A 111,638-nucleotide genomic window follows, 5' to 3' on the forward strand; every position below is an offset into this window, starting at 1 on the left:
ATCCACCGAAGTGGACGGGGTATCAACTTCTGGCGTTGATTTTTGGCACGCTGTTGAGTTCTCAAGGAACGGACGCTTCCTTCGTACTCACCCTCGCGGGCTTTCCTCCGGGCTTTCGTTCTGTGTTCTTGCGTTTCCGACTCTATCAGACTCTTTCGGGCCCGATTTCCTCGGTGCTTTCCAGGCTCTTCGCTTTCGCGTTTTCCCTTTCCGGCGATTCCGACTCTATCAGATCCTTTCGGGCCTGACTCCCAGTCAGCGGGCTTCGCTTTCGGGGCCGTTGGGCCCTTGCGGCGAGTGAGACAGTAGCGGATTCCTCGCCCCCGAACCTAATCGGCGGCTGCGCCCTCGGACGCGGATTCCCCATTCGCAAATACGCATGAAAACGAGACGACGGAGTGCGTCGTTCGTTCGAATGTGTGGTGCGGGATGGCTGTCCGGGGACCGACCGGGGTCGGCGTCTCACTTCGGACAACTCGAAGAACCTTACGGACCTCGCCCAAGTGTGTCAACTCCAGGACAGGCGTCACCCGTAGGGCTAGCCTGGTGTCCATGACTACGCATGCGCTCACGCCCAGCCTTCGCTGGTGGGCCGCCTGACGGCGGCCGACCTACCACGCGAGCACGCATGCGCTCACGGCCGCCGCTACGGCGGCCGTTCTTGTTTCTCCCCTCCCGGGAGTGGCTCGGTCGCCCGACGCGGCGGCCTCGACACCACTCACACAAGGGAGAACAGGACATGACGAGGATCTTCAGCGGGGTCAAGCCGACCGGGCATCTGACGCTGGGGAACTACCTGGGGGCCGTGCGGCAGTGGGTCGCCGCCGACCAGGAGCCGGACGAGGCGTTGTTCTGCGTCGTCGATCTGCACGCGCTGACCGTCGAGCACGACCCGGCGCGGCTACGCCGGCTCAGTCGGCAGGTGGCGACGCTGTTCCTCGCCTCCGGGCTGGATCCGCAGCGGTGCACGTTGTTCGTGCAGAGCCACGTCGACGAGCACACGCGGCTGGCGTACCTGCTGGAGTGCACCGCCACCGACGGCGAGCTGCGGCGGATGATCCAGTACAAGGAGAAGGCGGCGAAGGCACAGGTCTCCGGGGAGGGCGTACGGCTGTCGCTGCTCACCTATCCCGTGCTGATGGCGGCGGACATCCTGGCGTACGGCGCCGATGAGGTGCCGGTCGGTGAGGACCAGCGGCAGCACGTCGAGCTGACCCGGGATCTCGCGGTGCGGTTCAACCAGCGCTACGGGCACACCTTCACCGTGCCGAAGGCGACCCTTCCGGCGGTCGCGGCGCGGGTCATGGACCTGCAGGACCCGACGTCGAAGATGGGGAAGTCGCACGACAGCGGTGCGGGGATCGTCTACCTGCTCGACGAGCCCGGGGTGGTACGCAAGAAGGTGATGCGGGCCGTGACCGACAGCGGGGACGGCGGTGTGGTCTACGACCGGGAGGCGCGGCCCGGCGTCGCGAACCTGCTGGACATCCTGGCGGCGTGCTCCGGGGGCGATCCGGCCGCGCTCGCCGAGGGGTACAGCGGTTACGGCGCGCTCAAGCGGGACGTCGCCGACGCGGTGGTCGAGCTGCTGCGGCCGGTGCAGGAGCGACACGCCGAGCTGGCCGCCGATCCGGCGGAGGTGGAGAAGGTGCTGCGGGAGGGGGCCGGGCGGGCTCGGGAGCTGGCGCGGCCGGTGGTGGACCGGGCGTACGAGGCCATCGGGCTGCTGCGGCCCTGAAGGGCGCGGAGTACGGGGGTGCGGGGGTATCGGCTGCTCCGCTCGCGCGGAAGGCCGTACCCCCGTACCGCTCGGTCAGCTGTTGCCGGAGGCGAGTTCGCGGCTGCGGTCGCGGGCCGCTTCGAGGGCGGCGATCAGGGCGGCCCGTACGCCGTGCTTCTCCAGCTCGACGATCGCGTTGATGGTCGTACCGGCCGGGGAGGTGACGGCCTCACGGAGCTTGACCGGGTGCTCGCCGCTGTCACGGAGCATCACGGCGGCGCCGATGGCGGCCTGGACGATGAGGTCGTGGGCCTGGGCGCGGGGGAGGCCGAGGAGGATGCCGGCGTCGGTCATCGCCTCGACGAGGAAGTAGAAGTACGCGGGCCCGGAGCCGGAGAGGGCGGTGGCCGCGTCCTGCTGGGATTCGGGGACCCGCAGGGTCTTGCCGACGCCGCCGAAGATCTCCTCGGTGTGGGCGAGGTGCTCGGCGGTGGCGTGGCTGCCGGCCGAGATGACGGACATGGCCTCGTCGACGAGGGCGGGGGTGTTCGTCATGACGCGGACGACGGGGGTGCCGGGGGCGAGCCGCTCCTCGAAGAAGGAGGTGGGGATGCCGGCGGCGCCGCTGATGACCAGGCGGTCCGCGGGGACGTGCGGGGCGAGTTCCTCCAGGAGCTTGCCCATGTCCTGCGGCTTGACGGTGAGGATGAGGGTGTCGGCGCGCTTGGCGGCCTCGGCGTTGGAGACGGCCTCGACGCCGTAGCGCGTACGGAGCTCCTCGGCGCGTTCGGCTCGGCGGGCGGTGACGAGGAGCTTCGAGGCGGGCCAGCCGCCGCGGATCATTCCGCTGAGCAGGGCCTCGCCGATCTTGCCCGTACCGAGGACTGCGACTGTCTGGGTCATGCCCGATTCACCTCGCCGAAGGAACGTGGGGTCGTACGGGATCATCCTCGCACCGGGGGCGGGTGGCGGGGGCCGGTGTCCGGTGGGTGGTCAGGCCGGGCCGCGTCTCAGGGCGTGCGGCGGCGGAGGGTGGCGGCGCCGAGGGCGAGGACCAGCAGGGCGCAGGCGGCGACGACGAGGGCGTCGCGGACGAAGTCGGCGGTCATGTCGGTGTGGGTGAGGACCTGGGTCATGCCGTCGACGGCATAGGACATGGGCAGGACGTTCGAGATGCCTTCGAGGACGGGCTGCATGGTGCTCCGGGGCGCGAAGAGTCCGCAGAGGAGCAGCTGGGGGAAGATCACCGCCGGCATGAACTGGACGGCCTGGAACTCGGAGGCCGCGAAGGCGGAGACGAAGAGGCCGAGGGCGGTGCCGAGCAGGGCGTCGAGGAGGGCGACGAGGAGGAGCAGCCAGGGGGAGCCGACGACATCGAGGCCGAGGAGCCAGAGGGCGAGACCGGTGGCGAGGAGGGACTGGACGACGGCGACGGCGCCGAAGGCGAGGGCATAGCCGGCGATGAGGTCGCCCTTGCCGAGCGGCATGGCGAGGAGGCGTTCGAGGGTGCCGGAGGTGCGCTCGCGCAGCGTCGCGATGGAGGTCACCAGGAACATCGTGATGAGCGGGAAGATCCCGAGGAGGGACGCGCCGATGCTGTCGAAGGTGCGGGGGCTGCCGTCGAAGACGAAGCGGAGCAGCGTCAGCATCAGGACGGGGACCAGGAGCATCAGCGCGATGGAGCGCGGGTCGTGGCGGAGCTGGCGCAGGACGCGGGCGGCGGTGGCGGTGGTGCGGGCGCCACTCATTGCGGAAATGGAAGTCATCGGCTCTGCTCCCGGGTGAGTGCGTTGGCTTCGTCGACGAGGCGGAGGAAGCCCTCTTCGACGGTGGCGGAGTGGGTACGGGTGCGCAGGGCGTCGGGGGTGTCCTGGGCGAGGATGCGGCCCTCGCGCATGAGGAGCAGGTCGTGGCAGCGCTCGGCCTCGTCCATGACGTGGGAGGAGACGAGGAGGGTGGCGCCGCGGGTGGCGGTGAGTTCGTGGAAGAGGTTCCACAGGTCCCGGCGCAGGACGGGGTCGAGGCCGACGGTGGGTTCGTCGAGGACGAGCAGCTCGGGGGTGCCGAGGAGGGCGACGGCGAGGGAGACGCGGCTGCGCTGGCCGCCGGAGAGGTTGCCGGCGAGGGCGTCGGCGTGGGTGGCGAGGTCGACGTCGGTGATGGCGCGGGTGACGGTGGCGGCGCGGCGGTCGGCGGCGGCTCCGCGGCCAGGGTCGAGGATCGCGGCGAAGTAGTCGAGGTTCTGCCGGACGGTGAGGTCGTCGTAGACGGAGGGCGCCTGGGTGACGTAGCCGATGCGGGAGCGGAGCTCGGGGTGGCCGGCGGGGCGGCCGAGGACGTCGAGGGTGCCGGTGACGTGGGCCTGGGTGCCGACGATGGCGCGCATGAGGGTGGACTTTCCGCAGCCGGAGGGGCCGAGGAGGCCGGTGATGCGGCCGCGGGGGACGTCGAAGGCGATGCCGTCGATGACGGTGCGGGGAGTGCGGCCGGTGCCGCGGCGGACGGTGAGGGCGTGGGCGTGGACGGCGGGGGTCCCGGTCGTGCCTGCGGCGCCCTGCCCGGGATTATTCATCATGTGATGAATAATGCTCCTGGCGGTGCCAGGGCGTCAATCGGCCGGTGCGTGGCGGGCTACTTCTTGCGCTTGGGGCGGCGGGCGGCCGGGTTCCCCGTACGGGCGCTGCGGCGGCGGGCGAATTCGGCCGAGGCGCGCTCGTACTCGGTGCGGCGCAGCTTCTCGCCCGGGGCCTCGGTGAGGCAGCGGAGGAAGTACGCGATGAGGGAGCCGATGAAACCGATCGCCTTGAGGCCCTTGAGGGCGGCCTCGTCGGAGGAGGGGGCCGGGCGGCGGCTGAAGGACTCCCAGGTCTTGGCGAAGGCGATGGAGCTGGCGATCGCGAAGAGGACGACGACGGAGATGCTGAGGAAGGGGCCGACGTTGCCGATCTCCAGGCCCTCGTAGGCGAGGCGCAGGAGGTAGGCGCCGACCACGGCGGCGAGGAGCGAGCCGATGGCCGCGCCGGCGCGGCGCAGGGCGTAGCCGCCGTCGTGCTCCACCCAGGTGGTGCCGAAGAACCGGATCGGCTCGGGCTCGGGGCCGGTGGGGGCCGCGGCCTTGCCAGCCGGCTCGGCGGGGGTGCTCTGGTCTCGCTGGTCGTCGTCGCTCACATCAGCGATTATCCCCCGCCGGGCCGGTCGGGCCGGGTGCGTCTCACGTGGCAGACGGGTCGGGGGCCGGGGCCCCTCAGGCGCAGCGGGCGGCGATGTAGCCGTCGCTGCCCGTCTTCACGTAGGCGTCGGAGACGAACCGGCCGTTGCCGATGCAGTCCCAGATGTCCGTGGTGCCGTACGGGCCCGAGATCGTCGTGCCGGGGCACTGGCAGCGGATCGTGACGTACCCGCCGGCAGGCAGCACGTCGATGATCGAGTAATTCGTACCGGGACCGCTGCGGACGTTGACCCGGTAGCCAGGTGCGAGCGGGTATGTCGGATATCCCCCCTCAGCGGCAAGGCTCTCGATCTGGCTTGAATCGTTCTCAACGGACATGCGAAAACTCCCCCCTTGGGTGTTGCACTGCGCAACGCGCGCAGGGTAGCAAGCCCTTGGATGTTCGCACGGGGTATCGACTAGGCTCCGGCGGGGGTGGTGAGCGGTGCAGTCGCTGCGGGACGCGGACTACGCCGGGTTTCCGGAGTATGCCGGGCAGTACCGGCTCGAATCCGTGCTCGGCTCCGGCGGCATGGGCGTCGTCCACCTGGCCACCTCCAGTTCGGGGCTGAAACTCGCCGTCAAGGTCGTGCACGCCCAGCACGCGGTGGACCCCGAGTTCCGGGCACGGTTCCGGCAGGAGGTCGCGGCGGCTCGGCGGGTGAGCGGGGCGTTCACCGCGCCCGTCGTGGACGCCGATCCGGATGCCGAACGGCCTTGGATGGCCACCCTGTTCATCGACGCCCCGACGCTCGCCGAGCGCGTACGGGAGCGGGTGCTGGACCCCGTGGAACTGACCCGGCTCGCGGCCGGGCTGGCGGAGGCGCTGCGGGACATCCACCGGGCCGGGGTCGTGCACCGGGACCTGAAGCCCAGCAACGTACTGATGGCCCCGGACGGGGTGCGGGTCATCGATTTCGGGATCTCGCGCCCGGCCGACAGCGATCTTCGGACCGAGACGGGGAAGTTGATCGGGACGCCGCCGTTCATGGCGCCCGAGCAGTTCCAGCGGCCCCGGGACGTGGGGACGGCCGCGGACGTGTTCGCACTGGGTGCGGTGCTGGTGCACGCGGCGACCGGGCGCGGGCCGTTCGACTCCGACAGCCACTACCTCGTGGCGTACCAGGTCGTGCACGCCGAGCCCGATCTGACGGGGTTGCCGGCACGGCTCGTACCGATCGTGACCCGGTGCCTGGCGAAGGATCCCGCGGAGCGGCCGACCGCCGATGCGCTGATCTCCGAGATGCGCGCGATCGCCTATCCGACGGGCGAGGACACCCAGGCTTTCATCCCCCAGCCTCGTCGGCCCGTCGCGGACGAGGAGATCACGCACCGGCGGGAGCGGATAGCCCCGCATGGCAACCGCGCCGGAAACCGACGCAGGCCGGCGCTGCTGGCGGCGGGGATCGGGTTGCTGCTCACGGTGGGAACGGTCGGCGGCTACCTGCAGTTCGGGCCGGATGCCGAGGCGTCGGGGCAGGTCACGAGCCGGGCGTCGGGATCGCCGGAGGCCAAGAGTTTCTCACCGTGGGCGGTGTCCTTGGTCGGGCACCCCGCGTCGTGCTCGGCCGAGGGCGCCGCCCTGTACTGCGCGGGACGCGGACTGGCTGCCGCCCGGCTCGACCCGGCGGACGGCTCGGTGATGTGGGCCGTGCGCGCGACCACAGCGGCTCCCGGAACGGCGACGGACAGTGTCCCCCTGCACGCCGGCGGAGTGGTCCTGGCAGTGGCGCCCGGCAGTGAGCTGCTCCAGGCCCTGGATCCGGAGACGGGTGCCCAGCGCTGGCAGCGGAAACTGCCGGGTGGCTCCCGCCTGGTGACCGCGGGCCCACACGTGCTCGCGGTGGCGGCCAGCGGAAGCGTCACCGCCCTCGACGCGGCGAGCGGCGCCCAACGCTGGACGAAGCAGATCGGCGGGTCGGGGTCCGTATGGTGGGGCGCCCCCGGCCAAGCGGGTGTGCCCGTGCTCTACGTGTCGACGCCTGACACCGCGGGCAGGTCGTCCCAGCTCGCGGAAGTGGACCCCTCCAGCGGGGTTGTGCGCTGGCAGGTACGGACCAGCGGAAGGCTGCGACCGATCGGCACGGCGCACAACGTCGTCTACCTGCTGGACAACGACGCCGGTACCACGACGAACGCGGTCGTACGGGTGGACGTGGTGACCCACGCGGCGCACCGGGTGCAGCTGTCGGCTCCGCTGTACGAGGCGGAAGCGTCGGTGGGTCCGGACGGGACGGTGTACGCCTTCGAGGCACGGGGCGGACTGGTGGCAGTCGGCGCGGACAGAGAGCAGTGGCGGTTGCAGACCGGCGTCGTGGTCGCCTCACGGCCTGTGTTCGCCGAGGGGCGGGTGTACCTGGCCGCGTCGGACGGAAGGCTGCTGGCAGTCGACGCGAAGGCCGGGCAACTGCTGGGACAGACCAAGCCCCGCATGGGCGGCAACCAGGAGCGCGTCAGCGCGACGGTACCCGCCCCCGTCCTCACCTCCGGCCGGGCCTACGCCTCCGCCCCCGACGGGGCCGTCTTCGCCGTGGACGCGGCGAACCCCGCCGGGTGGTGAAGCTCCCGGCGGGGTCCCCAGTGGCAGTGGCTCAGCCCAGGCGGGTCACGTCGCGGACCGCGCCCTTGTCGGCGCTCGTCGCCATGGCGGCGTAGGCGCGCAGGGCCGCCGAGACCTGGCGCTCGCGGTTCTTCGGGGCGTAGACGCCGCCCAGGGCCTCGTGGCGGGCCGCCAGTTCCTCGTCGGAGACCAGGAGCTCGATCGAGCGGTTCGGGATGTCGATGCGGATGCGGTCGCCGTCCTCGACGACGGCGATGTTGCCGCCCGAGGCCGCCTCCGGGGAGGCGTGGCCGATGGAGAGGCCCGACGTGCCGCCGGAGAAGCGGCCGTCCGTCACCAGGGCGCAGACCTTGCCGAGGCCGCGGCCCTTGAGGAAGGAGGTCGGGTAGAGCATCTCCTGCATGCCGGGGCCGCCGCGCGGGCCCTCGTAGCGGATGACGACGACGTCGCCCGGCTGGATCTCCTTGCGCAGGATCTTGTCCACGGCCTCGTCCTGCGATTCGCAGACGACCGCCGGGCCCTCGAAGGTCCAGATCGACTCGTCGACGCCGGCGGTCTTGACCACGCAGCCGTCGACGGCGATGTTGCCGCGCAGGACCGCGAGGCCGCCGTCCTTGCTGTAGGCGTGCTGGACCGAGCGGATGCAGCCGCCCTCGGCGTCGAGGTCGAGGGTCTCCCAGCGCTCGGACTGGGAGAAGGCGGTGGCGGAGCGCTTGCAGCCGGGGGCGGCGTGCCACAGCTCCTGCGCCTCCTCCGAGGCCGTGCCGGAGCGGACGTCCCACTTCGCCAGCCAGTCCTCCAGGCCGTCGGAGTGGACCGTGTTGACGTCCTTGTTCAGGAGGCCGCCGCGGTGCAGCTCGCCGAGGATGGCGGGGATGCCGCCGGCCCGGTGGATGTCCTCCATGTAGTACGTGCCGCCGGGCGCGACGTTCGGCGCGACCTTGGCCAGGCACGGGACGCGGCGCGAGACGGCGTCGATGTCCTTGAGGTCGTAGTCCAGGCCCGCCTCCTGCGCCGCGGCCAGCAGGTGCAGGATCGTGTTCGTGGAGCCGCCCATGGCGATGTCGAGGGCCATGGCGTTCTCGAAGGCCTCGCGGGTGGCGATGTTGCGCGGGAGGACGGACTCGTCGCCGCCCTCGTAGTAGCGCTTGGTGATCTCCACGACCGTGCGGCCGGCGTCCTCGTACAGGGCGCGGCGGGCGGTGTGCGTGGCGAGGACCGAGCCGTTTCCGGGGAGGGCCAGACCGATGGCCTCGGCGAGGCAGTTCATCGAGTTGGCGGTGAACATGCCGGAACAGGAACCGCAGGTCGGACAGGCGTTCTCCTCGATGCGGAGCACGTCCTCGTCGGAGACGTTCTCGTTCGAGGCGTCGACCATGGCGTCGATCAGGTCCAGCTTGCGGACGGTGCCGTCGACGAGGGTGGCCTGACCGGCCTCCATCGGGCCGCCGGAGACGAAGACGACGGGGATGTTGAGGCGCATGGCCGCCATCAGCATCCCGGGCGTGATCTTGTCGCAGTTGGAGATGCAGATCAGGGCGTCGGCGCAGTGCGCCTCGACCATGTACTCCACGCTGTCCGCGATCAGGTCGCGGGAGGGGAGGGAGTAGAGCATGCCGGCGTGGCCCATGGCGATGCCATCGTCGACCGCGATGGTGTTGAACTCGCGCGGGATGGCGCCCGCGGCGCGGATGGCGTCGGAGACGATCCGGCCGACCGGGGCAAGGTGGGTGTGGCCGGGGACGAACTCGGTGAAGGAGTTGGCGACCGCGATGATCGGCTTCCCGATGTCCTCGCTCGCTACGCCCGACGCACGCATAAGGGCGCGTGCGCCCGCCATGTTGCGGCCGTGGGTGACGGTGCGGGACCTCAGCTCGGGCATGCTGTTTCACTCCCCATGGGTGCGGCTGTTCCGTAGATCAAAGCCGCGACTGCGGATATGGCATATAGCTCAGATACGAGGCTACGCCCACTGCCCGGGATCCGGACATGCGGTCCGTATGACGGGACGGGCGGCTCAGCTTTCGGTCAGGTACCGCTGAAGAGTAGGGGCTACGAGGGCCACGATCTGATCGGGGTCGGCGGACGCGAGGGGCTCGACCCGGACGACGTAGCGGAGGATCGCGATGCCGACCATGTGGGAGGCGGCGAGCTCGGCCCGGAAGGTCGGGTCGGGGACGTCGAGGTCGGCGGCGACCCGCTCCAGCAGCCGCCTCAGCACCAGCCCGCGCAGGACCTTCGCGGCGGCCTCGTGGGTGAGGGCGGAGCGGATCACGGCGAGCAGCGGGGCCCGGGTGACCGGGTTCTCCCAGATCCCCAGGAAATAGCGGGCGAGGCGCTCGCCGATCCCCTCCGGCCCCTCGCCGAGGATCGCCGGGACCACGAGGGCCGGCTCCATGCTCAGCTCGATGGCGGCGGCGAAGAGGTCTTCCTTGCTGCCGAAGTAGTGGTGGACCAGCGCCGGGTCCACGCCCGCGACCTTCGCGATGCCGCGTACGGACGTCTTGTCGTAGCCGCGCTCCGCGAACACCTCGCGGGCGGCGAGCCGGATCCGCTCCTGGGTGCCGGGCCCGTCGTCGACCTCGTCCTGGCGCGGCCGCCCGGGCCCGCGGCGGCGACGCGGCTTCTCGGACTCGGTCACGACCGGCGGACCCCCTGACGCCTGTCGGGGGCGGCGGTGGCGAGGTGCAGCCTCGTGAACGCCAGCGCCTCGGCGAGATCGGCCTCCCGCTCGGCGGAGGACATGGCCCGCCGCGTATTGACCTCGATGACGACGTGCCCGTCGAAGGAGGTCCGCGCGAGCCGCTCCAGCAGCTCGGCGCACGGCTGGGTCCCCCGCCCCGGGACCAGGTGCTCGTCCTTCGCGGAACCGTTTCCGTCGGCCAGGTGCACGTGGGCCAGCCGGTCCCCCATCCGGTCGACCATCGCCATGCCCTCGGTCCGCGCGGTGGCCGTATGCGACAGATCAACGGTGAAGTGCCGGTAGTCGTCCTTGGTCACGTCCCACTCGGGCGCGTAGGCGAGCATTTCGCGATCCCGGTACCGCCACGGATACATGTTCTCGACGGCGAACCGCACGTCCGTCTCGTCCGCCATCCGCCAGATCCCGCTGACGAAGTCACGCGCGTACTGCCGCTGCCACCGAAACGGCGGATGCACGACGACGGTGCTCGCACCGAGCCGCTCCGCCGCCACTTGCGCCCGCTGCAACTTGGTCCAGGGATCGGTGGACCACACCCGCTGGGTGATCAGCAGGCACGGCGCGTGCACCGCGAGGATCGGCACCTGATGCTGATCGGACAGCCGCCGCAGGGCATCGATGTCCTGACTCACCGGATCCGTCCACACCATCACCTCGACCCCGTCGTATCCGAGGCGCGCGGCGATCTCGAAGGCGGTCGCCGTCGACTCCGGATACACGGAGGCAGTGGAGAGGGCGACTTTCGCGGTCGGGATGCGGACTGGTTCTGCCACGCAGACAGCGTACGGTCCCACCCCGGCCCCCTGCCGCGCCGCCCCGGCCGAGTCAGCCACGCCGGTTTGCGCGCGATCTCCTCACGCTGGGCATGGAGGCGTGGATCCCTGTGGGCCCGCCGCTGCGCGCGTACGGTGGACGTAGGGGTGCGCCGGTTCAGGCGATGCGGTCTTCTGCTCTCCCACAGGAGGGAAAGGCAATGCCCGAGCACGAGGTCGGCACACAGGAGGAATTCGAGGCGGCCCGGCAAGAGCTTCTGGTGGAGGAGAAGGAACTCACCCGCCGCGGCGACGAGCTGGCCCGCAAACGGCGCGAGCTCCCCTGGGTACCGGTCGAAAAGCCCTACACCTTCCAAACGGAATCCGGCACGAAGCCACTGGCGGACCTCTTCGACACCCGCGGGCAGCTACTCGTCTACCACTTCATGTTCGGCCCGCCGTACGAGGCCGGCTGCCCGGTCTGCTCCTCGATCGCGGACACCCTCAACGCCAACGCGATCCACCTCAAGGCCCGCGACGTAACCCTGATCTGCTCCTCCCGGGCCCCACTCGACAAACTCCTCTCCTACCGGAAGCGGATGGGCTGGACCTTCGACTGGGTCTCCCCCAACGACAGCGCGTTCCACCGCGACCTCGGCTTCATGTACACGGAGGAGGAGCTGAAACCTTTCCTCGATGGCGAGATCCCGCCCACGGTGACCCAGATGGCGAAGGCATGCGGCACGACCGTCCTCGAGTACGTCACCGAGGGCCCGGGCCTGAGCGCCTACGCGCAATCGGACGGCACCGTCTACCGCACGTACGTCACCACGGCCCGCGGCCTCGAACCCGCCATGGCCTACTACGGCCTCCTGGACCGCACCCCCTTGGGCCGCCACGAGGAGGGCGAACAGACCCACTGGCTGCGCCGCCACGACGAGTACGGCAACACCTGAGAGCAGTGCATCCCCTTGCGGACAGTACCTGTCCGCAAGGGGATGCACTCTGAGGTTGTCGGCACACCCGGGCCCCGGAGCGGGGGCGGTAGGTGCCCCCATTCGACGGAAAGGCGCGATCACCATGTCCCAGGACATCCAGCTGCTGGAGAAGGCCCTGACCCACACGGCGCAGCTGCTCGGCAACGTCAGCCCGGACCAGTACGGGCGGCCCACCCCGTGCGACGACTTCGACGTACGCACCCTGGCCAACCACCTCGTGGCCGGCAACCCCTACTACGTGGGCCTCGCCCAGGGCGGCGCCCCCGACTTCTCCCTGTTCGCCCGGGACCACATCGGCGAGCGGCAGCCCGGGGAGGTCTACGCCGAGGGCGCCAAGGAGGCCCTGGCCGCCTGGCAGGCCGAAGGCGCGCTCGCCCGGCAGATGCCACTGCCGGGCGGGGGCCTGGGGCCGCGCCTGGCCGACCTGCACCTGTTGGAGGCCGTCCTGCACGGCTGGGACCTCGCCACCGCCACCGGCCAGGCCCGCACCGGCGACCCGGACGCCGTCGAGGCGGTCTTCCGGACCTGGCACGGCAACCACCCCGACGCCATCCGCCCCCAGACGGGCATGTTCGCCCCGTCCAAGCCCGCCGCACAGGACGCCCCCACCCTCGACCGCCTCGCGGCCTACTTCGGCCGCACCATCTGACCGCGCCCCTCGCGGTCGCCGACGAGCTGAGCCCGCTCTCGCAGGTCTCGTACGGCCCGAACGGTGCCGTGCGAGCGGAGCCGCAGACCCGTCCGGCCGCCCACGAGTTGGAGGACGGGGTCCGGCCCGGGGGCCGATCGCGGCGGCCTGCCTCGTCGTCGGGTACTCCACCCCGCCCCCGGCCACCCCTGACCGACCGGCCACAAGGAGTAAGAGCAGGACAGCCACAGACGGGTGCAGACGCCGAGCCGAGGGGGAGCGCGTAGCGATCTGTCGCGACCCAGCCCCGGACGGGCCGCGGACGCCAAGCCGTGCGAAGCGCGTAGCGATCCAACGCGTCTGGCGGCTCCCGACGGGCCCCTCACCGCTGTTTCGTGCGGGTAGAGCCGGCCCGGCCCGGGATCTGGCGCCATGCGCCCCGGCTGGGTGTCCCCTGGCTCCCGGGGCCCGGCGCCGCCCAGCCGGGATGGTGGGGCTTGGCCGGCCTGGGGAAGCGGGCTCGCGCCTCCCTGGCTCTCCCCGCGTGCTCGTCTCTGACCCGGCCCGTTCTTTTGGGGGCTTCCCGGCAGTCCTTGGTCTTTCCGGGGCGGGACGGTCGGTCAAGAGTGGCCGAAGGCCATCGCGAAGCGACGCGAAGCGCTCTTGAGGGACCGGCCCGACCCGGAAGGACTATGGGACTGACGGAAAACCCCCAACCCTCCCTGATACCGGGTCACTGAGCCCCCGAACCCCGAAGCCACCGACCAGCAGGCCGACTTGCCTGACCAAAATGCCGACGGGACCGACCCCGCTCACCGGACTACCGAGGCCCGGTCTCGCCACCGAGGGAGGCGGGTGGGCAACCACCGCAGCGCCGCGGTGGTGAGAGGGGGGTAAAGGCGCCGACCGAGCGCGAAGCCCGCCACCCCAGACACCCGGCAGCAATCCGCCCCGACCCGCACGAAGCTTCGTACAGCCCCCTCAGCCCCCTCAGCCCCCCGCCCCCGTGGGCAAGTGGTCCAGGCGGCGGAGGATTACGCCCTCGCGCAGGGCCCAGGGGCAGATTTCGAGTTCGTCGACGCCGAAGAGGTCCATCGCGCCCTCCGCGACCAGGGCGCCCGCCAGGAGCTGGTTCGCGCGGCCCTCCGAGACGCCCGGGAGGGCGGACCGCTGGGCCGTGGTCATCGCCGCCAGGCGCGGGACCCACTCCTCCAGGGCCTTGCGGGACAGGTCCCGCTGTACGTACAGGCCCTCCGCCGAGCGGGCCGCGCCCGCGATCCGCGCCAGCTGCTTGAACGTCTTCGACGTCGCCACCACGTGGTCCGGGGCCCCGAAGCGGCTGAACTCGTGCACCGTCCGCGCGATCTCCGCCCGCACGTGCCTCCGCAGCGCCCTGATGTCCATGGCGTCCGGCGGGTCGCCCGGGAGCCAGCCCGCCGTCAGGCGGCCCGCGCCCAGCGGGAGGGAGACGGCCGCGTCCGGGTCCTCGTCGATGCCGTACGCGATCTCCAGCGAGCCGCCGCCGATGTCCAGGACCAGCAGCTTCCCCGCCGACCAGCCGAACCAGCGGCGCGCCGCCAGGAAGGTCAGCCGCGCCTCGTCGGCACCGCTGAGGACCGGCAGGTCGACGTCCGTCTCGGCCTTGACCCGGGCCAGCACCTCGTCCGCGTTCCTGGCCTCGCGCACGGCGCTGGTCGCGAAGGGGAGGACGTCCTCGCAGCCCTTGTCCTCGGCCGCCTGCACGGCGTCGGCGATGACCGAAATGAGACGCTCGACGCCCTCGGGCGTGACGGCTCCGTGCTCGTCGAGGAGCTCCGCCAGCCGCATCTCCACCTTGTGCGAGTGCGCCGGCTGCGGGCGCGCACCGGGGTGCGCGTCCACCACCAGCAGATGGACCGTGTTCGAACCCACATCCAGGACACCGAGTCTCATAGGGGGAAACGCTACTGCGACGAACGCGCGGCGGTTGTGTAAGGGGCGCTTAGGCTGGTGTTTGTGCCAAATACGAAGAAGGCCAACAAGACCCGATCGAAGAACGACGCGGGCAAGGGCAACACCAAGGCCAAGCCCGCAGCCGCAGCCGCCGCCGTCCCCGACGAGAAGGGCCTGGACTTCCCCCGGGCGTGGGTGGAGTTTCCCGACCCCGCCGACGAGGAGCAGGTCTTCCGCTGTGACCTGACCTGGCTGACCTCCCGCTGGACCTGCATTTTCGGCCAGGGCTGCCAGGGCATCCAGGCGGGCCGGGCGGACGACGGCTGCTGCACGCTCGGTGCGCACTTCTCCGACGAGGACGACGAGAAGCGCGTCGCCTCGCACGTGGCGCGGCTGACGCCGGAGCTGTGGCAGTTCCACGACGTCGGCAGCGAGACGGGCTGGACCCAGCACGACGACGACGGGGAGAAGCAGACCCGGCGCTGGGACGGCGCGTGCATCTTCCTGAACCGGCCGGGGTTCCCCGCCGGGGCCGGCTGCTCTCTCCACATCCTGGCGCTGAAGGAGGGGCGCGAGCCCCTGGAGACCAAGCCCGACGTCTGCTGGCAGCTGCCGATCCGCCGCACGTACGACTGGATCGACCGGCCGGACGACACCCGGGTGCTCCAGGTGTCGATCGGCGAGTACGACCGGCGCGGCTGGGGTCCGGGCGGCCACGACCTGCACTGGTGGTGTACGTCGGCCACGTCCGCGCACGGCGCCGGGGACCCGGTGTACGTGTCGTACCGGGCAGAGCTGACGGAGCTGATGGGCAAGGAGGGGTACGAGGCGCTGGTGAAGCTGTGCGAGGCGCGGCTCGCCTCGCTGCTGCCGATGGCCCCGCACCCGGCCGATCCGGCTCCGGCCTCGGACCAGGCGCCGGCTCCGGACCGGGACCCGAAGTCCGTCTAGGGCGACGGAGCCGACGGACCCGGTTCCGGGGAAACCGTTCCGTCTGAGGACGACGACGGCGCGGGAGTCGCGGACTCCGTGGGAGTGGGCGTCGGCGTCGCCGTCGGTGTGGGCGACGGCGGCTCAAGAGTCGGGGTCGGCGTCGGATCCGGCGTGGGAGGCGAGGGCGACGTCGACGGCGACGGCTGTTCCGTCGTGGGTGCCGGGCGCCCGCGCCCCTGGATGGAGACGACCGCCCCGCCCGGGTCCACCCCGACCCGGGCGCGCCAGGCGCCGACGGGCTGGGCTTCGGGGTCCACGTTGATCAGCAGGGTGACCGATTCTCCGGGAGCCAGCGTGCCCGCGGTCCGGCTGGCCCGCAGCCAGGGCGCGTCGGACCAGAGCCGCCAGTCGACGGGGGCGCCGCCGGAGGCGGTGAGGGTGAGCACGGTGGTGGCGCCGTGGGAGGACGCGGCGACGGTGAGCCGGCCGGGCGCGCCGGGGCCGGCCCCGTCGGCGGTCGCGGGCGGTCCGGCGCTGATCACCTCGACGGAGACGTCGGGGTCGGCGCTGCCCGGGGCGAAGCCGGGACCGCCGGTGGTGGTGGCGGCGTTGCCGGTGTTCTCGTAGGCGGTCAGCGGGCGGCCGCTGACGTGCGGCGGCAGCGGGAGGTCGGATTCGCTCGCGGAGATGCGGGTGGTGTCCGAGCCGACGGGTTCGCCGGTGCTGGGGGCGCCCCGGTACGCCGCCCACAGCGCGAGGACCGGCGCGGCGACGACGGTGGCGACCACGGTGGTGGTCACGGCGCGGGCGCGCAGCCGGTCGCGGCGGGCGGCGCGGTCCTTGGGGTCCATCGGGAAGCCGGTGCGGTCGAAGCGCGGGGCGGGCCGGCGGCGCCGGCCGGAGCGGAGCATCGCGGCGTGTACGGCGGTGCGCGGGGCGGGCACGAGCGGGAGGGCGGCGGTGTTGATGCCGCCGGAGCCGGGCCAGGGGGCGGCGGCGCCCACGCGTTCGGCGACGCGGCGGCAGCGCGGGCAGTCGTCCACGTGGCGTACGAGCTCGGCGCGCAGGGTGGTGGACAGCAGCACCTGGCCGTCGCCGGTGAGCCGGGAGACGGTCGGGCAGCTGCCGGTCTCCACGACGGCGAGGGCGGCGCGGGTGCGCTCCACCTCGCAGGCGGCGCCGGACAGGAGCTCCCGGGCGGTGGCGGCGGGGGTGCCGAGGACGGAGGCCAGTTCGGTGACGCCGAGGCGGTGGCGGACGGCGAGTTCGAGGGCCTCGCGCTGCTCGGGCGTGGTGCCGGCGGCCTCGGGCCAGGCGAGGCGGGCCAGCTCGGTACGGCGGTAGGCGCTCACGTCAAGCGTGCGATGGGCTTCGGTGGCCCGGCCGGTGTCCGGTCCGGTGCCGGGACCGGAGCGGACGCCCCCCGGCGCACGGCCCGGTCCGGTGTGCTCCGGCGCGCGCCGGGCGGAATGCGCTCCCTGCCGTGCGCGCCGCTGCTCCGCCAGCCGGTGCAGGCAGCCCCAGCGGGCGAGGGCGTACAGCCAGGCCCGCAGGTCCCCCTCGTCGGGACATCGGCCGGGGTTCCGCTCGGCCACGGCGAGGACGTCGCCGAGCACGTCGGTGGCGGTGTCGTGGTCGCACAGGACCGACAGGCAGTACGTGAACAGGCCGTCCAGGTAGGGCTCGTGCCGGAAGGCGGGCGGCGGCTCCCCGTCGGAGGGCGTGCGCCCGTGCGCCCGGTGTGCGCCGGTGCGCGCTGAGGTGTGTGCCTGGTTGCTGCTGTCCACCCGGCGACCGTAGGCGGCGCGCCGGTTGCGCCCCGGAAGCCTTCCCCGGAATTAGCCCTTACGGGTGACGAGATCGGCGCGCCGCTGACAGCGGCCCTGACGGTCACGGGTCCGGCGCTGTCGGTGGGGGCGGCTACCGTGGGGCGCATGGCTGCCCGTACTGCTCGTTCATCCGCCAAGGACCGGCCGTCCTACCGCTGTACCGAGTGCGGCTGGACGACCGCGAAGTGGCTCGGGCGCTGCCCCGAGTGCCAGGCCTGGGGCACCGTCGAGGAGATGGGCGCGCCCGCCGTGCGCACCACGGCCGCCGGCCGGGTGTCGACGGCCGCGCTGCCGATCGCGCAGGTCGACGGGCGGACCGCGACCGCGCGCAGCACCGGCGTGGACGAGCTGGACCGCGTCCTCGGCGGCGGGCTCGTGCCCGGCGCCGTCGTGCTGCTCGCCGGCGAGCCGGGCGTCGGGAAGTCGACGCTGCTGCTGGACGTCGCGGCGAAGGCGGCCAGCGACGAGCACCGCACCCTCTACGTCACGGGCGAGGAGTCGGCGAGCCAGGTGCGGCTGCGCGCCGACCGGATCAACGCCCTCAACGACCACCTCTACCTCGCCGCCGAGACCGACCTCTCGGCGGTGCTCGGGCACCTCGACGCCGTGAAGCCCTCCCTCCTCGTCCTGGACTCCGTCCAGACCGTCGCCTCTCCCGAGATCGACGGCGCGCCCGGCGGCATGGCCCAGGTGCGCGAGGTGGCCGGGGCCCTGATCCGGGCCTCCAAGGAGCGCGGGATGGCCACCCTCCTCGTGGGCCACGTGACCAAGGACGGGGCCATCGCCGGCCCCCGCCTCCTGGAGCACCTCGTGGACGTCGTCCTGAGCTTCGAGGGCGACCGGCACGCACGGCTGCGGCTCGTGCGCGGCGTGAAGAACCGGTACGGGGCCACCGACGAGGTCGGCTGCTTCGAACTGCACGACGAGGGGATCACCGGGCTCGCCGACCCCAGCGGACTGTTCCTGACCCGGCGCGCCGAGGCCGTCCCCGGGACCTGCCTGACCGTGACCCTGGAGGGCAAGCGCCCGCTGGTCGCGGAGGTGCAGGCGCTCACCGTGGACTCGCAGATCCCCTCCCCCCGGCGCACCACCTCGGGCCTGGAGACCTCGCGCGTCTCGATGATGCTGGCGGTGCTGGAGCAGCGCGGCCGGATCACGGCGCTGGGCAAGCGCGACATCTACAGCGCGACCGTGGGCGGGGTGAAGCTGACCGAGCCGGCCGCCGACCTGGCGATCGCGCTCGCCCTGGCCTCGGCCGCCAGCGACGTGCCGCTCCCGAAGAACCTGGTGGCCATCGGGGAGGTCGGCCTGGCCGGGGAGGTGCGCCGGGTGACCGGCGTACAGCGGCGGCTCGCGGAGGCGCACCGGCTCGGCTTCACGCACGCGCTGGTGCCGTCGGATCCGGGCAAGGTGCCGGCCGGGATGAAGGTCATCGAGGTGGCCGACATGGGTGACGCGCTCCGGGTGCTGCCGCGCGGGCGGTCCCGTACGCCGGCCCGGGAGCGGGCGGGGGAATAGCTGGTCAGAGGTCTGTACGGGGTCCTCGCGGGGGCTACCTGGCCAAGCCACGGCGGGGCCGCAGCGGGCGCCGGTAGACTTCTGGATGGTCCGCCCGGCCGTACGCAGGCGGCGCAACCCGCGACCGGAGGAGTGCAGTGGCAGCCAAGGACGGGGCAGCAGCACCCGGGAAGTCCGGCGCGAGCTCCAAGCACGAGGCGTTGATGCGCGCCTCGCTGAGCGCGGTCGCCCCTGGTCAGCCACTGCGTGACGGCCTCGAGCGGATCGTTCGCGGCAACACCGGCGGGCTCATCGTCCTCGGCATGGACAAGACGGTCGACGCGATGTGCACCGGCGGGTTCGTGCTGGACGTGGAGTTCACCGCGACCCGGCTGCGCGAGCTGTGCAAGCTCGACGGCGCGCTGATCCTGGACAAGGACATCACCAAGATCCTGCGGGCGGGTGTCCAGCTGGTGCCGGACGCCTCGATCCCGACGGAGGAGACGGGTACGCGGCACCGTACGGCCGACCGCGTCTCCAAGCAGTGCGGCTTCCCGGTCGTCTCGGTGTCGCAGTCGATGCGGCTGATCGCGCTGTACGTGGACGGGGAGCGGCGGGTCCTGGAGGAGTCCGGGGCGATCCTGTCGCGGGCGAACCAGGCGCTGGCCACGCTGGAGCGGTACAAGCTCCGCCTGGACGAGGTCGCCGGGACGCTGTCCGCGCTGGAGATCGAGGACCTGGTCACGGTGCGCGACGTGACGGCGGTCGCGCAGCGGCTGGAAATGGTCCGCCGGATCGCGACCGAGATCGCCGAGTACGTGGTCGAACTGGGCACGGACGGGCGACTGCTGTCGCTGCAGCTGGACGAGCTGACGGTCGGGATCGAGCAGGAGCGGGAGCTGGTGATCCGGGACTACGTGCCGGAGCCGACGGCGAAGCGTTCCCGCACGGTGGACGAGGCGCTGGCGGAGCTGGACGCGCTGACCCACGCGGAGCTGCTGGAACTGCCGATCGTGGCGCGGGCGCTGGGGTACACCGGCTCGCCGGAGACCCTGGACTCGGCGGTGTCGCCGCGGGGCTACCGGCTGCTGGCGAAGGTCCCGCGGCTGCCGGGGGCGATCATCGAGCGGCTGGTGGAGCACTTCGGTGGTCTGCAGAAGCTGCTCGCTGCCAGCGTGGATGACCTGCAGACCGTGGACGGGGTGGGCGAGGCCCGTGCCCGTAGCGTCCGCGAGGGCCTGTCCCGCCTGGCGGAGTCGTCGATCCTCGAACGCTACGTCTAGCCACTCCGGGGGCTCCGCGGGGGCGGAGCCCCCGGTCAGTCCTGCTTCAGGACGAAGGAGGTTCGGGCCACCGGCATGCCCGGGGACTTGACCTCCACCACGTACGTGTCCGGAGCCGCGGACCCCGCCGGAGGCGACTGGCACTGGTCGGGGGCGCTGAAGTGGCGGTCCCAGTCCAGGGGCTGCTTGGTCTCGCCGCCCGCCGGGAGGCGGAAGAACGCGTTCCCGGCGCCCGTCGGGCAGTCCGCCGAGGACCACACCGCCTTGGTGCTGGTCGCCTGAAGGATGGTCAGGACCGCCTGCTTCGGGCCGAGGTCGACCTTGCAGGTCGTGCCGGAGACGTTGCGGGTGATCAGTTCGAGGCGCGGCTTCTCGTTCGCCTCGTACTCGTTCTTCACGCTCTTGACCTCCCACTGCAGCGCGGTCGGCGCGCAGGTGGGCAGGGCCGAGTCCGCCGGGACGGGGGCCGGGGCCTGGCCGCCACCGCTGCCCGCGGCTGCGGCACCGCCCGAACCGGAACCGGAGCCCGGTTCGCCGTTCTTGCCCGCGCCGCCCGCGCCGCCGCCCTCCGAGCCGGCGCCTGTACCGGTGCCGCCGCCGCCCGACTCCGCGCGTCCGCCCGGGGCCTGGCTGATCGCCGGCCCCGTGCCCGCCGGGCCGGGGGTGATGGAGACGGCCGGATCCGGGTGGCTCTGGCCCTTTCCGTTCGTACTGGACTTCCCCCCACCGGAACTGACGGTCCATACGGCGAGGAGCGCGAGGAGCGCGACAACGGACGCCAGCACAGCCCTCCGTCGCCAGTAGATGGAGGAGGGGAGCGGCCCGACCGGATTGCGCAGAGATCCCACGAGCGGAACTTTACGAGAGTCCGCCGCCCGATCGGTGCCCCACATGCCGCGCAGCGTGCTCGATTTGCCGATGATCATCCTGCGGGTGCAATCCGATGGGGCGAGAATCAGCCAAGAGTCTGACGCTCTCCTGAGGCCTCACTACGTACGGTCGGTGACCATGGACAGTTCCGCCCTTTATCGTGACGTCACCGACTTCGCCCACTCCACGCCCGCGTGGGTGCAGTCGGCGTTCGAGGTGTGGACGGAGTACGGGCTCCTCCTCTTCGGCCTGCTCTTCGCGGCCGTCTGGTGGCGTGCGCGCACCCGCCCCGGCCCCCGCGCCGTCGCACTCGCCGTCCTCGCCCCGCTGGCCGCCGCCGTCGCCTACGTCGCCTCCGAGGTCGTGAAGTCCACCGTGGACGAGGAACGCCCCTGCCGTGCCGTCGTCGGCGCCGCCGCCTCGCTGATCAAGTGCCCGGCGCCCGGCGACTGGTCCTTCCCCAGCAACCACGCGGCCATAGCCGGCGCCGCCGCCGTCGCGCTCGCCCTGGCCGTACGCCGTCTGGCGCTGCTGACCGTGCCGCTGGCGCTGCTGATGGCCTTCTCCCGCGTCTTCGTCGGCGTGCACTATCCGCACGACGTCGCGATGGGCCTGCTCCTGGGCGGTTCGCTGGCCGCCCTCGTCGTCCTGGCGCTCACCGGTCCGATCAGTACGATCATCGCCGCCCTGCGGGCGAGCGGAGTCCGCGCCGCTGTCTGGTTCACCGGCCCGGGCCCGGCGCGCGAGGGGTGAAACGTGCCAGGATGCCGTCTGCCATGACTGCATCCCCCGTATCCCCCGCTTCTTCGACGGACGCCACCCCCGACGTCCCCCGCGCGCTGCACTCCCCCGTCATCGCGTGGTTCGACGAGCACGCCCGCGACCTGCCCTGGCGCCGCCCCGAGGCCGGCCCCTGGGGGGTCATGGTCAGCGAGTTCATGCTCCAGCAGACGCCCGTCAGCCGGGTCCTGCCGGTCTACGAGCAGTGGCTCGCCCGCTGGCCCCGCCCCGCCGACCTGGCCGCGGAGGCCCCCGGCGAGGCCGTACGGGCCTGGGGGCGGCTCGGCTACCCGCGCCGCGCCCTGCGGCTGCACGGCGCGGCCGTCGCCATAACGGAGCGGCACGGGGGCGACGTACCGCGGGACCACGCGCAGCTCCTCGCGCTGCCCGGGATCGGCGAGTACACCGCCGCCGCCGTGGCCTCCTTCGCGTACGGGCAGCGGCACGCCGTGCTCGACACCAACGTCCGGCGGGTCTTCGCGCGCACCGCGACCGGGGTCGAGTACCCGCCGAACGCCACCACCGCCGCCGAGCGGCGCCTGGCCCGGGCCCTGCTGCCCGAGGACGAGGAGACCGCGGCCCGCTGGGCGGCGGCCTCGATGGAGCTCGGCGCGCTGGTGTGCACCGCCAAGAGCCCGGACTGCGCCCGCTGCCCGGTGGCCGGCCTGTGCGCGTGGCGGCTCGCCGGGAAGCCGCCGCACGAGGGGCCGCCGCGGCGCGGGCAGACGTACGCCGGGACGGACCGCCAGGTGCGCGGCCGGCTGCTCGCCGTGCTCCGGGAGGCGGCGGGCGCGGTTCCGCAGGCCCTGCTCGACACGGTCTGGGAGGAGCCGGTGCAGCGCGCCCGGGCCCTCGACGGGCTGGTCTCCGACGGGCTGGTCGAGCCCCTCGACGGCGGGTTCTACCGGCTGCCGCTCACCTGACCCACTCGCGATCCACCCGCGGTCCACTCGCGCGGGACGACGGGATCCGTACCCGGCCCGGAGCTGACTCTCAGATTCCGCTTCCGGCCGGGAAACCCCAGCTCACAGGCACTGTTACACAACCTATGGGTGTCCGTGCGCCCACCGAAGGCTGGCCCGCACAGGCCCGTGACAACCCCTCCGTACCTTCGAATCCGCAAGACAGCGGATCAGCGGTTGGTCGGAACGGAGGCGGTCTGAGATGGCGCACGGCGAGGTACTCGAATTCGAAGAGTACGTACGCACTCGGCAGGACGCGCTGCTGCGCAGCGCCCGGCGCCTGGTCCCGGACCCCACCGACGCGCAGGACCTGCTCCAGACGGCCCTGGTGCGCACCTACGGCCGCTGGGACGGCATCGCGGACAAGTCCCTGGCCGACGCCTACCTGCGCCGGGTCATGATCAACACCCGTACCGAGTGGTGGCGCGCCCGCAAGCTCGAAGAGGTCCCCACCGAACAGCTCCCCGACGCGTCCGTCGAGGACGGCTCCGACCAGCGCGCCGACCGCGCCCTGCTGATGGACATCCTCAAGGTGCTCGCGCCCAAACAGCGCAGCGTGGTCGTGCTGCGACACTGGGAGCAGATGAGCACCGAGGAGACGGCCGCCGCGCTCGGAATGTCGGCGGGTACGGTGAAGAGCACGCTGCACCGCGCGCTGGCCCGCCTCCGGCAGGAGCTGGAGAGCCGGGACCTGGACATGCGGGCGCTGGAACGCGGTGACCACACCATCCGGTACGAAGGACGTGAGCGGTGCGCGGCCTGAGCGGCCAAGGCCAAAAGCAGGGACAAGGACAAGGGCAAGGACCGGGGCAGGCACTGACCGGCAGACGTTCGCTGGTCCTGATGTCGGCGGGGACGGTCGTCCTCGTCGGCACAGCCGTGTTCGCGGTCGGCTGCGCCACCGGCGGGACCGGCCTGCGCGACGGCGGCCCCGCACGGACCGAGACGGTGTCCAAGACCGCCCCCACCGCCACCTCCACCGACGGGTACGCACCCTCCGCGACCCCCTCCGGCCGCCCCCTGAAGAAGGTCGACCCCGTCGCCCTGCTGAAGGCGGACCCCAAGGTCAGCGCCGAGATCAAGCGGGACCTCAAGCCCTGCACGGGCAAGGAGTACCCGGTGGACGTCAGCTACGGGAAGGTCACCGGCAGCCCCGTCGTCGACATCGTGGTCAACGTCCTGTCCTGCGCCGACGCGCTCGGCCGTGGCTCGTACGTGTACCGGGCGGACGGAGCGAAGTACGAGAATGTCTTCTCGGACGAACAGCCACCCGTCTACGCGGAGATCGACCGGGGCGACCTCGTGGTCACGAAGCAGGTCTACGGAAAGAGCGACGCGCTCTCCTATCCGTCGGGCGAGGACGTGATCACGTACCGCTGGGACGGGGAGAAGTTCACCGAGCAGGACCGAGTCCACTCGGAATACAGCAACGTGGTCGACGGCGGGAGCCAGCCCGCCCCGGCCGCCAGTCAGAAGAACTGAGTACGAAGAACCGAGGCGAGGCTTCCGCATGGCCGAAACCCATGTCCTGTTCGTGGAGGACGACGACGTCATCCGTGAGGCCACGACCCTGGCGCTGGAACGCGACGGGTTCGTGGTCACCGCCATGCCCGACGGCCTGTCCGGCCTGGAGTCCTTCCGCGCCGACCGGCCCGACATCGCCCTGCTCGACGTGATGGTCCCCGGCATGGACGGCGTGAGCCTGTGCCGCCGCATCCGCGACGAGTCCACCGTCCCCGTGATCATGCTGTCGGCGCGCGCCGACTCCATCGACGTGGTGCTGGGCCTGGAGGCGGGCGCCGACGACTACGTCACCAAGCCCTTCGACGGTTCCGTGCTCGTGGCCCGCATCCGCGCCGTGCTGCGCCGCTTCGGCCACGCCGGCGGCCCGCAGAACGGCGGCTCCGGCGGCTCCGACGACGGACAGGACGCCGAACGCGGGGTGCTCTCCTTCGGCGACCTGGAGGTCGACACCGAGGGCATGGAGGTCCGCAAGGCGGGCGCGGCGGTGGCCCTGACCCCGACCGAGATGCGACTGCTGCTGGAGTTCTCCTCCGCACCCGGCACCGTACTGTCGCGCGACCGCCTGCTGGAGCGGGTCTGGGACTACGACTGGGGCGGCGACACCCGCGTCGTCGACGTCCACGTCCAGCGGCTGCGCACCAAGATCGGACAGGACCGGATCGAAACGGTCCGGGGCTTCGGATACAAGCTCAAGGCATGAGACAGGTGACCCTTCGTACGGGGATCCGCTGGAAGATCGCACTGGCCATCGCCGCCGTGGGCACGCTGATCACGGTCGCGCTCAGCCTGGTGGTGCACAGTGCTGCCCGTACGTCGATGCTGGAGAGCGCCCGCGAGACGCAGCTGGACCGGGTGCAGTTCATCTCCCGCAACGCCGAGGCCGGGCGCAAGCCGCCCATGGGGGCCAAGCTCAACGATCCCGACCTGCCGGGCGACCTGCGCGAGAAGGCGCGGTCCGGGCGGCGCGGGACGTACATCCAGGAGAACCCGCGCGGGCTGCCCGAGGTGTGGGCCGCCGTGCCGCTCGGCAACGGGCAGGTGCTGTCGCTGCACACGCAGTTCCGGGAGAGCGCCAACATGGTGCGCGACCTGGACCGGGCCCTGGTCGTCGGCTCCCTCGCCGTCGTGATCGCCGGCTCGGCGCTCGGCGTGCTCATCGGCGAGCAGATCTCGCGCCGGCTGCGCAAGGCCGCGGCCGCCGCGCAGCGGGTGGCGCACGGGGATCCCGACGTACGGGTACGGGACGCCGTCGGGGGCGTCGTACGGGACGAGACGGACGATCTCGCGCGGGCCGTGGACGCCATGGCCGACGCCCTGCAGCAGCGGCTGGAGGCGGAGCGGCGGGTGACCGCGGACATCGCGCACGAGCTGCGGACGCCGGTGACGGGCCTGCTGACGGCGGCGGAACTGCTGCCTCCGGGCCGGCCGACCGAGCTGGTGCGGGACCGGGCGCAGGCGCTGCGCGCGCTGGTCGAGGACGTACTGGAGGTGGCCCGGCTGGACAGCGCGTCCGAGCGGGCGGAGCTGCAGGACGTGGCGCTGGGCGAGTTCGTGAGCCGGCGGGTGACCGCGCTGATGCCGGAGGCGTCCGTACGGGTCGTCGCGGACGAGATCGTCAGCACCGACCCGCGGCGCCTGGAGCGGATCCTGGGGAACCTGCTGGCCAACGCCTCGCGGTACGGGCGGGCGCCCATCCAGGTCGACGTCGAGGGCCGGGTCGTACGGGTCCGGGACCACGGGCCGGGCTTCCCTGAGGCCCTGCTGCGCGAGGGGCCGAGCCGGTTCCGGACGGGGTCGACGGACCGCGCGGGCGTGGGGCACGGGCTGGGGCTGACCATCGCGGAGGGACAGGCGCGGGTGCTGGGCGCCCGGCTGACCTTCCGTAACGTGGCCGCTCCGGGCGGTGTGGAGCGCGAGGGCGCGGCGGCGGGGGCGGTGGCGGTGCTGTGGCTGCCGGAGCACGCGCCGACGGCGACGGGGAGCTTCCCCGTCATCCAGCTGCCGCAGAGCTGACCGGGAGACCGGATCCGGATACCGGATCGGTACCGGGCCGCACGGTCCGAAGGGTGCGTGACTTAGCATCCGTGGCATGACCGACGGCACGAATCCCCCGAGCAACCCGCAGTCCGAGCCCGCCCCGGGGAGCGGCGGCTACGGGTTCCCCCCGGGACCGCCCGCGCCCGGCGGCTACGGCTTCCCGCCCGCCCAGCCGGGCCCGCCCGCGCAGGGCGGTGGCTACGGCTTCCCGCAGAGCGGCGGCTACGGCTACCCGCAGGGCTCGCCCGCGGGCGGCGGCTTCGGCCCCGCGCAGCCGTTCGCGCCGGGCCCCGGGCTACCCGGGCCCGACCAGGGGCTGCCGGTCGTACCCTCCGCGGAGCAGCCGGACTGGGAGGCCATGGCCGACCGGTCGGAGGCCGAGCGGCGCAAGAAGCGGCTGTGGATGATCGGCGGCGCGGTGGCCGTGGTGCTGCTGCTCGCCGGTGGCGGAACGTTCTTCCTGCTGCGGGGCGACAAGCCCGCCGACGACGACCCCAAGGACGTCGCCGACAACCCGCCCGCCTCCTCCGCGCCCGCCACCCCCGACCCCGGCGCGTCCCCGTCCAAGTCCTACTCCCCGACGGTCGCCAGCGACCCGTCCCTGCTCCGCGACAGCGTCGGCAAGACCAGCATCCGGATGGGCCCCGAGGCCACGGTGCCCAAGGTGGGCGAGCGCTTCGAGCTCCACCTCAAGGGCAATCCGAACTCCTACGCCCAGGCCACCGAGGCGGCCGTGGACACGACCAAGAGCTTCTCCCTCTCGGCCCGCGTCAACAACACCTCGCCCGCGAAGGGCGCGCACATCGCCCTCAGCCAGGGCACCGGCGAGTCGTTCTCGTTCGAGCTGGGCGCCGACGAGGTGAACGGCAAGCAGGCCTGGGTGTTCCGCGTACGGACCAACGAGAAGGGCCCGAAGCCCACCATCGTGACCGTCGCCGCCGAGGGGCTGAAGACCGTCAAGGACACGACGGTGCTGACGGCCGTCCACGACGCGGAGAAGAAGATGATCTCCCTCTACGTGGAGGGCAAGAAGGCCGGCGAGGCCCAGATCCCGGGGATCTGGCAGAACGCGGGGCCCTTGCAGCTCGGCCGGGCCCGCCACGAGAACAACTGGGCCGGCGCCTGGACGGGCTCCATGAACTACATCCGGTTCTACGGGACGGCCTTCACCCCGGAGCAGGCCGCCGCGTACCGCAAGGGCGAGCTGGACGACGCGGCGAAGGCCACCGCGACCCACTTCTGGGTCGTCGGCTGAATCAGATCGTGACGCCGGCGTTGCGCAGGAAGGCCACCGGGTTGACGGCCGAGCCGTAGTTCGGCGTGGTGCGGATCTCGAAGTGCAGGTGCGGGCCGCTGGAGTTTCCGGTGTTGCCGGACAGGGCGATCTGCTGCTCCACGGAGACCTTCTGGCCGATGGTGACCTGGATCTTCGAGAGGTGCGCGTACTGCGAGTACGTGTTGTTCGCGTGCTTGATCACGATGGCGTTGCCGTACGCGGGGCCGTCGCCGCCGCCGTTGGGGCCCGCCTTGACGACGACGCCGGCGGCCGCGGCGTGGACCGGGGTGCCGGTCGGGACGGCGAAGTCCTGGCCGGAGTGCTTGTGCGACCACATGCTGCCGCCCTTGCCGAAGGTCGCGGACAGCGTGTACTTCTCGACCGGCTTGTCCCACAGGCCCGTCTTCTCGGCGGCCGCGGCGACGGAGGCCTGGGCGGCGGCCTGCTCGGCCACGAGCTCGGCGGTACCGGCCAGCGCGGTCTGCGTGGTGTCGGCGAACGCGGCGGTCGTCCCGGCCCCCAGAGCCAGCACCGCACCGAGAGCGGTGGTGCCGACGGCGATACGGGTACGACGGGTGCTGACGCGCTTCGCGGACATGAAGCAGACCTCCGGGGCCGGGGACAAAGGCGGTGTCATGCCCGCCACGGGCATGAAGTGACCCGGCACGATGCGGCACGTGCCGGGTTGGCCCACCTTTGGTAACCCGCGGCCCCGGACTTCCCCAAATGTCCCGCTTACTACCGGAGCTCGTAGCCGCACCGGTGTGACGCGGCCGGTTGACTGCCCCCGTCCTGCGGCAAACGTCCCCTCCCACAGCCCATTGGATCTACGAATCCACCTAGTACGTCCGTTTTGCCCTGTGCGGCTTGTCACCGGCCCAGGACCTTCGGCCTGCCCTTCCGGGACCATCGGCACGCAACCGAAAGGGGCGGCCCCGGAACCTCTCGGTTCCGGGGCCGCCCCTTCATACTGCTTACCCGCGGGGCGCTACGCGCCCTTCGACAGGTCCGGGCCGGAGCCCGTGGCCTCGATCGGGGGGAGGTCGGGCAGGGCCGACTTCTCCTCGCCGCGGAAGGTGAACTTGGCCTCCTCGCCGTCACCCTCCTTGCCGACGACCACGATGTGACCGGGACGCAGCTCGCCGAAGAGGATCTTCTCCGACAGGACGTCCTCGATCTCGCGCTGGATGGTCCGGCGCAGCGGCCGGGCACCCAGGATCGGGTCGTAGCCGCGCTTGGCGAGCAGGAGCTTCGCGTCGCCGCTCAGCTCGATGCCCATGTCGCGGTCCTTCAGGCGCTCGTCGACCTTCGCGATCATCAGGTCGACGATCTGGATGATGTCTTCCTCGGTGAGCTGGTGGAAGACGACCGTGTCGTCGACGCGGTTGAGGAACTCGGGCCGGAAGTGCTGCTTGAGCTCTTCGTTGACCTTCGCCTTCATCCGGTCGTAACCGGTCTTGGTGTCGCCCTGCGCCGCGAAGCCCAGGTTGAAGCCCTTCGAGATGTCCCGGGTACCCAGGTTGGTCGTCATGATGATGACCGTGTTCTTGAAGTCCACGACCCGGCCCTGGGAGTCGGTCAGACGACCGTCCTCCAGGATCTGGAGAAGGGAATTGAAGATATCCGGGTGGGCCTTCTCGACCTCGTCGAAGAGGACGACGGAGAACGGCTTCCGGCGCACCTTCTCGGTGAGCTGGCCGCCCTCTTCGTAGCCCACGTAGCCGGGGGGCGAACCGAAGAGACGGGAAACCGTGTGCTTCTCGCTGAACTCCGACATGTCGAGGGAGATCAGCGCGTCCTCGTCACCGAAGAGGAATTCGGCGAGCGTCTTGGACAGCTCGGTCTTACCGACACCGGACGGGCCGGCGAAGATGAACGAGCCACCCGGGCGCTTCGGGTCCTTCAGACCCGCACGGGTACGGCGGATCGCCTGGGAGAGCGCCTTGATGGCGTCCTTCTGGCCGATGACCCGACGGTGGAGCTCGTCTTCCATGCGGAGCAGTCGCGAGGACTCCTCCTCGGTGAGCTTGAAGACGGGAATGCCGGTCGCGGTCGCGAGGACCTCGGCGATGAGCTCGCCGTCGACCTCGGCGACGACGTCCATGTCGCCGGCCTTCCATTCCTTCTCGCGCTTGGTCTTCGCCGCCAGCAGCTGCTTCTCCTTGTCGCGGAGGGAAGCCGCCTTCTCGAAGTCCTGGGAGTCGATGGCCGACTCCTTGTCGCGGCGCACGGCCGCGATCTTCTCGTCGAACTCGCGGAGGTCCGGCGGCGCGGTCATCCGGCGGATGCGCATCCGGGAGCCGGCCTCGTCGATCAGGTCGATCGCCTTGTCCGGGAGGAAGCGGTCCGAGATGTACCGGTCCGCCAGCGTCGCCGCCTGGACGAGGGCCTCGTCCGTGATGGAGACGCGGTGGTGGGCCTCGTAGCGGTCGCGCAGGCCCTTGAGGATCTCGATCGTGTGGGGGAGGGAAGGCTCCGCCACCTGGATCGGCTGGAAGCGGCGCTCGAGGGCCGCGTCCTTCTCGAGGTGCTTGCGGTACTCGTCCAGCGTCGTGGCACCGATGGTCTGGAGCTCACCACGGGCCAGCATGGGCTTGAGGATGCTGGCGGCGTCGATCGCGCCCTCGGCGGCGCCCGCACCCACGAGGGTGTGGAGCTCGTCGATGAACAGGATGATGTCGCCGCGGGTGCGGATCTCCTTGAGCACCTTCTTCAGGCGCTCCTCGAAGTCACCGCGGTAGCGGGAACCGGCGACCAGGGCACCCAGGTCAAGCGTGTAGAGGTGCTTGTCCTTGAGGGTCTCGGGGACCTCGCCCTTGACGATCGCCTGGGCCAGGCCCTCGACGACGGCCGTCTTGCCGACGCCGGGCTCGCCGATGAGGACCGGGTTGTTCTTGGTACGGCGGGACAGCACCTGCATGACCCGCTCGATCTCCTTCTCGCGCCCGATGACCGGGTCGAGCTTGGATTCGCGGGCCGCCTGGGTGAGGTTGCGGCCGAACTGGTCCAGGACGAGCGAGGTCGAGGGCGTGCCCTCGGCCGGGCCGCCGGCCGTGGCCGACTCCTTGCCCCCGCCGGTGTAGCCGGAGAGCAGCTGGATGACCTGCTGCCGGACTCGGTTGAGATCGGCGCCCAGCTTCACGAGGACCTGGGCGGCGACGCCCTCGCCCTCGCGGATCAGGCCGAGCAGGATGTGCTCGGTGCCGATGTAGTTGTGGCCGAGCTGGAGGGCCTCTCGGAGCGAAAGCTCCAGGACCTTCTTCGCCCGCGGGGTGAAGGGGATGTGGCCGGACGGGGCCTGCTGCCCCTGGCCGATGATCTCCTCAACCTGCTGGCGAACAGCCTCGAGCGAAATCCCGAGGCTCTCCAGGGCCTTAGCGGCGACACCCTCACCCTCGTGGATCAAGCCCAGGAGGATGTGCTCAGTGCCGATGTAGTTGTGGTTGAGCATCCGGGCTTCTTCCTGAGCCAGGACGACAACCCGCCGCGCGCGGTCGGTGAACCTCTCGAACATCGTTTATCGCTCCTCAGAGCGGTCGGGCAGTTCGGGGTCGGTCCCCGCCCTGTCCTTCCGCATGCTAGTCCCGCGGGGCGGGACAGCTCATTCCAACTGCCGACATCCGTCCACGGCTCACCCCCACCTTCGTGAGGAAAACCGGCCTGAACAGCCGACAACTGCTCCAACCCGATAGTGGGAGACGATGTTCCCGCAGGCCAGGCAGATACCCGTCATGCGAGTACGCCGATGGCGAACGGGAGCCGGTCAAATCAGCGTGTCGCCCCGATCCACTAGGAATGTCTTACCCGTAAGGGCGGACACTCCATGCCGATGGCACCGGTCCCCTCCGCTAAGGGCGAACACAGTTCCGTCCCGAATGTGGGACTCCACCCCGCGGATGTTTACGTTCCGCATAGGTCCGGGTGCGGTGTGTCACACCGGCCGTAACCCCGGGGCGTTTCGGGAGTTGCTCCCGGCATGGCCGTAACCGCCGTACCCGCCGTCACCGTCCCGCTGCCCCGCGTACCGGCCGAGGAGGAGGCCTACGCCTCCTGGTACGAGCGGGTGCTCGGCTGGGCCGTCACGGGCGGCCCTCCCGCCCAGCTCGTCACGGGGTCCCGTTTCGACGTACTGGAGCTGCCGTCCGACGCGGGGGCGGCGCTGCTGCGCAGGCCGGTCGCCACCGGCCCGGTGGCGCTCATGGGGCGCCGGATGCGGTTCCTGGTGGCCGCGGGGAGCGCCGACGAGCTGGAGGGGCTGCTCGACTGGCTGGAATGGGGCGGGGTCGCCCTGGATCTCGCCGCCCTGGGTGCGGGTGGCCGGATCACCGCCCCGGCTCCCCCGGGGCTGCCCCCGAGCCCTCGGGGAGCCGCCGTGTGGCTGCGGCCCCCCGAGCAGGGGTGCGAGGCCCTGCTTCCCGCCCTGCCGGGTCCCGGCGGGGGCGGCGGGCCCGGTCGCGGGCCCGATCTCGTACGCCTGGTGGCCGCGGCGGCGACGGAATGCCACCGCGCGCGCCTGCGGCGCGGTACGACGCGGACTTCTCAGCCCTTGGCCTTCTCGTAGGCCTCGCGGATCTCGGCCGGGACGCGGCCGCGGTCGTTCACGCTGTAGCCGTTCTCCTTCGCCCATGCGCGGATCTCGGCGGTGTCCGGGCTGCCCGGCGTGGCGGCACGGCCCTTGGCGCGGGCCGCGGACGCGCGCCCACCGGTGCGGCGGCCGCCCTTGGTGTACGGGTCGAGCAGACCGCGGAGCTTTTCAGCGTTGGCGGTGGTGAGGTCGATCTCGTAGGTCTTGCCATCCAGAGCGAACGTCACCGTCTCGTCCGCCTCGCCACCGTCGAGGTCGTCGACAAGAAGGACCTGAACCTTCTGTGCCACCGGGATTTCCTTTCATCGAAAAGCAGTACGCGGAAAGGAAACCGCTTTTGCCTGGAAAACACAAACCCCCGGGGAGAGGTTCGAGACCGCAACAGGGCGGGAAACGTGCGCGATTCGGACATAGGCCACAGGCGTGCGGAGCACGGGAAAAGCCCGCGGTGATCGATCAGAGGTGCAGAAGCATCCGACTGTTGCCCAAGGTGTTCGGCTTCACTCGTTCGAGACCGAGGAACTCCGCTACGCCCTCGTCATAGGAACGCAGGAGCTCCATGTAGACATCGGTCTCCACCGGGGTCTCGCCGATCTCGACGAAGCCGTGCTTCGCGAAGAAGTCCACTTCGAAGGTCAGGCAGAAAACCCGGCTCACCCCGACCTCGCGGGCGGTCCGCAACAACTGCTCCAGCACGCGATGGCCGACGCCGGCGCCCTTCAACCCGCGGTCGACGGCGAGAGTGCGCACTTCGGCGAGGTCTTCCCACATCACGTGGAGAGCGCCGCAGCCGACCACCTGGCGGTCGGAGTCGCGTTCCGCGACCCAGAACTCCTGGATGTCCTCGTAAAGGACGACCGGGGCTTTGTCGAGCAGGATCCGCTGCTGCACGTACTGGTCGAGCAGGCGGCGCAGGGCGGGAACATCACCGGTGCGGGCGCGGCGGATCGTCACTGTTTCTGCGTGTGCAGCGGAAAACTCTCCCATGCGACCGGACGCTATCGCCCCGGCTCCCGCGGGCGCTCGGCGGAGTCCCCTTCGGTGGCCTGGGTCTCCGCGGGTGACTCGTCGTCGTGCTGGACGATCCGTACGGCGTCGCGGAGGGCTTCGCGCTGTTCCGCGGACATCATGCCGAAGAAGGCGACGAGGGCGGCCGCCGGGTTGTCGCTCGTCGACCAGGCTTCGTTCATCAGTGCGGCCGAGTAGGCGGCGCGGGTGGAGACCGCCGTATATCGATAGGCGCGGCCTTCCGCCTCGCGGCGGACCCAGCCCTTCTGATGAAGATTGTCCATAACGGTCATGACCGTGGTGTACGCGATGGACCGTTCCTGCTGGAGGTCTTCCAGTACTTCTCGAACGGTGACCGGGCGGTTCCACTGCCACACCCGCGTCATGACGGCGTCTTCGAGTTCTCCCAAGGGGCGAGGCACATCAGCACGATAGTGCGGCTTGTGGGTAATTGCCCGACTATTCGGCCGACAACGCGCAACAAAATTGGGCGCACGGCGGGAGCCGTGCGCCCTTGGTACCCGGGTGCCTACTTCTGGTGCTGTCGGGCGGCCTCGGCCCGGGCGATCACGGCGTCGACCGCCGCGTCCTCCTTGGCCTTGTTGGCGCCGCCCTGGGTCTTCACGATCGTCACGACGAGAGCGATGAAGAACGCGGCCATGACGACGGGGGGCACGAGCGCGGAGACGTAGTCCATGCCCCCAGCCTAGCTAGCCGGCGGCCAGCCCGGCCGCCGGGGGCGGGGTGGGCTTGCGGCGCGGCGGGAACACCTCGCCGGGGGTCGGGATCGGCCGTGGGCGGGGCTCGGGGGCCGGGGGCTCCTTGGGCTGCGGTTTCGGGCCGGGCGTGGGGGCCGGGCGGCGGTCCTTGCCGCCGCCTCCGCCACCGGCACCGCCGGCCAGGGCCAGCAGCCGGGTGCGGGGCGCGGGGGTGGTCGACAGGCGCCGCCGTACGGAGCGCTCCGCGACGGACTGGGCACGGTCCAGGAGCGCGGCCGCGACCGGGTTGGCCCGCAGGGCGCGCAGGGCGGCGAGGTCGTCGGGCACCGGCTCGTACCCGGCCGCCAGGGCGTCCTGGAGCAGTTCGAGGTATCCGGAGAGGCTGCCGGGCAGGGCGCCCCGGTAGCGGGCCAGATCCGCCAGGAGGAAGGCTCTGAGCCGGCCCGCCTCCTGGACCACGTCGTCCACCGACTGCGCGAGGCGCAGGCAGTCCTGGACTTCCGCGGCCGTGAGGGGGGCCGAGGAGGACTGAAGGGCGTGGGCGAGCGAACGCCTGAGCACGAGCAGCTCAGCAGCGCTGAACGCCATGCCGCCGCGGGATCCGTAGGGCGTGGGCATGGGCCGAAGATACGCGCTAATCGGACAAAATCCCCTGAGGGTGATCGCCTTCGGCGCGGCGAGCCTCAGCCGGTTTCCTTCACGGCCCGGAGGAAGGCGGTCCAGGCGGCCTGGGTGGTGGCGAGGACGAGGTGGGCGGGGTCGGCGTGGTCGGCGACGCGGACCAGTGCGCCGGGGGCGGCGGAGACGTAGACGCAGGCGTCTCCCTCACCGCAGAACGAGGACTTCTGCCACGTGGGCTGAGCGGTCATGGTGTTCTCCTCCGGGCACGGTCGGTAATTCCCGTCGGGGGACGGTAACTCCACGGCGGGGTCCGGCCACAGCCTTTCGATGAATTTCGGCGATTCGTACCGTCGCCGCCGCGCTCCGGCTCGGCTAGAGGCGGGCCGTGAAGGCCGCCACGGCTTCCCGTACGTCCGCCGGGGTCCACGACAGGCCCGGTTCCGTGACCGTCACCTCCGTGACCGACAGGCCCGGCGGGCCGTCGGGGGACCAGCGGTGGAAGAGGGCCGTGCCCGTTTCCTCCGCCTGGCGGAGGCTCGCCCGCCTGAGGTGGTCCGGGTCGTACGGGAGCCAGAGCTGGAACTGGTGGGTGTGCGGTTGCTCCGGGTGGACGCGGAACCAGGGGATCCCGGAGTCCGAGAAGGCCGCGCGCAGCCCGTCCGCCACCAGGCGGGCCTGGGCCACGTACGAGGGGAGCTTCGGGAGCTCCCGTTCCAGGCCGGCCAGGGCGGCCAGGGCCTGCGGGAACTGGCGGAAGACCTGGCCCCCGTACCGGTGCCGCCAGACGCGCGTCTCCTCCACGAAGTCCGCCGCCCCCGCCAGGCAGGCCCCGCTCAGGCCGCCCAGGGACTTGTAGAAGGAGACGTACACCGAGTCCGCCAGCGCCGCGATCTCCCTCAGCGGGCGGCCGAAGTGGACCGTGGACTCCCACAGCCGGGCCCCGTCGAAGTGGACGACCGCCTCCCGTTCGCGGGCCGCCTCCACCAGCGCCTCCAGTTCCTCCCAGGTGGGCAGGAGGAAGCCCGCGTCGCGCAGCGGAAGCTCCAGCATCAGCGTGCCGAAGGGCTCCGGGAGCGAGGCGACCTCCTCCGCGAGCGGCTGGCGGGACTCCGTCGTCGGGTGGACCGGGCGCAGGCCGGAGACCGCCGCCAGCGCGCCGCCCTCCCACCGCTCGGGGTGGCTGTGCGGGTGCAGCGCGACCACCGGGTTCCCCGTCCGGCCCGCCCAGCAGCGCAGGGCCACCTGCTGGGCCATCGTCCCGCTCGGGAAGAACGCCGCGTCCTGCGTGCCCAGCAGCTCCGCGACCCGCCGCTCCAGCTCGGCGACGACCCCGTCGCCGTACACGTCGGCCGGCTCGTCCATGGCGTACAGGGCTTCGGCGAGCGGCGCCAGCAGTTCCGCCACCGTCGCCTCGCGCGGCACGCGCGACAGCTTCCGGTCCGCCCCGCGCCAGGCCGCCACCAGCCGCTTCATGTCCTGCGCCTCGTCCGTCATCCCCGAATCATCGCCGACCGGCCAGAACCCCCAGGAGCTAGCATGGCGGCGTATCGTCCGGTACCCCCCGCGGACTGGAACGGAAGGCCCTCCCCGCGTGAACCCATCTCAGCAGCCACGCCCTGCCCGGCTCGACGTCGGCGTCGTCGGCGCCGGCCGGGTCGGTCCCGCGCTGGCGCGTGCGCTCCAGCAGGCCGGGCACCGGCCCGTCGCGGTGTCCGGCGTGTCCGACGCGTCCGTGCGCCGCGCCGCGCGGATGCTGCCCGACGTGCCCCTGGTGCCGCCCGCGCAGGTGCTGGAGCTGTCCGATCTGGTCCTGCTCACCGTCCCCGACGACGCGCTGCCCAAGCTGGTGGAGGGGCTCGCCGAGACCGGCGCGGTGCGGCCCGGACAGTTGCTGGTGCACACCTCCGGCCGGTACGGGACGGCCGTGCTCGACCCGGCCCGCCGGGCCGGCGCGCTGCCGCTGGCCCTGCACCCGGCGATGACCTTCACCGGGACCGAGGTCGACGTGCAGCGGCTGGCCGGCTGCTCCTTCGGCGTCACCGCCCCCGAGGAGCTGCGGCTCGCGGCCGAGGCCCTGGTCATCGAGATGGGCGGGGAGCCCGAGTGGATCGCGGAGGAGAACCGTCCGCTCTACCACGCGGCCCTCGCCCTCGGCGCGAACCACCTGGTCACCCTGGTCGCCCAGGCGATGGAGCTGCTGCGCAAGGCCGGGGTCGAGCACCCCGACCGGATGCTCGGCCCGCTGCTCGGCGCGGCCCTGGACAACGCCCTGCGCTCCGGCGACGCGGCCCTGACCGGCCCGGTGGCCCGCGGCGACGCCGGTACGGTCGCCGCGCACGTCTCGGAGCTGCGCAAGCACGCCCCGGGCACGGTCGCCGGGTACCTGGCGATGGCCCGCACCACCGCGGACCGGGCCCTCGCGCACGGCCTGCTCAAGCCCGAACTCGCCGAGGACCTGCTCGGCGTACTCGCCGACACCGAGGGTGGGGACCAGTGACCGGTCTGCAGCTGCTGAACACGGCCGAGGAGCTGCACAAGCTGCCGCGCACCGGCCGCCGGGCCGTGGTGATGACGATGGGCGCCCTGCACGAGGGCCACGCCACCCTCGTCCGCGACGCCCGCGCGCAGGCCGGCCCCGGGGGCCAGGTCGTCGTCACCGTCTTCGTCAACCCCCTCCAGTTCGGGGCGAACGAGGACCTCGACCGCTACCCCCGCACCCTCGACGCCGACCTCGCGATCGCCGAAGAGGCGGGCGCGGACGCGGTGTTCGCCCCCGCCGTCGACGAGGTCTACCCGGGCGGCGACCCGCAGGTGCGGATCAGCGCCGGGCCCATGGGCGAGCGCCTCGAAGGGGCCACCCGTCCCGGCCACTTCGACGGGATGCTGACCGTCGTCGCCAAGCTGCTCCACCTCACCCGTCCCGACCTGGCGCTCTTCGGCCAGAAGGACGCGCAGCAACTGGCCCTGATCCGGCGGATGGTGACGGACCTGAACTTCCCCGTGGAGGTGGTCGGCGTACCGACCGTCCGCGAGGAGGACGGGCTCGCGCTGTCCTCCCGCAACCGCTACCTCTCCCCCGTCGAACGGCGCACCGCGCTGGCCCTGTCCCGCGCCCTGTTCGCCGGGCAGGACCGGCTCGCCGCGCAGGCCGCGCTGCGCGCCCGCGCCGAGGCCAACCCGGCCAGCGACGAGCGGGCCAACGCCCTGGCCAAGCTCGGGGAGATCCGCGCCTCCGCGGACGCGCACGCCGTCTCGGCGGCGGGCACCGGGCTGCCGGACGCCGTACGGGCCGCCGCGCTCCACGTCCTGGACGAGGCGAGCCGGCACGAGCCGCCGCTCGCCCTGGACTACCTGGCGCTGGTGGACCCGCAGGACTTCACCGACGTGGGCCCCGACTTCACGGGGCACGCCGTGCTGGCCGTCGCCGCGAAGGTCGGCACGACCCGGCTGATCGACAACATCCCATTGGAATTCGGAGCACACTCGTGAGCACACCGGGCAGAGACCTCCCGTCGGACGGCGCGGGCCCTGGCGCCGGCACTGCCACCGGCATACGGCTGCACGCGCCCGCCCCCGGCTGGTCCGTCGACGCCGACGTCGTGGTGGTCGGATCCGGCGTCGCGGGGCTGACGGCCGCGCTGCGCTGCGCCGCCGCGGGCCGCCGTACGGTCGTGGTGACCAAGGCCCGGCTCGACGACGGCTCCACCCGCTGGGCCCAGGGCGGGATCGCCGCGGCCCTCGGCGAGGGCGACACCCCCGAGCAGCACCTGGACGACACCCTGGTGGCGGGCGCGGGCCTGTGCGACGAGGCGGCCGTCCGGCTCCTCGTCACCGAGGGCCCCGGCGCCGTCCGACGGCTGATCGCCGCCGGCGCCGTCTTCGACACCTCCGCCGAGACCGGCGAGATAGAGCTGACCCGCGAGGGCGGCCACCACCGCCGCCGGATCGCGCACGCGGGCGGCGACGCCACCGGCGCCGAGATCTCCCGGGCGCTGGTCGAGGCCGTCCACGAAGCGGGCATCGAGACCGTCGAGAACGCGCTCGTACTGGACCTCCTGCAGGACGCGCAGGGCCGTACGGCCGGCGTCACGCTGCACGTCATGGGAGAGGGCCAGCACGACGGCGTCGGCGCCGTCCACGCGCCCGCCGTGATCCTCGCGACCGGCGGCATGGGCCAGGTCTTCTCCGCGACCACCAACCCGTCGGTGTCCACCGGCGACGGCGTGGCGCTCGCGCTGCGCGCCGGGGCCGAGGTCTCCGACCTGGAGTTCGTGCAGTTCCACCCGACGGTGCTCTTCCTCGGACCGGACGCCGAGGGGCAGCAGCCGCTCGTCTCGGAGGCCGTCCGCGGCGAGGGCGCCCACCTCGTCGACGCGGACGGGGTCCGCTTCATGCTGGGGCAGCACGAACTCGCCGAGCTGGCCCCGCGCGACATCGTCGCCAAGGGCATCACGCGCCGCATGCTGGAGCAGGGCGCGCAGCACATGTACCTGGACGCCCGGCACTTCGGCGCCGAGATGTGGGAGAACCGCTTCCCCACCATCCTCGCCGCCTGCCGTGCCCACGGCATCGACCCGGTGACCGAGCCGATCCCGGTCGCACCCGCCGCGCACTACGCCTCCGGCGGCGTACGGACCGACCTGCACGGGCGGACCACCGTCCCCGGCCTGTACGCGTGCGGCGAGGTCGCCTGCACCGGCGTGCACGGCGCGAACCGGCTCGCCTCCAACTCCCTGCTGGAGGGCCTGGTCTTCGCCGAGCGCATCGCCGACGACATCGCCGCCCAGGACCGCTCCGGCAACGGCCCCGGCATACCGGTCCCCTCGACCGGCCCGCTCCAGCCGGCCGGGGCGCGGTACGAGATCCAGCGCATCATGACGAACGGCGCGGGCGTGCTGCGCTCCGCCGAGTCCCTGCGCACGGCGGCCGAGGCCCTCGAAGGCCTGTACGCCACCGCCCTGAACGACCTCGAAGCGCACGGCAAGACCGCCGAGCCGGGAGTGGACACCTGGGAGGCCACGAACCTGCTGTGCGTGGCCCGGGTGCTCGTCGCCGCCGCCCGGCGGCGCGTGGAGACCCGCGGCTGCCACTGGCGCGAGGACCACCCGGAGCGGGACGATGCCGCCTGGCGACGCCACCTCGTCGTCCGGCTCTCGGCGACCGAGAAGCGGGCCCTGGTCGTCGTCCCCACCGACTCCGCGGACTTCCCGTCCGTGCACGTACCCCTCAGCACCCAGAGCCTGGAGCAGTGACCGTGAGCACCCCCGACGAACTTCCCCTGATCGACCAGAACGACGGCGGCTGCGGCGACGACTGCGCCTGCGGCGACGGCGAGGAGACCGGCCTGGACCCGGCGCTGGCCCAGCTGCTGGCGGACGCGGGCCTGGACCCCGTAGAGGTCGAGGACATCGCCCACATGGCGCTCTCCGAGGACCTCGACGGCGGGGTCGACGTGACCACCGTCGCGACGATCCCCGAGGACGCCGAGGCCGTCGCCGACTTCGTCGCCCGCGAGGACGGCGTCGTGGCCGGACTGCGCGTCGCCGAGGCCGTGTTCTCCGTGGTCTGCACGGAGGCCTTCGAGGTCGAGCGGCACGCGGAGGACGGCGACACGGTCAAGGCCGGGCAGGTCCTGCTGTCCGTACGCGCCCGCACCCGCGACCTGCTCACGGCGGAGCGCAGCGCCCTGAACATCCTGTGCCGCCTGTCGGGCATCGCGACCGCCACGCGCCGCTGGGCGGACGTGCTGGAGGGCACGAAGGCCAAGGTCCGCGACACCCGCAAGACCACTCCGGGCCTGCGCGCGCTGGAGAAGTACGCGGTGCGCTGCGGCGGCGGCGTCAACCACCGCATGTCGCTGTCGGACGCGGCGCTGGTCAAGGACAACCACGTGGTGGCGGCCGGCGGGGTCGCGCAGGCCTTCAAGGCCGTACGGGAGGCCTTCCCGGACGTGCCCGTGGAGGTCGAGGTCGACACGATGCACCAGGTCCGCGAGGTCCTGGACGCGGGCGCCGACCTGATCCTGCTCGACAACTTCACCGTCCCGGAGACCGAGGAGGCCGTGGCCCTGGTCGCGGGCCGCGCGGTGCTGGAGTCCTCGGGCCGCCTCACCCTGGACACCGCCCGGGCGTACGCGGAGACCGGGGTGGACTACCTGGCCGTCGGCGGACTGACCCACTCCTCCCCGATCCTGGACATCGGCCTCGACCTGCGCGAGGCGGAGTAACCGATGCTCCTCACCATCGACGTGGGCAACACCCACACGGTCCTGGGCCTGTTCGACGGTGACGAGATCGTCGAGCACTGGCGCATCTCGACCGACCCGCGGCGCACGGCCGACGAGATGGCCGTGCTCATGCAGGGCCTGATGGGCATGCACCCGATGCTCGGCAACGAGCTGGGCGACGGCATCCACGGCATCGCGATCTGCTCGACGGTGCCGTCGGTGCTGCACGAGCTGCGCGAGGTCACCCGCCGCTACTACGGGGACGTCCCGGCGGTCCTCGTCGAACCCGGCATCAAGACGGGTGTCCCGATCCTCATGGACAACCCGAAGGAGGTCGGCGCGGACCGCATCATCAACGCGGTCGCGGCGGTCGAGCTCTACGGGGGCCCGGCGATCGTGGTCGACTTCGGTACGGCGACCACCTTCGACGCGGTGTCCGCGAAGGGCGAGTACGTGGGCGGGGTGATCTCCCCCGGCATCGAGATCTCGATGGAGGCCCTCGGTGTCCGCGGCGCCCAGCTCCGCAAGATCGAACTGGCCCGGCCGCGCAACGTGATCGGCAAGTCCACGGTCGAGGCGATGCAGTCGGGCGTGGTGTACGGCTTCGCGGGGCAGGTCGACGGGATCGTGACCCGGATGGCGAAGGAGCTGGCGGGCGCGAACGGCGACCCGGACGACGTCCGCGTCATCGCCACCGGCGGGCTGGCGCCCATCGTGCTCGGCGAGTCCTCGGTGATCGACGACCACGAGCCGTGGCTGACGCTGATCGGGCTGCGGCTGGTCTACGAGCGCAACGCGCCGAACTTCGACTGACGGTGCGTGGGATCCGAAGGTTCAGCTTCCACCTGATGGCTTAACTTGGCAGTCTCGACGACTGGTACAGGACGGCCCAAATGCCTCGTGATTCAGCGTACTTGAAGGTGGCGGACGCGCTTCGGGCCCGGATCCGGGCGGCGGAGTGGCCGGTCGGAACCCGGCTGCCGTCGAGAGCGCGTTTCGCCGCGGAGTACGCGGTGGGGCAGAGCATCGCGCAGCGCGCGATGGAGCTCCTGATCATCGAGGGCTGGCTGGAGGGGCGCGCGGGATCCGGGACCTACGTGCGCGTGCCGAGGCAGCGGGTGCGGATCTCCCGCTCCCGGCTGCGCCGGCTGAGCGGCCCTGGCGGCCGGAACAACGGCAACGGCACCTGGGAGGCGCACTCCAGGGCCCGCACCCCGGCGCCCGCGCACATCGCCGCGCGGCTGGCCATCGAGGTGGGCGATCCGTGCGTGGTGACGACGTACGAGTTCCTGGCGGAGGGGCGCCCGGTGGAGATCTGCGAGTCCTGGGAGCCGCTGTCCGTGACGGGCGGCACGCCGGTGATCCTGCCGGAGCGGGGCCCGCTCAAGGGGGCGGGGGTGGTCGAGCGGATGCGGTCGATCGGGGTGACGGTCGTGTCGGCGACGGAGATCCCGCGGCCGGGGCGCGCGGACCAGCCGCAGGCCAATCTGCTCGGCATCAGCGTCGGGGACCTGATCACCGAGATCGAACGGACCCACTACGCGGCGGACGGGCGGCCGGTGGAGACCGCCGACATCGTGGTGGCGGACCGGCGGGCGGAGGTCGCGTACGAGATCACCTTCGGGCGGTGAGGAAGAGCCGGCACAGCGCGGCCCACCAGGGATGGCGGGCGGGCCGCCCGTCGAGCACGGCCGTGAACTCCTCATACGCCCGCGCGGCGCGCAACACGGCAAGATCGTCCCGCCCGGGCGGGGGCGGCATCGGGGCCCCGTGCTGGGACGCCCGCCAGCTGTCGACGAGGTACTGCTCAATAGCGGTCATACCTCCACCCTGACCCCGCGGCCCGGCCCCCGCCCGCCGATTGACTGCCGCCGTCAATCGTCCGCACGCCTCAACCGCCGGCGGGGCCGGCCTTGCCTCCGGCGGCGCCTCAAACGCCGGCGGGGCTGAATTCGCCCTCCGGGCATCCAGCCGCGGCCGGGGAGCAGATCGCGCGGCGCGCACTTCCAGGCCTACGCCGGCCAAAGCCGGCCCCGCCGGCGTTTGAGGCGCAGGGGTTCGGGGGCGGAGCCCCCTGGGGGTCCCCCCGGAGGGGGGCACCTCCCAGCGGTAGCTGGGGGAGAGTCTGGGGGAGGCGCCGCACCCGGCACGTCCAGCCCGGCCGGCGGGCCAGAATGGGCCGATGAGCGTCACCATCGACATCGCCGGGCTCCCCGCGGAGCGGATCACCTTCGCGCCCTCCCCCCTCGCAGAGCTCTGCATGGCGCTGCACGCGCTCTCCCAGCCCGCCCACCACCCCCGCCTCACCTCCTGGACCACCGCCACCGCCGCCGCCCTCGACCCCTGCCTCGCGGACCGCCTCCTGGAGGCCGACTTCCTGTGGCGGAGCTCCTTCTCCGACATCTTCATGGCCTTCGCCGCCTCCCCCGGCGGCACCGGCCGCCCCGCCGGAACCCTGGCCGAGGAGCTCGACGTACTCGACCGCATGGAGGACGAGCAGTTCGTGCTCGCCGCCCTGGAGCACTGCTGGCTGGCCCTGTACGACGAGGGCGGCTGGCCCTCCCCCCTCACCGACCCCGCGGCCCGGACCAGGGCCCTGGAGACGGCCGCCGCCCGCGGCCCCCGCCAGCTTGACTTCTCCGTCCGGCTGCTGGACGACCCCGCCGCCGTCCGGGTGTGGATGCGCCGCCTCCTGGAGGACTGCGACGAGGCCTTCTTCGCCGAGACCTGGAAGCGCGTCGAGCCCGGACAGACCGCCGACGCCCGCCACAAGACCGAGGTGCTCCGCCACAAGGGGCTGGCGGCCGCGCTGAAGGAGGTCTCGTCCGCGCTCAGTGTCGACGAGGCCCTCACCACCATCACCGCCGACAAGATGGTCAACGGTTCCACGACCGCCACCGACCCCCGCACGGGCGCTGGCCTGGTCTTCGTACCGACCAACTTCGGCTGGCCCCACCTCCTCGTGCTGCACGCCCCGGGCTGGCGGCCGGTGGTCCACTACCCGCTCGGCACCCCCGAACCGGCCCCCGCGCCCGGCTCGGTGGAGCTGCTCCAGCGGCGGATGGAGGCACTGGCCCACCCCATGCGGATGATGCTGTGCCGGAGCCTGGCCCGCGCCCCGTACACGACGAGCGAGCTGGCCGCCGTGTACGGGATCACCGCGCCGGAAGTGTCACGCCATCTGGCCGTACTGAAAAAGGCCGGTCTGACGCATACGCGGCGCGAAGGCCGTTATGTCCAGCACCAGTTGGACCTGACCGCGGTCGCCCGCATCGGCTCGGACTTCATCGAGGGCATCCTCCGCTAGGCGGTACCGGAGGCCCGAAGTCGCCGATATCCGGAATTCACAAACCGGAATCAGTTAAAACTCTGGTCAGAGTGGCTCCTTGCTGCTTAACGTGCGTCCACCGCTCCTCCCTGCTCACTTTGCCGTGGAAGGACCCTGCATGCCCTCTCGCCGTATAGCCGCTGCAACCGCCGCCCTGGCGGCCGCGGCCCTCGTCTCCCCGCTGCTGCTCGCCGGGCCGGCCGGTGCCACCGGGAGCCCGCAGAGCGACGCCGCCCGAGGTGACGCGCTGGCCAGGAAACTGGTCAAGGACGCGACCGGCAAGGGTGCGTACAACCACCTGAAGGTCCTTCAGTCCATCGCGGACTACAACAAGGGCACGCGCGTGGCCGGTTCGAAGGGCCACGTGCAGTCCGCCCAGTACATCGAGGCCGTGATGAAGGCGGCCGGTTACAAGGTGACGAAGAACGAGTTCGACTTCGTGTACGTCGAGACGATCGCCGAGAAGCTCACGGTGAACGGCTCGGCCGGGCGCGACGTCCCGATCCACCTGATGACGTACACCGCCAGCACCCCGGAGAACGGCGTGACGGCCCAGATCGCCGCCGCCCCGGTCGACGCGGACGGGACGAACGGCTGCGAGACCGGCGACTTCGCCGCCGGCGCCTTCACCGGCAAGATCGCCCTGATCAAGCGCGGCGGCTGCACCTTCGCCACCAAGCAGGCCAACGCGGCTGCCGCCGGAGCCGTCGGCGCGGTCATCTACAACAACACCGCGGGCGCCCTCAACGGCACCCTGGGCGACGCGAACGCGGGCAAGGTCCCGACGGGCGGCATCACCCAGGCGGACGGCGAGAAGCTCGCCGCCGACGCGGCGGCCGGACCGGTCGAGGTCACCCTCGACATCCGGCAGTTCCGGGAGAACCGCAAGACGTACAACGTCGTCGCGGAGACCCGGGGCGGCGACGAGAACAACACCGTCTTCCTCGGCGCGCACCTCGACTCGGTGGCGGCGGGCCCGGGCATCAACGACAACGGCTCCGGCTCGGCCGGCATCCTCCAGGTCGCGCAGCGGCTCGCGAGCAGCCAGACGAAGATCAAGAACAAGGTGAAGTTCGCCTGGTGGTCGGCGGAGGAGTACGGCCTGCTCGGCTCCGAGGCGTACGTGGCCGGTCTGACCGACGCTCAGAAGAAGCAGATCAAGCTCTACCTGAACTTCGACATGATCGCCTCGCCGAACGCCGCGTACTTCGTCTACGACGGCGACGACTCGGACGGCGTCGGCGCGGGCCCCGGCCCGGAGGGCTCGGCCCAGCTGGAGAAGGGGATCACCGACTTCCTCGACTCCAAGAACATCCCGCACGCGGGCACGGACTTCTCCGGCCGCTCGGACTACGGCCCGTTCATCGAGGTCGGCATCCCGTCCGGCGGTACGTTCACGGGCGCCGAGGGCATCAAGACGCCGGAGGAGGCCGCGAAGTTCGGCGGGCAGGCGGGTGTCGCCTACGACGTGAACTACCACGCCAAGGGTGACGACATCACCAACATCGACCAGAAGGCGCTCGACATCAACGTCGACGTCATCGCGGACGCGGTCGGCCACTACGCCTACGACCTGGCCCCGCTGTCGAAGCCGGTCACCTCGAAGCCGACCCCTGGCGGGGGCAGCGGCGGCGGCCTGCACGAGGGCCACGACGAGGTCACGCAGTAACCGTTCCGGAACCGCCGGGCGGGGCCGCCCTCCAGCCCCGCCCGGCGCGGAGCCCCGATCCTTGAGCCGCACCGGCGCACTCAGGCGGGTCAAATCCAGCCCCGCCGGCGCTTGAGGCGCCGCCGGAGGCAAATCAAGCCTCGCCGGCGTTTGAGGCGCGAAGCCTGGGGCGGAGTCCCAGCAGCGGCGCGTCAGCCGACGCTCGTCGCCCCGGGCCATGCCGCCCGCAGGGCCACCGGCTGGACCAGCCATCCGAAGTCCCCGAGCCCGCCGCGGGCGGTGAGTTCCGCCGCCTCCCCCGCCGCGGCAAGGCCGCGTACGTACGCCGCCGGGTCCGTCGAGGCCAAGGCCAGCGGCGGCCGCGCTCCCGAGACACCGAGGGCGGCCAGGGCCTCGCGCTGGGTCAGGAGCACCGACCCCGGCCCCGCGCAGGAGTCCAGCGCCACGTGAGCCGTGACATCGCAGCTGCCGTCCGGCACCGGCGCCACTTCCCGCCCCGCGCGGAACCCGGTCAGCGTGCCGTACGGCGGCCGCGCCTCCCGCGTGTGCGCGTAGTCCACCGCCACCGCCAGCCCCCGCTCAAGGCTCGCCACCGCCCCCGCCCAGGCCTCGTCCCGCGCCCGGCCGATCTCCGCACGGCCGCAGCCCGGCCACCACCGCTCCAGCCACGCCCGGTCCGGCCCGTCCACAGGCCCCCCGCGGCTCTCCGTACCGTCCGGCGCGACCAGCACGTACCGCCCGTCCTCCGCGATGTCCAGCGGTACGTTGTCCAGCCACTCGTTGGCGAAAAGGAGCCCCGTCGTCCGTTCGGGTGGGGCGGCGACCCACCGGATCCGCGGATCGATCCCCTCCGGCCGCCGCGCCCGCTCCACGGCGTACGGCCGCACCCGCGCGGCCACCTCCGCCGGCAGCGCCGCGAGCACCCCGGCCAGCAGCTCCCCCCGCCCGGCCCCGACGTCGACCAGGTCCAACCCCTGCGGATGCCCCAGCTCCGTGTCCACCCACAGCAGGAGCCGGGCCACGGCCCCCGCGTACAGCCCGGAGGCATGCACCGACGTGCGGAAATGCCCGGCGGGCCCCGGCCCGCCCGGCCGCACGTAGAAGCCGCCCGGCCCGTACAGCGCGGCCTCCATCGCCCCGCTCCACCGAGCCGGAGTCACGCATTCACCCTGAGTGCTCATCACACCAAGGCTATGCTCGGCTCCACCTTGGGGAGTACACCCCCGGTGCGAGGTTGGCACCTGTGGTTGACTCCAGCATCTATCCCCCTTCCCTACTCTGGGTTACGTGCAGCGCCTCTACGACTTCCTCCGCAGACACCCGACGGGCGTCGACAGCTTCTGGGCTGTCCTGTTCTTCGGGCTGTCCATGCTGAACGTGGCGGCGCTGACCACCCACGGCTCCACCGTGCGGATCGCCATGGTCCCCGCCGTGCTCGCGCTGACCACCGCCATCGCCCTGCGCCGCAGATGGACGCAGGCGATGCTCTGGCTCACCCTGGCCGCCGGGCTCTACCAGCTGGCCCTCGGCGCCGAGGCGCAGTTCTGCGACGTGGCCATGCTCGTCGTCCTCTACACGGTCGCCGCGAGCGAGGTCCCGCGCTGGGTCTCGCGTACCGCCCTGGGGGCGGGCCTGCTGGCCTCCCCGCTCTACTTCCTGCGCTTCGGAGTCGACAAGACCGGCAACGCCGCGGAGGACGTCCTCTTCACCCTGTTCATGATGGTCCCCTTCGCCCTCGCCTGGGTGCTGGGCGATTCCCTGCGCACCCGCCGCGCCTACTACGCCCAGCTCATCGAGCGGAACCAGCGGTTGGAGAAAGAGCGCGAGGCCCAGGCCAAGGTGGCGGTGGCCGCCGAGCGCGCCCGGATCGCCCGCGAGCTGCACGACGTCGTCGCGCACAACGTCTCGGTGATGGTGGTCCAGGCGGACGGGGCGGCGTACGTCATGGACGCGGCACCCGAGCAGGCCAAGGAAGCCCTCCAGACCATCTCCGGAACGGGCCGCCAGGCCCTCGCCGAGATGCGCCGGCTGCTGGGTGTACTGCGCACCGGCGAGCCCCAGGAGTCCGAGGACTACGTACCGCAGCCGGACGTCGAGCAGATCGAGGTCCTGGTCGAGCAGGTACGGGCGGCAGGGCTCGCCGTGGACTTCGAGGTCGAGGGCGCGCCGCGGCGGCTGCCCAGCGGCGTGGAGCTGACGGCGTACCGGATCGTGCAGGAAGCGCTGACGAACACGCGCAAGCACGGCGGCCCGGACGCGAAGGCGAGCGTGCGCCTGGTCTACTTCGACGACGGGCTCGGCCTGCTGGTCGAGGACGACGGGCGGGGCGCGGCGCACGAACTGTACGAGGACGGCGGCGCCGACGGCGCCGGGCACGGGCTGATCGGCATGCGCGAGCGGATCGGCATGGTCGGCGGAACCCTGGACACCGGGCCCCGGCCGGGCGGAGGCTTCCGGATCAGCGCACTGCTTCCGTTGAAGAAAAGTTGACGAGGACGAGGTCGAGGTAACGGATGTCCATCCGAGTGATGCTGGTCGACGATCAGGTGCTGCTGCGCACCGGCTTCCGGATGGTGCTCGCCGCCCAGCCGGACATGGAGGTCGTCGCCGAGGCCGGCGACGGCCTGGAGGCGCTGGAGGTGCTGCGGGCCACCAAGGTGGACGTGGTGCTGATGGACGTGCGCATGCCGAGGCTGGACGGGGTCGAGGCCACGCGGCGGATCTGTGAGCCGCAGGAGCACCCGAAGGTCATCATCCTGACCACCTTCGACCTGGACGAGTACGCCTTCTCCGGGCTGAAGGCGGGCGCGAGCGGTTTCATGCTGAAGGACGTTCCGCCGGCCGAGCTGCTCGCGGCGATTCGTTCGGTGCACAGCGGCGACGCGGTGGTGGCCCCCTCCACGACGCGGCGGCTGCTGGACCGTTTCGCCCCGATGCTGCCGACGACCGCGCAGGAGCCCGAGAACAAGGAGATCGAGCGGCTCACGGACCGCGAGCGCGAGGTCATGCTGCTGGTGGCCCAGGGCCTGTCGAACGGGGAGATCGCGGCCCGGCTGGTCCTCTCGGAGGCCACGGTGAAGACGCACGTGGGCCGCATCCTGACGAAGCTGAGCCTGCGGGACCGGGTGCAGGTGGTGGTGCTGGCGTACGAGACGGGGCTGGTGCGGGCCGGGGGCGGCGGGGCCGCGTAGCGCCTGCGGCGGGGCGGGCGTCGAACACCCGCCCCGCCGGCGGATTCAGAAGCGCCGGACGACTTCGCAGCCCCCGGAGACCGTGTCGACGGGGTCGGCCAACAGGATGTCGAAGGCGCCAGGGCCGCAATCGATCGTGTCGAATCTGCCGTTGCGGCTGATGATGGTGTCGTTGCCTCCGCGCCCACCGATGGTGGGGAGGATGTGGACGACGTTCGATCCGTCGGGGTCCGTGATCCGGTCCGGGCCTTCGCCCCCGAAGAGCTCGTCGTCGCCGAACCCGCCGTCGATGTCGGTGCGGATCGAGGTCTCGTTGCTGACGAAGTCGTCCCCGTCACCCAGGACGGCCCGGATCCGGGTCACGGCCGAGGCCGCACCGCAAGTGACAACGTGGGGGTTGGACTGCGTACAGCCAGGGCCGGCGAGGATCGTGCTCGTCGCGTCGCCGACGAACAAGTTGCCGCCGCCGTCCTCGGCGAAGGTGACGGTGTTCTCTTCGCCGGGCAGGGCGAAGAAGCGGACCTCACCGCTGGACACGGTGACGAATGCGGGGTCCGCGGATGCGGGGCCGGCGAACACCAGCGTCAGCGCGAGCGCACCCATGGCGGGGGCGGCCATACGAGCGGTGCGGTGGAAACGTGAACAGTTGCGGTTCATCAGTGCTGTCCTTGGGTTGCCGTGCGCGGATCTGGTCGAGGACCCGTCGCCCGTTCGCTACCCGGGGTGACCAATACGACCTGACGTTCATCGCACGGTTACCTCATGTGCCGTGCCCAACCCCTCGTCCGGCCCTGCGCAGCGCTACGTCATCCAGCGGTCCGGCCGGGCCGAGGCCCGCGAGGTGCGGGAGCGGGCCGCCTGGGCGTGCAGCAGCGCGGCGGCCCCGGCCGACGGCCGCAGCCGGGCCGTGACCGTGCCGTTCGCGCCGGTGTCCACGTGGACGTCGGCCACGCCGCGGGCCCGCTCCCACGGGCCCTGGGTGAGGCGGACGCTCTGCACCTTGGCGTGCGGGACGATCTCCGTACGGCGGCACAGGCGGCCGTGCCGGGCGGCGAACACCTCCGGGGAGACGGCGAGCCCGTACCCCTTCCACCACACCGGGACCACCCACCGCGAGGCGGCCGCCGGGGAGCCGGAGAAGGACAGCGCCGCCAGGTCCACGCCCGGCAGGACCCGGGCGATCACGGCGTACGCGGCGGCCCGCGGGGCCACCGGGACCAGCACCTCGTTCTTCGAGCCCGCCACGGCCAGCTCCACGCGGACCCAGCCGCGGCGCCGCCACAGCAGCGGCTCCACGATCCGTACGGTCTGCACGCGCCCCGGCGGCACGGTCTCGTGGGCCCGGTCCAGCAGTCCGTGGTCCAGGCGCAGCCCGTCCGGGGACTCGGCGACGGTCCAGTCGTACTCGGCGAGGAAGCGGCCCGCGCTGGCCGCCCGTACCGCGCCGAGCATCGGGAGCAGGGTGACGAGGGCCGCCCACGGGCTGGAGCTGACCCACCAGGCGACCACCGGCGCGGCGATCCCGCAGGCCAGTGCCGCCAGGACGCCGAGGCTCAGAAGCAGGGAGACGGCGAGGTCGCGCGGCGGGACGCGGAGCAGTTCCCGCTCGGGGGCCTCGCCGAGGCGCACCGCCTCGGCGGGGGCGAAGCCGGCGGCCCGGGCGAGCAGCTCGGCGCGCAGGGCCACGGCCTCCTTCTCGGAGAGGAAGGACAGCTCGTCCTTCTCCTCGGTGCCGATGACGTCGAGCCGCAGGCTGGCGACCCCGGTCAGGCGGGCCAGCAGCGGGCGGGTGACGTCGACCGCCTGGATCCGGTCGAGGCGGATGTGCGCGGTCCGCCGGAAGAAGAGGCCGCTGCGGATGCGGAGCTCGGTGTCGGTGACGGCGTAGTGGGTGAACCACCAGCTCAGGAACCCGTACAGCCCGAAGACCAGCACCAGCCCCGCGAGCGCGGTCACCCGCAGCAGGGCGGACAGGTCGGCGATCCACTCCCCGGCCCGGTCCCCCTGCTGCGCGACGACCCCGACGGTCGCGGCAATCGGCACCCAGGCCCGCCGCAGGGGCGTGAAGGGATGCAACCGCCGCTCGCCGGCCACTGCGCCCGCGGCGGGCTCGGCGCGGTCCGGGCCCATCCCCGCGGCGGGCACACCGACGGAGCCCGCGGACCCGGATCCGACGTCCCCACCCACGGACGGCGTCCCGGCAGAGCCCACCGGCCCGGCGCCCGCGAGGAGCCCGTCCGGGTCCGCCCCCGCCCCACCGGCCCCACGCGCGTGCGCCCCCGGGGCGTCACCCGGCCGACCGGAGGTCACGGAGGCGGGCGTCACCGCATCGCGGCCCCCCGGACCAGAGGTCACCGGCTCAGGAGCCCCCGCGTCCCCGCCCACCGGGCCGGAGGTCACGACGTCGGGGGTCGTCCCGTCACCGCCGACCGGACCGGAGGTCACAGGCCCGCCGACCTTGCCTCGCCCAGCGCGGTGAGGCGGTCGCGCAGGCGTTCCGCCTCGGCCGGTGCCAGGCCCGGGATCTTGGCGTCCGTCGCCGCGGCCGCCGTGTGCAGCTGCACGGAGGCCAGCCCGAAGCGCCGCTCCAGGGGGCCCGAGGTCACCTCGACCAGCTGCATCCGCCCGTACGGGACCACCGTCTCCTCCCGCCACAGCACACCCCGGCTGATCAGCAGGTCATCGGCGCGCTCCGCGTACCGCCAGGACCGCCAGTTCCGGCCCAGCAGCACCCACCCCCAGGCCAGGACGACGAGCCAGACCGCCCCGCAGGCCGCCCACGCCGGGCCCGCGAACAGGCCCAGCACGACCCCGGTCACCACCGCGAAAAGGCCCAGCCAGCCCACCAGCAGCAGCCGCCGCAGGCTCAGCAGCCCGCCCGGCAGACCCACCCAAACGGGCCCGCCCGTCTCTCCCGCCGTCCCCGTATCCATCCCTCCACCCTAGGGCTGAGACAATGCCCGCATGACGGAGACCACGGTCGGCATCGGCGGCGCGGCGGAGAGCACCGACATGGTGCTCAACATCGGCCCCCAGCACCCTTCCACGCACGGCGTGCTGCGCCTGCGCCTCGTCCTGGACGGCGAGCGCATCGCGAGCGCCGAGCCGGTCGTCGGCTACATGCACCGCGGCGCCGAGAAACTCTTCGAGGCCCGCGACTACCGCCAGATCGTGATGCTCGCGAACCGCCACGACTGGCTGTCCGCCTTCTCCAACGAGCTCGGCGTGGTCATGGCCGTCGAGCGGATGCTCGGCATGGAGGTCCCCGAGCGAGCCGTCTGGATGCGGACCCTGCTGGCCGAGCTGAACCGGGTGCTGAACCACCTGATGTTCCTCGGCTCGTATCCGCTCGAACTGGGCGGAATCACTCCGATCTTCCACGCGTTCCGCGAGCGCGAGGAGCTCCAGGCCGTCATGGAGGAGATCTCCGGCGGCCGCATGCACTACATGTTCAACCGAGTCGGCGGCCTCAAGGAGGACCTGCCGGCCGGCTGGCTCGGCCGCGCCCGCGCCGCCATCGCCGACGTCAACACCCGCATGGACGTCTACGACAAGCTCGTCCGCGGCAACGAGATCTTCCGCGGCCGCACCCGCGGCGTCGGCATCCTGTCCCCGGAGGCCGTGCACGCGTACGGGGTCTCCGGCCCGATCGCCCGCGCCTCCGGCGTCGACTTCGACCTGCGCCGCGACGAGCCCTACCTGGCCTACGGCGAGCTCCAGGACGTCCTCAAGGTGGTCACCCGCACCGAGGGCGACTGCCTGGCCCGCTTCGAGGTCCTGCTGGAGCAGACCCACAACGCGCTCGACCTCGCCGTGGCCTGCCTGGACCGCCTGGCCGAGCTCCCGCCGGGCCCCGTCAACCAGCGCCTGCCCAAGGTCCTGAAGGCCCCCGAGGGACACACGTACGCCTGGACCGAGAACCCCCTCGGCATCAACGGCTACTACCTCGTCTCCAAGGGAGAGAAGACCCCGTACCGGCTGAAGCTGCGCAGCGCCTCGTACAACAACATCCAGGCGCTCGCCGTGCTCCTGCCGGGACAGCTGGTCGCGGACATGGTGGCGATCCTCGGCTCGCTGTTCTTCGTCGTCGGCGACATCGACAAATAACCGAACAGGGGCATCCGGCTCGTAGGGTGGGCCGATGACCACTGGCATATTCGCCGACTATCTGCGACGGCTCGGCATCACCGGACCCCACACCCCGTCCGCCGAGGGGCTCTTCGCCCTGCAGCGCGCCCACCTGGAGCGCGTCCCGTACGAGAACATCGACATCCAGCTGGGCCGCCCGCCCGGCATCGACCCCGAGCTGTCCGCCCGCCGCTTCGGCGCCGGGCGGGGCGGCTACTGCTTCCACCTCAACGGCGGCTTCGCCGCGCTCCTCGAATGGCTCGGCTACGACGTCACCCGGCACGTCGGCGGGGTGTACGAGGAGGCCGACGTGCGGGAGGTCAACGGCAACCACCTCGCGCTGTCCGTACGCGTCGACGGCGAGGCCTACTTCGTCGACGCCGGACTCGGCGACGGCCCGTACGAGCCGCTCCCGCTGCGCGAGGGCAGCTACGAGCAGGGCGGGTTCCGCTACCGCCTGGAGCGGCTCGAAGGCCCCGAGCAGGGCTGGACCTTCCACAACGTCGGCGGCCCGTTCCCCGTCATGAACTTCCGCTCCGCCCCTGCGACGATGGCCGACTTCGCCGACGAGCACCTGCGGCTGTCGACCGCGGAGGACTCCCCCTTCATACGGACCCTGGCGCTGCTGCGCCGCGACGCGACGGGCATCGACCTGCTGCGGGGGCGGGTGCTGAGCCGCATCGACGCGGAGAAGGGCCCCGTCGAGCGGGAACTGGGCGGCCCCGAGGAGTTCTTCGACGCGCTGGAGGGGGTCTTCGGGCGGAAGCTCGACGATCTGACCCCGGCGGAGCGGACCGAGCTGTGGGACCGGGTGGAGCGGGCCCACGAGGCGTGGCTGGCCTCACAGCAGGCCTGATGTCGGTGCGGCAGGGCAGACTTGGGGCATGTCCCACTCCCCCCGCCGCGCCTGCCCCGCCTGCGGCCGCGACTGCGCCGTCACCGCCGGCCGGATCGCCCGGCACGATCCGCCGGCCGGTCGCGGTCGCGGCGACCTGGTGTCCTGCCCCGGCTCGCGGGCCCGGGTGATCCTCGGGGCGTCGGCGCCGACGCTGGACGGCTTCGTACTCGGCCCGCATCCCGGGCAGTTGCCGCTCTTCTGAGGACGTCCCGCCGTCAGTGCCGTCGAGTACGTTCTGTCCGTCCGGCCCGGCAGGCGGGCCGGACGGACAGGAGAACTCGTCGCCGTGAGCATCCAGATGCACCTGCGCGCCGTCGCGCGATCCGAGATCCGGGACGACCACACCTGGCTCGCGGCGTTCATGTGGGAGGCCTGGGAGAACCACCCCGCCGAGTACGCGGCGGGCATCGCCGACTCGATCGACAAGGTCTGGAGCCGCGTCAACGACCTCTATGCCGCTGCCGGTGTCCACCCGGTGGATGCCGACGGGCCCTGGACCCTGCCGATCTACGGCGGACGTCCCGTGGCACACGGCACCGATGCCGACACCTCCGCCCCGCCCCTGATGCTTCTGGAGCCGCCCGGGGTGTCACAGGCCTCGCGCTTCCTCGCGAGCGTCTCCTTCGACGAGCTGTGGAGCGTCGCCGGCGGCAAGCTCGGCGGCTACGGCCAGGATGAGGCGGAGGTCAGGCAGGAATTCCTCCACCATCACACCGACCTGCACGGGTTCTACGGGCGAGCGGCCGCGGCGGGCCACGCCGTGGTCAAGGCGGTGTGGGCCTAGCCGGCCACGGGGGCCTTGCCGCCCAGCAGCTCGATCAGGCGCGTGGTGCCGTCCGCCCCGTAGCCCGCCTCGACGCCGCGCCGGTACAGATCGAGGTGCGCGGCCAGGATCCCGGTGTCCACACCGGAGTCGGCGGCGGTGTGCAGGACGTGCTCCACGCTCGCCGCGCACATGGCGAGGCGGGCGGCGGCGCCGTCGTGGTCGCCCGCGTCGACGGCCGGTGCCGAGTGGGTGTAGAAGCCGCGCATGGTGTCGGCCGTGTAGCCCGCGTATGGGAGGAAGTCCGCCGCCGTCAGGCCGTTGGCGCGGGCGACGGCGAGCGCCTGGTACCAGCCGGTGTAGGCGGTCCAGAACATGATCATGTTGAGCTGGTAGTAGAGCTGGGCGTGGCCGGGGTCGGCGCCCCGGTAGTCGGTGGCGGCGAGCACGTCGAGCGCGGGGCGGTACTCCTCGTAGACCTCCTGCGGGCCGCTAATGAAGATGGAGGATCCCTCCTGGCCGATGCCGGTGGGCGGGACGTTGACCCCGCCGGTGAGGTAGGCGGCCCCGCGCGACCCGGCCCACCGCGCGGCCCCGCGGGCCTTGTCGGGGACGTCCGAGGACAGGTTGACCAGGACCCGGCCGTCGAGGGCGGTGTCGCCGAGGGCGGTGTACATGGCGTCCACGTCGATGAGGCTGAGGACGGTCAGGTCGCTCGCGGCGACGGCCTCGGCGATGGAGGCGGCGCGATGGGCACCGCGTGCGACGAGGTCGGTGTCCTTGCCGGCGCTGCGGTTCCAGACGGTGACCGGGTGGCCGGCGTCGAGGTAGGCGGCGGCCATGGCCCGGCCCATGGGTCCGAGGCCGACGATGGTGATCGAAACCTGGTTCATGACGGAGTTCTCCCCACGACGAAGGTCTAGAACGAACGCTCTATCCAGCGCTCGGGGCGACCGTAGCATGATCTAGAACGAACGCTCTATCCAGAATCGCGGGTAGGATCACGCCATGGCGACAGCAGCAGCGACGGCAACGACGGCACCGGGAACGCGCGACCGGCTGGTCCGTACCGCCTCCCGGCTCATGCAGCACGGCGGCTACGAGAACACCCCGGTCAAGCAGCTCGTCCGCGAGGCCGAGGCCACCCTGGGCTCGCTGTACCACTTCTTCCCGGGCGGCAAGCAGGAGCTCGCGGTGGCCGCGATCCACTTCGGCGACGAGGAGTTCGCGGAAGCCCTCCGCGCCGGCCTGTCCACGCACACCGACCCGGCGCGGGCCATCGAGGCCGTGGCCGCGCTCCTCGCCGACCATCTCGCGGCCTCGGACTGGCGGGACGGCTGCCCGGTGACGGCGACCGCCCTCGAAACGGTGGGCCGCCTCCCGGACATCCAGGCCGCCTGCGCCCGGGCCTTCGCCAACTGGCAACAGCTGGTGGCCGCCAAGCTCCTCGCCTCGGGCCACCCGGAGCCGGAGGCCCGCGACCTGGCGGTGACGGTCATCTCCACCCTGGAGGGCGCCGAGATGACCTCACAGGTCACCCAGAGCCGCACCCCGCTCCTGCTGGCGGGACAACACCTGGCCCGCCTCGTGGCCTCGTACGCGCGTTAGGGAACGCGCCTACGAGATCGCGGTGCGCAGCCGGGCCACGTCGATCGGCTCGGTCTCGTCATGGGCCGTCAGGTCGATGACCTGGCCCACCTCGCGCATCTCGGGGGTGGGCGGCTTGGTCTGCGCGGACTCCGCCTTGTGGACCGCGAGGGCCTCGGCGCCGACCACGTCGGCCAGGTCCTCGTTCTGGACCGCCTCGATCACCGCGCGGGCCTGCGCCGCGCTCTTGGTGCCGAAGAAGTCGAAGCCGCCCTCGACACGGGACGCGCTCCGCCGCGGCGCCGCGTACGGGGCCACCGCCGCCGCCGGCCGCCGGGCCGGGACCGCGACGGCCGCACGCCCGTGACCGCCTTCGCCACCGGAGGGCGCCGTCGGGGCCGCGGGAGCGGCGGGTAGCGCCCGCGCCTCCTTCTGCCCCTCAAGCTGCCCCTGAACCCGCGCCTCGGCCCGGGCCTTGCGGGCCGCCAGCGCGCCCAGAGCCGCATGGGCCCGGGCGTAGCCGACCGCGGTGGGCGCGCCCGCCGCGGTGCGCTCCTCCGTGACCGGCGGCAGCTCCTTCGGCGCGGCCGGGGCCGCGGCGGCCTCGATGGCCAGCAGCCGGCGGCCTTCCAGCGCGCTGGCGCGCTCGGTCTCGGCGGTCGCGTACCGCCGCAGCAGCGCCGCGTGTTCGCCCCGCAGCCCGGCCAGTTCGACCCGCTTGGCGCGCAGCTTGGCGTCCAGCTTGGCGCGCAGCATCCGCGCCTCTTCGAGATCGGACTCGAGCTCGGCTATCCGCTCTTCCGTCTTCCACTCGTCCTTGACCCGCTCGCGCGCGAGCTCCGCGACGCGGCGGCCCGCCGAGCGGTCCCAGGCCCGCATCACGACGGCACCGGCGACCCCGGCACCCGCCGTGAGGGTGACGAGCAGCCGTAGCACGATGCCGTCGTCGGGGCCCGCGAGGAGCCAGGCCGCGCCGGCACTGACAACGGACACACCGGCCACGCTCGTCGGCGTGAGCAGCCGGTGCAGAGGTTCGGGATTGCGGTGGCGTCCACGGGGCATGGCCTGAAATTTACAGGGCGTGGACGCCATGTGGGGTACCCGCCCGGCAAATCTCTGCCGAGCAGTTACCCCACATTTCTCCATCAACCGCGTAACTGCTACTTCTTCAACAGGCCCTTGGATTCCAGGTAGGCCTTCGCGACGTCCGCCGGCTTGGCGCGCTCCGCGTCCACCTTCCGGTTCAGGTCGACCAGGTCGGCCGTCGTGAGCACCTTCGTGAGCTTGTCGAGGGCCTCCGCGACCTCCGGGGCGCCCGCGTCCTTGGCGTTGACCACGGGCAGCACGTTGTCGGCGTTCTGGAGCTTCTTGTCGTCCTCCAGCAGGACCAGGCCGAAGCCGTCCAGGGTGGCGTCCGTGGTCGTGGTCAGCACCAGCTGGTCCGCGCCGTCCTTGACCGCCTGCTTGGACTGCGGGGTGCCGACGCCCTTCGGGTCAATACCGGAAACCTGGATTCCGTACGTCTTCGTCAACCCGGGTGCGCAGAAGGGGCGGACGGCGCATTCGTCGCCCGCCGCGATCTTCACCTTCAGGCCCGACTTTCCAAGATCGGAAAGGGTCTTGAGATTGTTCTTCTGGGCGAATTCCCTGTTCACCGCGAAGGCGTTCTGGTCGACGGCCGCGCCCGCCGGCAGCGCCTTGAGGCCGAGCGGGGCCGCGAGCTTCTCCAGGCCGGCCACCGTCGCCGCGACATCGCTCGACGCGACCGGCTTCTCCTCCGGTGCCTTCGGGCCGTTCACCTTGGCGTTGAGGAACTCCGCGAGCGTGGCCGCGTACTCCGGGACGACGTCGATCTCGCCCTTCTCCAGCGAGGGCTCGTACAGCTCGCGGTTGTTGACCGTCTTGATCGACGTGCTGTAGCCGGCGTCCTTGAGGAGCTGCGCGTACAGCTCGGCCAGCACGTTGGACTCGGTGAACCCGGCCGCGCCGATCACCAGGCTGCCCTTGGCGCCGCCCGAGGCCGGGGCGCCCGAGGAGGACGAGCCGCCGTCCTTGCTCTTCTCCAGGCTGTCGCCGCCGCACGCGGCCAGCGACACCGTCAGGGCCAGGGCGCCCAGGGACGCGCCGAGGACGCGCGTGGTCTTGGTCATGGAGGTTCTCCGTTCGAGGCGAGGAAAATCGGGACGAGCGGGACAAGAGGTCGGCGTGGGTCAGCGGTGGGTCGCGGCCCGCGGCAGCAGCCGGTCCGCCGCCACCAGGACGCCCTCCACGAGCAGGGCCAGCGCCGCCACCAGCAGGGCGCCCGCGACGACCTGCGCGGTGTTGTACGTGTTGAAGCCGGCGGTGATGATCCGGCCGAGGCCGCCCTGGCCGACCATCGCCGCGATCGTGGCCGTGGCGATGACCTGCACCGCGCCCGAGCGCAGGCCCGTCATCACCAGCCCCCGCGCGAGCGGCAGTTCGACCCGGAAGAAGAGCTGCCCGCCGGACATGCCCATGCCCCGGGCGGCCTCCACCACCGAGCGGTCCACCTCGCGCATGCCCACGTACGCGTTGGTCAGCAGGGGCGGGATCGCGAACAGCACCAGCGCGGCGATGGTCGGCAGATAGCCCGCGTTGCGCAGCGGGGAGACCATGAACAGCGCCAGCACCGCGAAGACCGGCACGGCGCGGCCGATGTTGGAGATGTTGACGGCGAGGGCGCCGCCCCTGCCGAGGTGGCCGAGGAACAGGCCGACGGGCAGGGCGACCGCGCAGGCGATCGCGAGGGCGATCCCGCTGACGTACACGTGCTCGCCCAGCCGGTGCCAGACACCGCTCTCCCCCGACCAGTTGGCCCCGTTCGCCAGCCAGTCCCAGGCATCCCCCGCCACGCCCATCACGTCAGGGCCTCCTTGACGGCGGGCCGACGGCCGGCACCGGCCCGGGTCCACGGGGTCAGCAGCCGCTGCACGCCGAGCAGCAGCAGGTCGGCCACGAGCGCGAGCAGTACGCACAGCACCGAGGCGGTGAGCACCTGGGCCTTGAAGGAGCTGTTCACCGCCGGGGCGATGAGATTGCCGAGGCCGCCCTTGCCGACGATGGAGCCGACGGTGGTCAGCGCGACGGTCGACACCGTCGCGATCCGGACCCCGGCGAGCAGCGCGGGCAGCGCCAGCGGCAGTTCGACCTGCCAGAGCAGCCGGCCGGGGCCGTAGCCCATGCCGCGCGCGGCCTCCCGCACCTCCTCGGGGACGGCTTCCAGGCCGGCGATCACATTGCGGACCAGGATGGTCAGCGAATAGAGCACCAGGCCGGTCACCACCAGCGCCGCCGAGAGCCCGAACAGCGGAAGCAGCAGGGAGAACATGGCGAGCGAGGGGATCGTGTAGAGCAGGGTGGTGAAGGCGAGCACGGGCGCCGCCCAGCGCCGGCCGCGGCGGGCCAGCAGGGCGAGCGGCACGGACACGGCGAGACCGATGAGGACGGACACGCCCGTGATCCAGACGTGTTCGATGGTGGCGTCGGTGAGCTCCTGGGAGCGCGAGGAGACGTACTCCCAGCAGATCCAGTCATTCGCCACCAGGCAGCCCTGCCCGGCCATCCTCCTCACCCCCCGTCACCGAACGCACGTGTCAACGACACCTCAAGGCGACCATAACCCCAGGCACCGACAATGCCCGGAACCCTTCACAGTCGTGCAACACACATCTGACAAAGTCTTCGCCGAATCGGGCGCATCGGTAGGGAAGGATGGAGATGTGATCCGATTCGAGCATGTGACCAAGCGCTACCCCGACGGGACGACGGCCGTCGAGGACCTGTCCTTCGAGGTGGCGGAGGGTGAGCTGGTCACGCTCGTGGGCCCCTCGGGCTGCGGCAAGACGACCACGATGAAGATGGTCAACCGGCTCATCGAGCCGACCTCCGGCCGCATCCTGCTCGCCGGCGAGGACATCGCGGAGGCCGACCCGGTCGAGCTGCGCCGCCGGATCGGCTACGTCATCCAGCAGGTCGGGCTCTTCCCCCACAAAACGGTGCTGGAGAACACGGCGACCGTGCCGCAGCTGCTCGGCACCCCGAAGGCCAAGGCCCGCGCACGGGCGGCCGAGCTGCTCGAACTGGTGGGCCTGGACCCGGCCGTGTACGGGGGCCGCTACCCGGAGCAGCTGTCGGGCGGGCAGCGCCAGCGCGTCGGCGTGGCCCGCGCGCTCGCCGCCGATCCGCCGGTGCTGCTGATGGACGAGCCGTTCGGCGCGGTGGACCCGGTGGTGCGCGAACGCCTCCAGAACGAGTTCCTGACCCTGCAGAAGACGGTGCGCAAGACGATCCTGCTGGTCACGCACGACCTGGAGGAGGCGATCCGGCTCGGCGACCGCATCGCCGTCTACGGGGCGGGCACCATCGAGCAGTTCGCCGGCCCCGCGACGGTCCTCGGCGCGCCGGCCACGGACTACGTGGCCTCCTTCGTCGGCGCCGACCGGGGCCTCAAGCGGCTCGCGGTCACCCCCGTGGAGGCGGCCGACCTCGCGGCGGCGGACCGCACGTCGCCCGCCCCGGCGACGGCGGTGGAGCTGGGGGCGACGCTGCGCGAGGCCCTCGCGGCCCTGCTGCAGGAGGACTCGGGCCGGATCGGCGTCACGGACCCGGACTCCGGCGAGCTGATCGGCGTACTGACCCCGGAGGGCGTCCACCGGGCGCTGCGCCGGGCCCAGTTGCAGGAGGTGTAGGCGTAGCGGAAAAGGCGGAAGGGCCCGACCGGGGTCGGGCCCTTCCGCACGCGCACCCGGCCGTCAGGCCTGGATGCGGCCGCTCATCCACACCAGCATCGGCGGGATCTCGCGGCGCCACGTGTTGAAGTTGTGGCCGCCGCTGTCGAGGATGATCGAGGAGACCCGGTCCGGGCCCTTGACCAGCTTGATGAACTTCTTGGTGTCGCCGAGGTTCGGCTCGCCCTTCTCGCTGCTGGTGACGAGGAAGGACGTACCGGTCGGCTTCTTGTTCTCCATGCTGTGCAGGACGTCCGCGCGCTTCTTCAGCTTGTCGTCGCCGTGGAACAGGTCACCGGTCGTCGGGTCGTCCGGGGCCTCGTAGTACGCGGACAGACCCGCGGCGGCGCCGAAGGTCTGCGGGTAGTGCGCGGCGATCTTCAGGGCGCAGTAGCCGCCCGTGGAGTTGCCGATGAAGCCCATGTTCTGCGGCTTCTTGCCGACCCGGAAGGTGTCCTGGATGGCCTGCGGCAGGTCCTGGCCGAAGAAGGTCTCGGTCTGCGGTCCGCCGGGTATATCCACGCACTCGGTGTCACGCGGGGGCGCCACGGTCGGGCGCAGCATGACCAGGATCATCGGCTTCATCTTGCCCGCCTTGGACAGGCTGAAGGCCTTCATGGGGTAGTCGAGCCCTTTGATCAGGTTCTCGGCCGTGCCCGGGTACCCCGTCAGTACGATGGACGCCGGAAAGTTCTGGTCCTTGTGCTGTGGCTGGAAGTACTCCGGGGGGAGCCACACGTAGCCGGGACTCGTTATCTTCGACTTCTGCCCGGTTATGGCAACCTTCAGGATCTGACCGCCGACCTGCGGCTTCGCGCCGCCGGGGACGTCCAGCTTCTGCTTGTCGACGATCTTGATGTCCTTGCTGCTCATCGAGTGGTCGACGACCTTGCCCATGGACGTCTCCTGGCCGAACAGGTCGGCCCAGGAACCGTAGAAGAGGAACGACTTGTTGGCTGCGAGACCAACGGCGGAGAACAGCGCCAGCTGGGTCGCCAGCAGGAGGCCGATCCGGCCGGTCACCGCCCGCCAGGTGCGGCCGGAGAGCTTCGGCCAGAACCAGATCGTTGCCGCGAAGAGCAGCACACCGGCGACGATGGCCAGCGCCAGGACCGTATTACTGGTGAGACCCATGAGCAGTCAGTCGACTTTCTGATGGCAGGACTGGATTTTTTCCGACGGAAGAGTGAACCCGCTCCTCCTCGATGTCGTCCTAAGGGACGCACCACACACCGGAGGCTGTCGCGGCCTTCCGGCCACATGATCTCTCGCGGAGCAACGGGAAGCGATGTCTAGCAGGATAGATGGCGATAAGTCGGGACAGGTTCCGAGCGGAGTCCGCCGAATCCTCCGCGGCCCACGGCCGGAGTCGGTGCCCGGCCTGGTAGGTACGGCCGTCACGATCGTCGGCCTCCTGGACATCGCGGCCGGGGTCTTCCCCCGGTTCCGGCACAGCCGGATCCACGCGGTCACCGAAGTACTGCCCGGCTCCGTCGGGCCCTTCGCCGCCGCCCTCGCCATCAGCTCGGGCGTCCTGCTCCTGCTGCTGGCGCACGGCCTCAAGCGGCACAAGCGGCGCGCCTGGCGGGCCGCCGTCCTGCTGCTGCCCGCGGGAGCCGTCGCGCAGTTCGCGTACCGGCACTCCGTCATCGGCGTCATCATCGCGGCGGTCCTGTTCGCCCTGCTGCTGCGCCACCAGGGTGAATTCAAGGCGCTGCCCGACCCGCGCAGCCGCTGGAAGGCGCTCGCGAACTTCGTCCTGATGAGCGCCGGCTCCATCAGCCTGGGCCTGGTCATCGTCAACGTCCACCCCGGCAAGGTCGTCGGCAACCCGAGCCTGTACCAGCAGATCCAACACGTGGTCTACGGCCTCTTCGGCTTCGAGGGCCCCGTCGACTACGCCGGCCGGGTGTCCTGGACCGTCGGCTACTCCCTCGGCGCGCTCGGCATGCTGACCGCCCTCACCACGATCTACCTGGCCTTCCGCCCCGAGCACCCCGCCGCCCGGCTCACCGCCGACGACGAGGCCAAGCTGCGCGAGCTCCTCGCCAAGCACGGCGGCCGCGACTCGCTGGGCCACTTCGCGCTCCGCCGCGACAAGGCCGTCGTCTTCTCCCCCAGCGGCAAGGCCGCCGTCACCTACCGCGTCGTCTCCGGCGTGATGCTCGCCTCCGGCGACCCCGTCGGCGACGTCGAGGCCTGGCCCGGCGCCATCGAGCGGTTCATGGAGGAGGCCAAGGCCCACTCCTGGACCCCGGCCGTCATGGGCTGCAGCGAGACCGGCGGCGAGGTCTGGACCCGCGAGACCGGCCTCGACGCGCTGGAGCTGGGTGACGAGGCGATTGTCGATGTCAAAGACTTCTCCCTCTCGGGCCGAGCCATGCGCAACGTCCGCCAGATGGTGAAGCGCATCGAGCGCAACGGCTACACCACCAAGGTCCGCCGCGTCAGCGAACTCACCGAGGAGGAGCTGGAGCAGGTGCGCGGCGCCGCCGAGGCCTGGCGCGGCACCGACACCGAGCGCGGCTTCTCCATGGCCCTCGGCCGCGTCGGCGACCCCGGCGACGGCGACTGCATCATCGCCACCGCCCACCGCGTCGAGGAGGGCGACACCAGCCCCTTCGGCGACCTCAAGGCCATCCAGCACTTCGTCCCGTGGGGCTCCGACGGCATGTCGCTGGAGCTCATGCGCCGCGACCGCGGCGCCGACCCGGGCATGAACGAGCTCCTGATCGTCGCCTCCCTCGAAGCGGCCCCCGCCCTGAAGATCGAGAAGGTCTCCCTCAACTTCGCGATGTTCCGCTCGGCCCTCGCCCGCGGCGAGAAGATCGGCGCGGGACCGGTGCTGCGGATGTGGCGCAACCTGCTGGTCTTCCTGTCCCGCTGGTTCCAGATCGAGTCGCTGTACAAGTTCAACGCGAAGTTCCGCCCCCGCTGGGAGCCCCGCTTCGTCGTCTTCCGCACCACCCGCGACCTGCCCCGCATCGGCTTCGCCGCCATGCAGGCCGAGGGCTTCGTGACGCTGGCGCTGCCGCGCCTGTTCGCCAGCCGCCGCCGCCCCAAGCCGGTCCGCGACTGCGCCCACACCTCGGCCAAGATCCCGGCCCAGGCCGAACGCGAGGTCCAGGCGGCCTGACCGCTGACCGCCCCGGCACCCCAGCCTCGCCGGCGTTCGAGGCGCGGGGTCCGGGGCGCGGGGTCCGGGGCGGAGCCCCCTGGGGGTCCCCCCGGACGGAGTCTGGGGGAGCCGCCGCACCCGCCCACCAGAACCGCAACCGCCCGGCCAGGGCAAGGGCTCTACCCTGAACCCATGAACAGCAACCGCCGGCCGGCCCCCCGGGGCCAGGTAACAGGTCTGCCCGAGTGGGACCGCTGCGCGGTCATGGGCGTCGTCAACGTCACACCCGACTCCTTCTCCGACGGCGGCCGCTGGTTCGACACCACCGCCGCCGTCAAACGCGGCCTCGACCTCGTCGCCCGGGGCGCCGACCTCGTCGACGTCGGCGGCGAGTCCACCCGCCCCGGCGCCCCCCGCGTCGACGCCGACGAAGAGCTGCGCCGCGTCGTCCCCGTCGTCCGGGGCCTGGCCTCCGAAGGCGTCACCGTCTCCGTCGACACCATGCGCGCGACCGTCGCAGCCCAAGCCGTCGCGGCCGGCGCCGTCCTCGTCAACGACGTCAGCGGCGGACTCGCCGACCCCGGCATGATCCCGGCCGTCGCGGCCGCCGAGGTCCCCTTCGTGGTCATGCACTGGCGCGGCTTCAGCGACACCATGAACCGCCTCGCCGTCTACGAGGACGTCCTCGCCGAGGTCACCGCCGAGCTCCGCACCCGCATCGACGCGGTCGTCTCCGGCGGCATCGCCCCCGAGCGGCTCGTCGTCGACCCCGGCCTCGGCTTCGCCAAGAACGCCGAGCACGACCTGGCCCTCGTGGCCCACCTGCCCGAACTGCGCGCGCTCGGCTTCCCGCTCCTGGTCGCCGCGTCGCGGAAGCGTTTCCTCGGCCGGGTCCTGGCCGGCGCCGACGCCGCCCCGCCGCCCGCCCGCGAACGCGACGCCGCCACCGCCGCCGTCTCCGCCATCGCCGCCCACCAGGGCGCCTGGGCCGTACGGGTCCACGAGGTACGGGCCACCGCCGACGCGGTTCGGGTGGCCCGCGCCGTGGAAGGAGCGCTGTGACCCCCAGGGCCACTGGGGACCGAGAAGAAGGAGCCAGGTGAGCAGAACCGACATCGAAGCGGTCGAAGAGGTCAACACGGCCTTCTACGAGGCCATGGAGCGGGGGGACTTCGACGCACTGTCGGCGCTCTGGCTCGACGACGAGATCTCCTGCGTGCACCCCGGCTGGCCGGTGCTCTCAGGCCGCGGCGAGGTGCTGCGCTCGTACGCCCTGATCATGTCCCACACGGACTACATCCAGTTCTTCCTCACCGACACCAAGGTCGCCGTCATCGGCGACACCGCGCTGGTGACGTGTACCGAGAACATCCTCAGCGGCGGGCCCGCCGAGGACGGCGGGGAGCTCGGCCCGCTCGTCGGCCAGCTGGTCGTCGCCACGAATGTGTTCCGACGCACATCCGAGGGCTGGCGATTGTGGTCCCACCACGGTTCTCCCGTCCTCACCGAGTCCGACGAAGAGGACGAAGAGGACACCTCCTGACCCCCTCCGGCGGGGTCCGGAGTATTTCGCAGGTAAATTCGAAGACGGACGACGCCGACCGCACTCGGCGTAGGCCCATGGTTTCGGGTAGTCCCGGACCGGAAGCACCTACGAAAGCAGGAGTGATTCGCGTGGATCGTGTCGCACTGCGCGGCCTCAAGGCTCGCGGGCACCACGGCGTCTTCCCCCGGGAGCGCGAGGAAGGCCAGACCTTCATCGTCGACCTCGTGCTGCACCTCGACACCCGCCCCGCGGCGGCCGGAGACGACCTGGCGAAGACCGTGCACTACGGGGTCGTCGCCGAGGAGGTCGTCGACGTGGTCCAGGGAGAGCCCGTCGACCTGATCGAGACCCTCGCCGAGCGGATCGCCCAGCAGTGCCTCAAGCACGAAGCGGTGGCCCAGGTGGAGGTCGTCGTCCACAAGCCGGACGCGCCCATCACCGTCCCCTTCGACGACGTGACCATCACGATCACCCGGAGCCGCGCATGAACAACGGACTGAACGCCCAGAGCGACCCCACCGTGCAGCCGGTACCCGCATCGGTCGTCGAGACCGTGGACGCCGCGGACACCACCCTCTCCAACCCCAAATGGGCCGTCATCGCGCTCGGCGCGAACCTCGGCAACCGGCTGGAGACCCTCCAGGGCGCCATCGACGCCCTCGGCGACACCCCCGGCCTGCGGGTCAAGGCCGTCTCCCCCGTCTACGAGACCGAGCCGTGGGGCGTCGAGCCCGGCTCGCAGCCCTCGTACCTCAACGCCGTCATCGCGGTGAAGACCACCCTGCCCCCGTCCTCGCTCCTGGAGCGCGGCCACGCCATCGAAGAGGCCTTCGACCGCGTCCGCGAGGAGCGCTGGGGCCCGCGCACGATCGACGTCGACATCGTCGCGTACGCCGACGTGGTCTCCGACGACCCGGTCCTCACCCTCCCGCACCCGCGCGCCCACCAGCGCGCCTTCGTGCTGGCCCCCTGGCACGACATCGACCCGGAGGCCCAGCTCCCGGGCCACGGCCCCGTCGCCGCCCTCCTGGCCGAAATCGGCCTCGCCGGCGTCACGCCGCGCCCCGACCTGGAACTCCGCCTGCCGGAGTAGTCGTTAGTAGCCTGTTCACTGCGAATCGCTGAGAGTGGGGAACGGGCAAGTGAAGCAACTGAGGCCGGCGGTCCTGGCAGGGATCTTCGTGGTCGCCGGGGTCCTGTCCTGGGCGGGCGCCCGGCTGTGGAACGCCTACGGCACCCTGCCGGGCGTCCCGCTGGCCGCCCCGATCGTCCTGGGCGCCATCGCGGCGATCCTCCTCGCGACGGCCCTGTCGATGCGGGCCCGCCTCAAGGCCCAGCGGGAGCGCCGCCCGGGCGCCAAGGGCGTGGAGCCGCTGATGGCGGCCCGCGCGGTCGTCTTCGGCCAGGCCAGCGCACTGGTCGCGGCCCTGGTGGCGGGCGCCTACGGCGGCGTGGGCGTCTTCCTGCTGATGGACTCCCTCGACGTCCCCGCCCGCCGCGACCAGGCCTGGTACGCCGGCTTCTCGGTCCTGGCGGGCGCCGCCGTCATCGCCGCCGCCCTCTTCCTGGAACACGTCCTGAAACTCCCCGAGGACGACGACCCGGACAAGGCCCACGTCACCGCCTAGGAGGCGGTGGCCGGCCGCTGCGCGGCCGGCCACACCGGGTCAGCGCGCCATGATGAGGCTCATCGCCTCGGCCCGGGTGGCCGTGGCGCGGAGCTGGCCGCGGACCGCGGACGTGGTGGTCTTGGCGCCCGGCTTGCGGATGCCCCGGACCGACATGCACATGTGCTCGGCTTCGACCACCACGATGGCGCCACGCGCATCGAGGATCTCCATCAGGGAATCCGCTATCTGCGTAGTGAGACGTTCCTGCACCTGCGGACGGCGGGCGTAGACGTCCACGAGGCGCGCCAGCTTCGACAGGCCGGTGATCTTGCCGTTCTCCGACGGGATGTAGCCGACGTGCGCGACGCCGTGGAACGGCAGGAGGTGGTGCTCGCACAGGCTCACGATTTCGATGTCCTTCACCAGGACCAGCTCGTCGTGCCCCAGGTCGAACACCGTCGTCAGGACGTCCTCGGGCTTCTGCCACAGACCGGCCAGGATCTCCCGGTACGCCCGCGCCACCCGCGCCGGGGTCTCCAGCAGGCCTTCGCGGTCCGGGTCCTCGCCGACCGCGATCAGGAGCTCGCGGACGGCCGCCTCGGCGCGCTTCTCGTCGAACTCGCCGATCGTGCCCTCGCCACCGGTCAGGGTCACTGGGTCGGTCATTTCATCCTCGTTCCGTGTGTGCACCGCTCACGGGCACGTGAAAGTGCCGCGCCCCCCAAGGCTAGAACCTGGGGGGCGCGGCATGCATTCCGGGTGCTTCGGGTGCGCGGACTACTCCGCGCGGTCCTCCGGGGCGGCCTCGGGGGCCTTCTCCACCGAGACGGCGGCCTGGGCCGCTGCCGAGGTGCCGTTGGCGGAGTTCGTCAGCTGGAGCTCCTTGGGAGAGAGCACCGGCGGACGGGTGGAGGGGGTGCGGCGGGCGGAACCGGTCCACGCGGGGCGGGCCGGGCGCTTGACGATCGTCGAGAAGATCTCGGCGATCTCCTCCTTGCCCAGGGTCTCCTTCTCGAGGAGGGCGAGGACCAGGTTGTCCAGGACGTCCCGGTTCTCGACCAGGATCTCCCAGGCCTCGTTGTGCGCGGTCTCGATGAGCTTCTTGACCTCTTCGTCGACCAGCGCCGCGACCTCTTCCGAGTAGTCCCGCGGGTGCGACATCTCGCGGCCCAGGAACGGCTCGGTGTTGTCGCCGCCGAACTTGATCGCGCCGAGGCGCTCGGTCATGCCGTACTGGGTGACCATCGCGCGGGCCGTTGCCGTGGCCTTCTCGATGTCGTTCGCCGCGCCCGTGGTCGGGTCGTGGAAGACCAGTTCCTCGGCCGCGCGCCCGCCCAGCATGTACGCCAGCTGGTCGAGCATCTCGTTGCGCGTGGTCGAGTACTTGTCCTCGTCGGGCAGGACCATGGTGTAGCCCAGGGCCCGGCCGCGGGACAGGATCGTGATCTTGTGGACCGGGTCGGAGTTCGGGGAGGCCGCCGCGACCAGGGCGTGGCCGCCCTCGTGGTACGCGGTGATCTTCTTTTCCCGGTCCGACATGATCCGGGTCCGCTTCTGCGGGCCCGCCACGACGCGGTCGATCGCCTCGTCCAGCATGTGGTTGTCGATCAGCTTCTTGTCCGAGCGGGCGGTCAGCAGGGCCGCCTCGTTCAGGACGTTGGAGAGATCGGCACCGGTGAAGCCGGGGGTGCGGCGGGCGACGGCCGAGAGGTCGACGTCCGGAGCGACCGGCTTGCCCTTCTGGTGGACCTTGAGGATCTCCAGGCGGCCCTGCATGTCCGGGCGGTCGACGGCGATCTGCCGGTCGAAGCGGCCGGGGCGCAGGAGCGCCGGGTCGAGGATGTCCGGACGGTTCGTGGCGGCGATCAGGATGACCCCGCCCTTCACGTCGAATCCGTCCATCTCGACCAGCAGCTGGTTGAGGGTCTGCTCGCGCTCGTCGTGACCGCCGCCGAGACCCGCACCGCGGTGCCGGCCGACGGCGTCGATCTCGTCGACGAAGACGATCGCCGGGGCGTTGGCCTTGGCCTGCTCGAACAGGTCGCGGACACGCGAGGCACCGACACCGACGAACATCTCGACGAAGTCGGAACCGGAGATCGAGTAGAAGGGGACACCGGCCTCGCCCGCGACGGCACGCGCGAGCAGGGTCTTACCGGTGCCGGGCGGGCCGTAGAGCAGCACACCCTTGGGGATCTTGGCGCCGACGGCCTGGAACTTCGCCGGCTCCTGGAGGAACTCCTTGATCTCGTGGAGTTCCTCGACGGCCTCGTCCGAGCCCGCGACGTCGGCGAACGTGGTCTTCGGGGTGTCCTTGGTGATGAGCTTGGCCTTGGACTTCCCGAAGTTCATGACTCGGGAGCCGCCGCCCTGCATCTGGTTCATCAGGAACAGGAAGACAACGACGATGAGGACGAAGGGCAGGAGCGAAAGCAGCACGCTCAGGAACGGGCTGGTCTTGTCCGGAGTGACGGAGTATCCGTCCGGGATCTGACCGGCTTCGTACTTGGTCTGGAGGTTCTGGGCGAGCTGGACGCCCTGATCCCCGATGTAGTTGGCCTGGAACTTGGTGCCGTCGTGCTTGCCGAGCTTCTGGCCTTGGCTCAGCTCGATCTTGATCATCTGGCTGTCGCCGGTGGTCAGCTTCGCTGTCTCCACCTGGCCACTGTTGATCGCCTTGATGACCTCGCTGGTGTCCACCGACTTGTAGCCGCCGCCGGAGCCGACGACATTCATCAACACGACCACGGCGAGGACGGCCAGCACGATCCACATGACCGGCCCACGGAAGTATCGCTTCACGTCCATCCATACGGGGCGCCAGGCACCCCGTCCCTCCTGCCCGTAGGTAAATGCTGCTGTGAGTAAAGACTGTTCTTCGGAATGTACCCCTGTATTGTCACCCGCGGCCTCGTGGGACGGCTGACAGACCCGCCTTCCCCTGCTCCAACGGCGGGAATCGCCCCCAGGTTCCCCGGGCCTTCACCGGGGTTCCCAGGGGCCGGGAGCGGGATCAGCCGCCGTAGACGTGCGGGGCGAGCGTGCCGACGAACGGCAGGTTGCGGTACTTCTCCGCGTAGTCGAGGCCGTAGCCCACGACGAACTCGTTCGGGATGTCGAAGCCGACCCACTTCACGTCGATCGCGACCTTCGCCGCGTCGGGCTTGCGCAGCAGCGTGACGACCTCCAGCGAGGCCGGCTGGCGGGAGCCCAGGTTCGACAGCAGCCAGGACAGCGTCAGACCGGAGTCGATGATGTCCTCGACGATCAGGACGTGCTTGTCCTTGATGTCGGTGTCCAGGTCCTTGAGGATCCGGACCACGCCGGAGGACTGGGTCCCGGCGCCGTACGAGGACACCGCCATCCAGTCCATGGTGAGCGGGGTGGACAAGGCACGCGCCAGGTCCGCCATCACCATCACCGCGCCCTTGAGGACACCGACGATGAGCAGGTCCTTGCCCGCGTACTCCGCATCGATCTTCGCGGCCAGCTCGGCCAGCTTCGCGTCGATCTCTTCCTTGGTGATGAGCACCGACGCCAGGTCGCTGCCCATGTCCTTCTCGTCCACCCGCATCACTTTCGTTGTCGGCCGGGGCTCCGGGGGGTCCCCCGGAGGACTCAGCCGTGTTTCAGCACCAATCAGCCCTGCCGGATGACAAGTCTGCCACCCTGCCGCTGGGCCTCGACCCGGCCGGGCAGGTTGATGGCGCCCTGGCCGCGCCATCCGGTGATGAGCCGGTCGACTTCCTCGATGTGGCGGGCGAAGAGGGAGCCTGCGGGAGAACCGGCGGCGACCACGGCCCTGCGCAGCACCCGGCGGCGGACGGCCGGGGGCAGGGCGTACAGCTTGGCGCACTCCAGGCGGCCGTCCTCGTCCCGTACGCCGGTCTCCGCCTCGGCGGCCCAGGCGTCGAGGGCGTCGGCGTCGTCGCGGGAGAGCTGGGCGGTGCGGGCGAGCGCCTCGACGACCCCCTTGCCCAGCGCCTTCTCCAGGGCGGGCAGTCCCTCGTGGCGCAGGCGGGAGCGGGTGTAGGCGGGGTCGATGTTGTGCGGGTCGTCCCAGACGGCCAGGGACTGGACCATGCAGGCCTTGCGGGCGGTCTGCCGGTCGACCTGGAGGAAGGGGCGGCGGTAGCGGTTGTTGCGGCCGGGCCCGCCGGACACTTCCGCCATGCCGGACAGCGAGCGGATGCCGGAGCCGCGGGCGAGGCCCAGCAGGACGGTTTCGGCTTGATCGTCCCGGGTGTGGCCGAGCAGCACGGCGGCGGCGCCCAGCCGGTCGGCGGCCTCGTCCAGGGCCGCGTAGCGGGCGTCGCGGGCGGCGGCCTCGGGTCCGCCGTCGCGGCCGACGCGCACGGCGACGGACTCCACCGGGTCGAGGCGGAGGGCGGTCATGCGGGAGACGACCTCGGCGGCGCGCAGGTCGGAGCCGGGCTGGAGGCCGTGGTCGACGGTGATGCCACCGGCCCGGATGCCGAGCTTGGGGGCCTCGAAGGCGAGGGCCGAGGCGAGGGCCATGGAGTCGGCGCCGCCGGAGCAGGCGACGAGGACCAGTGGCGGGGCGCCCGCACCGGTGCGGGGGTCGGCGGGAACGGTGAGGTCGGTGAGGACGTCGTGGAGTACGCGGCGGACCGCCAGGCGTATCGCCGCGACCGCAGGATGGGGACCCATGTCCGGTGCCCTTCGATGGAGTTCGGATGCCTCGGAGGCTTTGGGGGTGTGGTGCGCTGTGGGTGGTGCCCGGTACCCCCGCCGGGGCGGGGATGTCACTCAGAGTGCGTCGATGGTGACAGAACCGAGCCGTTCCCCGAGCATCGCACGCCCTTCCACGGCCCACGGTCCCTCGGACGGGTGATGCTGCTTCCCCCAGTGAGACATGTTTACGCCCCCTGAGTCACCCTCGTTCGCTCTCTTCGCTCCCCTTGCGGTGTACGCGGGCCACCCAGTCCGCGGGCTTGGCGATCTCGGCCTTGGTCGGCAGCGTGTTCGGGGAGGTCCACACCCGGTTGAAGCCCTCCATCCCGACCTGGCCGACGACGGCGCGCACGAACCGCTCGCCGTCCCGGTACTGCCGCAGCTTCGCGTCCAGGCCCAGCAGCTTGCGCAGCGCGGCGTCGAGCCGCCCGGCGCCACTGGCCCTGCGCTGCTGGAACTTCTCCCGGATCTCGGCGACGGAGGGCACCACCTGCGGCCCGACGCCGTCCATGACGTAGTCGGCGTGCCCCTCCAGCAGGGACATGACGGCGGTCAGCCGGCCCAGCACCTCGCGCTGCTCGGGCGTCTGCACGATCTCTACGAGGGACCGGCCCTCTTCGCCGCGCTCGGCGTCGGGGCGGGCGCCCGCGAAGGACTGGGCGGCCTCGCGCAGGCGCTCCAGGACGGTCATCGGGTCCACTTCGGTGGCGCCGAGGAACGTCTGGATTTCGCCCTCCAAGTGGTCGCGGAGCCACGGGACGGCCGTGAACTGGGTACGGTGCGTCTCCTCGTGCAGGCAGACCCAGAGCCGGAAGTCGTGCGGGTTCACCTCCAGCTCGCGCTCTACGTGCACGATGTTCGGCGCGACGAGCAGCAGCCGCCCGCCGCCCGCGCCGGAGCCCGGCAGATCACGGGAGACCGGCGCGAAGGTCTCGTACTGCCCCAGCACCCGGGAGGCCAGGAAGCTCAGCAGCATGCCCAGCTCGACGCCTGTGACCTTCCCGCCGACCGCGCCGAACACGGCCCCGCCGGGGGTGCCCGCACGGCGGTCCTGGAGCTTCCCGAGCAGCGGCTGCAACAACTCGCGGAAGCCGGCCACATTGGCCTTGACCCAGCCGCCCCGGTCGACGACCAGCACCGGCGTGTCGTTGACGGGTGCCCCATCGGGGATCATCCGGGTGAACTCGCGCACATGCCGTTCCGAGGTCCTGGCGTGGCCGCGCAGCTCCGCGACGACGGCCCGCGCCTCGTCCCGGCTGACCTCCGGGCCGGGCCGCACCAGCCGGGTCGCGGTCGCCACCGCGAGGTTCCAGTCGACCATCTCCGCACCACTGATGCTCGTCATGCGTCAACGGTACGTGGACCAGCGGTCGGGCGGACCCCCTACGAAGTGCTCGCGACGGCGGCGGCCAGCTTGTCGAGCCCCTTCTCGGCGGCGGCCCCGTCGGCGCTGTTCGCGGTCAGAAAGGCAAACGCGAGAAGCCGCCCACCCGGATCCACGACGGTCCCCGACAGCGAATTGACCCCGGTCAGGGTGCCGGTCTTGGCCCGCACCAGCCCCGCGGCCGGGGAGGTCCCGGCATTGCGCGCGCGCAGGGTCCCGGTGAATCCCGCCACCGGCAGCCCGGTCAGCACGGGCCGGAGCTCTGGGTGCCCCGGCTCGGCGGCCTTGGCGAGGATCCCGGTCAAGAGGCCGGCACTCACCCTGTCCGCCCGATTGAGCCCACTCCCATCGGCGAACCGCGCCCCGGAGACGTCCACCCCCAACCCGGCGAGCTTCGCTCCCACAGCCTTCTCAGCACCTTCGAAACTGCCGGGCTGCCCAGCGGCCAGAGCGGTCTGCCGCGCCAGCGCCTCGGCGATGTCGTTGTCGCTGTTGGTCAGCATCCGCTCGACGAGCCCGCCGAGGGGCGTGGACAACGTGACCGCCAGCGGATCGCCGCCGCCGGCCTTGGCCCGTACCGGCTCACCGATGACCTTGACGCCACGCTCGGCCAGCAGGGCGCCGAAGGCCCTGGCGGCGGCCCCGGCCGGGTCCTCGACGCGGTCGACGGGCCCGGACACGGAATCGTCGGGCCTCCCCTCATCGGCCGCCAGAGCGGTCACCACCGCGATGTTGGGATTGACGCCGATCGGGTGCCGGGCGGGCCCGCTGTACAGGGAGTCGTCGTACCCCAGCCGCACACTCTCGGTCCCGGCCGCCTTCAGGGCCTGGGCGGTGTCCGCGGCCAGGGCGACGAGGCTGCCCCCTGATCCGGCCGGGGCCTTCTTCTTGGCGGTGAGCGAGGGATCCCCACCACCCACGAGCACGATCTCTCCGGCCTTCGCGCCCGGCATGACCGTGGTCCGGATCCGGTGCTCCGGCCCCAGCGCGGCCAGCGCCGCAGCCGCGGTGGCGATCTTGACAGTGGAAGCGGGCGTCATCGCGTCGCGCGCCCCGGACTCGTAGAGGACCTGCCCGGTGGCGGTGTCGACGACTGAGGCGGTACGGACCGACCCGAGCGCGGGGTCGGCCAGCAGCGGCCGCAGCGCGGCCGCGAGCCCCTCGGAGGCGGCCGCCGCCTCCTTCCGGGGAGCGCCGGGCCCGACCGCCCCGAGCACCCCAGGGGCACTGGGCGCGGCCTCCGGAAGCGCGTCCCCACCGTGATCTGCGCCACCCGTACGGCCCCAGGAGGCGGCCCTGTCCCGCTCGGCCTTACGCTGGCCGGAGTCCCATGGACCTGCGGCGGCCACCAGTGCCACCGACAGGGCCAGGCCGGAGACGGCCGACCCCGCGATGAGCTGCCACGTCTTGACATATGGCACCTCGGACCAGCCCCTTTCGCGATCACACATATGCGTGAGGGACACTTAACCACTGCGTCTTGCCGCGAGCATGGCACCCCACCCGGCAGGGCTGGGCCGGACGCGCTATCAACTCGGAGCATGGAGGAGCAGGACGTGGAGTTCGACGTCACCATCGAGATCCCCAAGGGTTCGCGGAACAAGTACGAGGTGGACCACGAGACCGGCCGGATCCGCCTGGACCGTCGCCTCTTCACCTCGACCAGCTACCCGGCCGACTACGGCTTCGTCGAGAACACCCTCGGCGAGGACGGCGACCCGCTGGACGCGCTGGTCATCCTTGACGAGCCGACCTTCCCGGGCTGCCTGATCAAGTGCCGCGCCATCGGCATGTTCCGCATGACGGACGAGGCGGGCGGCGACGACAAGCTGCTGTGCGTGCCGGCCTCCGACCCGCGCGTCGAGCACCTGCGCGACATCCACCACGTGTCCGAGTTCGACCGCCTGGAGATCCAGCACTTCTTCGAGGTCTACAAGGACCTGGAGCCGGGCAAGTCCGTCGAGGGCGCGAACTGGGTCGGCCGCGCCGAGGCCGAGGCCGAGATCGAGGCCTCGTACAAGCGCCTCGAAGCCCAGGGCGGCGCCCACTGAGCTCGCGCTCGGCGGTAACGGGCCGGGGCACGCCCCAGCGCCCCACGTGACAAGGCGGGCGGTATCCCGAGGGGATACCGCCCGCTGTCACGTTCCAGCCCTGCCACACCTGGGGCCCCCGGCCCCGCGCCTCAAACGCCGACGAGGCCGAACGTGCCTGATGATGCCCGTCCGGCCGCCATCTCGTGCGGGTCCGCCGCCAGATCACCCCAGCCACATCGGTCAGTGGCGGCTTGTCCCCAGCCCATACCGGGCTGACCGCCGCCAGACCGCCTCAGCTGCGTGGCGATCAGTGGCGGCCTATGTCCAGCCCCCAGACGGCCGCCGGACGCCGTCAAGGAGGAGCGCGTAGCGATCTGCCGCGCCCGCCGTCCCCCGATGGGCTTCTCGCCGCTGTTTCGTGCGGGCAGAGCCGCGCCCGGCGCGGAGCATACATGTGGGCCCCGGTGGCGGTGTGCCTGATGCCCGCGCCCCTGGCGCTGCCCGGCCTGGGTGATGGGGCTTGGCCGGCCTGGGGAAGCGGGCCCGCACCTCCCTGGCCTCCCCGTGCCCGTGTCTCTGACCCGGCCCGTTCCTTTGGGGGCTTCCCGGCAGTCTTCGGATTTCCGGGTCGGGCCGGTCGGTCAAGGGGGGCCGAAGGCCCTCGCGAAGCGACGCGACCGCAGGGAGCGCTCTTGAGGGACCGGCCCGACCCGGAGAGACGATGAGACTGACGGGAAACCCCCAACCCTCCCTGATGCCGGGTCACTGAGCCCCCGAACCCCGAAGCCACCGACCAGCAGGCCGACTTCCCCGAGCGAAATGCCGACGGGACCGACCCCGCTCACCGGACTACCGAGGCCCGGTCTCGCCACCGAGGGAGGCGGGTGTGGGCAACCACCGCACCGCCGCGGCGGTGCGAGGGGGGTACAGGCGCCGACCGAGCGCAAAGCCCCGCACCCCTGTCACCGCCCGCCCGAGCAAAATACCGACGGGACCGACCCCGCTCACCGGACTACCGAGGCCCGGTCTCGCCACCGAGGGAGGCGGGTGGGCAACCACCGCACCGCCACGCTGGTGAGAGCGGGGTGAAAGCGCCGACCGAGCGCGAAGGACCGACCCCGCTCGCCGGACTGCCGAGTCCCCGGCGGTGAGAGGGGGCCCAAGGCCCCGACCGAGCACGTCACCGAAACGATTCCGCATACTGATACCGGGCTGCCAGGACTGGAGGACGTGTGGCGGAGGCCGAAGGAGCCGGTGCCGAGGACCGGAAGCCGAAGTCCGATGAGGCGCACAGCGCGTTCTCCGTGCCGCCGGGGATGGAGCCGGAGGTTCCGGAGGAGGACCAGCCGACCTCCGAGTTCGCCCGGCCGGCGGGTGCCGAGCTGCCCGCCGCCGAGCCCGAGGGTTCCGCTTTCGCTCCCCCGGCCACTTACAGCGCCCAGCACTCCCCTCCCGCCTACACCCCCGGCCAGGGTTTCCCCGTAGCCCGCATGAAGGAGTCCCCCTGGCAGGACCGGATGCGCACGATGCTGCGCATGCCGGTCGACGTGCGGCCCGTACCGGACCTCGTGCAGAAGCCGACCGAGGCCGGGCCCGCCGTGGGCCGCGTACTCGACCTGACCCTGCGCATCGGCGAGCTGCTGCTCGCCGGCGGCGAGGGCGCCGAGGACGTGGAGGCCGCGATGTTCGCCGTGGCCCGCTCCTACGGGCTGGACCGCTGCGAGCCGACCGTCACCTTCACGATGCTGTCCATCACGCACCAGCCCTCCCTCGTCGACGACCCCGTCTCGGCCAACCGCACGGTCCGCCGCCGCGGCACCGACTACACCCGCCTCGCGGCCGTGTACCGCCTCGTGGACGACATCAGCGCGCACGAGATCGACATCTCCCTCGAGGAGGCCTACCGCCGCCTGGCGGAGATCCGCCGCAACCGCCACCCGTACCCCGGCTGGGTGCTCACGGCCGCCGCCGGCCTGCTCGCCGGGGCCGCCTCCACGCTGGTCGGCGGCGGGGTGCTCGTGTTCTTCGCGGCCGCGCTCGGGGCGGTGCTCGGCGACCGGCTGGCGTGGCTGTGCGCGGGGCGCGGGCTGCCGGAGTTCTACCAGTTCGTGGTCGCCGCGATGCCGCCCGCCGCGATCGGGGTCGCGCTCAAGCTCACCGAGATCGACGTACGGGCCTCTGCCGTGATCACCGGCGGACTGTTCGCGCTGCTGCCCGGGCGGGCCCTGGTCGCGGCCGTCCAGGACGGCCTGACCGGCTTCTACATCACCGCGTCCGCCCGGCTGCTGGAGGTCATGTACCTCTTCATCGGCATCATCATGGGCGTGCTCGTCGTGCTCTACCTCGGGCTCCAGCTCGGCGCCGCCCCCAACCCGGACGAGGTCCTCCAGATCACCTCGCGGCCGCCGATCCAGATCGCGGCGTCGATGGTGCTGGTGTTCACCTTCGCGATCCTGCTCCAGCAGGAACGGTCCACCGTGTGGATCGTGACGCTCAACGGCGGGGTCGCCTGGGTGACGTACGGGGCCCTGCACTACGCGGGGGGCATCCCGCCCGTGCCGTCCACCGCGGTGGCGGCCGGGCTGGTGGGGCTCTTCGGGCAGCTGTTCTCCCGCTACCGCTTCGCCTCCGCCCTCCCGTACGTGACGGCCGCGATCGGCCCGCTGCTGCCGGGCTCGGCGACGTACTACGGGCTGCTGCTGATCGCCGAGAACCGGCTGAACGAGGGGCTCGGCTCGCTCACGAACGCCGCGGCCATCGCGCTGGCCATCGCGATCGGGGTGAACCTGGGGTCGGAGACGTCCCGCCTGTTCATGCGGATTCCGGGGGCGGCCAGCGCGGCGAAGCGGCGCGCCGCGAAGCGGACGCGCGGCTTCTAGCGGGGGTTTCAATCGGGGCTCCGCCCCGGCCCCGCGGTTCGAACGCGGGCGCCGCCCAAAGACCGGGGCTCCGCCCCGCACCCCGCGCCTCAAACGCCGGCGAGGCTGGATTTTGCCGGCCTGAGTGCACAGGTGCGGCTACAGACAGACCTGGGGCTCGCCGACGCGGCTGACCAAGCGGAGCGCTACCGCTTCGCGTGACGCCCCCGCTGGCCCGGGGTCTGCGAACCCTCCGGGTCGAAGGAGGTCTCGGACGCGAGGGACTTCTTCTCCTTGCGGGCCTTCAGGACCTCGAAGATCACCGGGATGAGCGAGATGAGGACGATCAGGACCAGGATCGCCTCGATGTTGGTCTTGATGAACTCGATCTGCCCGAGCCAGTAGCCCGCGATCGTGATGCCCGCGCCCCAGCCGATGCCGCCGATGACGTTGTACGTGAGGAAGGTGCGGTACTTCATCGAGCCCGCGCCGGCGACCATCGGGGCGAACGTACGGATGATCGGCACGAAGCGGGCGAGCACGATGGCCTTGGGGCCGTGCTTGTCCATGAACTCGTGCGCCTTGTCCAGGTTCTCCCGCTTGAAGATCTTGGACTTGGGCCGGTTGAACAGCTTGGGCCCGAAGAACTTGCCGATCATGTAGCCGACCTGGTCACCGATGATCGCGGCGGCCACGATCAGGGTGCAGACCAGCCACAGCGGCTGCTTGATGTACTCGCCGTTCGCGACCAGCAGACCCGCCGTGAACAGCAGGGAGTCACCGGGCAGGAACGCGAAGAGTCCCGACTCCGCGAAGACGATGACCAGGATGCCGATCAATCCGAAGTGCGAAATCAGATAGTCCGGGGACAGCCACTCTGGGCCGAGCGCAAGCGTGTACACGGGTTCCGGACTCTCCTGGATGAGGGGGCGTGCTGCGGGGCGGGCGGTCTCAATTATCAACGCACACGACCCCCACCCGGTTCCAGAGGCCGGAGGGGGCCGTATCCGTGACGATTCGGCTACGCCTTGCGCACCGCGTTGGCCAGGATCGCGTCCCGCAGGTGCTCGGCGAGGCCCAGGCCGGGCTTCATGGAGTCGTAGAACTCCCTGAACCGCTCGTCGGAGACGTACATCTCACCCAGACCCGTGTGGATCTCGTACGTGCACTCGTAGTACCAGGTGCAGATGTGCTGCCGGTGCTCCTCGGCCATGTCCATGGCGGTCTCGCCGTCGGCCGGCTCACCGGCCTCCACCAGGGCCGCGTACCGGGCGCCCCAGGCGGCGACCTCGTCCTGGAGGCGCTTCCAGTCGTCCTTGGTGTAGGTGGCGACCCGGCGCTGCGACTCCGCGTAGGCCTCGGTGTGGCCCCAGCGCCGCTCGGCCTCCTCCGCGTACTGGTCGGGGTCCTTGTCCCCGAAGACCTCGAACCGCTCCTCCGGCGTGAGGTTGATGCCCATCTTCTTCGCCTCCATGGCGTGCTCAACGGCCTTGGCCATCTGCTGGAGCCGGGCGATCCGGTCGGTCAGCAGGGCATGCTGCCGGCGCAGATGCTCCCGCGGATCCGTATCCGGGTCGTCCAGCAGGACCGCGACCTCGTCGAGCGGGAAGCCGAGCTCCCGGTAGAACAGGATCCGCTGCAGCCGGTCCAGGTCGGCGTCGTCGTACCGCCGGTGTCCTGCGTGGCTGCGGCCGCTCGGGGAGAGCAGGCCGATCTCGTCGTAGTGGTGCAGGGTGCGCACCGTGACTCCGGCGAATCCGGCGACCTGGCCCACGGAGTAGCCCATTGCCTTCCGCTCCTCTGGTTGGGTACGCCCTTCACTGTGGGTCCTCACGCCACGTGAGGTGCAAGTCCCCTCCCCTCCACAGGGTCCCCGCCCTCGCCCGCGAAGGAGTGGGCGCCTGCCTCGATCCGCGCGATCAACCCGCGCGTCCACTGCTCCTCGGCGTCCGCGGAGTGCACCCAGCGGTGCGCGACCTCCCCCATGAGTCCGCTGTGTCCGCCCTCCGGCGCGTAGGAGGCGGCCACCGACGACCGCCACTCCGCCAGCTTCGCCAGCCGCTCGCGCAGCAGTGCCAGCACCTCGTCCCGCGGCAGGTCGACCATGAAGCCGAGGGCCGCCGACAGCACGTCCGTCTTCCGGTCGTAGGCCGCCAGGGCCTCGCGGAGCAGGGTGAAGTACTCCGCGCTGCCGGCGTCCGTGACCTCGTACTCGGTGCGCGGCGGCCCGCCCGCGGCGCTCGGCGCCACCTCGTGGGCGTGCAGGACTCCCTGCTTCGCCATCTGCTTGAGCGCGTGGTAGATCGACCCGGGCTTGGTGTTGGACCACTCGTGCGCGCCCCGGTACTCCAGGTCGCCCAGCACCTGGTACCCGTGCGCCCGCCCGCGCCGGCGCACGGCACCGAGGACGAGGAGCCGGATCGCTGACATGGGGCCAGGCTACTCAGGGACCCTTCAGCCCATGGCCTTGGTTCCGTCGAGGGTCTCGCGGACGATGTCCGCGTGGCCCGCGTGCCGGGCGAACTCCTCCACCAGGTGCAGGAGCAGCCAGCGCATCGAGACCTTGCCGTCCTTGGGGAACCAGGGCGCCTCGGGCAGCGGGAACACGTCGTCGAGGCTGGGCACGGCCAGGATGAAGGCCTCCAGCTCCCGCGCCACCCCGTCCCAGAAGGCCAGGACCGACGGGATGGACTCGCCCTCGACCAGGCGGAAGCCGTCGCCCCAGGTCTCCCGGCTGCGCCGCGCTTCGTTGGGCCGCTGCTGGGCCAGCCGCAGCCAGTTGAGCTCGACCTCGGCCGTGTGCTTGAGCAGCCCCGACAGGGAGAGCTCGCTGGCGCTGGGGCGGCTCGCGGCCTGCTCCTCGCTCAGTCCGAGCACCGTTTCACGCAGAGCCGTGCGCTGGGCCTCGACGAAGGCTAGGAGCGTGCCGCGCTCGTCGCCGGGGATCTCGGTGGAAAGCTGAGCCATGGTCTACCGCCTTGGTTTCCGGTGTCTCTCCTGCTGACAAGAACCACGCTACGGAGCAATGCGGTCAGCCCGCGTCCTAATTGGCCGCCTTTCCTTCATCCGGACGCAGCACGGGCAGCGCCGTCGCCGGCTGCGGCAGCAGGGCCTTGGAGAGGTCCTGCTTGCCCGTCGGGTCGAGCCCGTACATCGCCTCGTAGATCTTCCGGACCGCCGGCCCGGAGGCCCCGGAGCCGGTGCCGCCCTGGGAGATGGTCATGACGATGGCGTAGTCCTCGGTGTACGAGGCGAACCACGAGGTGGTCTGCTTGCCCTGGACCTCGGCGGTGCCGGTCTTGGCGTGCATCGGGATCTGCTTCTGGGGCCAGCCGCCGAACCGCCAGGCCGCGCTGCCGTTGGTGGCCACCCCGGCGAGGGCCTCGTCGATGTCGTCGCGGGTCTTCTCGTCCATCGGCAGCTTGGCCTGCACCTTGGGCGCGATCTCCCGGACCTGGCTGCCGTCGGCGCTCACGACCGCCTTGCCGATGCTGGGCTGGTGCAGCGTGCCGCCGTTGGCGATGGCCGCGTAGACGGACGCCATCTGGATGGGCGTGACGAGCGTGTCACCCTGTCCGATCGAGTAGTTGATGGCGTCGCCCTCGCGCATCTGGTTGCCCTGGCGGCAGTTCTCGTAGGCGATCTTCTCTGCGAAGGAGCCGTTCTTCTTGCCGTCCCGGCACCAGGCGGCCTTGTTGGCCTCGAAGAAGTCCTGCTTCCACTTGCGGTCGGGGACCCGGCCGCTCACCTCGTTGGGCAGGTCGATGCCGGTGGGCTTGCCGAGCCCGAACTCGTGGGCGGTCTTGAAGAACCAGTCGTTCGGGTTCTTCTTCGGGTTGATTCCGCCGTCCCTCTTCCACTCCTGGTCCGCGAGGGCGTAGTAGACCGTGTCGCAGGAGACCTCAAGCGCCCGGCCGATGGTGATGTCGCCGTGGCCCTGGGACTCGAAGTTGGTGAAGGTCTGGCTGCCGACCGAGTACGAGCTGGGGCAGGGATAGCGGCTGTTGAAGGGATACCCGGCGTTCACCGCCGCCGTCGAGGAGACGACCTTGAAGATGGAGCCGGGCGCCGCCTGGCCCTGGATGGCCCGGTTCAGCAGCGGGTAGTTCGAGTCCTTGTCGGTGAGTCCGGCGTAGTCCTTGGCCGAGATGCCGCCGACCCAGGCGTTCGGGTCGTAGGTCGGGTTCGAGGCCATGGCCACGACGCGGCCGGTCTTGGCCTCCATGACCACCACGGCGCCCGAGTCCGCCTCGTAGTTCCTGCCGGTGTTCTTGTCGTGCGTCTTGCGGGCCTCGATCATCGCGTTGTTCAGCTCGCGCTCGGCGACCGCCTGTACGCGCGAGTCGATCGAGGTCACGATGTTCGAGCCGGGCTGCGCCTTGTCGGTCTGGCCCTGGCCGGTGACGCGGCCGAGGTTGTCCACCTCGTAGCGGGTGATGCCCGCCTTGCCGCGCAGCTCCTTGTCGTACGTGCGCTCCAGGCCGGAGCGGCCGACCTGGTCGGAGCGCAGGTAGGGCGAATCGGAGCTCTTCGCCTTGGCGATCTCCTCGTCGGTGACCGGCGAGAGGTAGCCGAGCACCTGGGAGGTGTTGGCCTCGTCCGGTGCGGCGTAGCGGCGCATGGCGGTGGGCTCGGCGGTGATGCCGGGGAAGTCCTCGGCGTGCTCGTGGATCTGGAGCGCCTGCTCGGTGGTGGCCTCGTCGCTGACCGGGATGGGCTGGTAGGGGGAGCCGTTCCAGCAGGGCTTGGGGGTCTTGGCGTCGCAGAGCCGGACCTTGTCGACCACCTCTTGGGGGTCCATGCCCAGGACCCCGGCGAGGCGGGTCAGGACGTCCTTGCCCTTGTCCTTCATGGTGAGCAGCTCGGTGCGGTTGGCTGAGACCACGAGGTGGGTCGCGTTGTCGGCGAGCGGGACTCCGCGCGAGTCCAGGATCGAGCCGCGCACGGCGGGCTGGACCACGCGCTGGACGTGGTTGTTCTTGGCCTCGTCGGTGTAGCTCTGGCCATTGCGTATCTGGAGGTACCAGAGCCGCCCGCCCAGGGTGAGCAGCAGCGAGAAGACCACGATCTGGATGACGACGAGCCGGTTCTGGACCCGAGGGGTCCGGCCGGTCTCCGGTATGTTGCTCAACTCGATCTCCCCCGGACGCATGCCGTACGCCCGGATGAGTCTAGAACGGGAAGCGGCTCCGTCCGTGCTGCACCGAGATCCATTTCTGCGTGGTGAAGGCCTCGACGGTGGCCTCGCCGTTGAGGCGGCCCAGGCCGGAGGCCTTCTCACCGCCGAAGGCGGCCAGCGGCTCGTCCCCGATCGTGGAGTCGTTGACGTGGATCATGCCGGTCTCGATGCGCTGCGCGAAGCGGACGCCGCGTTCCACGTCCCGCGTGTGCACGGCGCCGCTCAGCCCGTACGGGGTCGCGTTGGTCAGCCGTACGGCCTCGTCCTCGCCGTCGAAGACCACCAGCAGCGCCACCGGGCCGAAGATCTCCTGGCCCAGCAGCGGGGAGTCCTCGGGGAGCCCGGCCAGCACGGTGGGCTCGACCAGGTTGCCGCGCGTGGAGCCCCGTACGAGGGCCGTCGCGCCGGATTCCACGGCCCGGTCCACGAGTGCGGTCAGGGCGTCGGCCTGGAAGGAGTTGATCAGCGGGCCGATCTGGGTGTCGGCCTCGTGCGGGTCGCCCGTCTTCAGGCTCCGCACACGGGCGGTGAACTTCTCGGTGAACTCCTCGGCGACGGCGGCGTCGACGAGGATGCGGTTGGCGGCCATACAGACCTGGCCCTGGTAGACGAACCGGCTGAAGATCGCCGCGTCCACCGCGTAGTCGAGGTCCGCGTCGTCGAGGACGACCAGGGCGCTGTTTCCGCTGAGCTCCAGGACCGTCCGCTTGAAGTGGCGGGCGGCGACCGCGCCGACGTGCCGGCCGACCCGGTCGGATCCCGCGAAGGAGATCACCTTGGGGACGGGGTGCGTCAGGAGCGCGTCGCCTATCTCGGCGATGTCGGTGACGAGGACGTTCAGCAGGCCCGCCGGGAGTCCCGCCTCCTCGAAGATCCGGGCGATGAGTCCCCCGCCGACCACCGGGGCGTTCTGGTTCGGCTTGATCACCACCGCGTTGCCCAGCGCCAGTGCCGGGGCGACCGACTTCAGGGTGACGAGGAAGGGGAAGTTGAAGGGGCTGATCACGGTGACGACACCCACGGGGAGGCGCTGGACCCGGTTCTCCTTGCCCTCGACCGGCGAGGCCAGGATCCGGCCCTCGGGGCGGACGGCCAGCTGGAGGGACTCGCGGATGAACTCCTTGGCGAGGTAGACCTCGTACTCGGCCTTGGGACGGGTCCCGCCGAGCTCGTCGATCATCGCCTCGACGATCTCCTTCTCGCGCTCCTCGGTGATCCGCAGGGCGCGTTCCAGGACCTCGCGTCTGATGTAGGGGCTGGTGGCGGCCCATTCCCTCTGCGCGCGCTCGGCGCCCCGGTAGGCCTGGTCCACCTGCTCGACGGTGGCCACGGTGATGGCGGCGAGCTTCTCGCCGTTGTAGGGGTTGACGTCGATGATGTCCCACGAACCGGTACCGGCCAGCCATTCGCCGTCGATGTACTGGTGCGCCAGGTCGCTGAATATGGACATGCCATCCCTTACTGCGAGCGCGCACCCGTGCGCTGCACCGGAGACCGATCGGTCGTCATGCACTGATCAGACGTCATACTACGTGCGAATCAAGACAGTTGGAGGAGGCCGCGGAGAAGATCCCGGGTCCGGTCCGGGTCCGGGCAGTCGTCCTGAAGTCGCCGCATCGCCCGCTCGTACTGCCCCACTTCCTCTTCCTTGTCCAGGTAGAGGGCGCTGGTGAGCTGTTCCAGATAGACGATGTCCTGCAGGTCGGACTCGGGAAAGCGCAGCAGGGTGAAGGCTCCGCTCTCGCCCGCGTGGCCGCCGAAGGAGAACGGCATCACCTGGAGTTGGACGTTGGGCCGCTGGGAGACCTCGATGAGGTGCTCCAGCTGGCCGCGCATGACGTCGCGGTCGCCGTACGGGCGGCGCAGCGCGGCCTCGTCGAGGACGGCGTGGAAGACCGGGGCGTTCTCGGAGACGAGGACCTTCTGGCGCTCCAGGCGCAGCGCGACGCGGCGGTCGATCTCGGCGGCGGTGGCGCCGGGCATGCCGCGGCTGACGACGGCGTGGGCGTAGGCCTCGGTCTGCAGCAGGCCGTGCACGAACTGGACCTCGTAGATGCGGATGAGCGAGGCGGCGCCCTCAAGACCGATGTAGGTCTGGAACCATCCGGGCAGCACGTCGCCGTAACTGTGCCACCAGCCGGTCGCGTTGGCCTCGCGGACCAGGCCCAGCAAGGACTCGCGCTCGGCGCTGTCCGTGACTCCGTAGAGCGTCAGGAGGTCCTCGACGTCTCTGGCCTTGAAGCTCACCCTTCCCAACTCCAAGCGGCTGATCTTCGATTCGGATGCGCGGATCGAGTAGCCGGCCGCCTCACGGGTGATGCCGCGGGATTCTCGGAGTCGCCTGAGCTGGGAGCCCAGGAGGATGCGGCGCACCACAGAACCGCTTGCTTCTGCGGTCACTAGTACTGCCCTCCCCATCGCATTGGCGTGCGCGTGGTGTGCGCGTGCGTCGCGGGGCCCCCGTACCCCAGGGGCCGCAGTCTGCCACCAAAACGCATCGGCCCGTACTCGTTCTGTAACGGAATTCGGCGTCCCGCAAAAGAAGTCCGTAAGTATGCGTAGGAAGAAATGAGCAAGAACCGTCACGGGAGCGGACAGGTCCGGCGCGTGCACGTGCATCTGCCCTTGCATCCGGCTCCGCCATTCGGAACGATGGTCCCCGCGCACCTGCGTGCTCTTCGCGCCGGCGCACGGACCCACCCCGCAGTTCTTTCTGGACGGAGACGACCGCTCCGCCCGCGAATCCCGGGAGTGCCTCGCATGGGGACGAATGGATCGACCATGCTCGAGCCGTTACGGCAGGGGCTGCCCCCGGTCGACCCCACGGCTGTCTCCGGGTCCGCCTCCTGCGCCCTGCCCGCCCGCTTCGAGGCGGTGCGCGGTGCCCGTACGTTCACCCGTTCCACGCTGTCGCAGTGGGGTCTCGACGACCGCTTCGACGACGTGGCGCTGGTCGTCTCCGAGCTCGTCACCAACGCGCTGCGCCACGCCCTGCCCGAGGACTCGCGGCGACCGGCCGGGGAGGCGGAGCCGCCGGTACGGCTGCACCTGATGCGGTGGAGCACCCGGCTGGTGTGCGCGGTGCGCGATCCCAGCGAGGACCGGCCCGGCGGGGCCTTCTCGCCGGAGCGGACGGAGGAGAACTTCGACCTGGAGTCCGGGCGGGGGCTGTTCCTGGTGGACTCGTACAGCGACAGCTGGGGCTGGCACCCGCTCGCGGGACGGCTGACCGGCAAGGTGGTCTGGGCGCTGTTCCTGCTCCAGGACTGAACCGCGATCGGCGACAAGGGCTACAAGGACTACAAGGACTACAAGGACAGGACAACCGGCCGGGATTGATCGTTGCGATCAATCCCGGCCGCTGCACGTGCATGGCTTGATGGATGCGCCGTTCCGTCAGCTGATCAGGTGATCGAACTCGCCGTCCTTGACGCCCAGGAGCAGGGCCTCTATCTCGGCCGGCGTGTAGACGAGCGCCGGTCCGTCCGGAAAGCGCGAGTTGCGCATGGCGACGTCGCCGCCGGGCAGTTTCGCGAACTCCACACAGGATCCCTGTGAGTTGCTGTGCCTGCTCTTCTGCCAGGTCACTCCGTCGAGTTCTGCAGCTGCCATCCCGTTGTACGCGTGGTCCACAGGAAGCCCCCGATAGTGCAGATGTCAACTGCACCGGATCATAGCTCTGTTCATGGGCTGATGCATGGGCAGATGCACGTGCACGCGGGGTGGTCCCTTGATCACACACAGGCCGGACGAAGGGTCGGGCGAAGGGTCAGACGTAGGCCGACCGGGCTCCGGTTGCAGATCACCCTCACGGGCGAAGCGCCTCCGACACCTCGTCCAGCGAGCCCAGGAGCTGGTCGGCGGCCCCGCGCAGCACCCCCGACCCGGGCGCCTCCCAATCCGCCAGCACCGCCCGGACCGGGTCCCAGCAGGGCACCCGGCGCTCCCGCACCGCCTTCGCGCCCGCCTCAGTGGCGGTGCGCAGTGCCTCGGCGAGGGCGGCCGCGCCCGGGACCGGATCGTGTGCGCGGTCCGGGAAGTGGGCCTCCAGCAGCATGGCCCCCCGGCCCAGCGCGGCCAGGGCGTCCCCCGCGTCGTCGGCGGCCGCGCGGGACAGCCCCCGGTGGCGCACGGGCTCCCCGGCGGCCCGGGCGAGCGCGTCCTGCCAGGCGACCCGGGCGTCGCGGGCGGCCAGCAGGGCCTCGCGGACGTCGGCGCGCCGGGCCCCGGCCGGGTCGGCGTACTGGCTGACGACGGCGGCGGCGTACCGCCCGTCGGCGGCGATCCAGTCGGCCAGGCGGGTCCGCAGCCGCGGGGTCTCCCAGGCCGGGTAAAGGGCGTACGCGACCATCGCCAGCAGCCCGCCGACCAGGGTGAGCGCGACCCGGTCGGGCACGGTCTGGTCCCAGCGGACCCCGCCCATGCCGAGCAGGAAGACCACGTAAGCGGAGACGAAGACCTGCGCGACGGCGTACCCGGTGCGCATGAGCACGTACATGAGGGCCGCGCTGAGGACGGCGAGGAAGCCGGACAGGTACATGCCGGGCTGCGCCAGCTGCACGATGCCGGTGGCGACGGCGACCCCGACGAGGGTGCCGCCGAAGCGGGCGACGGCGCGCGAGTAGGTCTGGCTGAAGTCGGGGCGCATGACCATCACGGAGGCCATCGGGGCCCAGTAGGCGTGCCCGAACGGCAGCGCGTGGCCGATCGACAGGCCCGCGCAGGCCACGGCGGTCACGCGCAGGGCGTGGCGCAGGATCGGGGACCCGGGGTGCAGTTCGGCCCGTACGGCATTCAGGACCAGCGGCACCAGGCCGAGCATCGTGGGCCTCAGCATCGACTCCCCGGGATCGGCCGTACGCCCGGATCCCGGCTCGGCCGTCTCCAGTACGTCGTCCAGCAGGGCGGCGAGCCGGCGCGCGGCGCGCAGGGGTGCGCCGGTGAGGAGATCGGGCGTATCGGGGGACTTGAGGACCGCCAGGGCGGGCGCTGGGAGGCGTACCGGATCGCCGTGCCGGATCGCGTGCGCGGCGGCGTCCAGCACCGAGGCGGCCGCGGCGAGCAGTTCGCGCACGCGGTCCCGGCCGGGGCCCTCGGCGGGGGCCCCGACGGCCGGATCGGCGAGCGAGGCCAGCACCGGCCGGATCCTCTCCGCGAGCCCCCGTGCCCCGTGGAGTTCGGCGGGACGCCGGCGGGCCTGGCGGGGCGTCACCGTGGCGGCGGCCCGCGCCCGCATCAGCGGCTCCGGGTCGAAGGAGGCGACGGGATCCTGGCGCAGCCGGCGGGCGTAGTCGGCCTCGGCGGCGAGCGCGTCGGCCAGGGCGTCGCGCTGGGCGCCCCAGCGGCGGACCGGGAAGAGCACGATGAGCAGCGCCTGGACCACCCCGCCGGCAGCGATCATCGCGGCGTGCCCCGCGGCCTGCGGCACCGACGTGGGCAGGGTGACGGTGACCAGCATGATCGCGACGTTGCCGGAGGCGATGATCCCGGCGGTGGGGCCGGCCGCCCAGAGCAGGCTCGCCAGGAAGGTCCAGACGGCGAGCAGCGCGAGGAAGAGCGCGGTGTGCGAGGACCCGACGAGGTAGCCGACGAAGGTGGACACGGCCAGGGTCAGACCGGAGGCGAGGGCGAGGACGGGGCGGGGCCGCCAGCTCTGCTGGAAGGTGGCGATGGCGGCCATGAAGGCCCCGAAGGCGGAACTGGCCGCCGAGCCGGGGCCGAGGAGGGCGAGCCCGGCGCCGATGACGATCGCGAGCCCGGCTGCCGCGCGCAGGGCGATGAGGGGTTCGAGCCGGGTCCGCTCGACCGCCATGCCCGACCGGGCGGTGTCCTTCAGCGCCCGGAGCCAGCTCATGGCGCCGAGCGTAGCCCCTTTGCCCGCATCCGTCCGGATCGGGCGGGGCACCGCTGCCGGGGCGCTGCCCCGGTCCCTCGCCTCAAGCGCAGGCGGGCTTGATGTGCCTCCGGCGGCCCCTCAAACGCCGGGGAGGCTCGATTTGGCTGATGCCGTCCGCCCGGCCGGGCTGGATTGCCAGCAGGGCAATGTCAGCCCCGCCGGCGTTTGAGGCGCGGGGTGCGGGGCGGAGCCCCGATCGGTGAGCCGCACCGGCCACCCGCGCTAGCGCGGGAGCGGTCTGCCGCGGCCCCCGACGTGGGCGGCGTCAGCCGCCGCCGTGCCGTGCTCCCAGCCCGCGTGGTCGGTGGCTCCGCGCAGCCGGGTGGTCGTGGTGCGGGGGAACATCTCGTCCGCCCGCGAGCTGACGGCGACGTCGCGGGCCACCAGCGCCGGCAGGTTGTCCGGGGCCTCGCTCGCCGTGTGCTCGGCGGTCTCGGCGAGCCGCTGGCCCAGCCGGCTCGCGTAGGCGAGCAGGAAGGACTGCCTGAAGGTCTTCGTCCGCTTGCGGCCGCCGGAGCGCTGCGCGGCCTCCGCGCGGGTCATCGCCGCCGTGCCCTGCACGAGCAGCGAGGTGTACAGCAGCTCCACCGCCTCCAGATCGCTCTCGAAGCCGACCACCGTGGAGAACTCCAGGCCGCTGTTCCACACCGCCCGGCAGCGGTTGGCGGTGGCCACCGCGTCGAGCAGGACCGCCTTGGCCTCCTCGTACGGCGGTTCCACGCCGATCCGGCACGCCGCCGGGACCCGGGCCGGCCCCTTGCCGCTCGCCGCGAGCACCGCCTCGTCCACGGTGTGCCGGGCCATCAGCTCCTGGGCCTTGGCACTGAGCGCCTCCGCCTCCTCCGGGAAGGTGGTGGCCTCGGCCTTGGCGAGCAGGGCCCGGATGCGGCCCAGCATGCGGGGCTCGATGTGCGCGTGCTCCAGGGCATCGGCGGCCGGGTCCCCGGGAACCGGACCCACCGGTTCGATGGAGGGCAGCCGGATCAGCAGCCGGAACACCTCCAGGACGGCGGTGGCCAGCGTGAACCGGTCCGCCCGCTCGCGCTGCGCGAGCCGCTCGGCGTAGGCGTCGTCGCCCGTCCACCACACCTCGGCGCCGGTCCACCGCTCGGGGAGTCGGGCGTAGCGGCGCGCCTCGGCGGCGATCAGGTCCCCGGTGATCCGCAGGTGCCGCTCCTCCAGGTCCCGCCGCACCAGCCGGAGCACGTCGGCCGGCTGCCAGCCGCGCTCCCAGGCCTGCCGTACGTACGCCTCCCCGCGCGCCAGCAGCTCCCGCCCGACCCCGCCCCACCCCTCCGGCTGGGCGACGAGCACCGAGGCCCCTGTGTCCAGACCGGCGTCATCGTCGCCGTAGAGCGCGGCGGCACAGGCCCGGTCAACGGTCTCGGCATGGTTTCTCACCCGTTCAGCTTGGCATGTCCGCAGACAGCACGGTCCGGATGCGCCGGACTGTCAGACCCCGGTGGGACACTCGCACTCGTGAGCGAGCACGGCGGCCGGTGGGCCCTCGCCGAGGACGGCGACGGGTCGTGGCTCGCCGCGCCCGTGGACCCGGCCACATCGGCCGGAGCGCGGATCAGCGTGCGGGATCCCGCAGAGGCCGTGCGGGCCGCCCCGCCCGGTACCCGGTGGGTCTGGCCGTCCACCGCCGCCGTGTACCCCCGCCTGCTCGCCGCGGGCGCCCGCGTGGAGCGGTGCCACGACATCGAGGCCGCCGAGCTCCTCCTGCTCGGCCACGAGGGCCGCGTCGGGGAGCCCCGCTCGGCGGCGGCCGCCTGGGCCCGGCTCACCCACGCCCCCGTACCGCCCGATCCCCCGCAGCGCGCCGCCGAGCCCGGCGCGCAGGACTCCCTCTTCGACCCCCGCCCGGCCCCGCTCCCCCTCGACGCCCTGATCGCCGTCCACGCCGACCAGGCGAAGCGCCTCGACGCCACCGCCCACCCCGACCGCATGCGGCTGCTGGTCGCCACCGAGTCCGCCGCCTTCCTCGTGGCCGCCGAGATGAACCGCGCGGGCCTGCCCTGGCGGGCCGACGTCCACCGCGCCCTCCTCACCGAGCTGCTCGGCGAGCGCTACGCGGGCGGCGGCGAGCCCCGCCGCCTCGCCGAGCTCGCCGACCGGGTCTCCGCCGCCTTCGGCAGACGCGTGCGCCCCGACCTGCCCGCCGACGTGATCAAGGCCTTCGCCGAGGCCGGGATCAAGCTCACGTCCACCCGCCGCTGGGCCATCCAGGAACTGGACCACCCCGCGGTCGAACCGCTGATCGAGTACAAGAAGCTGTACCGGATCTACACCGCCCACGGCTGGAGCTGGCTCGCGGACTGGGTCCGCGACGGCCGCTTCCGCCCGGAGTTCATCCCCGGCGGCACCCTCACGGGCCGCTGGGTCAGCAACGGCGGCGGGGCCCTGCAGATCCCCAAGGTGATCCGCCGGGCCGTCGTCGCCGACCCCGGCTGGCGGCTCGTCGTCGCCGACGCCGACCAGATGGAGCCGCGCGTGCTCGCCGCGATCTCCCGCGACCCCGCCTTCATGGAGGTCGCCGGCCGCCCCGAGGACCTCTACACCGCCGTCTCCCGCCAGGGCTTCTCCGGCGACCGCGACAAGGCCAAACTCGCCGTCCTGGGCGCGGTCTACGGCCAGACCTCCGGCGACGGCCTGAAGAACCTGGCCGCGCTGCGCCGCCGCTTCCCCCGGGCCGTGGCCTACGTGGACGACGCGGCCCGGGCCGGCGAGGAGGGCCGGCTCGTACGGACCTGGCTGGGCCGCACCAGCCCGCCGCCCGCCGACGCGCCCGAGGAGGGCGAGGCCGGGATCCCGCAGGACCGGGACGACAGCTGGACCCCGAGCCACTCCTCGTCGAACACCCGGGCCCGCGGCCGCTTCACCCGCAACTTCGTCGTGCAGGGCAGCGCCGCCGACTGGGCCCTGCTGCTGCTCGCGGCCCTGCGGCAGGCGACCGCCGGCATGCGCGCCGAGCTGGTGTTCTTCCAGCACGACGAGGTGATCGTGCACTGCCCGGCCGAGGAGGCCGAGGCCGTCGCCGGGGCGATCCGCGCCGCCGGCGACCGGGCCGGCCGGATCGCCTTCGGCGAGACCCCGGTCCGGTTCCCGTTCACGACGGCGATCGTGGAGTGCTACGCCGACGCCAAGTGAGCGCGGCTACTTGGCGAAGGCGATCACCGCCTCGCTCGTCGCGATGGACTTCAGCTGGTCCATCGTCAGCGCGGGCTCCGCGCGGGTCGCGGCCGCGTTCTGGTTCTTCGAGTTGTAGGCGGAGACGATGATCCGGCTGCCGTCCGGGCGCAGCGTGTCCACGAACCACCGGACCACTCCCGCCCCGCCCTTCTCACCGGGCTCCTGCTTCACCACCATCTTGGTGCCGTCCGGCAGCGTCGTGTACCCCACGTGCTCGAAGTACTGCGCGAGGGCCCCGTAGGCCTCGTTGCCCCGCTGGACCTCCACCTCGACCAGGGAGCGGCCCTTGCCCTCGTCCAGCACGACGTAGCCCTGGTCCCCCACGCCGCCCGCGGTGACGACCGGAACCCCGAACCACTTGACCCGCTGTTCGAGGAGCTCCCGGAGCGCCGCGCCCGTGGCGGGCTGCGCGGCCTGCCCGTTCTCCGACGGGGCCGGGGCCGCCGGCAGGTCCTGCAGCGCCGGCAGCCACAGCGGGGAGGTCGTGAAGCTCTTCAACTGGGCCGGGGAGAGCGGCGGGTTGGACCGCGAGACCGGCGCGCCCTTCTCCGCCGCCGCGTTCCACTCCTGTACGTCCACCTGGTAGCCCTCGGCGGTGACCAGCACCGTCCGCCACCGCTTCGTGTCCTCCCGGCGGTCCGGGTACTCGTAGCCCTGGTAGGTCAGCAGCCGCGAGCCGGCGCCCAGGTCCTCGACCTTGCAGGAGTCGAACTCCTGGAGGTTCTCGTCGGGGCACTCCAGCAGGCGGGTGCCGGCCAGCTCCTGCGGGTTGGTGCGCCCGAGGGAGACGTTGATCGCCGCCTTGCCCTTCCCGTCGTCGTACACGCCGGAGACCATCGGGCCCGGCTCGTCGCCCGTGCCGCGTGCCGTGGTGTCGGAGACCAGTCCGCCCGGCAGCAGGCTCGTGAGTACGCCGACCAGCTGCTCGGCCGAGACCGCGCCCGTGCCGATGCGCGACTTGGCCCCTCCGGCGGTCGACGGCCCGGACGGGCCGCCGGAGCCGGAGGCGGCCACCGTGCTCGCACCGGAACCGAGGCCGCCGATCAGGCCGCCGGTCCAGGCGCCGGCCGTGCCGATCACGGCCAGGGCCAGCGCGGATCCGCCGACCACGGCGGCCCTGCGGCGGGCCACCAGCCGCCGGCCGCGCCGCTCTCCGGCGTCCACGAGGGCACCGCGGTCGGTGGTGAACTCCTCCCCCGTACGCCGGAGGGCTTCGCCGAGCTCGTCTTCAAAGGACATGGGGAACCAGACCTTCCGTTTCATGGGTGTGAAGAACTACGCGACCGGCAACACGGCCGAGGACGACCTCAGCGCTCGGCGAACTCGGCCAGACTGCCGCCCAGTTGCTCCCGCAGCCGGGCCAGCGCCCGCGAGGTCCGGGTCCGGACCGCCGCCGAGCTGACGTTCATCGCGTCGGCGGTCTCCTCGACGCTGCGGTCCTCCCAGTACCGCAGCACCAGGACCGCCCGGTCCTTGGGCGCCAGCCGCCCCAGCGCCTCCAGCAGCGTCAGCCGCAGCGCCGGATCGCCGCCCACCGCCGCGCCCGAGTCGGGGAACTCGCCGACCGGGCGCTCCCCGGCCGACCGGCGGCGCTGGTGGGTCAGGAAGGCCCGTACCAGCACCGTCTGCGCGTACGCCGCCGGATTGTCGATGCGCGAGATCCGCCCCCAGAGCAGGTACATCCGCCCCAGGGTCTCCTGCACCAGGTCCTCGGCGAGGTGGGTGTCCCCGCTCGCCAGCAGACAGGCCGACCGGTACAGATGCGCCGAGCGCCCTGCCGCGAAATCGCGGAACCCGTCTCTGCGACCCTGCCGCATGTACTCCCCCTCGCATCCGTCTCACCCGGTTGACGCGATGGGTCGGCCAGAATGTTTCACGAATACGCTCAACCTACGAACACGCAAGTGCCACCATTGAGCCATGTCGGGTATGCGGGGGGCGAACCCCGCGCCTTTGGGGCGCCTTGTACTGGACCGGTACGAGTTACTTGAGCAATTCCATGGAGGCATGGCAGAAGTCTGGAAAGCCCACGACCTGCGGCTGGACCGCACCGTCGTCGCCAAGTTCCTCCGCGTCGCGGACCGCCACACCCATTCGGCCCGTCGCTTCCTCCGCGAAGCGCGGATCCTCGCCGCCATCGACGATCCGCACATCGTCCGGATCCACGACGTGGACGAGGCCCGGATCGGCGGGGCCTGGCAGTTCTACCTGATCACCCAGTTCATCGAGGGCCGCACCCTGCGCGCCGCCGTTCCCAAGGGGCACCGGCTGCCCGTGGCCCAGGCCCTGGCCTGGGCCGCCCAGCTGTGCGACGCGCTGGTCCCCGTCCACGCCCGCGACCTCGTCCACCGCGACGTCAAACCGGGCAACGTCATGGTCCGGGAGCCCGCCGACCGGCTGGTCCTGCTCGACTTCGGCATCGCCCGCTCCTACACCCCCGTCGGCGAGCTCGGGTACGCCGCCGGAGTGACCGCGACCGGCCAACTCCTCGGCACGCCCGAGTACATGGCCCCGGAGCGGTTCCTCCTGGAGCCCGTCACCCCCGCCACCGACCTCTACTCCGTCGGCTGCGTCCTGTTCGAGATGCTCACCGGCCGCCAGCCCTACGTCTCCCGCGGGGACTACGGGGCCCTGGCCAAGCAGCACTGCCACGCCGTGGTGCCCTCCGTACGCGAACTGCGCCCGGAGGTGCAGCCCGCCGTGGACGTCCTCGTGACCCGGCTGCTCGCCAAGAACCCCGGCCACCGCCCGGCCGACGCACGGGAGATGGCCGCGCTGTTCCGGGCCCTCAGCACGGCGGCCGCACCGCCGCCGACCGTGGTCTCCTCCCCTCACACCCCGCCGCCCCCGGCCCCGCCGCCCGGCCCGCCGGCCGACCCGGCGGCCGAGGTCGCGGCCCGGTGCAATGCCGTACTGGAGACCGTGGAAGACCCCGTCGAGCGGGTCAGCCGCCTCGCCGAGGTCCTCGACTACGCCTCCGGTGTGCTGCCCTCCGACCACCGCGGCGGCTGGCTGGTCGTCCTGCACCTCGCCCAGGCCCTCGCCCGGGCCGGGCAGCCCTCCAAAGCCGCCGACCGGCTCGCCCCGGTGGCCGCGCGGGCCCGCCAAGTGCTCGGCGCCGACGACGAACTGGCCCTCGTGTGCTCCCTCAACCTGGCCCGCTACCTGGGCGAGGCCGGGCACGCCGCGCTGGCCGCGCAGCACCTGCTGGAGCTCCTCACCGCGGTCGCCGGAGTCCTCTCCGCGACCGACCCGCGCTTGTCGGAGATCCGCTACGACCGGGCCCACTGGCTGGCCGCCGCCGGGGAACAGGCCCTCGCCGCCGCCGAGTTCGAGGCCCTGTACCAGGACCACCTGACCGCGCACGGCCCCGACGATCCGAGGACCGTCCGGGTGTGGGAGCTCATCTCCCGCGACCCGACCGCCTGACCGCTTCGCACCGCATCACCGCACCGCCACCGTTCCCCTGGGGAGGGATGACGAACATGGCTGACATGTACGACCTCAACGCGATCCGGGACAGCTTCTTCGCCAGCCAGTCCAAAAAGTCGACGGGCCAAGAGCAGGAGGTCTACGTCGACCGCGACGGCAAGGTCCGCCTCGGTACCGGCGGCGAGGACGACGCCCCGCTGTCGAGAGTCCCGCAGAGCACCTTCGCCGCCCTCAGCGCGGAGGCCCGCCTCGCCCGCGAGTACGAGATCGTACGGACCAAGTTCCCCGCCAACACCTACTACGAGGACGCCCCCGGCGCCGAGGGCTGGGTCTACGAGATCACCACGATGTTCAACCGGACGTACGTGATGTGCGCCCACTTCAACGGCACCGAGTACCAGGTGCGGCTGATCGAGCCCGAACTGGAAACCCTGCCCAGCCACGACGCGCACGGCGTGCACCTCTACGGCAGCGGCCTGATCTGCCTGTCCGAGCGGCCCGGTTCGGGCCAGCCCACCCTCCAGGACGCCTACGCCCGCTCGGCGGCCTGGGCCCTCGGCGTGGACTTCGTCGAGATGGGCCACCCCTTCCCCTTCAACCGCAAGCAGTAGCAGCCCACCCGGAGCGGAAGGGACCGATGCCGTGCTGCCCGTACATGTCTTCGACTACGTGATCGACCAGGTGGGAAAGGACATCGGGCGGACCAGGCCCGAGCAGGGCGGCGCCCTGCTCGGGCTGCGCGGCCGCGACGTGCTGACCGGCTTCGTGCACGACGCCCACGCACAGGTGACGCGGGTGGAGTACAGCAACACCGCCTGGCTGCTGGACGAGATCGGCCGCCAGGAGGCGGCCGGTCCGATCCGGTTCAAGGGCATCGTCCACTCGCACCCGCTCGGCATGCCGCACCCCTCCCGGCAGGACCACCGCGAATACGGCCGCACCCTGGAGGCCGTCCCCGACCTCGGGCGGTACATCGCCCCGATCGTCACCCACGACCTCACCACCCCGCTCGACCGGCACGAACTCGCCGTCGAGAACGCCCGGATGTCCTTCTTCGGAGCCATGTGGACCGCCCGCGGCGTGCAGCTCCAACCGCTGCGCCCGGTGGTCGTGCCCCTGGCCGCCGCCCTCCGGGAGGCCGGGATCTCCTGGTCCGACGCCTACCCGCTGACCTGTGTGGTCGGCGGGGTGGCCGGCGTACGGGTCCCCCTGCCGCGGGGCCGCTCCGGGGCCCGGCGGTACCTCTTCGCCACGCCGGACTTCCCGGTGACGGCGCCGCTGCTGCTGGAGGAGGCCGGGGCCGACGGGCGCCATCCGGAGCTGCTGGTCAGCGAGTTGGCGTGGGACCACCGGGTGCCGGAGCGGGAACGGCTCCGGGAGGCGCTGCGGAACGGGGGCGGTGGGGCCGGTCCCGGTTCGGGCGCGGGTGCCGCCGACCTCGCCCCTCCCTCGCCCGTCCCCTCCCCGGCCGCTCAGCCCTCGCTGCCCGAGCCGCGCCCGTCGGCGCCCGCGCCCGTGGCCGCTGCGCCGCCCGGTCCCCCGCCCTCGCCGGTCTCCTCCGACACCGAGGCCCGTCCCGCCGAGCGGTCCCCCGGGCGGATCCGGCGGCTGACCATGCGGGTCGGAATCGGCCGGACCCGGGCGGCCCGCGCGGGGCTGTTCGCCCGTACCGGGGGGCTGTTGTCACCCGCCCTCGCCGACAGCCACGTCCTGCTCGTCGGTGTCGGCTCGGTCGGCAGCTACCTGGCCGAAGTGCTGGTCCGCTCGGGGGTCGGCAGGATCACCCTGGTCGACCCCGACCGGGTGGAGCCGGCCAACCTGGGCCGGTCGATGTTCGACTCACGGGACATCGGCCGGAACAAGGCCAAGGCCACCGCCCGGCGCCTGAAGCGGGTGAACCGCCGCTTGCAGATCACCGTCCTCAAGCGCGAGGTCGCCGCCCTGGACAACCACAGCTGGCTGCAGCGGATCTCCGACGCCCAGCTGGTGATCGCCGCGACCGACGACAACCACGCCCAGGACCGCCTCAACCACCTCGCGTACTTCGTCGGCCGCCCGGCCCTCTTCGTCGGGCTGTACGAGGGCGCGGCGGGCGGGGAGGTCGTGTTCACCACCCCCGGATCCCCCTGCTGGCTGTGCGCCACCGGCGGGGTCCGCGAGTCCCTGGGCGAGCTGGGCCACCAGCCGCGCACGGACTACGGGACGGGCCGGATGTACGCCGTACCGGGCCTGTTGACGGACATCCACCACCTGACCGCGGCCGCCGCGAAGATCGCGCTGGCCCTGCTGCACCCGGGCGGCCACGAACGGATCGGCGGTTTCCTGGCCACCCCGCTCCGCAAGGACCTCTCCATGGCGCTGTTCGCGATGGAACCCGACCACTGGTTCTTCCCCCGGGTCCTGGGCGAGGTCCCCGGGCAGTACGCCTTCCAGAGCATCTGGCCGCGCACCCGGCGACGCCCCGACTGCCGGGTCTGCGGGGACTTCTCGCTGCGCAGCGACCCCCGGGAGCAGACCGGCCGGGGCGACGACGCGGAGATCACCCGGCGGCAGAAGCAGGCGTACGAGGAACGGCAGCGCGCCCGCAACGGCGGCCCCGCCGGGGGCCGCCACCGCTGACCCCGGGCGACGGGCCCGGACACACGCAGTCGAACAGGGAGCAGAGGACAGGTACAGGGGACATGGCCGACGACACCACCGAGGCGATGCGCCGCGCCCGCGAGGCCCGGCTCAAGTACGGCAAGCCCGCGGGCCCGCCCGTGCCTCCGGCGCCTCCGACTCCGCCCCCGCCGCGCCAGGCACCTCCGACTCCGCCGCCCCCGCGGCCCAGGCCGGCACCCGCACCCGCCCCGGCCCCGGCACCGGCACCGGCACCGGTCTACGCCCCCTACACCCCTCCGTCACCCCGCTCCCGGGCCGGGCTGGGCGGCTTCGCCGGAGTGGGCCAGGCCGGCGCACTGGTGCTCCTCCTCTGGCAGGTCCTCCTCCTGACGGACTGGACCCTCCCGTTCCAGAAGGCGGCGGAGCTGTCGGTGCACTGGCGGTACCCGCTCGAACTGTCCGCGAAGGAGACGGCCTGGTCCGCGTACTCCGATGTGCGCGACTTCGTGCTCTTCCAGGGCCCCGGACGGGACTATCCGTGGCTGTACCCGGCCTGCGCCGTCCTGCTGCTGCTCGTCGTCCGGGCGGCCAGGACCCCGGTCGTCCTCCAGGGGCTGCTGGGCTCGGCCGTCGCGCTCTACGGTCTCGCCGCGCTGGTGGCGAGCGGCCCCGCGCTGCTCCGCATGTGGCCGCTCACCGCCGCGCTGCTGCTGCTCAGCGCGTGGTTCCTGTACGGGATCCGGGTGCGCGAGTAGCGCCGTACGGACCGCGCGTCATCGGCCGAGGTCGTGGAAGTAGACGTGGAACTCCTCGCGGACGAAGCCCTCCGCCTCGTACAGCCCCTGCGCGACGTGGTTGTCGTACGCGGTCTCCAGCTGCACCCCGGCCACCCCGGCCTCGCGGGCCCGGCGCAGCACCTCGCGCAGCAGCGCCCGGCCGGCGCCCGTGCGGCGGCCGGAGGGGGCGACGTACAGGTCGTTGAGGATCCACGCGGTACTCAGGGTGAGCGAGGAGAAGGCGCGGTAGACCTGGGCGAAGCCGACCGTGCCGGCTCCCGGCACCTCGGCGAGCAGCACGAGCGACTCGTCCTTGCCGATCCGCTCCGCCAGGAACGCGCGCGGGCCGCCGGGATCCTCGACGTCCACCTCGTAGAAGTCCAGGTAGCCGCGGAACAGCTCCGCGGCCACGTCGAGGTCCGCCTCGCCCGCGGTGCGCACCGCGACCTCGGACTCCGCCTGCGGGGACGGGCGCCCGTCCTGTGCCGCCTGACCGCTCATGTGCATCTCCCTCGTCCGCAATCCACTCCCGCGCGCCGTGAACCATTGTGCGCGGGGGCTGAAAATCCACCTCGGCGGCCCTACGCTACGGCCGGAACCGGCAGGGGACCGGCTCCGATCGGGGGGCTCCTCGCCTTCCTCGCCCTGTCCGGACCGCTGGACGCGCCGATGCCGTCGGCCCGCTGGGCGGTGCCGCGCGAGGCCGCCGCCTGGGCCGGGGTCGCGCTGCTCGTACCGGGGTCCCTCGCCCTCGTGGGCTACGCCGTCCTGCTCGCGGCGGCCCTGCTCGACCTGTCGCGGCGCGCGTGGACGCAGGGCGAGGTGGTCCGGCTGCGCACCGCCCGGGGGATCCGGCACCTGGCGGTCGACCCGGGCGGCCGGACCTCGATCACCGCCTGGCCCGTACTGCCCCGGCACGTCGAGGCACTGCGCGAGGGGGCGGTCGTACGGGTGCTGCGGGGGCGGGTGCTGGGCCATGTGTACGAGGTAGTCGTCGAGCCGCAGCCGCGCGCCCGAGGGATCAATGGCCGGTGACCGGCTGCGCCGGCAGCGTGAACACGTGCTCCGGGGTGACGATCTTCGTGATTGCCTCGCCGAAGACGGTGCTCGGCTCGTTCCCCTCGTAGCCGATGTCCGTGTTGAGCAGCAGCACCAGCGTGGCCTGCGTCTGCGGCATGTACACCACCAGCGCCCCATAGCCCGGCAGTGACCCGTTGTGCCCGATCCAGCCCTGGACGTTGAAGATGCCGAGGCCGTACCCCGTGCCCGGCAGCGCCGGGACCACCTTCAGCCGCTGGGCCTGGGTCGCGGGGGTGAGCAGGGTCCCGGTGGCCAGGGTCTTCGCCCAGGACTTGAGGTCACCGAGGTCCGAGATCATCGCGCCGGCCGCCCAGCCCCAGGAGGGGTTCCAGTCGGCGGCGTCCTCGGTCTTCCCGGAGGCCGTCTGGTCCGTGTAGCCCTGGGCGTGCGGACTGGGGAATTCCGCACCGGTGGGGAACAGCGTGTGCTTCAGCCCGGCCGGCTTGACGACCTTGGTGTCTATGTAGTGGGCGAGCTTGTCGCCGCTGACCTTCTCCACCACCAGCCCGAGCAGGACCAGATTGGTGTTGCAGTAGTAGAACTCCGTGCCCGGCGCGAACAACACCGGGTGCCGGAAGGAGAAGTCGAGCAACTCCTGTGGGGTGAACGGCCGTCGGGGATCGCTCGTCAGCGCCTTGTAGAAGCCTTCGTCGGCGGAGTAGTTGAACAGCCCGCTCCGCATCTCGGCCAGCTGGCGCAGGGTGATCCGGTCGCCGTTGGGGACCCCGCTGATGTACTTCCCGATCGGGTCGTCCAGACCCACCTTCTTCTCGTCCACCAGCTGGAGCAGGGCGGTCACGGTGAAGGTCTTGGTGACGCTGCCGATCCGCATGTTCATGTCCGTGGCCATCGGTGCGCCCGTCGCCTTGTCGGCGACCCCGAAGGCCCGTACGTACTCGCCCTTCCCGGGGGCCGACAGGGACACCATGACCCCCGGCACCTTCGTCTCGGCCAGCACCTTCTTGACGGCCTGGTCCAACTGCGCGGCCACGGCCGGGGTCAGCTGCGGAAACTCCTCGGACCCGGGCGTCGGACCCGCGGACACCGCGGCGGGCGCGGACACCGCCGCGTCCCACGCGTACCCGGCCCCCACCCCCGCGGGAACCACCACCAGCCCCACCGCGGCCGCCCCGACGGCGGTCTTCCGCCAGCGCGTCGTCATGCCCGGCCTCCTACCACCCCAAGCCAAGCCCCCACCCCTCCAACGTATCCCCCCGCCCCACCCCCAGCGACCCGGGTACGGCGCGCTTCAGGGGCGGCGGCTCGGGAGGAGGGTCGCCGGGAGGAGGGCCAGGGCGAGGAGGGTCGCCGCGGCCGCGTACGCGAGGCGGAAGCCGGCCGGGTCCGCCCCGGCCGAGCCGAGGAGTACGGAGATGAGCGCCGTCCCCACCGAGGCCCAGACCTGCGAGTTGATGCTCAGCGCCGTGCTCGCCGCGGCCATGCGGTCGTTCGGCAGGCCCCGGCTCGCCGTGGTCATCGTCGGCATCAGGACCATCCCCGCGCCGACCCCCATCACCATCGCCGAGCCGACGACCCGCCAGGCCGCCACGTCCTGCAGCCCGACGTGGAAGGCCGACAGCGCCATGCCGAGCGCCCCCACCGCGATCCCGGCCGGGACCAGGCGCCGCGGCGACACCCGGTCGACGCGCCGTGCCGCGATCTGCATCGCGATGCCGACCGCGAGCCCCACCGGCGCGCCCAGCAGCCCCGACGTCTTCGCCCCGGCCCCCTGCACCTGCTGCCAGTACAGCGGCCCGAGCAGCATCGAGCCGAAGTAGCCGCAGGTGAACAGCGCGAGCGTGCCGATGCCGGCGGCGAAGGTACGGTCGCCCAGCAGCCGCAGGTCGAGCAGCGGTTCGCGGGCCGTCAGCGCCCGCCACACGAAGCCGGCCACGAGCACGGCACCGGCCACCGTGGGTACGAGCGCCCCGGCCGCGGCGAAGTCACCGCGCTCCCCGCCTCGCGCCAGCCCGAACAGCAGCAGCGCCAGCCCGGGAGAGAGCATCAGCAGGCCCGGCACGTCCAGCCGGGGAGCCGCCGCACCCCCTTCACGCGGTGCGTCGGGCCGCAGCAGCTTCGCGGCGAGCACCAGGGCCAGCGCCCCCATGGGCAGGTTGACCAGGAAGATCCAGCGCCAGGAGACGGTGTCCACCAGCCAGCCGCCCAGCGCCGGCCCGATCACCGGCCCGATGATGATGGGCAGCCCGCTCAGCGCCATCGCCCGCCCCAGCCGCGAGCGGTCCGCGGCGCGCATCACCATCGTCATGCCGACGGGCATGAGCAGCCCGCCGCCGAGCCCCTGCACCGCGCGGAAGGCGATCAGGCTGCTCGCGTCCCACGCCACCGCCGCGAGCAGCGATCCGAGCGTGAACAGGACGAGGGCGGTCAGGTACGTGCGCTTGGCGCCGATCCGCCCCATCGCCCACGCCGCGGTCGGGATGACGGCGGCGAGCGCGAGCGTGTAGGCGGTGGCGGCCCACTGGATCGTCTCCAGGGGCGCGTGGAACGCCTCCGAGAGGCTGCGCAGCGCGACGTTGACGATCGTCATGTCGAGCACCGACATCACGGAGCCGATGATCACGACGGTGATGGTCCGGGTGAACACCGCGGAGTCGAACGCGGTCGCGGTGCGGTCCGGCCCCTGTGCCGGTGTCCCGACGACCGGCCCGCCGGTCTTGGTCGTTGACATGCCCCCCCGCTCCCCTCAGCCCTCGTACGGACGGTTCGCGCGGGCCGTGCGCAGCGCCCGCCCCCACCAGAGCAGCTGGCCGAGCATCCCCTTGGCCGCGCTCTCGGCCACGGCCGCGTCGCGCGGCACGCCGTCCTTCCCGAGCCCCGACCACGGCCCGTGCAGGCTGACGGCGTCGCGCATCGTCATGGCGTGCAACTCGGCGAAGATGAGCCGCAGTTGCTCGACCGCCCGCAGGCCGCCGCTGAGCCCGCCGTACGAGACGAAGCCGACGGGCTTGGCGCGCCACTGCCCGTGGTGCCAGTCGATGAGGTTCTTCAGGGCGGCCGGGAAGCTGTGGTTGTACTCGGGGGTGACGACCACGTACGCGTCGGCGTCGGCCAGCCGCGGCGTGACGTCGGCCAGCGCGGCGGCGGCCTCCGGGCTCGGCGTACCGCCCCAGTCCGGCATGGCCAGCGGCAGCGGGACGTCCGCGAGGTCGATGACGTCCAGCTCCAGCCCGCCGTGCCGTTCGGCAGTGCCGAGGAACCAGTCGGCGACGGCCGGCGCGGCACGCCCCTCGCGGACGCTGCCGACGATGACGGCGACGCGCAGCGGCGCGTCCTCACGGGCGGTGGTGGAAGCGGCGGTCACGGCTTCGGCAGCAGGCATGGCGATCCCCTCGTCGAGCGGGTCGGCCACCCGGTGCGGCCTCCCCTCCGGTAAAGTACAACGTACGTTGTAAAAAATACAACGGTCGTTGTACTTCGATCACGAGGAAACGGCTATGAACGGCAGCAACGAGGCCTGGATGGACCAGGCGCGGCGCGAGGTCCCACCCCGCAAGCTGGAGAAGCAGATCGCCATGGTCCGCACGTCCTGCGGGGTCTTCGGCCGCGAGGGCTACGCCCGCGCCTCGGTCGACGCGCTCGCCGCCGCGGCCGGCATCTCGACGCGCACCCTCTACAACCACTTCCCGGGCGGCAAGGCGGAGCTCTTCCGCACCGTCGTCACCTGGACGTCGAACGACGTGAAGGACGCCCAGATCTCCCGGCTCCGGTCCCTCCTGCCCCCCGAGCGCCCGCCCCACCCGGACGATCTGGAGCGCGACCTCGTCGCCCTGGCCCGCGCGTTCGTCGACCTCATCGCCGACTACCGGGACCACTTCGCGCTCGTCCGGCACATCCACGCCGAGGCCGACCACGTACCGGCGGAGGTCCTGGAAGCCTGGAAGAGCGCCGGCCCGGAGCCGGTCGGCCGCGCCCTCGCCGACGCGATGACGGGCCTCGCCGCGGCCGGCCTGATCGACACCCACGGCGACCCGGCCCTGGCCGGCACCCACTTCACGGCACTGACCTCACAGTCGATCATGCAGCTCTCCCACTACGGCGTCCTGCCCCTGCCGAAGGACCGCACCGAGCACCTGATCACGGCCGGCGTGGCCGCCTTCCTCCGCGCCTACCGGGCCCCGAGAGCGGGGTAGTCGGTGTATCCGTCGGCCCCGCCGGTGTAGAAGAGGGCCGCGTCCCGTACGGGGTTGACCGGCGCGCCCGTACGCAGTCGTTCCACCAGATCGGGGTTGGCGAGGAACGGCCGGCCGAGCGAGATCAGGTCCGCCCCGGCGGCGAGGAGCCGCTCGGCCTCGTACCGGCCGCCGTCGGCGGGCAGCGGCCGCCCCAGCCGAGGACGGGGTTCGCGATCAGCACCCCGCTCCAGGCCTTGCGGATCTCCTGGAAGAGGGGCTGGTCCGGGTCCGCGAAGACGACGTGCACGTACGCGAGGCCGCCGACCTCCGTCAGGGCGTCGATGAACGTCGGGTAGATGTCCTGGGTGTCGCCCTCCTCGATCCCGTTGACGGTGAGCCCGGGAGCGATCCGCGCGCCGACCCGCTCGGGCCCGATCTCCGCCGCGACGGCCCGGACCACCTCGACGGCGAACCGGATGCGGTGGGCCACGGGGTGGCCGACCCGGCCGCCGTGCTGCAGCTGCAGGAACATCCGCCCGCCCGCCTCGCGCACCGCCTCGGTGACCCGCCGCCACGGAGTCTCGCCCGCGTCCGCCACCACGGAGCGCTACTACAGCCGCCCCGACGTCACCTGGGTGCCCTTCCACGACGCCCCGCCGATCGACTACGGCTTCATCTGGCCGACCACCGCGGAAACCCCCCTGGTCCGCGCCTTCGTGGAACTGTGCCCCACGTCTTCCGCCCCCGCACCGGCGCTTGAGTAGGCTGGCCCTGGCTCAACACGGACCGGGGGAGATCGCGCATGGAACGGCTGCGCCACGACGACCCCCCGCGGATCGGACCCCACACCACCCTGGCCCGCTTCGACGCGGAGCCCGAACAGGCCGTTCCCGCACGGCGCTTCATCGTCCGCAGCGCCGACGGCGACCGCACGCTCCTCGCCTTCCTCCCGCGCACCGACGTTGACCCGACCCGCTGGGCGGTCGAGGCAGAGGGCGCCCGTCGGCTCTCGATACCGGGATTCCTGCCGGTCGGCGAGGTCGGCGGCACCGCCGAGCTCCCCTGGTGCACCGCGCCGTACGTCCCCGCCCTCCCGCTCCCCGCCGCCCTGCGGGCGCACGGCCTTCCGCTGCCCGAGCCGGTCGTACGGGCCCTGGGCGCCGCCCTCGCCCGGACGCTGGCCACCGCCCACGCCCAGGGCGTGACGCACGCGGGCCTGTCCCCCGCCGCCGTACTGCTCACCACCGAAGGCCCCCGCATGGGCTGCTTCGGGGCGGTACGGGCCGCGGCCCCGGACGGCGAGCGGCGCAGCGGCCTGCCCGGCCTCGACTCCGGCAGCCTCGCCCCGGAACAAGCGGCAGGTGGACGGCCGCGCCCGCTGGGCGACGTGTATGCCCTGGGGGCGGTACTCGCCTACGCGGCAACCGGCCACACCGTCCCCGAACGCGACGAACTTCCCTCCTCTCTACGCGAGTTGATCTCCGCATGCCTCTCCCGCGACCCCGAGAGGCGTCCGCGGGCGCACCAGGTCCTCACCCACCTGGAGCCGGCCGCTCGTACGCCCGTACATGAGGCCACCGTCCTGGACGGGGCCGCGCCGATCCCCCTGCCGGCACCCGTGGTCGCCGCGCTCGCGCGCCAGTCGGCGCAGGTCCTCGCGGCCGAACTTCCCGCTCCCGGCTCCCTGGACTGACGGCTGATGCTCTCCCCGCTCACGCACGACGACCCGCACCGGCTCGGTGCCTACCGCCTCATCGCCCGCCTGGGCAGCGGCGGCATGGGCACCGTCTACCTCGCCCGATCGGCCACGGGCCGTACGGCAGCGCTGAAGACGATGCACGCCCACATCGCCACCGACCCCGCCGTCCGCACCCGCTTCCGCCTCGAAGTGGACGCGGCCCGCGTCATCGGCCCCGTCCACGGCGCCCGGGTCTTCGAGGCCGACCCGCACGCCGAAACCCCCTGGCTGGCCACCGAGTACGTGCTCGGCCCGCCCCTCGACGACGCCGTCTCCCTCGCGGGGCCGCTCCCCGAGCCCGCGGTACGCGCCCTGGGCACCCTGCTGTGCGCGGCTCTGGCCCAGCTGCACGCCTCGGACGTCGTCCACCGCGACCTCAAGCCCTCCAACATCATGATCACGGCGGACGGTCCCAAGGTCATCGACTTCGGCATCGCCCGTGCCCTCGGCGACAACCGCCTCACCCGCACCGGTACCGTCGCGGGCACCCCCGCCTTCATGTCCCCCGAGCAGGCGACCGGCCAGGAGCACACCTCCGCGGGCGACGTCTTCGCACTCGCCGGCGTCCTCACCTACGCGGCCACCGGCCACGGGCCCTTCGGCACCGGCCGGCACGCCGACCTCGTCTACCGCGTCCGCTACGCCGACCCCGACCTCACCGGAGTCCCCCCGGCCCTGCTCCCGATCCTGACCCGCTGCCTCGGCAAGAACCCCGCCGACCGCCCCACCACCACCGAGCTCGCCACCCTGCTGCACCCCGGGCAGGGCGGCTTCGCCGGCCATCTCCCCGGGCCCCTGCTCGCGGAGATCGCCCGCCGCGCCGGCGGCGTCTGGCATGCCCGGCCCCACCGCCTCCCGGCTCCGCCGCGACACGACCTCGCCGAGACCTTCCCGAGCGGCACCCCGTCCACCCCGTCCACCCCGCCCGTCCTGTCCCGCCGCAGGCTCCTGACCCTCGCAGGGAGTTCCGTACTCGCAGCGGCGGCGGTCGGAGCCGGCGCCTGGGCATGGCTGGGCCGTCAGGACGGCACCGACCCGAAGCCGCCCGCCACCGGCGCGAGGCAGCCCGCGTGGGACCTGCTCTGGCAAGCGCGGACCAGTTACGCCGACCCGCCGCTCACTCCCCCCGCCCCGCTCGTCCTGGACGGACTGCTCGTCGTGGGCGAGAACGGCGTACAGGGGCTGGATCCCGTGACGGGAACGGCGAAGTGGCCCGACCCCGGCATCTGGTTCATGCGCCGGACCGCCACGGACGGAAAGCAGCTCTACGCCGCCGACTACACCCTCGAAGAGACCGATCCCCTCAAGGTCTCCACGGTCGATCCGGCCACCGGAAGGCTCAAGGCCCCGTTCAGCGAGCTCAAGGACCTGAGAGCGATCCTCTACGGAACCCAACTGCTGTGCGCTACGGCCGACGCCGTCTACCTGGCAGGCGGCCGGGGCCCCCACACCAAAGGCACCTTCGGCAAGGACCAGACGTGGTTCCTGCTGGGCATCGACTCCCGTTCGGGCAGCAAGCTCTGGGAGGTCCCGCTCCCCGCCCGACCGGACGGGTCCGAGCGCCTGCACTTCCTGTCCGCCCGGGCCGTGGGTGAACACCTGGTCCTCGTCCAGCAGTCCGCCGACGGACGACCGCGCCTCGTCGTACACGACGCACGGCGGGGCAAAGCGCTCTGGGACCGGCCGCTCGACGGCAAGCAGTCGGCCTTCAGCCGGGCCCATGTGGCCGCGGACGGCCCGCACGTGTACCCGTCCGCGGGTGAACTCCTCGCGCTCTCCCTGGCCGACGGCAAGGAGGCCTGGCGCTTCGAAGGGCGCACTCCGGGGGCGCGGTTCAGCCCCCCGGCCGTCAAGGACGGTGTGGTGTACGCGGTGGAGGAGGGCCGCGGCCTGGTCGCGCTCGACGCCACGAACGGCGCACTGCGGTGGGCGGAGAAGGGCCGCGAGGTCCCCGCCGAGGACCTCGACACCCCGCCCGCGGTCGGGATCGCGTACGTCTACGCCTACAGCAAGGCCTCGTCCGGGCTGGTCGCCGCGGACATCCGGACCGGTGCCGTCACCCGTCCCGTCAAAGCCGCCAAGGCGCGGTACTTCGCCGACGCGTCCGCCAGCCGGCTCATCGCCATCGGCGACGAGTACACCGCCGCGTACCCCCTCGCCTGAGCTCACAGAAAGCCTCACACGCAATGAAGCCCCTGGAAACCGGAGACCCGATCCGACTGGGCCCGTACCGCGTCCTCGCCGTGCTCGGCGAAGGCGGCATGGGCAAGGTCTACGTCGGTCAGGACGGCGAGGGGCACGCCGCCGCCGTCAAGGTGCTGCACCCCCATCTGACGCACGACCAGAACCTGACGCAACGATTCTTCCGCGAGGCCCAGATGGCCAGGGCGGTCAGCGGCGGATCCGTCGCCCGCGTCCTGGACGCCCGGACGGAGGGCGGGCGTCCGTGGATCGCCACCGAGTTCCTGACCGGGCCGACCCTCGCGGACGCCGTCCGCTCCCACGGGCCGTTCGACGAACCGACGGTACGGGCCCTGGCCGCGGCGCTCGCCCACGCGCTCCGCGACATCCACGCCGCCGGCCTCGTCCACCGCGACCTGAAGCCCGCCAACATCGTGCTCACCTCGACCGGCCCCCGCGTCATCGACTTCGGCATCGCCCGCCCCGAACACGGCCTCACGCTCACCGCCACCGGCCAGGTCCCGGTCACCCCCGGCTACGGCGCGCCCGAGCAGGTCCTGGGGCAGCGCGTCGGTCCGCCGGCCGACGTCTTCTCCCTGGGCGCGGTCCTGGTGTACGCGGCGAGCGGCCGGCACGCGTACGAGGGTTCACACGTCGCCGCCGTGCAGTACGAGGTCGTCCACGGCGAGCCGCGCCTGGACCTCGTACCGCCCACGCTCCAGCCGTTGATCGGCCCGTGCCTCGCCAAGGACCCGGCGTCTCGGCCCTCGCCGGAGCAGATCATCCGCTCTTCCGCCCCGCCCCGAGGCGCCGAACGCGCCTGGCGGCGCGGGTCGATCGCGCAGGACATCACGACCCGCGAACACAGCCTCCACCGGCTGACCACCGTGCCGGGCGGGGTCGCACCGCGCTCCGTCTCACGCCGCCGCCTGCTGACGGGCCTCGCGGTCGGCGGATCCGTGCTCGCGGTCGGCGGCGGCACGGCCGCGTGGTGGAGCCTGAGCTCAGGTCGCGGCCCCTTCGACATCCCTCCGGCCGTGCGGACCCCGACGGCCCCCGTCCTGGACGCGAAGAAGGGCGACTACATCCTCGGCCAGGCTCCCGAGCCGCTCTGGAGCGTCCCCTCCGCGCTCTCGGAGGACTCGCCCGCGCCGCTCCCCGTACGGGACGTCGTCATCGTCGGAGCCCCCCAGGGCGGCATCACCGCGCGCAGCGTCGTCGACGGCACGCTCCGCTGGTCGGCGCCGGAGGCGGTGGCCGCCAACCGCTACCTGTCCCTCTCCGACCAACTGGTGGCGGCCACCGACCGGAACGGCACCCTCGTGACGTTCGTCGCCTCGACCGGCAAGCCCAAGTGGGCGTCCCCGGCGGAAGCCGCCTCGCTCCTCGGCGCGGACGACGAGGCCGTGTACCTGATCACCAAGGACGGGCGGGTGCGCGCCGTGGGCCGGTCCGATGCCAAGATCCGCTGGACCGTCGAAGTCGACGCGGACCTCGGCACGAAGGCCGCCTCCCGCGGCCTGGCTGCCCACGGCCGGCTGGTCATCACCGCGGCGGACGGGGCCGTCGTCGCCCTCGACACGACCGACGGCCGCAAGGCCTGGGACCGCCGCAAGCAGTCCGAAGACGGCCGGGCGAAGCTCGCCCTCTCCGCCCGCTCCCTGTGCGTGACCGGGAAGAACCTCTCCGCCCTCGACATCGTCGACGGCAAGGACCTCTGGTCGGCCGAGAACCCCAAACCACCGAACGGCGGCGCGGTCTCCTGGGGCCCTCCGACCATCCACGGCGACCACGTCTACGCGACCGTTCAGAGCTTCCCCCTCCGCTTCGACCTCCGCAACGGCAAGCCAACCGACTGGTCCTACGCGGGTCTCCTCGAATGCGACCCGCCCAGCCCGCTCGTCGTACAGGGAAACGGCCTGTGGTCGGTCACCGTCAACAAGACCCAGGGAGGCATCAACGTCATCGACCTCTCGCCCGAGAGCCGGCCCCCGTGGGTCTTCCGCGTCATCAAGAACCCCGACCGCTACTGGATCACGGCCGACGCGAACCGCGTGTTCCTCCTGGACGGCACGTCACTGAGCGCCCTGCCCGTCTTCTGAGCCGCCTCACCACGTCAGGTCTTCCACAGCTGCCAGAGCCACCAGCCCCGCATGGCGCCATGGCGGGCGTAAGCCCCCACCGTGAACCCCAGGATCTGTCCGTAGGCCGCTGTTTCCCACGGGTCGAACGTCACGCTCGGCCCAAGGCCCACCTTGGTCACCGACATGATCCCGATCTCCGCGTGCTCAGCCTCGTGACGGGCGAGCCCCACGTGGACGAACACTTCCCAACCGTCGGGTGGAGGGGGGATCTGGAGGCCCTTGATCTGGACGTTCACCGTGGTGGTGGGATACGCCGTGTACGAGCCGTCATCCGGGTGGAACGCGCTGATCGGCCTTGACTCTTCCATGATGAGCGTAGACATACCGGCCTCCGTTCATGTCCCAGACAAGCCTCAGCCGACCAACCCATTCGCGCCACTCGGCATCTGCCGAAAGATCCGCTGAACAGCAAAAGCCCCAGGTCACGTAAGTGACCTGGGGCTTCTCGCTGAGCCGCCTTCGGGATTCGAACCCGAGACCTACGCATTACGAGGCCCCACAAGATCATCCCAGCTGGTGCCGAGCGATGCCACAGAATCCCGTTTCCCCAGGTCAGAGACATTCGACCGTGATCGCCATGACGCTGGGTCCACCCTAGTGCCACCCAGTCCGCTCACGCAGCGCTCACGCAAGCAGGCCGTCCGACGACCGCAAAACCGCAGGTCTCCGATGCTGCCAGAAGCGACCACCCGTACGAGTCATTGCACCAGGCCCGGCACCGGGGTGAGCTGTTGCCATGCATCGCTGGTCTCCCCTGAACGAACGACAGCTCGCCCTGCTCGGCCGACTCGCGAGCGGCAAGGAGCCCTGGGACCCCGGTGAGTCCCGCACCGCCTACGCGCTGCGCGACCGCGGGCTGGTGACGATCAAGCGCAGCGGGGGCGAGGTGGATGCCCAGGTCACCGAGGCAGGCACCTTCTACATCCAGCACGGCCACCACCCGGACGACCCCGCACACGTCGGGGAAAAGAAGATCGCCGAGGGGAAATCGGCAGGCAGCACCCGCTCCGCGTCCTACGCCGACAGGCCAGTCGCACTCGCCCGCCGGACCAAAGCGAAGGAACTCATCGAGCGACTT

Annotated in this window: 105 protein-coding genes and 3 pseudogenes (1 of these 108 running past the window's edge); 53 read left to right on the forward strand and 55 right to left on the reverse strand. The window is 72.0% G+C overall.

The features are described from left to right. Both ACGFYU_RS07965 and trpS read left to right on the forward strand, forming a co-directional pair. On the forward strand, positions 1-248 hold a 248-nt coding region (locus ACGFYU_RS07965), incomplete at its 5' end, for a hypothetical protein (protein ID WP_393826423.1). Between the two features lie 491 nt (positions 249-739). Continuing rightward, a complete protein-coding gene (gene trpS, locus ACGFYU_RS07970) occupies positions 740-1,738 on the forward strand; it encodes a tryptophan--tRNA ligase (RefSeq protein WP_393826424.1) in 999 nt (332 codons plus the stop codon). Between the two features lie 75 nt (positions 1,739-1,813). Here the strand turns inward: trpS and proC are convergent, their stop codons facing one another. From proC to ACGFYU_RS07995, 5 genes are all read right to left on the reverse strand, one after another. Further along, positions 1,814-2,623 (reverse strand): pyrroline-5-carboxylate reductase, encoded by an 810-nt coding sequence (proC, locus tag ACGFYU_RS07975; protein ID WP_393826425.1) that lies wholly within the window; start codon positions 2,621-2,623, stop codon positions 1,814-1,816. 107 nt (positions 2,624-2,730) lie between these two features. Then, positions 2,731-3,486: an ABC transporter permease gene (locus ACGFYU_RS07980; protein ID WP_393826426.1), complete on the reverse strand. Its 756-nt coding sequence runs from the start codon at positions 3,484-3,486 to the stop codon at positions 2,731-2,733. After that, entirely contained in the window at positions 3,483-4,295 is an 813-nt protein-coding gene (locus ACGFYU_RS07985; RefSeq protein WP_393826427.1) for an ABC transporter ATP-binding protein, read from the reverse strand. The genes ACGFYU_RS07980 and ACGFYU_RS07985 overlap by 4 nt, the downstream gene beginning before the upstream one ends. Positions 4,296-4,351: 56 nt before the next feature. After that, positions 4,352-4,897, reverse strand: a complete 546-nt coding sequence (locus ACGFYU_RS07990; RefSeq protein WP_393826778.1) for a hypothetical protein — start codon at positions 4,895-4,897, stop codon at positions 4,352-4,354. Positions 4,898-4,964: 67 nt separating this feature from the next. Further along, entirely contained in the window at positions 4,965-5,267 is a 303-nt protein-coding gene (locus ACGFYU_RS07995; protein ID WP_393826428.1) for an SH3 domain-containing protein, read from the reverse strand. Positions 5,268-5,373: 106 nt separating this feature from the next. Here ACGFYU_RS07995 and ACGFYU_RS08000 point away from each other — a divergent pair, with 106 nt between their 5' ends. Beyond that, positions 5,374-7,488 (forward strand): PQQ-binding-like beta-propeller repeat protein, encoded by a 2,115-nt coding sequence (locus tag ACGFYU_RS08000; RefSeq protein ID WP_393826429.1) that lies wholly within the window; start codon positions 5,374-5,376, stop codon positions 7,486-7,488. Positions 7,489-7,519: 31 nt separating this feature from the next. Here ACGFYU_RS08000 and ilvD read toward each other — a convergent pair whose 3' ends face one another. The 3 genes from ilvD to ACGFYU_RS08015 all read right to left on the reverse strand — a co-directional run bounded on the left by ilvD (position 7,520) and on the right by ACGFYU_RS08015 (position 10,962). Next, a complete protein-coding gene (gene ilvD, locus ACGFYU_RS08005; RefSeq protein WP_393826430.1) occupies positions 7,520-9,370 on the reverse strand; it encodes a dihydroxy-acid dehydratase in 1,851 nt (616 codons plus the stop codon). Between the two features lie 135 nt (positions 9,371-9,505). After that, on the reverse strand, positions 9,506-10,129 hold the full coding sequence (locus ACGFYU_RS08010; protein WP_393826431.1) for a TetR family transcriptional regulator: 624 nt from the start codon (positions 10,127-10,129) through the stop codon (positions 9,506-9,508). Continuing rightward, on the reverse strand, positions 10,126-10,962 hold the full coding sequence (locus ACGFYU_RS08015; RefSeq protein WP_393826432.1) for a sugar phosphate isomerase/epimerase family protein: 837 nt from the start codon (positions 10,960-10,962) through the stop codon (positions 10,126-10,128). The genes ACGFYU_RS08010 and ACGFYU_RS08015 overlap by 4 nt, the downstream gene beginning before the upstream one ends. A gap of 200 nt (positions 10,963-11,162) precedes the next feature. Here ACGFYU_RS08015 and ACGFYU_RS08020 point away from each other — a divergent pair, with 200 nt between their 5' ends. Both ACGFYU_RS08020 and ACGFYU_RS08025 read left to right on the forward strand, forming a co-directional pair. Further along, entirely contained in the window at positions 11,163-11,897 is a 735-nt protein-coding gene (locus ACGFYU_RS08020; RefSeq protein ID WP_393826433.1) for a DUF899 domain-containing protein, read from the forward strand. A gap of 124 nt (positions 11,898-12,021) precedes the next feature. Next, the gene (locus ACGFYU_RS08025; protein WP_393826434.1) at positions 12,022-12,588 is read left to right on the forward strand and encodes a TIGR03086 family metal-binding protein; all 567 of its coding nucleotides are present in this window, start codon (positions 12,022-12,024) and stop codon (positions 12,586-12,588) included. Between the two features lie 969 nt (positions 12,589-13,557). Here ACGFYU_RS08025 and ACGFYU_RS08030 read toward each other — a convergent pair. After that, a complete protein-coding gene (locus ACGFYU_RS08030; RefSeq protein WP_393826435.1) occupies positions 13,558-14,499 on the reverse strand; it encodes a Ppx/GppA family phosphatase in 942 nt (313 codons plus the stop codon). 63 nt (positions 14,500-14,562) lie between these two features. Here ACGFYU_RS08030 and ACGFYU_RS08035 point away from each other — a divergent pair, with 63 nt between their 5' ends. Continuing rightward, positions 14,563-15,450, forward strand: coding sequence for a hypothetical protein (locus tag ACGFYU_RS08035; protein WP_393826436.1), 888 nt, complete (start codon positions 14,563-14,565; stop codon positions 15,448-15,450). Here the strand turns inward: ACGFYU_RS08035 and ACGFYU_RS08040 are convergent. Continuing rightward, positions 15,447-17,219, reverse strand: coding sequence for a hypothetical protein (locus tag ACGFYU_RS08040; RefSeq protein ID WP_393826437.1), 1,773 nt, complete (start codon positions 17,217-17,219; stop codon positions 15,447-15,449). The genes ACGFYU_RS08035 and ACGFYU_RS08040 overlap by 4 nt on opposite strands. 147 nt (positions 17,220-17,366) lie before the next feature. On the opposite strand from ACGFYU_RS08040, the gene radA reads away from it, so the two are divergent. Together radA and disA are read left to right on the forward strand one after the other, a co-directional pair. After that, positions 17,367-18,779 carry a DNA repair protein RadA gene (radA, locus tag ACGFYU_RS08045; RefSeq protein ID WP_393826438.1) on the forward strand — a complete coding sequence of 471 codons (1,413 nt, stop codon included), beginning with the start codon at positions 17,367-17,369 and terminating at the stop codon, positions 18,777-18,779. Between the two features lie 137 nt (positions 18,780-18,916). Then, positions 18,917-20,041, forward strand: a complete 1,125-nt coding sequence (gene disA / locus ACGFYU_RS08050) for a DNA integrity scanning diadenylate cyclase DisA (RefSeq protein WP_382649545.1) — start codon at positions 18,917-18,919, stop codon at positions 20,039-20,041. A 35-nt stretch (positions 20,042-20,076) separates the two neighbouring features. Here disA and ACGFYU_RS08055 read toward each other — a convergent pair whose 3' ends face one another. Next, positions 20,077-20,889: a hypothetical protein gene (locus ACGFYU_RS08055; RefSeq protein ID WP_393826439.1), complete on the reverse strand. Its 813-nt coding sequence runs from the start codon at positions 20,887-20,889 to the stop codon at positions 20,077-20,079. Positions 20,890-21,049: 160 nt separating this feature from the next. Between ACGFYU_RS08055 and ACGFYU_RS08060 the strand changes: the two genes are divergently transcribed. The 7 genes from ACGFYU_RS08060 (at position 21,050) to ACGFYU_RS08090 (ending at position 27,469) form a co-directional block, all read left to right on the forward strand. Beyond that, complete coding sequence (locus tag ACGFYU_RS08060; RefSeq protein ID WP_393826440.1) at positions 21,050-21,664, forward strand: phosphatase PAP2 family protein; 615 nt, start codon at positions 21,050-21,052, stop codon at positions 21,662-21,664. A gap of 23 nt (positions 21,665-21,687) precedes the next feature. After that, a complete protein-coding gene (locus ACGFYU_RS08065; RefSeq protein WP_393826441.1) occupies positions 21,688-22,614 on the forward strand; it encodes an A/G-specific adenine glycosylase in 927 nt (308 codons plus the stop codon). A 241-nt stretch (positions 22,615-22,855) separates the two neighbouring features. After that, entirely contained in the window at positions 22,856-23,416 is a 561-nt protein-coding gene (locus ACGFYU_RS08070; RefSeq protein ID WP_069920779.1) for a SigE family RNA polymerase sigma factor, read from the forward strand. Between the two features lie 80 nt (positions 23,417-23,496). Next, the gene (locus tag ACGFYU_RS08075; protein WP_393826442.1) at positions 23,497-24,135 is read left to right on the forward strand and encodes a hypothetical protein; all 639 of its coding nucleotides are present in this window, start codon (positions 23,497-23,499) and stop codon (positions 24,133-24,135) included. 28 nt (positions 24,136-24,163) lie between these two features. After that, complete coding sequence (gene cseB, locus ACGFYU_RS08080) at positions 24,164-24,877, forward strand: two-component system response regulator CseB (protein ID WP_393826443.1); 714 nt, start codon at positions 24,164-24,166, stop codon at positions 24,875-24,877. Beyond that, positions 24,874-26,190: a two-component system sensor histidine kinase CseC gene (gene cseC / locus ACGFYU_RS08085; RefSeq protein WP_393826444.1), complete on the forward strand. Its 1,317-nt coding sequence runs from the start codon at positions 24,874-24,876 to the stop codon at positions 26,188-26,190. The genes cseB and cseC overlap by 4 nt, the downstream gene beginning before the upstream one ends. Before the next feature lie 76 nt (positions 26,191-26,266). Then, positions 26,267-27,469 (forward strand): LamG-like jellyroll fold domain-containing protein, encoded by a 1,203-nt coding sequence (locus tag ACGFYU_RS08090; RefSeq protein ID WP_393826445.1) that lies wholly within the window; start codon positions 26,267-26,269, stop codon positions 27,467-27,469. Between the two features lies 1 nt (position 27,470). Here the strand turns inward: ACGFYU_RS08090 and ACGFYU_RS08095 are convergent, their stop codons facing one another. Both ACGFYU_RS08095 and ACGFYU_RS08100 read right to left on the reverse strand, forming a co-directional pair. Continuing rightward, positions 27,471-28,088 (reverse strand): M23 family metallopeptidase, encoded by a 618-nt coding sequence (locus ACGFYU_RS08095; RefSeq protein ID WP_393826446.1) that lies wholly within the window; start codon positions 28,086-28,088, stop codon positions 27,471-27,473. Between the two features lie 390 nt (positions 28,089-28,478). Beyond that, positions 28,479-31,004, reverse strand: coding sequence for an ATP-dependent Clp protease ATP-binding subunit (locus ACGFYU_RS08100; protein ID WP_382637918.1), 2,526 nt, complete (start codon positions 31,002-31,004; stop codon positions 28,479-28,481). Positions 31,005-31,466: 462 nt separating this feature from the next. Between ACGFYU_RS08100 and ACGFYU_RS08105 the strand changes: the two genes are divergently transcribed. Beyond that, the gene (locus ACGFYU_RS08105; protein WP_393826447.1) at positions 31,467-32,051 is read left to right on the forward strand and encodes an SCO3374 family protein; all 585 of its coding nucleotides are present in this window, start codon (positions 31,467-31,469) and stop codon (positions 32,049-32,051) included. On the opposite strand, the gene ACGFYU_RS08110 is transcribed toward ACGFYU_RS08105, so the two are convergent. From ACGFYU_RS08110 to ACGFYU_RS08140, 7 genes are all read right to left on the reverse strand, one after another. After that, entirely contained in the window at positions 32,030-32,365 is a 336-nt protein-coding gene (locus tag ACGFYU_RS08110) for an Lsr2 family protein (RefSeq protein WP_393826448.1), read from the reverse strand. The genes ACGFYU_RS08105 and ACGFYU_RS08110 overlap by 22 nt on opposite strands. 166 nt (positions 32,366-32,531) lie before the next feature. Continuing rightward, the gene (locus tag ACGFYU_RS08115; RefSeq protein ID WP_215018697.1) at positions 32,532-33,062 is read right to left on the reverse strand and encodes an amino-acid N-acetyltransferase; all 531 of its coding nucleotides are present in this window, start codon (positions 33,060-33,062) and stop codon (positions 32,532-32,534) included. A gap of 11 nt (positions 33,063-33,073) precedes the next feature. Then, positions 33,074-33,505, reverse strand: a complete 432-nt coding sequence (locus ACGFYU_RS08120; protein ID WP_393826449.1) for a BlaI/MecI/CopY family transcriptional regulator — start codon at positions 33,503-33,505, stop codon at positions 33,074-33,076. Between the two features lie 107 nt (positions 33,506-33,612). Continuing rightward, positions 33,613-33,780, reverse strand: a complete 168-nt coding sequence (locus ACGFYU_RS08125) for a hypothetical protein (RefSeq protein ID WP_393826450.1) — start codon at positions 33,778-33,780, stop codon at positions 33,613-33,615. A 13-nt stretch (positions 33,781-33,793) separates the two neighbouring features. Next, a complete protein-coding gene (locus ACGFYU_RS08130; protein WP_393826451.1) occupies positions 33,794-34,420 on the reverse strand; it encodes a hypothetical protein in 627 nt (208 codons plus the stop codon). 65 nt (positions 34,421-34,485) lie between these two features. Then, the gene (locus ACGFYU_RS08135; protein ID WP_393826452.1) at positions 34,486-34,671 is read right to left on the reverse strand and encodes a DUF397 domain-containing protein; all 186 of its coding nucleotides are present in this window, start codon (positions 34,669-34,671) and stop codon (positions 34,486-34,488) included. A 124-nt stretch (positions 34,672-34,795) separates the two neighbouring features. After that, on the reverse strand, positions 34,796-35,917 hold the full coding sequence (locus ACGFYU_RS08140) for a threonine aldolase family protein (protein WP_393826453.1): 1,122 nt from the start codon (positions 35,915-35,917) through the stop codon (positions 34,796-34,798). Between the two features lie 97 nt (positions 35,918-36,014). On the opposite strand from ACGFYU_RS08140, the gene ACGFYU_RS08145 reads away from it, so the two are divergent. The 6 genes from ACGFYU_RS08145 (at position 36,015) to ACGFYU_RS08170 (ending at position 42,280) form a co-directional block, all read left to right on the forward strand. Continuing rightward, on the forward strand, positions 36,015-36,920 hold the full coding sequence (locus ACGFYU_RS08145; RefSeq protein ID WP_393826454.1) for a Rossmann-like and DUF2520 domain-containing protein: 906 nt from the start codon (positions 36,015-36,017) through the stop codon (positions 36,918-36,920). Further along, positions 36,917-37,912: a pantoate--beta-alanine ligase gene (panC, locus tag ACGFYU_RS08150; RefSeq protein WP_393826455.1), complete on the forward strand. Its 996-nt coding sequence runs from the start codon at positions 36,917-36,919 to the stop codon at positions 37,910-37,912. Before ACGFYU_RS08145 ends, panC begins: the two co-directional genes overlap by 4 nt. Further along, positions 37,909-39,675 carry an L-aspartate oxidase gene (locus ACGFYU_RS08155; RefSeq protein ID WP_393826456.1) on the forward strand — a complete coding sequence of 589 codons (1,767 nt, stop codon included), beginning with the start codon at positions 37,909-37,911 and terminating at the stop codon, positions 39,673-39,675. Before panC ends, ACGFYU_RS08155 begins: the two co-directional genes overlap by 4 nt. Positions 39,676-39,677: 2 nt before the next feature. After that, the gene (gene nadC, locus ACGFYU_RS08160) at positions 39,678-40,649 is read left to right on the forward strand and encodes a carboxylating nicotinate-nucleotide diphosphorylase (RefSeq protein ID WP_393826457.1); all 972 of its coding nucleotides are present in this window, start codon (positions 39,678-39,680) and stop codon (positions 40,647-40,649) included. Between the two features lie 3 nt (positions 40,650-40,652). After that, positions 40,653-41,462, forward strand: a complete 810-nt coding sequence (locus tag ACGFYU_RS08165) for a type III pantothenate kinase (protein ID WP_382637889.1) — start codon at positions 40,653-40,655, stop codon at positions 41,460-41,462. 80 nt (positions 41,463-41,542) lie between these two features. Next, entirely contained in the window at positions 41,543-42,280 is a 738-nt protein-coding gene (locus ACGFYU_RS08170; RefSeq protein ID WP_393826458.1) for a GntR family transcriptional regulator, read from the forward strand. On the opposite strand, the gene ACGFYU_RS08175 is transcribed toward ACGFYU_RS08170, so the two are convergent. After that, entirely contained in the window at positions 42,264-42,470 is a 207-nt protein-coding gene (locus ACGFYU_RS08175) for a hypothetical protein (protein WP_393826459.1), read from the reverse strand. The genes ACGFYU_RS08170 and ACGFYU_RS08175 overlap by 17 nt on opposite strands. Positions 42,471-42,831: 361 nt before the next feature. Here ACGFYU_RS08175 and ACGFYU_RS08180 point away from each other — a divergent pair, with 361 nt between their 5' ends. Then, positions 42,832-43,956: a DUF5937 family protein gene (locus ACGFYU_RS08180; RefSeq protein WP_393826460.1), complete on the forward strand. Its 1,125-nt coding sequence runs from the start codon at positions 42,832-42,834 to the stop codon at positions 43,954-43,956. 139 nt (positions 43,957-44,095) lie between these two features. After that, a complete protein-coding gene (locus ACGFYU_RS08185; RefSeq protein ID WP_393826461.1) occupies positions 44,096-45,646 on the forward strand; it encodes a M28 family metallopeptidase in 1,551 nt (516 codons plus the stop codon). A 191-nt stretch (positions 45,647-45,837) separates the two neighbouring features. Here ACGFYU_RS08185 and ACGFYU_RS08190 read toward each other — a convergent pair whose 3' ends face one another. Continuing rightward, positions 45,838-46,827 carry an SAM-dependent methyltransferase gene (locus ACGFYU_RS08190; protein WP_393826462.1) on the reverse strand — a complete coding sequence of 330 codons (990 nt, stop codon included), beginning with the start codon at positions 46,825-46,827 and terminating at the stop codon, positions 45,838-45,840. A 106-nt stretch (positions 46,828-46,933) separates the two neighbouring features. On the opposite strand from ACGFYU_RS08190, the gene ACGFYU_RS08195 reads away from it, so the two are divergent. Both ACGFYU_RS08195 and ACGFYU_RS08200 read left to right on the forward strand, forming a co-directional pair. Next, on the forward strand, positions 46,934-48,136 hold the full coding sequence (locus tag ACGFYU_RS08195; protein WP_393826463.1) for a sensor histidine kinase: 1,203 nt from the start codon (positions 46,934-46,936) through the stop codon (positions 48,134-48,136). 23 nt (positions 48,137-48,159) lie between these two features. Next, on the forward strand, positions 48,160-48,837 hold the full coding sequence (locus ACGFYU_RS08200) for a response regulator (RefSeq protein WP_393826464.1): 678 nt from the start codon (positions 48,160-48,162) through the stop codon (positions 48,835-48,837). Positions 48,838-48,882: 45 nt separating this feature from the next. On the opposite strand, the gene ACGFYU_RS08205 is transcribed toward ACGFYU_RS08200, so the two are convergent. The 3 genes from ACGFYU_RS08205 to ACGFYU_RS08215 form a co-directional block, all read right to left on the reverse strand. Then, positions 48,883-49,494: a hypothetical protein gene (locus ACGFYU_RS08205; RefSeq protein WP_393826465.1), complete on the reverse strand. Its 612-nt coding sequence runs from the start codon at positions 49,492-49,494 to the stop codon at positions 48,883-48,885. 144 nt (positions 49,495-49,638) lie between these two features. After that, positions 49,639-50,967, reverse strand: coding sequence for a PH domain-containing protein (locus ACGFYU_RS08210; RefSeq protein ID WP_393826779.1), 1,329 nt, complete (start codon positions 50,965-50,967; stop codon positions 49,639-49,641). Positions 50,968-51,278: 311 nt separating this feature from the next. Beyond that, positions 51,279-51,770, reverse strand: coding sequence for a PH domain-containing protein (locus tag ACGFYU_RS08215; RefSeq protein WP_393826466.1), 492 nt, complete (start codon positions 51,768-51,770; stop codon positions 51,279-51,281). A 31-nt stretch (positions 51,771-51,801) separates the two neighbouring features. Here ACGFYU_RS08215 and ACGFYU_RS08220 point away from each other — a divergent pair, with 31 nt between their 5' ends. From ACGFYU_RS08220 to ACGFYU_RS08235, 4 genes are all read left to right on the forward strand, one after another. Then, positions 51,802-52,944, forward strand: a complete 1,143-nt coding sequence (locus ACGFYU_RS08220) for an NADH-quinone oxidoreductase subunit D (RefSeq protein ID WP_393826467.1) — start codon at positions 51,802-51,804, stop codon at positions 52,942-52,944. A gap of 34 nt (positions 52,945-52,978) precedes the next feature. Further along, a complete protein-coding gene (locus ACGFYU_RS08225; RefSeq protein WP_393826468.1) occupies positions 52,979-53,821 on the forward strand; it encodes an arylamine N-acetyltransferase in 843 nt (280 codons plus the stop codon). A gap of 28 nt (positions 53,822-53,849) precedes the next feature. Then, positions 53,850-54,065 carry a hypothetical protein gene (locus ACGFYU_RS08230; RefSeq protein ID WP_393826469.1) on the forward strand — a complete coding sequence of 72 codons (216 nt, stop codon included), beginning with the start codon at positions 53,850-53,852 and terminating at the stop codon, positions 54,063-54,065. An 84-nt stretch (positions 54,066-54,149) separates the two neighbouring features. Beyond that, positions 54,150-54,647 carry a DUF1877 family protein gene (locus tag ACGFYU_RS08235; protein ID WP_393826470.1) on the forward strand — a complete coding sequence of 166 codons (498 nt, stop codon included), beginning with the start codon at positions 54,150-54,152 and terminating at the stop codon, positions 54,645-54,647. Here ACGFYU_RS08235 and ACGFYU_RS08240 read toward each other — a convergent pair. Continuing rightward, positions 54,644-55,519 (reverse strand): NAD(P)-dependent oxidoreductase, encoded by an 876-nt coding sequence (locus ACGFYU_RS08240; protein ID WP_393826471.1) that lies wholly within the window; start codon positions 55,517-55,519, stop codon positions 54,644-54,646. The two genes, ACGFYU_RS08235 and ACGFYU_RS08240, sit on opposite strands and share 4 nt — an antisense overlap. Before the next feature lie 115 nt (positions 55,520-55,634). On the opposite strand from ACGFYU_RS08240, the gene ACGFYU_RS08245 reads away from it, so the two are divergent. Then, entirely contained in the window at positions 55,635-56,234 is a 600-nt protein-coding gene (locus ACGFYU_RS08245) for a TetR/AcrR family transcriptional regulator (protein ID WP_393826472.1), read from the forward strand. A 9-nt stretch (positions 56,235-56,243) separates the two neighbouring features. Here the strand turns inward: ACGFYU_RS08245 and ACGFYU_RS08250 are convergent, their stop codons facing one another. The 4 genes from ACGFYU_RS08250 to ACGFYU_RS08265 form a co-directional block, all read right to left on the reverse strand. Further along, entirely contained in the window at positions 56,244-57,275 is a 1,032-nt protein-coding gene (locus tag ACGFYU_RS08250) for a hypothetical protein (protein ID WP_393826473.1), read from the reverse strand. A gap of 98 nt (positions 57,276-57,373) precedes the next feature. After that, positions 57,374-58,363 (reverse strand): ABC transporter substrate-binding protein, encoded by a 990-nt coding sequence (locus ACGFYU_RS08255; protein WP_393826474.1) that lies wholly within the window; start codon positions 58,361-58,363, stop codon positions 57,374-57,376. 60 nt (positions 58,364-58,423) lie between these two features. Next, positions 58,424-59,092 (reverse strand): ABC transporter permease, encoded by a 669-nt coding sequence (locus tag ACGFYU_RS08260; RefSeq protein WP_393826780.1) that lies wholly within the window; start codon positions 59,090-59,092, stop codon positions 58,424-58,426. Further along, complete coding sequence (locus tag ACGFYU_RS08265; protein ID WP_393826475.1) at positions 59,092-59,796, reverse strand: ABC transporter permease; 705 nt, start codon at positions 59,794-59,796, stop codon at positions 59,092-59,094. The genes ACGFYU_RS08260 and ACGFYU_RS08265 overlap by 1 nt, the downstream gene beginning before the upstream one ends. 157 nt (positions 59,797-59,953) lie before the next feature. On the opposite strand from ACGFYU_RS08265, the gene ACGFYU_RS08270 reads away from it, so the two are divergent. Beyond that, positions 59,954-60,922 carry an ABC transporter ATP-binding protein gene (locus ACGFYU_RS08270; RefSeq protein WP_393826476.1) on the forward strand — a complete coding sequence of 323 codons (969 nt, stop codon included), beginning with the start codon at positions 59,954-59,956 and terminating at the stop codon, positions 60,920-60,922. Between the two features lie 63 nt (positions 60,923-60,985). Here ACGFYU_RS08270 and ACGFYU_RS08275 read toward each other — a convergent pair whose 3' ends face one another. Further along, positions 60,986-62,095 (reverse strand): alpha/beta hydrolase-fold protein, encoded by a 1,110-nt coding sequence (locus ACGFYU_RS08275; protein WP_393826477.1) that lies wholly within the window; start codon positions 62,093-62,095, stop codon positions 60,986-60,988. A gap of 154 nt (positions 62,096-62,249) precedes the next feature. On the opposite strand from ACGFYU_RS08275, the gene ACGFYU_RS08280 reads away from it, so the two are divergent. From ACGFYU_RS08280 to ACGFYU_RS08305, 6 genes are all read left to right on the forward strand, one after another. Further along, on the forward strand, positions 62,250-64,097 hold the full coding sequence (locus tag ACGFYU_RS08280; RefSeq protein ID WP_393826478.1) for a phosphatidylglycerol lysyltransferase domain-containing protein: 1,848 nt from the start codon (positions 62,250-62,252) through the stop codon (positions 64,095-64,097). Positions 64,098-64,271: 174 nt separating this feature from the next. After that, positions 64,272-65,141, forward strand: coding sequence for a dihydropteroate synthase (gene folP, locus ACGFYU_RS08285; protein WP_393826479.1), 870 nt, complete (start codon positions 64,272-64,274; stop codon positions 65,139-65,141). A 37-nt stretch (positions 65,142-65,178) separates the two neighbouring features. Beyond that, positions 65,179-65,622: a nuclear transport factor 2 family protein gene (locus ACGFYU_RS08290; RefSeq protein WP_393826480.1), complete on the forward strand. Its 444-nt coding sequence runs from the start codon at positions 65,179-65,181 to the stop codon at positions 65,620-65,622. Between the two features lie 131 nt (positions 65,623-65,753). Then, positions 65,754-66,113, forward strand: a complete 360-nt coding sequence (gene folB, locus ACGFYU_RS08295; RefSeq protein ID WP_030010912.1) for a dihydroneopterin aldolase — start codon at positions 65,754-65,756, stop codon at positions 66,111-66,113. Continuing rightward, on the forward strand, positions 66,110-66,718 hold the full coding sequence (folK, locus tag ACGFYU_RS08300) for a 2-amino-4-hydroxy-6-hydroxymethyldihydropteridine diphosphokinase (RefSeq protein WP_393826481.1): 609 nt from the start codon (positions 66,110-66,112) through the stop codon (positions 66,716-66,718). Before folB ends, folK begins: the two co-directional genes overlap by 4 nt. A gap of 49 nt (positions 66,719-66,767) precedes the next feature. Continuing rightward, positions 66,768-67,253: a DUF3180 domain-containing protein gene (locus ACGFYU_RS08305; RefSeq protein ID WP_393826482.1), complete on the forward strand. Its 486-nt coding sequence runs from the start codon at positions 66,768-66,770 to the stop codon at positions 67,251-67,253. A 39-nt stretch (positions 67,254-67,292) separates the two neighbouring features. On the opposite strand, the gene folE is transcribed toward ACGFYU_RS08305, so the two are convergent. The 6 genes from folE to dacB all read right to left on the reverse strand — a co-directional run bounded on the left by folE (position 67,293) and on the right by dacB (position 74,735). After that, positions 67,293-67,901, reverse strand: a complete 609-nt coding sequence (gene folE / locus ACGFYU_RS08310; RefSeq protein WP_382637825.1) for a GTP cyclohydrolase I FolE — start codon at positions 67,899-67,901, stop codon at positions 67,293-67,295. 111 nt (positions 67,902-68,012) lie between these two features. Beyond that, a complete protein-coding gene (gene ftsH, locus ACGFYU_RS08315) occupies positions 68,013-70,043 on the reverse strand; it encodes an ATP-dependent zinc metalloprotease FtsH (protein WP_393826483.1) in 2,031 nt (676 codons plus the stop codon). A 205-nt stretch (positions 70,044-70,248) separates the two neighbouring features. Further along, entirely contained in the window at positions 70,249-70,809 is a 561-nt protein-coding gene (gene hpt, locus ACGFYU_RS08320) for a hypoxanthine phosphoribosyltransferase (RefSeq protein WP_114053543.1), read from the reverse strand. Between the two features lie 65 nt (positions 70,810-70,874). Beyond that, on the reverse strand, positions 70,875-71,906 hold the full coding sequence (gene tilS / locus ACGFYU_RS08325) for a tRNA lysidine(34) synthetase TilS (RefSeq protein WP_393826484.1): 1,032 nt from the start codon (positions 71,904-71,906) through the stop codon (positions 70,875-70,877). Between the two features lie 223 nt (positions 71,907-72,129). Then, complete coding sequence (locus tag ACGFYU_RS08330) at positions 72,130-73,275, reverse strand: zinc-dependent metalloprotease (RefSeq protein ID WP_393826485.1); 1,146 nt, start codon at positions 73,273-73,275, stop codon at positions 72,130-72,132. 38 nt (positions 73,276-73,313) lie between these two features. After that, positions 73,314-74,735 carry a D-alanyl-D-alanine carboxypeptidase/D-alanyl-D-alanine-endopeptidase gene (dacB, locus tag ACGFYU_RS08335; protein WP_393826486.1) on the reverse strand — a complete coding sequence of 474 codons (1,422 nt, stop codon included), beginning with the start codon at positions 74,733-74,735 and terminating at the stop codon, positions 73,314-73,316. A 135-nt stretch (positions 74,736-74,870) separates the two neighbouring features. Between dacB and ACGFYU_RS08340 the strand changes: the two genes are divergently transcribed. Both ACGFYU_RS08340 and ACGFYU_RS08345 read left to right on the forward strand, forming a co-directional pair. Next, complete coding sequence (locus ACGFYU_RS08340) at positions 74,871-75,365, forward strand: inorganic diphosphatase (RefSeq protein WP_019888410.1); 495 nt, start codon at positions 74,871-74,873, stop codon at positions 75,363-75,365. A 1,214-nt stretch (positions 75,366-76,579) separates the two neighbouring features. Next, on the forward strand, positions 76,580-78,226 hold the full coding sequence (locus tag ACGFYU_RS08345) for a threonine/serine exporter ThrE family protein (RefSeq protein ID WP_393826487.1): 1,647 nt from the start codon (positions 76,580-76,582) through the stop codon (positions 78,224-78,226). Between the two features lie 221 nt (positions 78,227-78,447). Here the strand turns inward: ACGFYU_RS08345 and ACGFYU_RS08350 are convergent. The 7 genes and pseudogenes from ACGFYU_RS08350 to ACGFYU_RS08380 form a co-directional block, all read right to left on the reverse strand. Beyond that, positions 78,448-79,107: pseudogene (locus ACGFYU_RS08350) on the reverse strand (DedA family protein); the annotation flags it as partial. Positions 79,108-79,226: 119 nt separating this feature from the next. Further along, on the reverse strand, positions 79,227-79,991 hold the full coding sequence (locus tag ACGFYU_RS08355) for a MerR family transcriptional regulator (protein ID WP_393826488.1): 765 nt from the start codon (positions 79,989-79,991) through the stop codon (positions 79,227-79,229). Positions 79,992-80,035: 44 nt separating this feature from the next. Beyond that, positions 80,036-80,635, reverse strand: a complete 600-nt coding sequence (locus tag ACGFYU_RS08360; RefSeq protein WP_393826489.1) for a PadR family transcriptional regulator — start codon at positions 80,633-80,635, stop codon at positions 80,036-80,038. 24 nt (positions 80,636-80,659) lie between these two features. Further along, a complete protein-coding gene (locus tag ACGFYU_RS08365) occupies positions 80,660-81,172 on the reverse strand; it encodes a DinB family protein (RefSeq protein ID WP_393826490.1) in 513 nt (170 codons plus the stop codon). Between the two features lie 97 nt (positions 81,173-81,269). Next, a pseudogene (mrdA, locus tag ACGFYU_RS08370) lies at positions 81,270-83,336 on the reverse strand (penicillin-binding protein 2); the annotation flags it as partial. A gap of 40 nt (positions 83,337-83,376) precedes the next feature. Further along, positions 83,377-84,834 (reverse strand): aldehyde dehydrogenase family protein, encoded by a 1,458-nt coding sequence (locus ACGFYU_RS08375; protein ID WP_393826491.1) that lies wholly within the window; start codon positions 84,832-84,834, stop codon positions 83,377-83,379. An 89-nt stretch (positions 84,835-84,923) separates the two neighbouring features. Then, on the reverse strand, positions 84,924-85,802 hold the full coding sequence (locus ACGFYU_RS08380) for a helix-turn-helix domain-containing protein (protein WP_393826492.1): 879 nt from the start codon (positions 85,800-85,802) through the stop codon (positions 84,924-84,926). A 342-nt stretch (positions 85,803-86,144) separates the two neighbouring features. Here ACGFYU_RS08380 and ACGFYU_RS08385 point away from each other — a divergent pair, with 342 nt between their 5' ends. Continuing rightward, positions 86,145-86,654: an ATP-binding protein gene (locus ACGFYU_RS08385; RefSeq protein ID WP_393826493.1), complete on the forward strand. Its 510-nt coding sequence runs from the start codon at positions 86,145-86,147 to the stop codon at positions 86,652-86,654. A 126-nt stretch (positions 86,655-86,780) separates the two neighbouring features. Here the strand turns inward: ACGFYU_RS08385 and ACGFYU_RS08390 are convergent, their stop codons facing one another. The 3 genes from ACGFYU_RS08390 to ACGFYU_RS08400 form a co-directional block, all read right to left on the reverse strand. Then, positions 86,781-87,017 (reverse strand): DUF397 domain-containing protein, encoded by a 237-nt coding sequence (locus tag ACGFYU_RS08390; RefSeq protein WP_112450436.1) that lies wholly within the window; start codon positions 87,015-87,017, stop codon positions 86,781-86,783. Positions 87,018-87,192: 175 nt separating this feature from the next. Then, entirely contained in the window at positions 87,193-89,238 is a 2,046-nt protein-coding gene (locus tag ACGFYU_RS08395) for an FUSC family protein (protein ID WP_393826494.1), read from the reverse strand. Positions 89,239-89,502: 264 nt separating this feature from the next. After that, entirely contained in the window at positions 89,503-90,681 is a 1,179-nt protein-coding gene (locus ACGFYU_RS08400; RefSeq protein WP_393826495.1) for a DUF2786 domain-containing protein, read from the reverse strand. Between the two features lie 78 nt (positions 90,682-90,759). Here ACGFYU_RS08400 and ACGFYU_RS08405 point away from each other — a divergent pair, with 78 nt between their 5' ends. Then, complete coding sequence (locus ACGFYU_RS08405; RefSeq protein ID WP_393826496.1) at positions 90,760-92,433, forward strand: bifunctional 3'-5' exonuclease/DNA polymerase; 1,674 nt, start codon at positions 90,760-90,762, stop codon at positions 92,431-92,433. A gap of 6 nt (positions 92,434-92,439) precedes the next feature. Here ACGFYU_RS08405 and ACGFYU_RS08410 read toward each other — a convergent pair whose 3' ends face one another. Continuing rightward, complete coding sequence (locus ACGFYU_RS08410; protein WP_393826497.1) at positions 92,440-93,714, reverse strand: hypothetical protein; 1,275 nt, start codon at positions 93,712-93,714, stop codon at positions 92,440-92,442. A 68-nt stretch (positions 93,715-93,782) separates the two neighbouring features. Further along, positions 93,783-94,292: a SigE family RNA polymerase sigma factor gene (locus ACGFYU_RS08415; RefSeq protein WP_393826498.1), complete on the reverse strand. Its 510-nt coding sequence runs from the start codon at positions 94,290-94,292 to the stop codon at positions 93,783-93,785. Positions 94,293-94,482: 190 nt separating this feature from the next. On the opposite strand from ACGFYU_RS08415, the gene ACGFYU_RS08420 reads away from it, so the two are divergent. From ACGFYU_RS08420 to ACGFYU_RS08435, 4 genes are all read left to right on the forward strand, one after another. Continuing rightward, on the forward strand, positions 94,483-95,904 hold the full coding sequence (locus tag ACGFYU_RS08420) for a serine/threonine-protein kinase (RefSeq protein ID WP_393826499.1): 1,422 nt from the start codon (positions 94,483-94,485) through the stop codon (positions 95,902-95,904). Positions 95,905-95,960: 56 nt separating this feature from the next. Beyond that, the gene (locus ACGFYU_RS08425; RefSeq protein WP_393826500.1) at positions 95,961-96,518 is read left to right on the forward strand and encodes a hypothetical protein; all 558 of its coding nucleotides are present in this window, start codon (positions 95,961-95,963) and stop codon (positions 96,516-96,518) included. 31 nt (positions 96,519-96,549) lie between these two features. Next, on the forward strand, positions 96,550-98,526 hold the full coding sequence (locus tag ACGFYU_RS08430) for a ThiF family adenylyltransferase (protein ID WP_393826501.1): 1,977 nt from the start codon (positions 96,550-96,552) through the stop codon (positions 98,524-98,526). Positions 98,527-98,588: 62 nt separating this feature from the next. After that, complete coding sequence (locus ACGFYU_RS08435; RefSeq protein WP_393826502.1) at positions 98,589-99,263, forward strand: hypothetical protein; 675 nt, start codon at positions 98,589-98,591, stop codon at positions 99,261-99,263. Between the two features lie 18 nt (positions 99,264-99,281). On the opposite strand, the gene ACGFYU_RS08440 is transcribed toward ACGFYU_RS08435, so the two are convergent. Next, positions 99,282-99,785, reverse strand: coding sequence for a GNAT family N-acetyltransferase (locus ACGFYU_RS08440; RefSeq protein ID WP_393826503.1), 504 nt, complete (start codon positions 99,783-99,785; stop codon positions 99,282-99,284). Positions 99,786-99,953: 168 nt separating this feature from the next. Here ACGFYU_RS08440 and ACGFYU_RS08445 point away from each other — a divergent pair, with 168 nt between their 5' ends. Continuing rightward, entirely contained in the window at positions 99,954-100,319 is a 366-nt protein-coding gene (locus ACGFYU_RS08445; protein WP_393826504.1) for a hypothetical protein, read from the forward strand. Here the strand turns inward: ACGFYU_RS08445 and ACGFYU_RS08450 are convergent. The 3 genes from ACGFYU_RS08450 to ACGFYU_RS08460 form a co-directional block, all read right to left on the reverse strand. Next, a complete protein-coding gene (locus tag ACGFYU_RS08450; RefSeq protein ID WP_393826505.1) occupies positions 100,306-101,526 on the reverse strand; it encodes a serine hydrolase domain-containing protein in 1,221 nt (406 codons plus the stop codon). The genes ACGFYU_RS08445 and ACGFYU_RS08450 overlap by 14 nt on opposite strands. 87 nt (positions 101,527-101,613) lie before the next feature. Further along, positions 101,614-103,053, reverse strand: a complete 1,440-nt coding sequence (locus ACGFYU_RS08455) for a DHA2 family efflux MFS transporter permease subunit (protein ID WP_393826506.1) — start codon at positions 103,051-103,053, stop codon at positions 101,614-101,616. A gap of 15 nt (positions 103,054-103,068) precedes the next feature. After that, positions 103,069-103,704: an NADPH-dependent FMN reductase gene (locus ACGFYU_RS08460; protein ID WP_393826781.1), complete on the reverse strand. Its 636-nt coding sequence runs from the start codon at positions 103,702-103,704 to the stop codon at positions 103,069-103,071. 115 nt (positions 103,705-103,819) lie between these two features. On the opposite strand from ACGFYU_RS08460, the gene ACGFYU_RS08465 reads away from it, so the two are divergent. Then, positions 103,820-104,515 (forward strand): TetR/AcrR family transcriptional regulator, encoded by a 696-nt coding sequence (locus tag ACGFYU_RS08465; RefSeq protein WP_393826507.1) that lies wholly within the window; start codon positions 103,820-103,822, stop codon positions 104,513-104,515. On the opposite strand, the pseudogene ACGFYU_RS08470 reads toward ACGFYU_RS08465, so the two are convergent. Further along, a pseudogene (locus ACGFYU_RS08470) lies at positions 104,491-105,071 on the reverse strand (alkene reductase); the annotation flags it as partial. The gene ACGFYU_RS08465 and the pseudogene ACGFYU_RS08470 overlap by 25 nt on opposite strands. On the opposite strand from ACGFYU_RS08470, the gene ACGFYU_RS08475 reads away from it, so the two are divergent. From ACGFYU_RS08475 to ACGFYU_RS08490, 4 genes are read left to right on the forward strand one after another with little or no spacing between them, the layout of a single operon-like run. After that, a complete protein-coding gene (locus ACGFYU_RS08475; protein WP_393826508.1) occupies positions 105,058-105,261 on the forward strand; it encodes a hypothetical protein in 204 nt (67 codons plus the stop codon). The pseudogene ACGFYU_RS08470 and the gene ACGFYU_RS08475 overlap by 14 nt on opposite strands. Before the next feature lie 38 nt (positions 105,262-105,299). Continuing rightward, positions 105,300-106,190: a serine/threonine protein kinase gene (locus tag ACGFYU_RS08480; RefSeq protein ID WP_393826509.1), complete on the forward strand. Its 891-nt coding sequence runs from the start codon at positions 105,300-105,302 to the stop codon at positions 106,188-106,190. Between the two features lie 6 nt (positions 106,191-106,196). After that, a complete protein-coding gene (locus ACGFYU_RS08485) occupies positions 106,197-108,398 on the forward strand; it encodes a PQQ-binding-like beta-propeller repeat protein (RefSeq protein WP_393826510.1) in 2,202 nt (733 codons plus the stop codon). Between the two features lie 23 nt (positions 108,399-108,421). Further along, the gene (locus ACGFYU_RS08490) at positions 108,422-110,518 is read left to right on the forward strand and encodes a protein kinase (protein WP_393826511.1); all 2,097 of its coding nucleotides are present in this window, start codon (positions 108,422-108,424) and stop codon (positions 110,516-110,518) included. Between the two features lie 14 nt (positions 110,519-110,532). Here the strand turns inward: ACGFYU_RS08490 and ACGFYU_RS08495 are convergent, their stop codons facing one another. Next, positions 110,533-110,883 carry a hypothetical protein gene (locus ACGFYU_RS08495; RefSeq protein ID WP_393826512.1) on the reverse strand — a complete coding sequence of 117 codons (351 nt, stop codon included), beginning with the start codon at positions 110,881-110,883 and terminating at the stop codon, positions 110,533-110,535. A gap of 413 nt (positions 110,884-111,296) precedes the next feature. Here ACGFYU_RS08495 and ACGFYU_RS08500 point away from each other — a divergent pair, with 413 nt between their 5' ends. Next, a protein-coding gene (locus tag ACGFYU_RS08500; RefSeq protein WP_393826513.1) for a hypothetical protein crosses the window boundary here: on the forward strand, positions 111,297-111,638 show its 5' portion. 1,068 nt of this gene lie beyond the right edge of the window; 342 of the gene's 1,410 nt are visible here — the first part of the coding sequence; its start codon is at positions 111,297-111,299; the stop codon falls past the right edge of the window.

It is taken from the genome of Streptomyces sp. NPDC048337, assembly GCF_043201175.1.
Taxonomy (GTDB): Bacteria; Actinomycetota; Actinomycetes; order Streptomycetales; family Streptomycetaceae; genus Streptomyces.

What these genes read in the sequence shown, in the direction of transcription:
- trpS (WP_393826424.1), top strand. Translation starts at nt 740, where the DNA reads ATGACGAGGATCTTCAGCGGGGTCAAGCCGACCGGGCATCTGACGCTG.
- proC (WP_393826425.1), bottom strand. Translation starts at nt 2,623, where the DNA reads ATGACCCAGACAGTCGCAGTCCTCGGTACGGGCAAGATCGGCGAGGCC.
- ACGFYU_RS07980 (WP_393826426.1), bottom strand. Translation starts at nt 3,486, where the DNA reads ATGACTTCCATTTCCGCAATGAGTGGCGCCCGCACCACCGCCACCGCC.
- ACGFYU_RS07985 (WP_393826427.1), bottom strand. Translation starts at nt 4,295, where the DNA reads ATGATGAATAATCCCGGGCAGGGCGCCGCAGGCACGACCGGGACCCCC.
- ACGFYU_RS07995 (WP_393826428.1), bottom strand. Translation starts at nt 5,267, where the DNA reads ATGTCCGTTGAGAACGATTCAAGCCAGATCGAGAGCCTTGCCGCTGAG.
- ilvD (WP_393826430.1), bottom strand. Translation starts at nt 9,370, where the DNA reads ATGCCCGAGCTGAGGTCCCGCACCGTCACCCACGGCCGCAACATGGCG.
- ACGFYU_RS08020 (WP_393826433.1), top strand. Translation starts at nt 11,163, where the DNA reads ATGCCCGAGCACGAGGTCGGCACACAGGAGGAATTCGAGGCGGCCCGG.
- ACGFYU_RS08025 (WP_393826434.1), top strand. Translation starts at nt 12,022, where the DNA reads ATGTCCCAGGACATCCAGCTGCTGGAGAAGGCCCTGACCCACACGGCG.
- ACGFYU_RS08030 (WP_393826435.1), bottom strand. Translation starts at nt 14,499, where the DNA reads ATGAGACTCGGTGTCCTGGATGTGGGTTCGAACACGGTCCATCTGCTG.
- radA (WP_393826438.1), top strand. Translation starts at nt 17,367, where the DNA reads ATGGCTGCCCGTACTGCTCGTTCATCCGCCAAGGACCGGCCGTCCTAC.
- ACGFYU_RS08060 (WP_393826440.1), top strand. Translation starts at nt 21,050, where the DNA reads ATGGACAGTTCCGCCCTTTATCGTGACGTCACCGACTTCGCCCACTCC.
- ACGFYU_RS08065 (WP_393826441.1), top strand. Translation starts at nt 21,688, where the DNA reads ATGACTGCATCCCCCGTATCCCCCGCTTCTTCGACGGACGCCACCCCC.
- ACGFYU_RS08070 (WP_069920779.1), top strand. Translation starts at nt 22,856, where the DNA reads ATGGCGCACGGCGAGGTACTCGAATTCGAAGAGTACGTACGCACTCGG.
- ACGFYU_RS08075 (WP_393826442.1), top strand. Translation starts at nt 23,497, where the DNA reads ATGTCGGCGGGGACGGTCGTCCTCGTCGGCACAGCCGTGTTCGCGGTC.
- cseB (WP_393826443.1), top strand. Translation starts at nt 24,164, where the DNA reads ATGGCCGAAACCCATGTCCTGTTCGTGGAGGACGACGACGTCATCCGT.
- cseC (WP_393826444.1), top strand. Translation starts at nt 24,874, where the DNA reads ATGAGACAGGTGACCCTTCGTACGGGGATCCGCTGGAAGATCGCACTG.
- ACGFYU_RS08090 (WP_393826445.1), top strand. Translation starts at nt 26,267, where the DNA reads ATGACCGACGGCACGAATCCCCCGAGCAACCCGCAGTCCGAGCCCGCC.
- ACGFYU_RS08095 (WP_393826446.1), bottom strand. Translation starts at nt 28,088, where the DNA reads ATGTCCGCGAAGCGCGTCAGCACCCGTCGTACCCGTATCGCCGTCGGC.
- ACGFYU_RS08100 (WP_382637918.1), bottom strand. Translation starts at nt 31,004, where the DNA reads ATGTTCGAGAGGTTCACCGACCGCGCGCGGCGGGTTGTCGTCCTGGCT.
- ACGFYU_RS08105 (WP_393826447.1), top strand. Translation starts at nt 31,467, where the DNA reads ATGGCCGTAACCGCCGTACCCGCCGTCACCGTCCCGCTGCCCCGCGTA.
- ACGFYU_RS08115 (WP_215018697.1), bottom strand. Translation starts at nt 33,062, where the DNA reads ATGGGAGAGTTTTCCGCTGCACACGCAGAAACAGTGACGATCCGCCGC.
- ACGFYU_RS08125 (WP_393826450.1), bottom strand. Translation starts at nt 33,780, where the DNA reads ATGGACTACGTCTCCGCGCTCGTGCCCCCCGTCGTCATGGCCGCGTTC.
- ACGFYU_RS08130 (WP_393826451.1), bottom strand. Translation starts at nt 34,420, where the DNA reads ATGCCCACGCCCTACGGATCCCGCGGCGGCATGGCGTTCAGCGCTGCT.
- ACGFYU_RS08135 (WP_393826452.1), bottom strand. Translation starts at nt 34,671, where the DNA reads ATGACCGCTCAGCCCACGTGGCAGAAGTCCTCGTTCTGCGGTGAGGGA.
- ACGFYU_RS08140 (WP_393826453.1), bottom strand. Translation starts at nt 35,917, where the DNA reads ATGACGGACGAGGCGCAGGACATGAAGCGGCTGGTGGCGGCCTGGCGC.
- ACGFYU_RS08165 (WP_382637889.1), top strand. Translation starts at nt 40,653, where the DNA reads ATGCTCCTCACCATCGACGTGGGCAACACCCACACGGTCCTGGGCCTG.
- ACGFYU_RS08170 (WP_393826458.1), top strand. Translation starts at nt 41,543, where the DNA reads ATGCCTCGTGATTCAGCGTACTTGAAGGTGGCGGACGCGCTTCGGGCC.
- ACGFYU_RS08175 (WP_393826459.1), bottom strand. Translation starts at nt 42,470, where the DNA reads ATGACCGCTATTGAGCAGTACCTCGTCGACAGCTGGCGGGCGTCCCAG.
- ACGFYU_RS08180 (WP_393826460.1), top strand. Translation starts at nt 42,832, where the DNA reads ATGAGCGTCACCATCGACATCGCCGGGCTCCCCGCGGAGCGGATCACC.
- ACGFYU_RS08185 (WP_393826461.1), top strand. Translation starts at nt 44,096, where the DNA reads ATGCCCTCTCGCCGTATAGCCGCTGCAACCGCCGCCCTGGCGGCCGCG.
- ACGFYU_RS08190 (WP_393826462.1), bottom strand. Translation starts at nt 46,827, where the DNA reads ATGAGCACTCAGGGTGAATGCGTGACTCCGGCTCGGTGGAGCGGGGCG.
- ACGFYU_RS08200 (WP_393826464.1), top strand. Translation starts at nt 48,160, where the DNA reads ATGTCCATCCGAGTGATGCTGGTCGACGATCAGGTGCTGCTGCGCACC.
- ACGFYU_RS08205 (WP_393826465.1), bottom strand. Translation starts at nt 49,494, where the DNA reads ATGAACCGCAACTGTTCACGTTTCCACCGCACCGCTCGTATGGCCGCC.
- ACGFYU_RS08210 (WP_393826779.1), bottom strand. Translation starts at nt 50,967, where the DNA reads ATGGGCCCGGACCGCGCCGAGCCCGCCGCGGGCGCAGTGGCCGGCGAG.
- ACGFYU_RS08215 (WP_393826466.1), bottom strand. Translation starts at nt 51,770, where the DNA reads ATGGATACGGGGACGGCGGGAGAGACGGGCGGGCCCGTTTGGGTGGGT.
- ACGFYU_RS08220 (WP_393826467.1), top strand. Translation starts at nt 51,802, where the DNA reads ATGACGGAGACCACGGTCGGCATCGGCGGCGCGGCGGAGAGCACCGAC.
- ACGFYU_RS08225 (WP_393826468.1), top strand. Translation starts at nt 52,979, where the DNA reads ATGACCACTGGCATATTCGCCGACTATCTGCGACGGCTCGGCATCACC.
- ACGFYU_RS08230 (WP_393826469.1), top strand. Translation starts at nt 53,850, where the DNA reads ATGTCCCACTCCCCCCGCCGCGCCTGCCCCGCCTGCGGCCGCGACTGC.
- ACGFYU_RS08240 (WP_393826471.1), bottom strand. Translation starts at nt 55,519, where the DNA reads ATGAACCAGGTTTCGATCACCATCGTCGGCCTCGGACCCATGGGCCGG.
- ACGFYU_RS08245 (WP_393826472.1), top strand. Translation starts at nt 55,635, where the DNA reads ATGGCGACAGCAGCAGCGACGGCAACGACGGCACCGGGAACGCGCGAC.
- ACGFYU_RS08250 (WP_393826473.1), bottom strand. Translation starts at nt 57,275, where the DNA reads ATGCCCCGTGGACGCCACCGCAATCCCGAACCTCTGCACCGGCTGCTC.
- ACGFYU_RS08255 (WP_393826474.1), bottom strand. Translation starts at nt 58,363, where the DNA reads ATGACCAAGACCACGCGCGTCCTCGGCGCGTCCCTGGGCGCCCTGGCC.
- ACGFYU_RS08260 (WP_393826780.1), bottom strand. Translation starts at nt 59,092, where the DNA reads ATGGGCGTGGCGGGGGATGCCTGGGACTGGCTGGCGAACGGGGCCAAC.
- ACGFYU_RS08265 (WP_393826475.1), bottom strand. Translation starts at nt 59,796, where the DNA reads ATGGCCGGGCAGGGCTGCCTGGTGGCGAATGACTGGATCTGCTGGGAG.
- ACGFYU_RS08275 (WP_393826477.1), bottom strand. Translation starts at nt 62,095, where the DNA reads ATGGGTCTCACCAGTAATACGGTCCTGGCGCTGGCCATCGTCGCCGGT.
- ACGFYU_RS08280 (WP_393826478.1), top strand. Translation starts at nt 62,250, where the DNA reads ATGTCTAGCAGGATAGATGGCGATAAGTCGGGACAGGTTCCGAGCGGA.
- folP (WP_393826479.1), top strand. Translation starts at nt 64,272, where the DNA reads ATGAACAGCAACCGCCGGCCGGCCCCCCGGGGCCAGGTAACAGGTCTG.
- folK (WP_393826481.1), top strand. Translation starts at nt 66,110, where the DNA reads ATGAACAACGGACTGAACGCCCAGAGCGACCCCACCGTGCAGCCGGTA.
- folE (WP_382637825.1), bottom strand. Translation starts at nt 67,901, where the DNA reads ATGACCGACCCAGTGACCCTGACCGGTGGCGAGGGCACGATCGGCGAG.
- ftsH (WP_393826483.1), bottom strand. Translation starts at nt 70,043, where the DNA reads ATGGACGTGAAGCGATACTTCCGTGGGCCGGTCATGTGGATCGTGCTG.
- hpt (WP_114053543.1), bottom strand. Translation starts at nt 70,809, where the DNA reads ATGCGGGTGGACGAGAAGGACATGGGCAGCGACCTGGCGTCGGTGCTC.
- tilS (WP_393826484.1), bottom strand. Translation starts at nt 71,906, where the DNA reads ATGGGTCCCCATCCTGCGGTCGCGGCGATACGCCTGGCGGTCCGCCGC.
- ACGFYU_RS08330 (WP_393826485.1), bottom strand. Translation starts at nt 73,275, where the DNA reads ATGACGAGCATCAGTGGTGCGGAGATGGTCGACTGGAACCTCGCGGTG.
- ACGFYU_RS08355 (WP_393826488.1), bottom strand. Translation starts at nt 79,991, where the DNA reads ATGGGCTACTCCGTGGGCCAGGTCGCCGGATTCGCCGGAGTCACGGTG.
- ACGFYU_RS08360 (WP_393826489.1), bottom strand. Translation starts at nt 80,635, where the DNA reads ATGTCAGCGATCCGGCTCCTCGTCCTCGGTGCCGTGCGCCGGCGCGGG.
- ACGFYU_RS08365 (WP_393826490.1), bottom strand. Translation starts at nt 81,172, where the DNA reads ATGGCTCAGCTTTCCACCGAGATCCCCGGCGACGAGCGCGGCACGCTC.
- ACGFYU_RS08375 (WP_393826491.1), bottom strand. Translation starts at nt 84,834, where the DNA reads ATGTCCATATTCAGCGACCTGGCGCACCAGTACATCGACGGCGAATGG.
- ACGFYU_RS08380 (WP_393826492.1), bottom strand. Translation starts at nt 85,802, where the DNA reads ATGGGGAGGGCAGTACTAGTGACCGCAGAAGCAAGCGGTTCTGTGGTG.
- ACGFYU_RS08385 (WP_393826493.1), top strand. Translation starts at nt 86,145, where the DNA reads ATGGGGACGAATGGATCGACCATGCTCGAGCCGTTACGGCAGGGGCTG.
- ACGFYU_RS08395 (WP_393826494.1), bottom strand. Translation starts at nt 89,238, where the DNA reads ATGAGCTGGCTCCGGGCGCTGAAGGACACCGCCCGGTCGGGCATGGCG.
- ACGFYU_RS08410 (WP_393826497.1), bottom strand. Translation starts at nt 93,714, where the DNA reads ATGTCCTTTGAAGACGAGCTCGGCGAAGCCCTCCGGCGTACGGGGGAG.
- ACGFYU_RS08415 (WP_393826498.1), bottom strand. Translation starts at nt 94,292, where the DNA reads ATGCGGCAGGGTCGCAGAGACGGGTTCCGCGATTTCGCGGCAGGGCGC.
- ACGFYU_RS08420 (WP_393826499.1), top strand. Translation starts at nt 94,483, where the DNA reads ATGGCAGAAGTCTGGAAAGCCCACGACCTGCGGCTGGACCGCACCGTC.
- ACGFYU_RS08425 (WP_393826500.1), top strand. Translation starts at nt 95,961, where the DNA reads ATGGCTGACATGTACGACCTCAACGCGATCCGGGACAGCTTCTTCGCC.
- ACGFYU_RS08435 (WP_393826502.1), top strand. Translation starts at nt 98,589, where the DNA reads ATGGCCGACGACACCACCGAGGCGATGCGCCGCGCCCGCGAGGCCCGG.
- ACGFYU_RS08440 (WP_393826503.1), bottom strand. Translation starts at nt 99,785, where the DNA reads ATGAGCGGTCAGGCGGCACAGGACGGGCGCCCGTCCCCGCAGGCGGAG.
- ACGFYU_RS08445 (WP_393826504.1), top strand. Translation starts at nt 99,954, where the DNA reads ATGCCGTCGGCCCGCTGGGCGGTGCCGCGCGAGGCCGCCGCCTGGGCC.
- ACGFYU_RS08450 (WP_393826505.1), bottom strand. Translation starts at nt 101,526, where the DNA reads ATGACGACGCGCTGGCGGAAGACCGCCGTCGGGGCGGCCGCGGTGGGG.
- ACGFYU_RS08455 (WP_393826506.1), bottom strand. Translation starts at nt 103,053, where the DNA reads ATGTCAACGACCAAGACCGGCGGGCCGGTCGTCGGGACACCGGCACAG.
- ACGFYU_RS08460 (WP_393826781.1), bottom strand. Translation starts at nt 103,704, where the DNA reads ATGCCTGCTGCCGAAGCCGTGACCGCCGCTTCCACCACCGCCCGTGAG.
- ACGFYU_RS08465 (WP_393826507.1), top strand. Translation starts at nt 103,820, where the DNA reads ATGAACGGCAGCAACGAGGCCTGGATGGACCAGGCGCGGCGCGAGGTC.
- ACGFYU_RS08480 (WP_393826509.1), top strand. Translation starts at nt 105,300, where the DNA reads ATGGAACGGCTGCGCCACGACGACCCCCCGCGGATCGGACCCCACACC.
- ACGFYU_RS08485 (WP_393826510.1), top strand. Translation starts at nt 106,197, where the DNA reads ATGCTCTCCCCGCTCACGCACGACGACCCGCACCGGCTCGGTGCCTAC.
- ACGFYU_RS08490 (WP_393826511.1), top strand. Translation starts at nt 108,422, where the DNA reads ATGAAGCCCCTGGAAACCGGAGACCCGATCCGACTGGGCCCGTACCGC.
- ACGFYU_RS08495 (WP_393826512.1), bottom strand. Translation starts at nt 110,883, where the DNA reads ATGTCTACGCTCATCATGGAAGAGTCAAGGCCGATCAGCGCGTTCCAC.